Origin of the sequence: Variovorax sp. UC122_21 (genome assembly GCF_044056785.1) — a bacterium.
GTDB lineage: Bacteria > Pseudomonadota > Gammaproteobacteria > Burkholderiales > Burkholderiaceae_C > Variovorax.
On the sequence record NZ_CP172004.1, the window covers coordinates 4,038,576 to 4,149,546 of the forward strand.

Annotated in this window: 94 protein-coding genes, 2 tRNA genes and 18 pseudogenes (2 of these 114 only partly in view); 50 read left to right on the forward strand and 64 right to left on the reverse strand. The window is 68.4% G+C overall.

Annotated features, from left to right (window positions below; genetic code table 11):
* The 3 genes in view from ACHMXE_RS31610 to ACHMXE_RS31620 are tightly spaced (at most 43 nt apart) and all read right to left on the reverse strand, a layout consistent with a single transcriptional unit that may run on beyond the window.
* Nucleotides 1-1,114, reverse strand: partial view of an acetyl-CoA C-acyltransferase family protein gene (locus ACHMXE_RS31610; protein ID WP_395348004.1) — the 5' portion only. 71 nt of this gene lie to the left of the window's left edge; 1,114 of the gene's 1,185 nt are visible here — the first part of the coding sequence; the start codon lies at nt 1,112-1,114; the stop codon falls past the left edge of the window.
* A 43-nt stretch (nt 1,115-1,157) separates the two neighbouring features.
* Nucleotides 1,158-1,952, reverse strand: coding sequence for an enoyl-CoA hydratase/isomerase family protein (locus tag ACHMXE_RS31615; RefSeq protein WP_395348005.1), 795 nt, complete (start codon nt 1,950-1,952; stop codon nt 1,158-1,160).
* Between the two features lie 27 nt (nt 1,953-1,979).
* Entirely contained in the window at nt 1,980-2,690 is a 711-nt protein-coding gene (locus tag ACHMXE_RS31620) for a TetR/AcrR family transcriptional regulator (protein WP_395348006.1), read from the reverse strand.
* A gap of 210 nt (nt 2,691-2,900) precedes the next feature.
* Here ACHMXE_RS31620 and ACHMXE_RS31625 point away from each other — a divergent pair, with 210 nt between their 5' ends.
* The 6 genes and pseudogenes from ACHMXE_RS31625 (at nt 2,901) to ACHMXE_RS31650 (ending at nt 9,871) form a co-directional block, all read left to right on the forward strand.
* Entirely contained in the window at nt 2,901-3,794 is an 894-nt protein-coding gene (locus ACHMXE_RS31625; protein ID WP_395348008.1) for an ABC transporter ATP-binding protein, read from the forward strand.
* Nucleotides 3,794-4,672: a branched-chain amino acid ABC transporter permease gene (locus ACHMXE_RS31630; protein WP_395348010.1), complete on the forward strand. Its 879-nt coding sequence runs from the start codon at nt 3,794-3,796 to the stop codon at nt 4,670-4,672. The genes ACHMXE_RS31625 and ACHMXE_RS31630 overlap by 1 nt, the downstream gene beginning before the upstream one ends.
* Nucleotides 4,673-4,982: 310 nt before the next feature.
* Nucleotides 4,983-6,021: pseudogene (locus ACHMXE_RS31635) on the forward strand (branched-chain amino acid ABC transporter permease).
* A gap of 14 nt (nt 6,022-6,035) precedes the next feature.
* Nucleotides 6,036-7,226, forward strand: coding sequence for an ABC transporter substrate-binding protein (locus ACHMXE_RS31640; protein ID WP_395348011.1), 1,191 nt, complete (start codon nt 6,036-6,038; stop codon nt 7,224-7,226).
* A 13-nt stretch (nt 7,227-7,239) separates the two neighbouring features.
* A pseudogene (locus ACHMXE_RS31645) lies at nt 7,240-8,060 on the forward strand (ABC transporter ATP-binding protein).
* Entirely contained in the window at nt 8,057-9,871 is a 1,815-nt protein-coding gene (locus ACHMXE_RS31650) for an AMP-dependent synthetase/ligase (protein WP_395348012.1), read from the forward strand. Before ACHMXE_RS31645 ends, ACHMXE_RS31650 begins: the two are co-directional and overlap by 4 nt.
* Nucleotides 9,872-9,937: 66 nt before the next feature.
* Here ACHMXE_RS31650 and ACHMXE_RS31655 read toward each other — a convergent pair whose 3' ends face one another.
* Complete coding sequence (locus ACHMXE_RS31655) at nt 9,938-10,267, reverse strand: hypothetical protein (RefSeq protein WP_395348014.1); 330 nt, start codon at nt 10,265-10,267, stop codon at nt 9,938-9,940.
* A gap of 9 nt (nt 10,268-10,276) precedes the next feature.
* Nucleotides 10,277-12,915 (reverse strand): annotated as a pseudogene (gene clpB, locus ACHMXE_RS31660) (ATP-dependent chaperone ClpB).
* 142 nt (nt 12,916-13,057) lie between these two features.
* Between clpB and ACHMXE_RS31665 the strand changes: the two are divergent.
* Complete coding sequence (locus tag ACHMXE_RS31665) at nt 13,058-14,053, forward strand: Bug family tripartite tricarboxylate transporter substrate binding protein (protein WP_395348015.1); 996 nt, start codon at nt 13,058-13,060, stop codon at nt 14,051-14,053.
* 6 nt (nt 14,054-14,059) lie between these two features.
* On the opposite strand, the gene ACHMXE_RS31670 is transcribed toward ACHMXE_RS31665, so the two are convergent.
* On the reverse strand, nt 14,060-14,539 hold the full coding sequence (locus ACHMXE_RS31670) for a molybdenum cofactor biosynthesis protein MoaE (RefSeq protein ID WP_208511171.1): 480 nt from the start codon (nt 14,537-14,539) through the stop codon (nt 14,060-14,062).
* Nucleotides 14,540-14,802: 263 nt separating this feature from the next.
* Here ACHMXE_RS31670 and ACHMXE_RS31675 point away from each other — a divergent pair, with 263 nt between their 5' ends.
* The gene (locus ACHMXE_RS31675; protein ID WP_395348019.1) at nt 14,803-15,705 is read left to right on the forward strand and encodes a 4-hydroxy-tetrahydrodipicolinate synthase family protein; all 903 of its coding nucleotides are present in this window, start codon (nt 14,803-14,805) and stop codon (nt 15,703-15,705) included.
* Here ACHMXE_RS31675 and ACHMXE_RS31680 read toward each other — a convergent pair.
* The 7 genes from ACHMXE_RS31680 to ACHMXE_RS31710 form a co-directional block, all read right to left on the reverse strand.
* Nucleotides 15,692-15,943: a MoaD/ThiS family protein gene (locus ACHMXE_RS31680; protein WP_395348020.1), complete on the reverse strand. Its 252-nt coding sequence runs from the start codon at nt 15,941-15,943 to the stop codon at nt 15,692-15,694. The genes ACHMXE_RS31675 and ACHMXE_RS31680 overlap by 14 nt on opposite strands.
* 5 nt (nt 15,944-15,948) lie before the next feature.
* Complete coding sequence (gene glp, locus ACHMXE_RS31685; RefSeq protein ID WP_395348022.1) at nt 15,949-17,247, reverse strand: gephyrin-like molybdotransferase Glp; 1,299 nt, start codon at nt 17,245-17,247, stop codon at nt 15,949-15,951.
* A complete protein-coding gene (gene mobB / locus ACHMXE_RS31690; protein ID WP_395348023.1) occupies nt 17,240-17,779 on the reverse strand; it encodes a molybdopterin-guanine dinucleotide biosynthesis protein B in 540 nt (179 codons plus the stop codon). The genes glp and mobB overlap by 8 nt, the downstream gene beginning before the upstream one ends.
* An 82-nt stretch (nt 17,780-17,861) precedes the next feature.
* Nucleotides 17,862-19,277, reverse strand: a complete 1,416-nt coding sequence (gene thrC / locus ACHMXE_RS31695) for a threonine synthase (protein WP_395348024.1) — start codon at nt 19,275-19,277, stop codon at nt 17,862-17,864.
* Nucleotides 19,274-20,596 (reverse strand): homoserine dehydrogenase, encoded by a 1,323-nt coding sequence (locus ACHMXE_RS31700; RefSeq protein WP_209540913.1) that lies wholly within the window; start codon nt 20,594-20,596, stop codon nt 19,274-19,276. The genes thrC and ACHMXE_RS31700 overlap by 4 nt, the downstream gene beginning before the upstream one ends.
* A 14-nt stretch (nt 20,597-20,610) precedes the next feature.
* Nucleotides 20,611-21,648 carry a DUF1176 domain-containing protein gene (locus ACHMXE_RS31705; protein ID WP_395348026.1) on the reverse strand — a complete coding sequence of 346 codons (1,038 nt, stop codon included), beginning with the start codon at nt 21,646-21,648 and terminating at the stop codon, nt 20,611-20,613.
* Nucleotides 21,645-22,877, reverse strand: a complete 1,233-nt coding sequence (locus ACHMXE_RS31710; protein WP_395352887.1) for a pyridoxal phosphate-dependent aminotransferase — start codon at nt 22,875-22,877, stop codon at nt 21,645-21,647. Before ACHMXE_RS31710 ends, ACHMXE_RS31705 begins: the two co-directional genes overlap by 4 nt.
* Before the next feature lie 144 nt (nt 22,878-23,021).
* On the opposite strand from ACHMXE_RS31710, the gene ACHMXE_RS31715 reads away from it, so the two are divergent.
* The 7 genes and pseudogenes from ACHMXE_RS31715 to ACHMXE_RS31745 all read left to right on the forward strand — a co-directional run bounded on the left by ACHMXE_RS31715 (nt 23,022) and on the right by ACHMXE_RS31745 (nt 28,368).
* Nucleotides 23,022-23,405: an Mth938-like domain-containing protein gene (locus ACHMXE_RS31715; protein WP_209540915.1), complete on the forward strand. Its 384-nt coding sequence runs from the start codon at nt 23,022-23,024 to the stop codon at nt 23,403-23,405.
* 200 nt (nt 23,406-23,605) lie between these two features.
* On the forward strand, nt 23,606-24,082 hold the full coding sequence (locus ACHMXE_RS31720) for a peroxiredoxin (RefSeq protein ID WP_057595862.1): 477 nt from the start codon (nt 23,606-23,608) through the stop codon (nt 24,080-24,082).
* Nucleotides 24,083-24,318: 236 nt separating this feature from the next.
* A complete protein-coding gene (locus ACHMXE_RS31725; protein ID WP_395348028.1) occupies nt 24,319-26,103 on the forward strand; it encodes a PhoH family protein in 1,785 nt (594 codons plus the stop codon).
* A 149-nt stretch (nt 26,104-26,252) separates the two neighbouring features.
* Nucleotides 26,253-26,624, forward strand: coding sequence for a VOC family protein (locus tag ACHMXE_RS31730; protein WP_208511180.1), 372 nt, complete (start codon nt 26,253-26,255; stop codon nt 26,622-26,624).
* Nucleotides 26,625-26,630: 6 nt separating this feature from the next.
* Nucleotides 26,631-27,080, forward strand: coding sequence for an EVE domain-containing protein (locus ACHMXE_RS31735; RefSeq protein ID WP_395348030.1), 450 nt, complete (start codon nt 26,631-26,633; stop codon nt 27,078-27,080).
* A gap of 38 nt (nt 27,081-27,118) precedes the next feature.
* A pseudogene (locus ACHMXE_RS31740) lies at nt 27,119-27,569 on the forward strand (GyrI-like domain-containing protein).
* Between the two features lie 22 nt (nt 27,570-27,591).
* On the forward strand, nt 27,592-28,368 hold the full coding sequence (locus ACHMXE_RS31745; RefSeq protein WP_395348032.1) for a helix-turn-helix transcriptional regulator: 777 nt from the start codon (nt 27,592-27,594) through the stop codon (nt 28,366-28,368).
* Nucleotides 28,369-28,503: 135 nt separating this feature from the next.
* Here ACHMXE_RS31745 and dnaB read toward each other — a convergent pair whose 3' ends face one another.
* The 7 genes and pseudogenes from dnaB to ppsA form a co-directional block, all read right to left on the reverse strand.
* Nucleotides 28,504-29,901, reverse strand: coding sequence for a replicative DNA helicase (dnaB, locus tag ACHMXE_RS31750; protein WP_093342979.1), 1,398 nt, complete (start codon nt 29,899-29,901; stop codon nt 28,504-28,506).
* A gap of 176 nt (nt 29,902-30,077) precedes the next feature.
* Nucleotides 30,078-30,530, reverse strand: a complete 453-nt coding sequence (gene rplI / locus ACHMXE_RS31755; protein WP_209540919.1) for a 50S ribosomal protein L9 — start codon at nt 30,528-30,530, stop codon at nt 30,078-30,080.
* A 14-nt stretch (nt 30,531-30,544) separates the two neighbouring features.
* Nucleotides 30,545-30,826, reverse strand: a complete 282-nt coding sequence (rpsR, locus tag ACHMXE_RS31760) for a 30S ribosomal protein S18 (protein WP_007830781.1) — start codon at nt 30,824-30,826, stop codon at nt 30,545-30,547.
* Between the two features lie 21 nt (nt 30,827-30,847).
* Nucleotides 30,848-31,165 carry a primosomal replication protein N gene (priB, locus tag ACHMXE_RS31765; RefSeq protein ID WP_395348033.1) on the reverse strand — a complete coding sequence of 106 codons (318 nt, stop codon included), beginning with the start codon at nt 31,163-31,165 and terminating at the stop codon, nt 30,848-30,850.
* 7 nt (nt 31,166-31,172) lie between these two features.
* Nucleotides 31,173-31,553, reverse strand: a complete 381-nt coding sequence (gene rpsF, locus ACHMXE_RS31770; RefSeq protein WP_057595983.1) for a 30S ribosomal protein S6 — start codon at nt 31,551-31,553, stop codon at nt 31,173-31,175.
* Nucleotides 31,554-31,715: 162 nt separating this feature from the next.
* Nucleotides 31,716-32,176 (reverse strand): annotated as a pseudogene (locus ACHMXE_RS31775) (hypothetical protein).
* Between the two features lie 186 nt (nt 32,177-32,362).
* Nucleotides 32,363-34,756 (reverse strand): phosphoenolpyruvate synthase, encoded by a 2,394-nt coding sequence (ppsA, locus tag ACHMXE_RS31780; protein ID WP_203205307.1) that lies wholly within the window; start codon nt 34,754-34,756, stop codon nt 32,363-32,365.
* A gap of 194 nt (nt 34,757-34,950) precedes the next feature.
* Here ppsA and ACHMXE_RS31785 point away from each other — a divergent pair, with 194 nt between their 5' ends.
* The gene (locus tag ACHMXE_RS31785; RefSeq protein ID WP_203205306.1) at nt 34,951-35,772 is read left to right on the forward strand and encodes a pyruvate, water dikinase regulatory protein; all 822 of its coding nucleotides are present in this window, start codon (nt 34,951-34,953) and stop codon (nt 35,770-35,772) included.
* A 19-nt stretch (nt 35,773-35,791) separates the two neighbouring features.
* Here the strand turns inward: ACHMXE_RS31785 and ACHMXE_RS31790 are convergent, their stop codons facing one another.
* The 9 genes and pseudogenes from ACHMXE_RS31790 to ahpC form a co-directional block, all read right to left on the reverse strand.
* Nucleotides 35,792-36,601 carry a heme ABC transporter ATP-binding protein gene (locus ACHMXE_RS31790; RefSeq protein ID WP_395348034.1) on the reverse strand — a complete coding sequence of 270 codons (810 nt, stop codon included), beginning with the start codon at nt 36,599-36,601 and terminating at the stop codon, nt 35,792-35,794.
* Entirely contained in the window at nt 36,598-37,638 is a 1,041-nt protein-coding gene (locus tag ACHMXE_RS31795) for a FecCD family ABC transporter permease (protein WP_395348035.1), read from the reverse strand. Before ACHMXE_RS31795 ends, ACHMXE_RS31790 begins: the two co-directional genes overlap by 4 nt.
* Nucleotides 37,635-38,396: a hemin ABC transporter substrate-binding protein gene (locus ACHMXE_RS31800; RefSeq protein WP_395348037.1), complete on the reverse strand. Its 762-nt coding sequence runs from the start codon at nt 38,394-38,396 to the stop codon at nt 37,635-37,637. The genes ACHMXE_RS31795 and ACHMXE_RS31800 overlap by 4 nt, the downstream gene beginning before the upstream one ends.
* Before the next feature lie 180 nt (nt 38,397-38,576).
* On the reverse strand, nt 38,577-39,674 hold the full coding sequence (locus ACHMXE_RS31805; RefSeq protein WP_395348038.1) for a hemin-degrading factor: 1,098 nt from the start codon (nt 39,672-39,674) through the stop codon (nt 38,577-38,579).
* Nucleotides 39,675-39,708: 34 nt separating this feature from the next.
* Nucleotides 39,709-40,128 (reverse strand): TonB-dependent receptor domain-containing protein, encoded by a 420-nt coding sequence (locus ACHMXE_RS31810; RefSeq protein WP_395352889.1) that lies wholly within the window; start codon nt 40,126-40,128, stop codon nt 39,709-39,711.
* 49 nt (nt 40,129-40,177) lie between these two features.
* A pseudogene (locus ACHMXE_RS31815) lies at nt 40,178-41,425 on the reverse strand (TonB-dependent receptor plug domain-containing protein); the annotation flags it as partial.
* Nucleotides 41,426-41,477: 52 nt separating this feature from the next.
* A pseudogene (locus tag ACHMXE_RS31820) lies at nt 41,478-42,170 on the reverse strand (TonB-dependent receptor plug domain-containing protein); the annotation flags it as partial.
* A gap of 4 nt (nt 42,171-42,174) precedes the next feature.
* A complete protein-coding gene (gene ahpF, locus ACHMXE_RS31825) occupies nt 42,175-43,731 on the reverse strand; it encodes an alkyl hydroperoxide reductase subunit F (RefSeq protein WP_395348039.1) in 1,557 nt (518 codons plus the stop codon).
* A 91-nt stretch (nt 43,732-43,822) separates the two neighbouring features.
* Nucleotides 43,823-44,385: pseudogene (ahpC, locus tag ACHMXE_RS31830) on the reverse strand (alkyl hydroperoxide reductase subunit C).
* Between the two features lie 273 nt (nt 44,386-44,658).
* Here ahpC and bfr point away from each other — a divergent pair.
* The 7 genes and pseudogenes from bfr to ACHMXE_RS31865 form a co-directional block, all read left to right on the forward strand.
* Entirely contained in the window at nt 44,659-45,135 is a 477-nt protein-coding gene (gene bfr, locus ACHMXE_RS31835) for a bacterioferritin (protein ID WP_056583098.1), read from the forward strand.
* A 228-nt stretch (nt 45,136-45,363) separates the two neighbouring features.
* Nucleotides 45,364-46,017 carry a PepSY-associated TM helix domain-containing protein gene (locus ACHMXE_RS31840; protein ID WP_395348042.1) on the forward strand — a complete coding sequence of 218 codons (654 nt, stop codon included), beginning with the start codon at nt 45,364-45,366 and terminating at the stop codon, nt 46,015-46,017.
* 70 nt (nt 46,018-46,087) lie between these two features.
* A complete protein-coding gene (locus ACHMXE_RS31845) occupies nt 46,088-46,588 on the forward strand; it encodes a DUF2271 domain-containing protein (protein ID WP_172705657.1) in 501 nt (166 codons plus the stop codon).
* A 47-nt stretch (nt 46,589-46,635) separates the two neighbouring features.
* Nucleotides 46,636-47,445, forward strand: coding sequence for a DUF4198 domain-containing protein (locus tag ACHMXE_RS31850; protein WP_395348043.1), 810 nt, complete (start codon nt 46,636-46,638; stop codon nt 47,443-47,445).
* 26 nt (nt 47,446-47,471) lie between these two features.
* The gene (locus ACHMXE_RS31855) at nt 47,472-48,500 is read left to right on the forward strand and encodes an FAD:protein FMN transferase (RefSeq protein WP_395348045.1); all 1,029 of its coding nucleotides are present in this window, start codon (nt 47,472-47,474) and stop codon (nt 48,498-48,500) included.
* Nucleotides 48,497-49,858 carry a sulfite reductase subunit alpha gene (locus ACHMXE_RS31860; protein ID WP_203205297.1) on the forward strand — a complete coding sequence of 454 codons (1,362 nt, stop codon included), beginning with the start codon at nt 48,497-48,499 and terminating at the stop codon, nt 49,856-49,858. Before ACHMXE_RS31855 ends, ACHMXE_RS31860 begins: the two co-directional genes overlap by 4 nt.
* Nucleotides 49,859-50,156: 298 nt before the next feature.
* A pseudogene (locus tag ACHMXE_RS31865) lies at nt 50,157-50,615 on the forward strand (TonB-dependent receptor plug domain-containing protein); the annotation flags it as partial.
* Nucleotides 50,616-51,214: 599 nt separating this feature from the next.
* Here the strand turns inward: ACHMXE_RS31865 and ACHMXE_RS31870 are convergent.
* Nucleotides 51,215-51,445, reverse strand: coding sequence for a hypothetical protein (locus tag ACHMXE_RS31870; RefSeq protein ID WP_395348046.1), 231 nt, complete (start codon nt 51,443-51,445; stop codon nt 51,215-51,217).
* Nucleotides 51,446-51,561: 116 nt separating this feature from the next.
* On the opposite strand from ACHMXE_RS31870, the pseudogene ACHMXE_RS31875 reads away from it, so the two are divergent.
* The 7 genes and pseudogenes from ACHMXE_RS31875 to hemP form a co-directional block, all read left to right on the forward strand.
* Nucleotides 51,562-52,324: pseudogene (locus ACHMXE_RS31875) on the forward strand (TonB-dependent receptor domain-containing protein); the annotation flags it as partial.
* A 345-nt stretch (nt 52,325-52,669) separates the two neighbouring features.
* Nucleotides 52,670-53,350 carry a Fe2+-dependent dioxygenase gene (locus ACHMXE_RS31880; RefSeq protein ID WP_203205295.1) on the forward strand — a complete coding sequence of 227 codons (681 nt, stop codon included), beginning with the start codon at nt 52,670-52,672 and terminating at the stop codon, nt 53,348-53,350.
* A 130-nt stretch (nt 53,351-53,480) separates the two neighbouring features.
* Nucleotides 53,481-53,753 carry a bacterioferritin-associated ferredoxin gene (locus ACHMXE_RS31885; protein ID WP_082322199.1) on the forward strand — a complete coding sequence of 91 codons (273 nt, stop codon included), beginning with the start codon at nt 53,481-53,483 and terminating at the stop codon, nt 53,751-53,753.
* Nucleotides 53,720-54,568, forward strand: coding sequence for an energy transducer TonB (locus ACHMXE_RS31890; RefSeq protein WP_395348048.1), 849 nt, complete (start codon nt 53,720-53,722; stop codon nt 54,566-54,568). The genes ACHMXE_RS31885 and ACHMXE_RS31890 overlap by 34 nt, the downstream gene beginning before the upstream one ends.
* Nucleotides 54,569-54,579: 11 nt before the next feature.
* The gene (locus ACHMXE_RS31895) at nt 54,580-55,293 is read left to right on the forward strand and encodes a MotA/TolQ/ExbB proton channel family protein (RefSeq protein ID WP_057590302.1); all 714 of its coding nucleotides are present in this window, start codon (nt 54,580-54,582) and stop codon (nt 55,291-55,293) included.
* Nucleotides 55,294-55,298: 5 nt separating this feature from the next.
* Entirely contained in the window at nt 55,299-55,712 is a 414-nt protein-coding gene (locus ACHMXE_RS31900; protein ID WP_093343007.1) for a biopolymer transporter ExbD, read from the forward strand.
* 95 nt (nt 55,713-55,807) lie between these two features.
* Entirely contained in the window at nt 55,808-56,020 is a 213-nt protein-coding gene (hemP, locus tag ACHMXE_RS31905; protein ID WP_395348049.1) for a hemin uptake protein HemP, read from the forward strand.
* A gap of 200 nt (nt 56,021-56,220) precedes the next feature.
* Here the strand turns inward: hemP and ACHMXE_RS31910 are convergent, their stop codons facing one another.
* A complete protein-coding gene (locus tag ACHMXE_RS31910; RefSeq protein WP_203205294.1) occupies nt 56,221-56,628 on the reverse strand; it encodes a heme-binding protein in 408 nt (135 codons plus the stop codon).
* A gap of 180 nt (nt 56,629-56,808) precedes the next feature.
* Here ACHMXE_RS31910 and ACHMXE_RS31915 point away from each other — a divergent pair, with 180 nt between their 5' ends.
* On the forward strand, nt 56,809-57,510 hold the full coding sequence (locus ACHMXE_RS31915) for a Bax inhibitor-1/YccA family protein (RefSeq protein WP_209540930.1): 702 nt from the start codon (nt 56,809-56,811) through the stop codon (nt 57,508-57,510).
* A gap of 93 nt (nt 57,511-57,603) precedes the next feature.
* Here the strand turns inward: ACHMXE_RS31915 and rlmD are convergent, their stop codons facing one another.
* The 5 genes from rlmD to surE are packed head-to-tail and all read right to left on the reverse strand — an operon-like array spanning nt 57,604 to nt 62,599.
* Nucleotides 57,604-59,052: a 23S rRNA (uracil(1939)-C(5))-methyltransferase RlmD gene (gene rlmD, locus ACHMXE_RS31920; protein ID WP_395348050.1), complete on the reverse strand. Its 1,449-nt coding sequence runs from the start codon at nt 59,050-59,052 to the stop codon at nt 57,604-57,606.
* Between the two features lie 51 nt (nt 59,053-59,103).
* Complete coding sequence (locus ACHMXE_RS31925) at nt 59,104-60,117, reverse strand: sigma-70 family RNA polymerase sigma factor (RefSeq protein ID WP_395348051.1); 1,014 nt, start codon at nt 60,115-60,117, stop codon at nt 59,104-59,106.
* Nucleotides 60,118-60,121: 4 nt separating this feature from the next.
* A complete protein-coding gene (locus ACHMXE_RS31930) occupies nt 60,122-61,036 on the reverse strand; it encodes a peptidoglycan DD-metalloendopeptidase family protein (RefSeq protein ID WP_203205290.1) in 915 nt (304 codons plus the stop codon).
* A gap of 11 nt (nt 61,037-61,047) precedes the next feature.
* Nucleotides 61,048-61,839: a protein-L-isoaspartate(D-aspartate) O-methyltransferase gene (locus tag ACHMXE_RS31935; protein WP_209540934.1), complete on the reverse strand. Its 792-nt coding sequence runs from the start codon at nt 61,837-61,839 to the stop codon at nt 61,048-61,050.
* Nucleotide 61,840: 1 nt separating this feature from the next.
* Nucleotides 61,841-62,599, reverse strand: coding sequence for a 5'/3'-nucleotidase SurE (gene surE / locus ACHMXE_RS31940; RefSeq protein ID WP_395348052.1), 759 nt, complete (start codon nt 62,597-62,599; stop codon nt 61,841-61,843).
* A gap of 130 nt (nt 62,600-62,729) precedes the next feature.
* Here surE and ACHMXE_RS31945 point away from each other — a divergent pair, with 130 nt between their 5' ends.
* Nucleotides 62,730-63,716, forward strand: coding sequence for an NADPH:quinone oxidoreductase family protein (locus ACHMXE_RS31945; protein WP_209540935.1), 987 nt, complete (start codon nt 62,730-62,732; stop codon nt 63,714-63,716).
* Nucleotides 63,717-63,828: 112 nt separating this feature from the next.
* On the opposite strand, the gene ACHMXE_RS31950 is transcribed toward ACHMXE_RS31945, so the two are convergent.
* From ACHMXE_RS31950 to ACHMXE_RS31960, 3 genes are all read right to left on the reverse strand, one after another.
* The gene (locus ACHMXE_RS31950) at nt 63,829-64,176 is read right to left on the reverse strand and encodes an H-NS family nucleoid-associated regulatory protein (RefSeq protein WP_203205287.1); all 348 of its coding nucleotides are present in this window, start codon (nt 64,174-64,176) and stop codon (nt 63,829-63,831) included.
* A 359-nt stretch (nt 64,177-64,535) separates the two neighbouring features.
* Nucleotides 64,536-64,611: transfer RNA gene (locus ACHMXE_RS31955), tRNA-His, on the reverse strand.
* A gap of 77 nt (nt 64,612-64,688) precedes the next feature.
* Nucleotides 64,689-65,510 (reverse strand): YbhB/YbcL family Raf kinase inhibitor-like protein, encoded by an 822-nt coding sequence (locus ACHMXE_RS31960; RefSeq protein ID WP_395348054.1) that lies wholly within the window; start codon nt 65,508-65,510, stop codon nt 64,689-64,691.
* A gap of 37 nt (nt 65,511-65,547) precedes the next feature.
* On the opposite strand from ACHMXE_RS31960, the gene ACHMXE_RS31965 reads away from it, so the two are divergent.
* Both ACHMXE_RS31965 and ACHMXE_RS31970 read left to right on the forward strand, forming a co-directional pair.
* Nucleotides 65,548-65,796, forward strand: coding sequence for a GlsB/YeaQ/YmgE family stress response membrane protein (locus tag ACHMXE_RS31965; protein WP_203205285.1), 249 nt, complete (start codon nt 65,548-65,550; stop codon nt 65,794-65,796).
* A gap of 25 nt (nt 65,797-65,821) precedes the next feature.
* Nucleotides 65,822-66,154, forward strand: a complete 333-nt coding sequence (locus ACHMXE_RS31970; RefSeq protein WP_057590394.1) for a hypothetical protein — start codon at nt 65,822-65,824, stop codon at nt 66,152-66,154.
* A gap of 15 nt (nt 66,155-66,169) precedes the next feature.
* Here the strand turns inward: ACHMXE_RS31970 and ACHMXE_RS31975 are convergent, their stop codons facing one another.
* From ACHMXE_RS31975 to ACHMXE_RS32000, 6 genes are all read right to left on the reverse strand, one after another.
* Complete coding sequence (locus ACHMXE_RS31975) at nt 66,170-66,844, reverse strand: histidine phosphatase family protein (RefSeq protein ID WP_208512135.1); 675 nt, start codon at nt 66,842-66,844, stop codon at nt 66,170-66,172.
* 115 nt (nt 66,845-66,959) lie between these two features.
* Complete coding sequence (locus ACHMXE_RS31980) at nt 66,960-68,879, reverse strand: SurA N-terminal domain-containing protein (protein ID WP_395348055.1); 1,920 nt, start codon at nt 68,877-68,879, stop codon at nt 66,960-66,962.
* A gap of 77 nt (nt 68,880-68,956) precedes the next feature.
* Nucleotides 68,957-69,032: transfer RNA gene (locus ACHMXE_RS31985), tRNA-Val, on the reverse strand.
* A gap of 38 nt (nt 69,033-69,070) precedes the next feature.
* A complete protein-coding gene (locus tag ACHMXE_RS31990; protein WP_007830705.1) occupies nt 69,071-69,343 on the reverse strand; it encodes an HU family DNA-binding protein in 273 nt (90 codons plus the stop codon).
* A gap of 232 nt (nt 69,344-69,575) precedes the next feature.
* Nucleotides 69,576-70,661, reverse strand: a complete 1,086-nt coding sequence (locus tag ACHMXE_RS31995) for a tartrate dehydrogenase (RefSeq protein ID WP_395348056.1) — start codon at nt 70,659-70,661, stop codon at nt 69,576-69,578.
* Complete coding sequence (locus ACHMXE_RS32000) at nt 70,658-71,572, reverse strand: alpha/beta fold hydrolase (protein ID WP_395348057.1); 915 nt, start codon at nt 71,570-71,572, stop codon at nt 70,658-70,660. The genes ACHMXE_RS31995 and ACHMXE_RS32000 overlap by 4 nt, the downstream gene beginning before the upstream one ends.
* Before the next feature lie 70 nt (nt 71,573-71,642).
* Here ACHMXE_RS32000 and ACHMXE_RS32005 point away from each other — a divergent pair, with 70 nt between their 5' ends.
* Nucleotides 71,643-72,590: a LysR family transcriptional regulator gene (locus ACHMXE_RS32005; RefSeq protein WP_395348058.1), complete on the forward strand. Its 948-nt coding sequence runs from the start codon at nt 71,643-71,645 to the stop codon at nt 72,588-72,590.
* A gap of 15 nt (nt 72,591-72,605) precedes the next feature.
* On the opposite strand, the gene ACHMXE_RS32010 is transcribed toward ACHMXE_RS32005, so the two are convergent.
* The 3 genes from ACHMXE_RS32010 to uvrC form a co-directional block, all read right to left on the reverse strand.
* Complete coding sequence (locus ACHMXE_RS32010) at nt 72,606-73,490, reverse strand: DMT family transporter (protein ID WP_203205280.1); 885 nt, start codon at nt 73,488-73,490, stop codon at nt 72,606-72,608.
* Nucleotides 73,487-74,053, reverse strand: a complete 567-nt coding sequence (gene pgsA / locus ACHMXE_RS32015) for a CDP-diacylglycerol--glycerol-3-phosphate 3-phosphatidyltransferase (protein ID WP_057590401.1) — start codon at nt 74,051-74,053, stop codon at nt 73,487-73,489. Before pgsA ends, ACHMXE_RS32010 begins: the two co-directional genes overlap by 4 nt.
* Nucleotides 74,054-74,136: 83 nt before the next feature.
* Nucleotides 74,137-76,122, reverse strand: coding sequence for an excinuclease ABC subunit UvrC (gene uvrC / locus ACHMXE_RS32020; protein ID WP_395348059.1), 1,986 nt, complete (start codon nt 76,120-76,122; stop codon nt 74,137-74,139).
* Nucleotides 76,123-76,267: 145 nt separating this feature from the next.
* On the opposite strand from uvrC, the gene ggt reads away from it, so the two are divergent.
* On the forward strand, nt 76,268-78,340 hold the full coding sequence (gene ggt / locus ACHMXE_RS32025; RefSeq protein WP_395348060.1) for a gamma-glutamyltransferase: 2,073 nt from the start codon (nt 76,268-76,270) through the stop codon (nt 78,338-78,340).
* 24 nt (nt 78,341-78,364) lie between these two features.
* Here ggt and ACHMXE_RS32030 read toward each other — a convergent pair whose 3' ends face one another.
* Nucleotides 78,365-79,753 carry a M20/M25/M40 family metallo-hydrolase gene (locus ACHMXE_RS32030; RefSeq protein ID WP_395352892.1) on the reverse strand — a complete coding sequence of 463 codons (1,389 nt, stop codon included), beginning with the start codon at nt 79,751-79,753 and terminating at the stop codon, nt 78,365-78,367.
* A gap of 165 nt (nt 79,754-79,918) precedes the next feature.
* Between ACHMXE_RS32030 and earP the strand changes: the two genes are divergently transcribed.
* The 3 genes from earP to ACHMXE_RS32045 all read left to right on the forward strand — a co-directional run bounded on the left by earP (nt 79,919) and on the right by ACHMXE_RS32045 (nt 82,723).
* Nucleotides 79,919-81,022: an elongation factor P maturation arginine rhamnosyltransferase EarP gene (earP, locus tag ACHMXE_RS32035; RefSeq protein ID WP_395348061.1), complete on the forward strand. Its 1,104-nt coding sequence runs from the start codon at nt 79,919-79,921 to the stop codon at nt 81,020-81,022.
* 172 nt (nt 81,023-81,194) lie between these two features.
* The gene (efp, locus tag ACHMXE_RS32040; RefSeq protein WP_007830687.1) at nt 81,195-81,749 is read left to right on the forward strand and encodes an elongation factor P; all 555 of its coding nucleotides are present in this window, start codon (nt 81,195-81,197) and stop codon (nt 81,747-81,749) included.
* 107 nt (nt 81,750-81,856) lie between these two features.
* A complete protein-coding gene (locus tag ACHMXE_RS32045; RefSeq protein ID WP_203205276.1) occupies nt 81,857-82,723 on the forward strand; it encodes a TIGR00730 family Rossman fold protein in 867 nt (288 codons plus the stop codon).
* 30 nt (nt 82,724-82,753) lie between these two features.
* Here ACHMXE_RS32045 and ACHMXE_RS32050 read toward each other — a convergent pair whose 3' ends face one another.
* The 8 genes and pseudogenes from ACHMXE_RS32050 to pncB form a co-directional block, all read right to left on the reverse strand.
* Complete coding sequence (locus ACHMXE_RS32050) at nt 82,754-83,455, reverse strand: TetR/AcrR family transcriptional regulator (RefSeq protein ID WP_203205275.1); 702 nt, start codon at nt 83,453-83,455, stop codon at nt 82,754-82,756.
* A gap of 9 nt (nt 83,456-83,464) precedes the next feature.
* The gene (locus ACHMXE_RS32055; RefSeq protein ID WP_395348064.1) at nt 83,465-83,920 is read right to left on the reverse strand and encodes a hypothetical protein; all 456 of its coding nucleotides are present in this window, start codon (nt 83,918-83,920) and stop codon (nt 83,465-83,467) included.
* Nucleotides 83,921-84,017: 97 nt separating this feature from the next.
* Nucleotides 84,018-85,556 carry an MFS transporter gene (locus ACHMXE_RS32060; RefSeq protein ID WP_395348065.1) on the reverse strand — a complete coding sequence of 513 codons (1,539 nt, stop codon included), beginning with the start codon at nt 85,554-85,556 and terminating at the stop codon, nt 84,018-84,020.
* 128 nt (nt 85,557-85,684) lie between these two features.
* Nucleotides 85,685-86,863, reverse strand: a complete 1,179-nt coding sequence (locus tag ACHMXE_RS32065) for an MFS transporter (RefSeq protein WP_395348066.1) — start codon at nt 86,861-86,863, stop codon at nt 85,685-85,687.
* Nucleotides 86,860-88,233: a DNA recombination protein RmuC gene (locus ACHMXE_RS32070; protein WP_395348067.1), complete on the reverse strand. Its 1,374-nt coding sequence runs from the start codon at nt 88,231-88,233 to the stop codon at nt 86,860-86,862. The genes ACHMXE_RS32065 and ACHMXE_RS32070 overlap by 4 nt, the downstream gene beginning before the upstream one ends.
* Before the next feature lie 26 nt (nt 88,234-88,259).
* Complete coding sequence (locus ACHMXE_RS32075; RefSeq protein WP_395348068.1) at nt 88,260-89,240, reverse strand: 2-hydroxyacid dehydrogenase; 981 nt, start codon at nt 89,238-89,240, stop codon at nt 88,260-88,262.
* Between the two features lie 13 nt (nt 89,241-89,253).
* Nucleotides 89,254-90,603 (reverse strand): annotated as a pseudogene (locus ACHMXE_RS32080) (sodium:proton antiporter).
* A pseudogene (gene pncB, locus ACHMXE_RS32085) lies at nt 90,603-91,822 on the reverse strand (nicotinate phosphoribosyltransferase). The pseudogenes ACHMXE_RS32080 and pncB overlap by 1 nt, the downstream one beginning before the upstream one ends.
* A 195-nt stretch (nt 91,823-92,017) precedes the next feature.
* Here pncB and ACHMXE_RS32090 point away from each other — a divergent pair.
* Nucleotides 92,018-92,251 (forward strand): CsbD family protein, encoded by a 234-nt coding sequence (locus ACHMXE_RS32090; protein WP_093303623.1) that lies wholly within the window; start codon nt 92,018-92,020, stop codon nt 92,249-92,251.
* A 48-nt stretch (nt 92,252-92,299) separates the two neighbouring features.
* Nucleotides 92,300-92,706 (forward strand): annotated as a pseudogene (locus ACHMXE_RS32095) (hypothetical protein).
* Nucleotides 92,707-92,766: 60 nt separating this feature from the next.
* Here the strand turns inward: ACHMXE_RS32095 and ACHMXE_RS32100 are convergent.
* Nucleotides 92,767-93,230 (reverse strand): annotated as a pseudogene (locus tag ACHMXE_RS32100) (acyl-CoA thioesterase).
* Nucleotides 93,231-93,475: 245 nt separating this feature from the next.
* Between ACHMXE_RS32100 and ACHMXE_RS32105 the strand changes: the two are divergent.
* Complete coding sequence (locus tag ACHMXE_RS32105) at nt 93,476-94,030, forward strand: phasin family protein (protein ID WP_057590418.1); 555 nt, start codon at nt 93,476-93,478, stop codon at nt 94,028-94,030.
* 155 nt (nt 94,031-94,185) lie between these two features.
* Complete coding sequence (locus tag ACHMXE_RS32110; RefSeq protein WP_395348069.1) at nt 94,186-94,944, forward strand: 3-hydroxyacyl-CoA dehydrogenase; 759 nt, start codon at nt 94,186-94,188, stop codon at nt 94,942-94,944.
* On the opposite strand, the gene ACHMXE_RS32115 is transcribed toward ACHMXE_RS32110, so the two are convergent.
* On the reverse strand, nt 94,892-95,839 hold the full coding sequence (locus tag ACHMXE_RS32115) for a YihY/virulence factor BrkB family protein (RefSeq protein ID WP_203205266.1): 948 nt from the start codon (nt 95,837-95,839) through the stop codon (nt 94,892-94,894). The two genes, ACHMXE_RS32110 and ACHMXE_RS32115, sit on opposite strands and share 53 nt — an antisense overlap.
* An 85-nt stretch (nt 95,840-95,924) precedes the next feature.
* Between ACHMXE_RS32115 and dnaG the strand changes: the two are divergent.
* From dnaG to ACHMXE_RS32135, 4 genes and pseudogenes are all read left to right on the forward strand, one after another.
* A pseudogene (gene dnaG, locus ACHMXE_RS32120) lies at nt 95,925-97,907 on the forward strand (DNA primase).
* A 308-nt stretch (nt 97,908-98,215) separates the two neighbouring features.
* Nucleotides 98,216-100,590: pseudogene (gene rpoD, locus ACHMXE_RS32125) on the forward strand (RNA polymerase sigma factor RpoD).
* A gap of 107 nt (nt 100,591-100,697) precedes the next feature.
* Nucleotides 100,698-101,933 carry a multidrug effflux MFS transporter gene (locus ACHMXE_RS32130; RefSeq protein ID WP_203205263.1) on the forward strand — a complete coding sequence of 412 codons (1,236 nt, stop codon included), beginning with the start codon at nt 100,698-100,700 and terminating at the stop codon, nt 101,931-101,933.
* A 52-nt stretch (nt 101,934-101,985) separates the two neighbouring features.
* Entirely contained in the window at nt 101,986-103,122 is a 1,137-nt protein-coding gene (locus ACHMXE_RS32135) for an HPP family protein (protein WP_395348071.1), read from the forward strand.
* 39 nt (nt 103,123-103,161) lie between these two features.
* Here the strand turns inward: ACHMXE_RS32135 and ACHMXE_RS32140 are convergent, their stop codons facing one another.
* From ACHMXE_RS32140 to ACHMXE_RS32150, 3 genes are read right to left on the reverse strand one after another with little or no spacing between them, the layout of a single operon-like run.
* The gene (locus ACHMXE_RS32140) at nt 103,162-104,148 is read right to left on the reverse strand and encodes a tripartite tricarboxylate transporter substrate binding protein (protein WP_209540952.1); all 987 of its coding nucleotides are present in this window, start codon (nt 104,146-104,148) and stop codon (nt 103,162-103,164) included.
* 40 nt (nt 104,149-104,188) lie between these two features.
* Complete coding sequence (locus tag ACHMXE_RS32145) at nt 104,189-105,391, reverse strand: CaiB/BaiF CoA transferase family protein (RefSeq protein ID WP_395348072.1); 1,203 nt, start codon at nt 105,389-105,391, stop codon at nt 104,189-104,191.
* The gene (locus ACHMXE_RS32150; RefSeq protein WP_395348073.1) at nt 105,388-106,356 is read right to left on the reverse strand and encodes a hydroxymethylglutaryl-CoA lyase; all 969 of its coding nucleotides are present in this window, start codon (nt 106,354-106,356) and stop codon (nt 105,388-105,390) included. The genes ACHMXE_RS32145 and ACHMXE_RS32150 overlap by 4 nt, the downstream gene beginning before the upstream one ends.
* A gap of 126 nt (nt 106,357-106,482) precedes the next feature.
* Here ACHMXE_RS32150 and ACHMXE_RS32155 point away from each other — a divergent pair, with 126 nt between their 5' ends.
* From ACHMXE_RS32155 to ACHMXE_RS32165, 3 genes and pseudogenes are all read left to right on the forward strand, one after another.
* Nucleotides 106,483-107,388, forward strand: a complete 906-nt coding sequence (locus ACHMXE_RS32155; protein WP_395348075.1) for a LysR family transcriptional regulator — start codon at nt 106,483-106,485, stop codon at nt 107,386-107,388.
* A gap of 119 nt (nt 107,389-107,507) precedes the next feature.
* Nucleotides 107,508-108,386, forward strand: a pseudogene (locus ACHMXE_RS32160) (MBL fold metallo-hydrolase); the annotation flags it as partial.
* Nucleotides 108,380-109,106, forward strand: a pseudogene (locus ACHMXE_RS32165) (DsbA family protein). The pseudogenes ACHMXE_RS32160 and ACHMXE_RS32165, both read left to right, overlap by 7 nt.
* 33 nt (nt 109,107-109,139) lie before the next feature.
* Here ACHMXE_RS32165 and ACHMXE_RS32170 read toward each other — a convergent pair.
* Nucleotides 109,140-110,858 carry a tannase/feruloyl esterase family alpha/beta hydrolase gene (locus ACHMXE_RS32170; RefSeq protein ID WP_395348076.1) on the reverse strand — a complete coding sequence of 573 codons (1,719 nt, stop codon included), beginning with the start codon at nt 110,856-110,858 and terminating at the stop codon, nt 109,140-109,142.
* 42 nt (nt 110,859-110,900) lie between these two features.
* Nucleotides 110,901-110,971 carry the 3' portion of an ABC transporter ATP-binding protein gene (locus ACHMXE_RS32175; protein WP_203205255.1) on the reverse strand. Its footprint extends 634 nt past the window's final position, so only the last 71 of its 705 coding nucleotides appear in the window; the start codon falls outside the window, past its right edge; its stop codon occupies nt 110,901-110,903.

Genomic DNA, 110,971 nt, shown 5'->3' on the forward strand with positions numbered 1-110,971 from the left:
CCTGCACGCGGTGCAGCTCGGCGATCGCCTTCACCGCGATGATCGCGCCCGTGGCGCCCACCGGGTGGCCCAGCGAGATGCCCGAACCGTTGGGATTGACCTTGGCCGGGTCGAAGCCCAGCTCCTGGATCACCGCGCAGGCCTGGGCCGCGAAGGCCTCGTTCGACTCGATGACGTCGAAGTCGCTCACCTTGAGGCCGGTGCGCTCGAGCACCTTGCGCGTGGCCGGCACCGGGCCGATGCCCATGTAGGCCGGCTCCACGCCCGCGTGCGCATAGCCCACGAGCCGCGCGAGCGGCTTCAGGCCCTCGGCCTTGGCGCGCGCGCCCTCGGCCAGCACCAGCGCGGCGGCGCCGTCGTTGATGCCCGAGGCATTGCCGGCCGTGACCAGGCCGTCCTTCTTGAAGGCCGGCTTCATCTTGGCGAGCGTCTCGACCGTGGTGTCGGCGCGCACGTGCTCGTCGGTGTCGAACAGCACCACGCCCTTGCGCGTCCTGACCTCGACCGGAACGATCTGCTCCTTGAAGCGGCCCGCGGCGATGGCGGCCGCGGCACGCTGCTGGCTGGACACGGCCAGCGCATCCTGCTGCTCGCGCGTGATGCCGTAGCGCGCGGCCACGTTCTCGGCCGTGATGCCCATGTGGATCTTCTCCCACGGGTCGTGGAGGATGCCGAGCATGTAGTCGAGCAGCTGCACGTCGCCCATGCGCGCGCCGTAGCGCGCGGCGGTGTCGAAGTACGGGCCGCGGCTCATCGATTCGGAGCCGCCGCCGATCGCGATGTCGCAGTCGCCGAGCGCGATCGCCTGCGCCGCCGAGACGATGGCCTGCAGGCCCGAGCCGCAGAGGCGGTTGACGTTGAAGGCCGGCGTCTCGATCGGGCAGCCGGCATCGATGGCGGCGACGCGGCTGAGATAGGCGTCCTTGGTGTCGGTGGGAATCACGTTGCCCATCACCACGTGGCCGATGGCCGCGGGCGCGACGCCGCTGCGCTCGATCGCGGCCTTGACCGCGGTGGTGGCCAGCTGGGTGTTGGGCACGTCCTTCAGCGAACCGCCGAAGGTGCCGATGGCCGTGCGGGCGCTGCCGACGACGAAGATCTCGCGAGAGGTCATGAACTGCTCCTGGATGAAATGAACGAGAAAAGGGAAAAAGGGATCAGCGGCCTTCGAAGCGCGCCGGCTTCTTGGCGAAGAAGGCGTCGACGCCGCTGCGGAAATCCTGGCTCGCGGCGCAGACCTGGAAGGCCGCCGACTCGGCGGCGAGCTGCGCCGGCAGCTCACGCTCGAAGCTGCCGCGCATCAGCCGCCGCAACTGGCCCAGCGCCACCGTCGGCCCGTTGGCCAGGCGCTGCGCCAGCGCCATCGCCTCGCCGGCCAGCGCATCGGCCGGCAGCACGCGGTTGATGAGGCCGATGCGCTCGGCCTCGGCCGCTTCGAGCATGTCGCCGAGCATCGCGATCTCGAGCGCGCGGCGCAGCCCGACCCAGCGCGGCAGCGCCCACGAGGCGCCGACATCGCAGCTCGCGCCGATGTTGACGTAGGCCAGGTTGAAGCGCGTGCCCTCGGCCGCGAGCACGAAGTCGGCCTGCAGCATCAGGCTCAGGCCCGCGCCGGCCGCCACGCCGTGCACCTGCGCGACCACCGGGGCGTCGATGGTGGCGAGCACTTCCAGCGCCTCGTGCAGCGGGCCGATCAGCGCGGCCGCGCCGCCCTGCGGATCGGCGCTCAGCAGCGCGAGGTCGCCACCGGCCATGAAGCCCTTGCCGGCGCCACTCAGCAGCACCGCGCGCATCGAGCGGTCGGCCGCGATGGCGCGCACCGCCGCGAGGAAGGCCTGCGCCATCGGTACGTCGATGGCATTGAGTGCCGCGGGGCGGTTGAAGCGCAGCGTGGCGACCGCGCCTTCGCGGCCGATCTCGAGCGGGGTGTCGGGGGTGGTGGTGTCGGTCATCGTTGTCGGCTCCATGGCATGGGAAGTTCAGGCGGCGGTCGCGCGCGGCTTGCGCCGCGCCGGTGCCACGGGCACCTGCTGCAGCACGCCGTTGAGCAAGAGCGCGATCGCCTGGTCGGCGATCTGCTCGGGCGTGAGGTCGCCGTCGCGCCGGTACCAGCGGCCGATCCAGCTCAGCGCGCCGGCCAGCATGAAGGCGGCCATCTTCGAGTCGCAGGGCGCGATCGAGCCCTCGGCGATGCCCTCGTCGATCAGGCGGCGGAACTCATGGTCGATGCCGGCCTTGAGGCGGCGCAGCTCCTTCTTGAGCGGCTCGGGCAGCGGGTCCTCGCCGATGCGGATCACGCACTTGCCGAACTCCTCGCAGACGATGGCCGAGTAGCTGCGCATGCAGGCCATGAGCTGGTCGAGCGCGCGGCCGCCGTTGCGGCGCACCTCGTCGATGCCCTCCTGCATCATGCCCAGCGCGGCACGCACGCACTCGAGCAGGATGTCGTCCTTGCTCTTCACGTAGTAGTAGAGCGTGGGCTTGGTCACGTGCAGCCGCTCGGCGATGTCGTCGAGCGAGGTGGCGTGGAAGCCGCGCTCGTTGAACAGCTGCGCCGCCGTCTGCAGTACGGCCTGGCGCTTGAGTTCGCGCTGCATCGCGCGCTGGGCCGAGGGCACCCAGGGCGATTCGTCGGCGGCCTCGATGGCAGAGGCCTTGGCGGCGGAGGCACGGCGCTTGGTGAGGGTCATGGGGCGATCCGGGTTTGCGCGCAGGGGTAAGTCCTGATGCCGCGGCGAAGTCGCGTCTGGAAGATCGCGGACGTTACCGAGGAGTAGAAATTCTACGGGCAAGTAGCCCGCGATGCGGATGCCGGAGGAACCCTGAGGCGGCGACGCATCGCTCACTTGCTTTTTTCTCTTCTCGTCCAGAAGCCCGGACACAGGACACGATTCGACGCCATGCACGCCGACACCGAGCGCCCGCGCGCCACCTCGCCCGCCGACGGAAGCGCCGCCGCGCCCGTGCTGCGCGTGGAGGCGCTCACCTTGGCTTTCGGCGGCGTGAAGGCTCTCAGCGGCGTGGGCTTCGACGTGCAGCCCGGCTCGATCACCGCGGTGATCGGCCCCAACGGCGCGGGCAAGACCTCGCTGTTCAACACGGTCTCGGGCTTCTACCGGCCGACTGCCGGCCGCGTGGTCTTCGAGGGCGCGGACATCACGCGGCTGCCGGCGCCCAGGCGCGCCGCGCTCGGGCTGGCGCGCAGCTTCCAGAACATCGCGCTGTTTCGCGGCATGACGGTGCTCGACAACATCAAGCTCGGCCGTCACGTGCACCTGAAGGCCAACGTGTTCGACGCGCTGTTCTACCTGGGCCGCGCGCGCCGCGAGGAGGCCGAGCTGCGCCGCGACATCGAGGAGCGGATCATCGACTTCCTCGAGATCGACCACATCCGCCATGCCAGCGTGGCCGCCCTGCCCTACGGTTTGCAAAAGCGCGTGGAGATGGCGCGCGCGCTCGCAATGCGGCCCAAGGTGCTGATGCTCGACGAACCGGTGGCCGGCATGAACCGCGAGGAGACCGAGGACATGGCGCGCTTCATCCTCGACGTGCGGCGCGAATGGGGCATCACGGTGCTGATGGTGGAGCACGACATGGGGATGGTGATGGACCTGTCGGACCACGTGGTGGTGCTCAACTTCGGCCAGGTGATCGCGCAGGGCACGCCGGCGCAGGTGCAGGCCGATCCCGAGGTGGTGCGTGCCTACCTGGGCGCGGGCGACGTGGGCGAGCTGCGGCGCAGGCTGCGCGGCCAGGCGGCGGCCACCGCGGCAACGGCAACGGCGGTGGCGTGATGGATTGGGCCTACCTGTTCGAGATCGCGCTGACCGGCCTGGCCGGCGGCGGGCTCTATGCGCTGGCTGCGCTGGCCTTCGTGCTGGTCTACAAGGCGACGCGGGTGGTCAACATCGCGATCGGCGAGATGCTGATGATCGGCGCCTACCTGTTCTTCGCCTTCGCCGCGACCTTCTCGCTGCCGATCTGGCTCGCGGTGCTGGGCTCGGTGCTGGGCACGGGCCTGCTGGGCGCGGTGATCGAGCGCACGATGATCCGCCCGCTGCTGGGCGAGCCGCCGATCTCGGCCTTCATGGTGACGGTGGGCCTGGCCTCGGTGCTGGTGGGCCTGGTCGAGATCGTCTGGACCGCCGACCAGCGCCGGCTGCCCGAGTTCATGCCGAGCGCGCCGGTGATGGTGGGCGAAGCTTTCCTCGCGCCCAAGGTGGCCTACGGCGCGCTCGCGGCGCTGGTGCTGATCGTGCTGGTGCTGCTGCTGTTCCGCTTCTGGCGCGGCGGCGTGGCCTTGCGTGCCACGGCGTCGGACCAGGGCGCGGCCTACATGATGGGCATCAACGTGCCGCGCGTGTTCTCGCTGGCCTGGGTGGCCTCGGCCATGATCGCGGCGGTCGCGGGCATCGTGGTCGGCGCGATCGGCGGCATCTCCTCGTCGATGGGGATCTTCGGTCTCTCGGTGCTGGTGGTGGTGATCGTGGGCGGGCTGGACAGCGTGCTCGGCGCGCTGGTGGGCGGTCTCTTCATCGGGCTGGCGGAGGCGCTGGCCGGGTCCTACCTCGGCGGCGAATACAAGCTGCTCGCGACCTTCGTGGTGCTGGTGATCGTGCTGATGATCCGGCCTTACGGGCTGTTCGGTACGCATGAGATCGAGAGGCTCTGACGATGGTCTTCTCTTTCTCGTTACGTACGGGGCGGGCTCACGCCGGCGGGGTACTCCCCTCCGCGAATGTCCCCCGCCCTTCGGGCTCCTCCTTTATTTCGCTGCGGGGAGTACCCCACCGGCGCGCGCCTGACGCGCCGCACTCGATCGGCCGGCACCACCGCTGCGCCTCCGTGCACAGGGCAGTGGGTGCTTCCCGCAGCGAAATAAAGGAGGAGCCGAAGGCGGGGGACATTCGCGGAGGGAAGTACCCGCTGTCCTGTGCACGCGCCCCGGCGCCTCCTCGCACCGCTTCAAGACAGGCACGCAGATGCGCATAGGCACCCTCAAGCAAAGCTACATCGCCGACGCCGCGCTGTTCGACTCCCGCACCCAGAAGACCTGGTTGTGGGTCGGCGCCGCGCTGCTCGTGCTGTTCCCCTTCATGGCCAGCGACTACTGGCTCTACCTCGCCTGCCTCGTCGCCATCAACGTCGCGAGCGCCACCGGCCTCAACATCCTCACCGGCTACACCGGCCTCGTGAGCATGGGCCAGGCCGCGTTCATGGGCCTCGGTGCGTACACCGTCGCCATCCTGCAGATTCGATACGGCACGCCCTTCCTGTTCAACCTCTTCGCGGGCGGCGTCGTGGCCATGGTGGGGGGTCTCGTCGTCGGCATTCCCTCGCTGCGGGTCAAGGGTTTGTACCTCGCCATCGCCACCATCGCGGCCTCGTTCATCACCCACTTCCTGTTCGCCAACCTCAAGCTCACCGGCGGTACCACCGGCCTGTCGCTGCCGCCCGCGCAGCTCTTCGGCATCGCGCTCGACACCTCGTTCCGCTTGTACTGGCTGATCCTGCCGATCACCGTGCTGATGCTGCTGGGCGCGGCCAACCTGTTTCGCACCCGCGTGGGCCGCGCCTTCATCGCCATCCGCGATCGCGACATCTCGGCCGAAGTGTTGGGCATTCCACTGCTGCGCTACAAGCTGCTCTCGTTCGGCCTCTCGTCGTTCTATGCCGGCGTGGCCGGCGGCCTCTGGGCCTACTTCTTCCGCGTCGTCACGCCCGAGAGCTTTCCGCTGCTGATGTCCATCTTCTTCCTCGCCGCCATCATCGTCGGCGGCATGGGGCTCGATCCTCGGCGGCATCCTCGGCGCAGTCTTCATGACCATGGTGCCCGAGCTGCTCAAGCTGGTGTTCGACCTGCTGCCGGGCGGCCACGAGATGACCGTCTTCCTGTCGCCGGTGCGCACGGTCGTCTTCGGCCTGCTGATCGTCGGCTTCCTGGTGTTCGAGCCGCACGGGCTCGCCGAAGTGTGGCGGCGCATCCGCCGTTTCTTTCATCTGTGGCCTTTCAAGAACTGACAAGGAGACGAAGCATGGCATCCGACAAGAAGACCCCCGTCCTGCGCCGCCGCGAACTCATCGTGGCCGCCGGCGCCGCGCTCGCTGCACCGCTCAGCGTGCATGCCCAGGCGGGCGAGGACATCGTCATCGGCGGCTCGATCCCGATGACCGGCGTGTTCGCCTTCGCGGGCATCGGCATCAATGCCGGCATCGCCGACTACGTGAAGATCGTCAACGACGGCGGCGGCATCAAGGGCCGCAAGCTGCGTTACGTGCCCGAGGACACCGGCTACAAGGTCGACGTCTCGGTCGCCACCTACAAGAAAATCACCAGCCAGAACAAGGTCAACCTGTACTACGGCGATTCGACCGGCTTCTCGAAGACCATCAACCCCGAGCTCGACCGCAGCGGCCAGATCCTCATGGCCGGCGCCTCGTTCGCCACCGAGCTCAACGACCCGGCCAAGTACCCGAACCAGTTCCTGGTCGGCCCCGACTACACCGAGATGATCGGCATCCTGCTGCGCCACATCGCCAAGGAGAAGCCCGGCGCGAAGGTGGCCTTCGTCTATTCCGACTCCGAGTTCGGCCGCGACCCCATCGAGTCGAGCGAGGCCGCCGCCAAGAAGCTGGGCCTCACGGTGCCCGTCAAGATCATGACGCCCGCCGGCAGCGTCGACGTCTCGACTGAGGTCATCAAGCTGCGCCGCGCCGCGCCCGACTACACCATCTTCCACGGCTACGTGCTCGCGCCCATTCCCGAGTTCGTGCAGCAGGGCAAGCAGATGGGCATGACCACCAAGTGGATGGGCACCTTCTGGACCATGGACAGCTCCACCGTCATGAAGATGGGCGAGGCCGGCGATGGCTTCATGGGTGTCATGCCCTACCGCTACTACTACGACACCTCGGCCAAGGCGCCGATGCTCGAGAAGATCCGTGCCCTGCGCCCCGAGTACCAGAGCACCGCCTACACCCAGGGCTTCCTCACCGCCATGCTGTTCACCGAGGCCGCCAAGCGCACCCTCGATGCCGGCAAGCCGCTCGACGGCAAGAACCTCAAGGCCGCGCTCAACAGCATCAAGGACTTCGACACCGGCGGCCTGATCGGCGTGCCGATCACCATCAAGGGCAACTCCATTCCGGTGGGCCGCGTCTACCGCGCCGACATGAAGGCGCAGAAGATGGTGGCGGCATCCGACTGGATCTCGCTCGACAAGTGAGCGGACGGCGGCGATGAACACCGGCGGCGGCGGCCCGATCCTCGAGGTCAACAACATCGAGGTGGTCTACAACAAGGTCGTGCAGGTGCTGCGCGGCCTGTCGCTGGCCGTGCCGCGCGGGCAGATCGTGGCGCTGCTGGGCAGCAACGGCGCCGGCAAGTCGACCACGCTCAAGGCCATCTCGGGCCTGCTGCCGCTCGAGGACGGCGAACTCGAGGCCGGACGCATCGCCTTCGACGGCCAGCCCACCGAGCGGCTCGCGCCGCAGCAGCTGGTGCGGCGCGGCCTCGCGCACGTGATGGAGGGACGGCGCGTGTTCGAGGACCTGACGGTCGAGGAGAACCTCGTGGCCGCCACCTACCGCGCGCGCCGGCCGCGGCGCGCAGGCACGCGACTTCGACGCCGTCTATGCCTACTTCCCCCCGGCTGCACGAACGGCGCCGCGGCCTCGCGGGTTACCTCTCGGGCGGCGAGCAGCAGATGCTCGCGATCGGCCGCGCGCTGGTGGCCGAGCCCCAGCTGATCCTGCTCGACGAGCCCTCGCTCGGCCTCTCGCCCAAGCTGGTGGAGGAGATCTTCGGCATCATCGCGCGCATCAACGCCGAGCGCGGCGTGTCGATGCTGCTGGTGGAGCAGAACGCCAGCCTCGCGCTGGCCGTGGCCGACAGCGGCTACATCATGGAGAACGGAAAGATCGTGATCGACGGCAGCGCCGAGCGGCTCGCGGCCGACCCCGACGTGCGCGAGTTCTACCTGGGCGTCGGCGGTGCCGGCGAATCGAGGAGCTTTCGCGAATTGAAGCACTACAAGCGGCGCAAGCGCTGGTTGTCATGACGCATCCCCTCCCCGAACGAAGCCTGCCGCAGATGCTGCGCGAACAGGCGCGCGCGCAGGGTGCGCGCATCGCGATCCGCCAGAAGGACTTCGGCATCTGGCATCCGCTGAGCTGGGCCGACTACCACCGGCGCGCGGTCCACGTCGGCCTGGGCTTCGCTGCGCTGGGCCTGGCGCGCGGCGGCCATGTGGGCGTGATCTCGGAGAACCGCGTCGAATGGGTGCTGGCGCAGATGGGCGCGGGCCTGATCGGCGCCGTGACCGTGGGCGTCTATCCCACCAGCCCGACCAACGAGGTGGCCTACGTGGTCGGCCATGCCGACATCGAGATCGTGGTCTGCGAGGACCAGGAGCAGGCCGACAAGGTGCTCGAGGCCATCGACGCGCTGCCGCGGCTGCGCCGCATCGTCGTGATCGAGACCAAGGGCCTCGCGAGCTATGGTGCCGAGGCGCGCGAGCGCCTCCTGAGCTTCGCCGAGCTCGAGGCGGCGGGTGCCGCGCTGCAGGCGCGCGAGGGCGATGCGCGCGTCGACGCCGCGCTGGCCGCGCAGTCGCTCGACGACATCGGTCTCATGATCTACACCTCGGGCTCCACCGGCGCGCCCAAGGGCGCGATGATCTCGTGGCGCAACATCCGCGGCGTGGTGCCGGGCATCGTCGAGCGCTTGCAGCTCGATGCGCGCACCACCCACCTGTCTTACCTGCCGCTGTGCCATGTGGCCGAGCAGATGCTGACCAGCTTCGTGCCGCTGTACCTGGGCTCGCAGGTCAACTTCGGCGAATCGATACGCACCGTGCAGGAGGACCTGCGCGAGGTCGCGCCCACCATGTTCCTCGGCGTGCCGCGCATCTGGGAGAAACTGCATGCCTCCATCAGCATCAAGATGCAGGACACGGGGCGGCTGCGCCAGTCGCTCTACCGCCGCGCGCTCGCCACCTGCGCGCCGCTGGCCGAGAAGCCGCGCGCGCAATGGACCGCGGGCGAGCGGCTGCGCTTCGGCCTGGCGTACTGGAGCGTGCTGCGCGCGCTGCAGAACTTCATCGGCCTGCGCAACGCGCGCGTGGCGCTGACCGGCGCCGCGCCGATCCCGCCCGACGTGGTGCGCTTCTTCCGCACGCTGGGCGTGCCGCTGGTGGAGGTCTACGGCCTCACCGAATCGACCGGCATGGTCAGCGGCCACCGACTCGACCAGGTGAAGGTGGGCACCGTGGGGCCGGCGACCGAGGGCGTGGAGCATCGCGTGGGCGACCAAGGCGAGCTGCAGATCCGCGGCGAGATGGTGTTCCGTGGCTACTACAAGAACCCCGAGGCCACGGCCGCGTCGATCCGCGACGGCTGGCTGCACACCGGCGACGTGGTGGCCGAGGAAGGCGGCCAGCTGCGCATCGTCGACAGGCTCAAGGACATCATGATCACCGCGGGCGGCAAGAACCTCACGCCCTCGGAGATCGAGAACACGATGAAGGCCAGCCCCTACGTCAAGGAATGCATCGTGATCGCCGAGGGGCGCAAGTTCGTCTCGGCACTGGTGCAGATCGACTACGAGACCGTGGGCAAATGGGCCGAGGCGCAGCGCCTGGCCTTCACCCACTTCCGTTCGCTGGTCGAGCTGCCGCGCGTGCGCGAGCTGATCGACGCCGAGCTGCAGCGCGGCAATGCGCGCCTCGCGCAGGTGGCGCAGGTGCGGCGCTTCCACCTGCTGACGAAGGAACTCGACCACGACGATGGCGAGGTCACCGCCACCATGAAGGTGCGGCGCTCGAGCATCTACAAGACCTATGCGGGAGAGATCGACGCCCTGTACGCCTGAAGGCCGCCAGAAAGGAAAAGGCCGGCTCGAGGCCGGCCTTTCGCGATCCGAAAAAGTTGCAGTCGATTACTCGCCGCGCGTGGCAGGCCGTGCCTGCACGTCCGTCACGTTGCCGCCGCTATCCCGCAGCAGCGGGCTGCGCACCGGCTCGCCACGTGCACGCGCATTGGCCACGTCGGCGGCCGAGGGTTCGGCCGGCCGGGCGGCGCTGCGGAAGCGTTCGAAACCCGAACGCGGGTTGAAGCGCATCACCCACGGCGTCACGGGTTTGCCCGTGAGACGGCCCCAGGCGTAACGCACGCCCCACACCGCGGCCAGCAGCACCACGGCAACCGCCAGGCTGGCCGCGAAGACCAGACCCAGCATCACGAGGATCACGCGAAGAATGAAGTTCATCATTCCATCTTAGGCCGAGGCTTCGGCCGCAGGTTCCCCGGTTTTTCCGGGATTTCCTGCTTTTGCGAAGCCGAACTGGCCTGGCGAGCGGATCGGGTCGGTCGTGACCTCGATCGTGTCCTTCGGCCCGAAGCTGCCGTCGAGCAGCAGCCGCGAGAGCGGATTCTCGATGCGCTGCTGGATCGCGCGCTTCAGCGGACGGGCACCGAACACCGGGTCGAAGCCGACCTTGGCGATCTCGGCCAGCGCCGCCGGCGACACCTCGAGGCCCAGGTCCATCTTCGCAAGCCGCGACTGCAGCACCTTGAGCTGGATCGCGGCGATCGCCTCGATGTTCTTCGCGTCGAGCGCATGGAACACGACCGTCTCGTCGATGCGGTTGAGGAACTCGGGGCGGAAGTAGTTCTTCAGCTCGTCCCACACCGCTTCCTTGATCTCCTCGCCCGGCTTGCCCACCATGGCCTGGATGATCGGCGAGCCGATGTTGCTGGTCATCACGATCACCGTGTTCTTGAAGTCCACGGTGCGGCCCTGGCCATCGGTCAGGCGGCCATCGTCGAGCACCTGCAGCAGCACGTTGAACACGTCCGGGTGCGCCTTCTCGACCTCGTCGAGCAGCACCACGCTGTAGGGCTTGCGGCGCACGGCTTCCGTCAAGTAGCCGCCCTCCTCGTAGCCCACGTAGCCGGGCGGCGCGCCGATCAGGCGGGCCACCGAGTGCTTCTCCATGAACTCGCTCATGTCGATGCGGATCAGGTGGTCCTCGCTGTCGAACAGGAAGCCCGCGAGCGCCTTGCAGAGCTCGGTCTTGCCCACGCCCGTGGGGCCGAGGAACAGGAACGAGCCCGTGGGACGGTTCGGATCGGACAGGCCCGAGCGCGAGCGCCGGATCGCGTTGGCGACCGCGCCGATGGCCTCGTCCTGGCCCACCACGCGCTCGTGCAGCTTGTCTTCCATCACGAGCAGCTTGTCGCGCTCGCCCTGCATCAGCTTGGCGACCGGGATGCCGGTGGCGCGCGCCACGACCTCGGCGATCTCTTCCGCGCCGACCTGGGTGCGCAGCAGCGTGGGCGCGCTCGACTTGCCCTTGCTGGCTTCGCTGGCCTCGGCTTCCTTCAGGCGCTTCTCGAGCGCCGGCAACTGGCCGTACTGCAGCTCGGCGACCTTGTTGAAGTCGCCCTTGCGCTTCCATTCCTCGATCTGGAACTTGATCTTGTCGATGTCCTCGCGCACGTGCGCGCTGCCCTGGGCCTGGGCCTTCTCGGCCTGCCAGATCTCGTCGTAGTCGGCGATCTCCTTCTGCAGCTTGGCGATCTCGTCCTCGATCAGGCCGAAGCGCTTCTGCGAAGCCTCGTCCTTCTCGCGGCGCACGGCCTCGCGCTCGATCTGCAGCTGGATCAGGCGACGGTCGAGGCGGTCCATCACCTCGGGCTTGGAGTCCATCTCGATCTTGATCTTGGCCGCGGCCTCGTCGATCAGGTCGATGGCCTTGTCGGGCAGGAAGCGGTCGGTGACGTAGCGGTCGGAGAGCTCGGCCGCGGCCACGATGGCCGGGTCGGTGATCTGCACGCCGTGGTGCACTTCGTACTTCTCCTGCAGGCCGCGCAGGATCGCGATGGTGGCCTCGACGCTGGGCTCGCCCACGAGGATCTTCTGGAAGCGGCGTTCGAGCGCGGCGTCCTTCTCGATGTACTTGCGGTATTCGTCGAGCGTGGTGGCGCCCACGCAGTGCAGCTCGCCGCGCGCGAGCGCGGGCTTGAGCATGTTGCCCGCATCCATCGCGCCTTCGGCCTTGCCGGCGCCGACCATGGTGTGGAGCTCGTCGATGAAGACGATGGTCTGGCCCTCGTCCTTCGCGAGTTCGTTGAGCACGGTCTTGAGCCGTTCCTCGAACTCGCCGCGGAACTTGGCGCCCGCGAGCAGCGCGGCCATGTCGAGCGACAGCACGCGCTTGCCCTTGAGCGAATCGGGCACTTCGCCCGCGACGATGCGCTGCGCGAGGCCCTCGACGATGGCGGTCTTGCCCACGCCGGGTTCGCCGATCAGCACGGGGTTGTTCTTGGTGCGGCGCTGCAGCACCTGGATCGCGCGGCGGATCTCCTCGTCGCGGCCGATGACCGGATCGAGCTTGCCCAGGCGCGCGCGCTCGGTCAGGTCGAGCGTGTATTTCTTGAGTGCCTCGCGCTGGCCTTCGGCATCGGCGCTGTTCACGCCCTGGCCGCCGCGCACCGCGTCGATCGCGGACTCGAGCGACTTGCGCGAGAGGCCGTTCTCCTTGGCGATCCGGCCGACGTCGCTCTTGCTGTCGGCCACGGCCAGCAGGAAGAGTTCGCCCGCGATGAACTGGTCGTTGCGCTTGAGGGCTTCCTTCTCGGTCGCCTGCAGCAGCTTGCCGAGCTCGGGACCGACCTGCACGATGTCGTGGCCCTGCACCTGGGGCAGCTTCTTGATGGCCGCCTCGGCGGCCTGTGCGAGGCCGGGCACGTTGACCCGGCGCGCTCGAGCAGCGCGCGCGGGCCATCGTCCTGGCGCAGCATCGCGGCCAGCAGGTGGGCCGGCTCGATGTAGGCGTTGTCGTTGCCGAGCGCGAGCGACTGCGCGTCGCCCAGCGCTTCCTGAAACTTGGTGGTGAGTTTGTCTTGTCGCATGGTGGTATTCCTGCATCCAAAATAGGGCTGTTCGGGCACGATTCAAGGTTGCGGACCGGGCCCGCGCGGCGGGCACGGCTATTGCACGATGCCCGCACCCTTCCGCCCGTAGGCATTTCTCTCTTCTCGAATGGAGTCGATCATGGTTTTTTCAATGCAGCGCGTCCAACCGGTGCGCCGCGCGCTCAGCGTGGGCCTCTTCGCCGCTGCCCTGGGCATGGCCGGGCTGGCGCAGGCCCAGAGCGGCACGCCGATCCGCATACTGGTCGGCTTCCCGGCCGGTGCCGGCACCGACGCGATCGCGCGCACGCTGGGCGAGAAGCTCAAGGACGAGCTCGGCGCGCCGGTGGTGGTCGAGAACCGCGCGGGCGCGGGCGGGCAGATCGCGGCGCAGGTGCTGAAGTCCTCGCCGGCCGACGGCCACACGCTGTTCCTCTCGCACGACCACACGATCTCGATCCTGCCGCAGGTGGTCAAGAACCCGGGCTTCAATCCCGCCACCGACTTCGTGCCCGTGGCCGGCTTCGCGACCTTCGCCAACGTGCTCGCGGTGTCGGGCGGCACGCCGGCCAGGAGCATCGACGAGTACGTCAAGTGGGTGCGCACGCAGAAGGGCGGCAAGGAGACCATCGGCATCCCGGCGCCGGCCTCGATCCCCGAGTTCCTCGTGAAGATGATCTCGGACAAGTACAAGATCGACGTGCAGCCCGCGCCCTATCGCGGCAGCGCGCCGATGACGGCCGATATGCTGGGCAACCAGATCACGGCCGGCATCGCCTCGGTGCCCGACTTCATCGAGAACCACAAGGCCGGCAAGCTGCGCATCGTGGCCTCGATCGGCGCCAGGCGCCAGGCGCTGCTGCCCAACGTGCCGACCTTCACCGAGCTGGGCTTCGCGAACCTCGAGGACCTGCCCTACTATGGCATCTTCGCGCCCGTGGGCACGCCGCAGCCGATCATCGACAAGTACGGCGCGGCGCTGCAGAAGGTGCTGGCCATGCCCGACGTGAAGCAGAAGCTCACCACGCTGGGCCTGACGGTCGGCTACGAGCCGCAGGGCCAGTTCGCGGGCCGCGTGCGCAGCTACACGCAGACCTGGGAACGGATCATCCAGTCGAGCGGCTTCAAGCCGCTCTGAGCGAGCTCAGGCGTTCGACGCGCTGATGCCCCAGCGCGCGAGCGCCGCGTCGTCCGCGACGCGCGCATCGACCCAGCGGGCGCCCTCGGGCGTCTGCTCCTTCTTCCAGAACGGCGCCTGGGTCTTGAGGTAGTCCATCAGGAACTCGCAGGCCTGGAAGCTCTCGCCGCGGTGCGCCGAGGCCACCGCCACCATCATGATCTGCGCGAGCGGCTGCAGCAGGCCCACGCGGTGGATCACGCGCACGCCGAGGATGTCGAAGCGTTCGTGCGCTTCGTCGATCATGGCCTCGATCGATTTCTCGGTCATGCCGGGATAGTGCTCGAGCTCCATCGACGCGACATCGGCGCCGTCGTTGCGATCGCGCACGGTGCCGATGAAGCTGCAGACGGCGCCGATGCGCGCGTCGCTCGCGCGCAGGGCGGTGACTTCGGCGCCGAGATCGAAATCGGCTGTCTGGATGGTGACGCGTTGCGGAAATGCCATGCGCAAATTGTGGCACCGCGGCGCGCGCGGCTAAACTCCAGCCCCATGTTCGCCCTGACCGCACGTTCGCCCGCACCTTCGACCGAAGGCACGAACGGCGCACGCCTGGGCGGCAAAGCCAAAAAACCAAAGCTCGTCTGACCGGAGCTTCGGTTCCGTCGTCGGATGAGCGACGGAACCGGCACAGGCACTGGCCCCGCATGGGTTGCGCGCGCATCGGACGATGGTTCCTTCCATCGGTCGATCGTCGAAAGGACGCCCGCGTGCCCGCCAACCAACCCTCTTCCGCCACCGCCGCTCCCGATTTCTCGGGCCTGTGGATTCCCCTCGTGACCCCGTTTCGCGACGGCGCGCTCGACCCTGCGGCGCTGGCCGCGCTCACGCGCCGCCTGGCCGCCGATGGCGTGGCCGGCTTCGTGGTCTGCGGCTCCACCGGCGAGGCCGCGGCGCTCGACGAGACCGAGCAGCTCGCCGCGCTCGACACGGTGGCCGAGGCCGCGGGCGGCCTGCCGCTGATCATGGGCCTGTCGGGCTACCACCTGGGCAAGACCACGGCCTGGGTGCGCCGGCTCGCGCAGCGCCCGCTCGCGGGCCTGCTGGTGCCGGCGCCGCACTACATCCGGCCCTCGCAGGCCGGCCTGCTCGAATGGTTCGGCGCCATCGCCGAGGCCAGCGCCGCGCCGCTGCTGATCTACGACATCCCCTACCGCACCGGCGCCACGATCGCGCGCGACACCCTGCTGACGCTGGCCGCCAACCCGCGCATCCGCGGCATCAAGGACTGCGGCGGCGACGCGGGCAAGACCCGCGCCGTGATCGCCGATGGCCGGCTGCAGGTGCTCGCGGGCGAGGACGGCCAGATCTTCGGCACCGTGGCCGAGGGCGGCGTGGGCGCGATCGCGGCCAGTGGCCATGTGCAGACGACGCGCTTCGTGCGGCTGATCGCGCTGCTGCGCGAGGGCCGGCTGGCCGAGGCGCGCGCGCTGTGGCAGCCGCTGCAGCCGCTGGTCGAGGGCCTGTTCTCGGAGGCCAATCCGGGCCCGCTGAAGGCCCTGCTGGCGCACCAGGGCGCGCTGCGCGACGAGCTGCGCTCGCCGATGACGCGCGCCTCGGACGCGCTACGCGAGCGCCTGGTGGCGCTCGACGCGGCCCTCAGCCGCCCGTGACGGGAGGGGAGAACGCGACCTCGCAGCCCTCGTGCGGGGCCGCGGCCTCGTCGCTCATCGTGTGGTCGAGCGCCATGCGCAGCGCGCGGCCGCGCGCGAGCACCGTGGCGTAGGCACCGCCGCGCGCGATCAGTTCGTCGCGCAGCGCGGCCAGCGTGGGCGCCGCGGTATCGATGGTTTCATCGCTCTTGCCGAGCGCTTCGCGCACCGAGGCGAAATAACGGAGATGGACCTTCATGCGCGTCAGGACAGCAAGGCTGCGAGGGGAATGAACTCGACCGGATCGCCGGCCCGGATGGTCTGGCCCGAGGGGTTGTCGACCAGCCCGTCGCCCCAGACCATCGAGGTCAGCACGCCCGAGCTCTGGTTGCCGAACAGGTCGAGCCCGCCCTGGGCATTGCGGCGCGCGCGCAGGAACTCGCGGCGCTTGTCGGCGCGCGGCCAGTCGAAGTCGGCGCGCATGCGCACCGGCTGGGGCGTGACGCGGCTCGCGCCCTGCAGGGTCAGCAGGAAGGGCCGCACCAGCATCAGGAAGGTCAGGAAGCTCGACACCGGGTTGCCGGGCAGCCCGGTGACGTGGCAGTGGCCCTGCGCGTCGCCCTGGCCCGAGCGCGGGATCGAGCCGTAGGCGAAGGGCTTGCCGGGCTTCATCGAGAGCGACCAGAGCTCGATCTCGCCGAGCGCTTGCAGCGCGGCGCGGATGTGGTCCTCCTCGCCGACCGACACGCCGCCGGTGGTGATGATCAGGTCGTTGTGCTCGGCCGCCTCGCGCAGCGCCTCGATGGTGGCCTCGCGCCGGTCGGGCACGATGCCGAGGTCGTGCACCTCGCAGCCCAGCCGGTGCAGCAGCGCGCGCATGAAGAAGCGGTTGGAGTTGTAGATCGCGCCGGGCTTCATCGCCTCGGGCGCGACCTCGCCGGGCATCACGAGTTCGTCGCCGGTGGACAGCAGCGCCACGCGCGGCTTGCGCGCGACCGGCAGCCGGTCGAAGCCGATGCTGGCCGCCAGCCCCAGTGCGGCGGGCGTGAGGCGCTCGCCCTTGCGCAGCACCACGTCGCCGGCCGCCACGTCTTCGCCCGCACGTCGGATCCACTGGCCGGCCGCGGGCACGATCTCGATGCGCACGCTGCCCAGGCCGCCCTCCTCGGCGACGGCGGCGGTGTCTTCCTGCATCACGACCGCGTCGGCGCCCTCGGGAATCTGCGCGCCCGTGAAGATCCGCGCCGCGGTGCCGGGCACGAGCGGCGTGCCGACCGTGCCGGCGGGAATGCGCTGCGCCACCTTCAGCAGCGCGCCGGGCGCGGCGCAGTCGGCCACGCGCAGCGCATAGCCGTCCATCGCGCTGTTGTCGCGCGGCGGCACGGTGAGGCCGGCCACGAGGTCTTCGGCCAGCACGCGGCCGTCGGCATCGAAGGTGCTCACCAGCTCGGACGGCAGCGCCGGCCGGGCCTTGGCGAGCAGTTGGGCGATCGCGTCGTCGAGCGGCAGCAGCGGCGGCCGGCGCGAGGAGGCGGCGAAGGGAACAGCGGGAGAGTCAGCCATGATGCTCGGGGTTGTAGTCGAAGCGCTCGCCGCTGTCGATCAGCCAGCGCGCGATGGCCTCGGCGTCGTCGAGGTCGAGCACGGGCCGCTCGGTCGGGACCGGCAGGCTGGCATTGGCGGCGATCGCGACGACGAAGGGATCCTCGGGATAGAGCGGGGGCCGCGGCGCCTCGGCTTGCGCGGTGGGCCGCCAGACCTCGATCTTGAGCAGGTCGCTGTGGCGGAAGCCCTCGACCAGCACCCAGTCGGCACCGCTGTAGAGCTCGGCGATCAGCTGGTGCACGTCGAGCTCGACCGGGGTCTCGAACTCGCGCATCAGCGCCAGACGACGGTCGGAAGCGACCACCACTTCGAAGGCGCCGGCCTCGCGGTGGCGCCAGGTGTCCTTGCCCGGATGGTCGATGTCGAACTTGTGGTGCGCGTGCTTGACCACCGACACGCGCAGTCCGGCGCGCTTGAGCACGGGAATCAGCCGCTCGACCAGCGTGGTCTTGCCGGCGCCCGAGTAACCGGCGAAGCCGACCACTTTCATCCGATGTCTCCGATGCTATTCAGGGGATAGCTTTGATTTGCCGACCGGGGCGGCCGCCTGGCCACCCCCTGGTGTCGATCGCTCAGTCGCAGTGCTCTGCGATGTAGGCCTTCACCGCCTCGGCATCGGCCGGCAGCTTGACCACGCGCTTGGGCAGCGCCTCGATGCCCTCGAACTTCGCGGGCCGCGCGGGCTCCTCGCCCAGGGCCTCGACCAGCGTGGCCGCGAACTTGATCGGCAGCGCGGTCTCGAGCACCACCATCGGCACGCCCGGCGCCAGGTGCGCGCGCGCGGCCTTGAGGCCGTCGGCGGTGTGCGGGTCGACCAGGGTGGCGAAGCGCTTCTCGGTGTCGCGGATGGTCGCGAGGCGGTCGGCATGCGTGCTGCGGCCGCTGCGGAAGCCGAAGCGCGACGCGGCCTGCGCGAAGGCCGGATCGGCGCTGAGGTCGAAGAAGCCCTGGCGCCCCAGGTCGTCGACGAACAGGCGGCGCAGCTTGCCGCTGTCGCGGCCGACCAGGTCGAACACGAAGCGCTCGAAGTTGCTGGCCTTGCTGATGTCCATCGACGGGCTCGAGGTCTCGTGCGTGTCGGCGGCGCCGCGCACGCGGTAGACGCCGGTGCGGAAGAACTCGTCGAGCACGTCGTTCTCGTTGGTGGCGGCCACCAGCGTGTGGATCGGCAGGCCCATCATGCGCGCCACGTGGCCGGCGCAGATGTTGCCGAAGTTGCCCGAGGGCACGGTGAAGCTCACCGGCTGTTCGTCGTTCGCCGTGGCCTGGAAGTAGCCGGCGAAGTAGTAGACGACCTGCGCCAGCAGCCGCGCCCAGTTGATCGAGTTGACGGTGCCGATGCGGTATTTGCGCTTGAAGGCCAGGTCGTTCGAGACCGCCTTCACGATGTCCTGGCAGTCGTCGAACACGCCCGTGATGGCGATGTTGTGGATGTTCTCGTCCTGCAGGCTGAACATCTGCGCCTGCTGGAACGGGCTCATGCGGCCGTCGGGCGAGGTCATGAAGACGCGCACGCCCTTCTTGCCGCGCATCGCGTACTCGGCCGCGCTGCCGGTGTCGCCGCTGGTGGCGCCCAGGATGTTGAGCTCGGCGCCGCGGCGGGCCAGTTCGTACTCGAACAGGTTGCCCAGCAGCTGCATCGCCATGTCCTTGAAGGCCAGCGTGGGGCCGTTGGACAGGGCTTCGAGGTAGACGCCGTCCTCGAGCTCGCGCAGCGGCACGATCTCTTCGCTGCCGAAGACCTCGGCGGTGTAGGTCTTCGCGCAGAGCGCCTTCAGGTCGGCCGGCGGAATGTCGTCGATGTAGAGCGACAGGATCTCGAAGGCCAGCTCGGCATAGGACAGCGAACGCCACTTCGCGAGCGTGGCGGCATCGACCCGCGGATAGCTTTCCGGCAGGTAGAGGCCGCCGTCGGGCGCGAGGCCCTCGAGCAGGATTTCGCAGAAGCGCTTGCGGTCGGGATGGCCGCGGGTGCTCAGGTAGTTCACTTCAACTCTTCCTTGCGGATGCGCACGATGGGCTCGAGCACGGTCGGCAGCGCCTGCAGCTCGGCCATGACTTCGTCGACCGTGCCTTCGCGCGCGTCGTGCGTGAGGATGATCAGGTCGGTCTGGGTCGAGCCCTCGCCGCCGACCTCGTCGGCTTCGCGCTGCAGCACGGCGTCGATGCTGATGCCGGCGGTCGCGAGCAGGCCCGTGACCTTGGCCAGCACGCCGGCCTGGTCGGCCACGCGCAGGCGCAGGTAGTAGCTGGTGACCACCTCGGCCATCGGCAACACCTGCAGGTCACTCAGCGCATCGGGATGGAAGGCCAGGTGCGGCACGCGGTGCGCGGCATCGGCCGTGTGCAGGCGCGTGATGTCGACCAGGTCGGCGATCACCGCGCTGGCGGTGGGCTCGCTGCCCGCGCCCTTGCCGTAGTAGAGCGTGGTGCCGACGGCGTCGCCATGCACCACCACCGCGTTCATCGCGCCCTCGACGTTGGCCAGCAGGCGCTTGCTCGGCACCAGCGAGGGATGCACGCGCAGCTCGATGCCCTTGGCCGTGCGCTTGGTGACGCCCAGCAGCTTGATGCGGTAGCCGAGCTGCTCGGCGTACCTGATGTCCTGCGCGGCCAGCTTGGTGATGCCCTCGATGTGGGCCTTGTCGAACTGCACCGGGATGCCGAAGGCCAGCGCGCTCATCAGCGTGACCTTGTGGCCGGCGTCGACGCCCTCGATGTCGAAGGTGGGATCGGCTTCGGCATAGCCCAGGCGCTGCGCTTCCTTGAGCACGGTCGCGAAGTCCAGGCCCTTGTCGCGCATCTCCGAGAGGATGAAGTTGGTGGTGCCGTTGATGATGCCGGCCAGCCACTGGATGCTGTTGGCCGTGAGGCCTTCGCGCAGCGCCTTGATGATCGGGATGCCGCCGGCCACCGCGGCCTCGAAGGCCACCATCACGCCCTTGGCATGCGCCGCCGCGAAGATCTCGGTGCCGTGCACCGCGAGCAGCGCCTTGTTGGCCGTCACCACGTGCTTGCCGGCCGCGATGGCCTCGAGCACCAGCTGCTTGGCGATGCCGTAGCCGCCGATCAGCTCGATCACGATGTCGATCTCGGGGTTGGCGATGACCTCGCGCGCGTCGCTGACCACCTTCACGCCGTCGCCGGCCACTTCGCGCGCGCGCGCGGTGTCGAGGTCGGCCACCATGGTGATCTCGATGCCGCGGCCGGCGCGGCGCTTGATTTCCTCCTGGTTGCGCTGGAGCACCTTGAAGGTGCCGCTGCCGACCGTGCCTGCGCCGAGCAGGCCTACTTGGATGGGTTTCATGGGGAGAGTCGCGTTCATGGTTTGGATGGGGTGGTGGACGGCGCGGCGCTCACGACGCGGCTGACGTAGCGCGGCAGCGACCAGGCGCCGCCGGCGAAGCCGCGGCACATATGGTCGCTCTCGGCGCCCGTGCGCACGAAGGCCTGGCCGTCGAAATGCCAGGTCTCGCTGGACCAGCAGTCGCCGATGCCGCGGCCCTTGAAGCTGGAGGTGATGCTGGCGTCCTTGTCGTCGTACTCGCCGTTGGCCTCGAGCGCGACCGGTGCATAGGGCGGCTTGTCGTTGGCGAGCCACTGCAGGCTGGAGTAGTTGTAGGCACCCATGCCGCAACCCAGCGACAGCAGCACCCTGGTGCCGGTGAGGCGGTGCACCTCGAGCGACTTCGGGTCGACCTTCTCGCTGTTGTTGCAGTACTCGAGCGCCTTCTTGAGATCGAGCGAGGGGAAGATGCGCGCCGCCAGGGCATCGTCGCCCGGCTTCGGCCTCGCGGGCTGGAACGCGCGCACGACCGGCGCGGGCACGGCCACCGGCACCGTCGATTCGGCCTTGCCGCCGGGGCGCACCAGCGCGCCGGGGGTGTCGATGCGACCCTGGGCCTCGTCCATCTTGAGCAGCACGGCGTTCAGGCCCGAGAGCGAGAGCTGCCATTCGCGGCCGCCGCCGGCCGTGAGCTTGGCGCTGTCGGCCTTGAGCAGCTCGGGCAGCACGGCGCGGATCTGGGCTGCATCGAGGCTCAGGGCATCGTTCTTCAGGCCCGGCACCACGGCCTTGCCGACCGTCAGGCGCAACGGGCCCTTGACGTCCTCGGTGCCGATCTGCAGGTCGATCTCGAGCGCGGTGCCCGGCCCGGCGGCACGCGTGATGCGCATCGAGACCGGCTCGTTGGCGCCGGTTTCGGACTGGTAGCCGGCCGCGCGGCAGGTGCGCGTGTTGTCGCAGGCCAGTTCCCAGTCGTTGTGCGTGAAGGACACCGGCGCCTTGGCGGCAGGCCCGGCGGCCGAGGCGGACAACGCGGCGAGCGACAGGGCCGCGGCGGCGCAGGCGGCTTTCATGATCCCGTCTTGCGGCGCAGGCGGTACTGCTCCAGGAACTTCGCGATGCGGTTGATCGCCTCGCGCAGGTCGTCCTCGTGGGGCAGGAACACGATCCGGAAGTGGTCGGGCGTGGTCCAGTTGAAGCCGGTGCCCTGCACCAGCATCACGCGGGTTTCCTTCAGCAGCTCGAGGAAGAACTGGCGGTCGTCCGCGATCGGATAGACCGCCGGGTCGAGCTTCGGGAACATGTAGAGCGCGGCGCTGGGCTTGACGCAGCTCACGCCGGGGATCGCGGTGATCAGCTCGTAGGCCAGGTCGCGCTGGCGGCGCAGCCGGCCGCCCTCGCCCACCAGCTCGTTGATGCTCTGGTAGCCGCCGAGCGCGGTCTGGATCGCCCACTGGCCGGGCACGTTGGCGCACAGCCGCATGTTCGAGAGCATGTTCAGGCCCTCGATGTAGTCGCGCGCGGCGCGCTTGTCGCCCGACACCACGAGCCAGCCGGCGCGATAGCCGCAGGAACGGTAGCTTTTGGACAGCGAGTTGAAGGTCAGCGTGAGCACGTCGCTCGACAGGCTGGCGATCGCCGTGTGCTTCACGTCGTCGTAGAGCACCTTGTCGTAGACCTCGTCGGCGAAGATCACGAGGCCATGTTCGCGCGCGATCTCGACGATGCTCTTGAGCAGCGCGTCGGAATAGAGCGCGCCGGTCGGGTTGTTCGGGTTGATGACCACGATGCCCTTGGTGCGCGGCGTGATCTTGGCGCGGATGTCCGCCAGGTCGGGCATCCAGCCGTTGGCCTCGTCGCACAGGTAGTGCACCGGCGTGCCGCCCGACAGGCTGGTGGAGGCGGTCCACAGCGGGTAGTCGGGAGCCGGCAGCAGCAGCTCGTCGCCGTCGTCGAGCAGCGCGTTGGTCGACATCGCGATCAGCTCGCTGGCGCCGTTGCCCAGGTAGATGTCGTCGAGGGTCACGCCCGTGATGCCCTGCTTCTGCGTCTCGTGCATCACCGCCTTGCGCGCGGCGAAGACACCCTTGCTGTCCGAATAGCCGGCCGAGGTGGGCAGGTTGCGGATCATGTCCTGCTGGATTTCCTCGGGCGCATCGAAACCGAACACGGCGAGGTTGCCGATGTTGAGCTTGATGATCTTCTGGCCGTCCTCCTCCATCTGCTTCGCCGCATCCATGATCGGACCGCGAATGTCGTAGAGCACGTTGGCCAGCTTGGCCGATTTCTTGAGCTGCTTCAAAGGGCCCTCCCGGGCGCGGTTCATGCAAGAAAGTTGCGGGAAGTCGTGACAACGGCGGGGATCGCTGCGCGACCTGCAAAGGCCCTGGCGGGCCTCGTGTCACTAGGGAAAACCTATAATTTGACCACAGTTCCCAGTGCCCCGATGAAGCTCCAGCCCGACAAATCCGACACCCAGACCCTCACCGCGCATGGCCCGGGTTGGGTCGCCATCAACAACGAAAAAGTCGAGGGCAGCGTGGTCGTCGGCTCGCGCGGCGAGCGCTTCGAATGGAACTGCAGCCGCTTCGAGGACCTGGGCCCCGAGCACTTCGCCCAACTGGCCGCGCTGGGCGCGGAACTGATCATTTTCGGCAGCGGAGCACGCATCCGCTTCCCGCAGCCCGCGTGGATCAAACCCCTGATGGCTCAACGCACCGGCGTGGAGACCATGGACACCCCCGCGGCCTGCCGGACCTACAACATCCTGGCCGGCGAAGGCCGGCACGTGGTCGCGGCCCTGCTGGTCGAGCGGCCCGCGGGTGGCTGAGAGAGGGGTTTTCGGGGTAAAATCTCGGGTTGCAAACCGCCGGGCGCGCTCCTTCTGGGGGCCACCGGGCACCCAGAGTTAGCAACGACCAATCTTCCATCAACCGAGGACCCGAGATTTTGGCGAGCGGCACCGAAAGGCGCCTTCAGCTCGACACAGGCAGGCTCGGGCAGTGGAAACAAACGGAGAAAACAAGTTTCATGGCGATCGTTGTCAACAAACCCATTCCCGAATTCGACGCCAACGCCACCGGTGGCCTCAAGGTCTCGAATACCTCGCACCTCGGCCACGTCCTGGTCCTGTATTTTTACCCGAAAGATAACACTCCGGGGTGCACGACCGAAGCCATGCAATTCCGCGATCGCTACAAGGACTTCGAAAAGGCCGGTGCCACGGTGTTCGGCGTCTCGCGCGACAACATGAAGTCGCACGACGAATTCAAGGCCAAGCTCGAACTGCCGTTCGAACTGATCGCCGACACGGAAGAGAAGATGTGCCACATGTTCGGCGTGGTCAAGAACAAGATCATGTACGGCAAGAAGGTCAAGGGCATCGAGCGCAGCACCTTCCTGATCGGCGCCGACGGCATCCTGAAGGCCGAATGGCGCGGCCTCAAGGTGCCGGGTCACGTCGACGAAGTCCTCAAGGCCGTCAAGACCCTGAAGAAGCCGGCCTGAGGCTTTCGGGCCTGCCCGGTCGAAGGTTTCACCCGCGTGTCAGTGGTGCGCAATTGCGCCGCCGCGTGGGGAATGTCCAACGAACGGCGTAAAGTGGCGCCGACGCCCCAGAGGCGGTGTGCATAATGGCCGCATGCTGTTGAGCTCCACGACCGCATCCTCCGAACAAAGCCGCCTGGGTCTTCAGGCGGCTTTTTCGTTTTCTGGTACCCACTTTTTTGCGAGCGACCTGACACATGCCACTGCCCCCCGCCCCCACGAGACGTGCCGCACTGCTCTCTCCGGACGCGATTGACGCGCCCGCCCGTTCTTCGCACAGGGGGTCCCGCCGGTCCGGCGACGCGCGCGCCGAGACCGAGGCGCCGAGCGGACCGCAAGCGCTCGAGCTGTTCGACCGGCATTCGGCCGAAGTCCCCGGCGGCGGCCTAGAAGCACCGCCGGCACCCGCTGCCCGCCCCCGCCGCAAGCCCCGTTCGACGCCCGCATCCGCGCCCACCCCGGCGCCACAGCAGCAGCAGGCCCTGACGCGTTCGGCACCGGCCGAAGCCCCGCGTGCCGAGGCGCCCGCGCCGCAGCCGGCGCCGAAACCCAAGCGCAGCCGCTCGAGCGGCCCCGCCAAGCTCTTCGTGCTCGACACCAACGTGCTGCTGCACGATCCGATGTGCCTGTTCCGCTTCGAGGAACACGACATCTACCTGCCGATGATCGTGCTCGAGGAGCTCGACGGTCACAAGAAGGGCACGACCGAGGTCGCGCGCAACGGCCGCCAGACCAGCCGCACGCTCGACGCCCTGGCCGCCGCGCAGGACGCCGACATCGCCAAGGGCCTGAAGCTCGACACCACCGGCCATCGCGAGGCCGGCGGCAAGCTGTTCTTCCAGACCGATCCGCTCGACTACGCGCTGCCGCTGAGCCTGCCCCAGGGCAAGGCCGACAACCAGATCCTCGGCGTGGTGCACGCGCTGCGCGACCTCCACGCCAAGGAATCGCCCGACCGCGCGAAGCGCGAGGTGGTGCTGGTGTCGAAGGACATCAACATGCGCGTCAAGGCGCGCGCGCTGGGCCTGGACGCCGAGGACTACCAGAACGACAAGACGCTGGAAGACGGCGACCTGCTCTACTCGGGCTCGCTCGCCCTGCCCCCCGACTTCTGGACCCGCCAGAGCAAGACGGTGGAGAGCTGGCAGAGCGGCAGCAGCACCTTCTACCGCGTCAGCGGCCCGATCGTGCCGAACATGTACATCAACCAGTTCGTGTACTTCGAGGCGCCCGGCGAGCCGAGCATGTACGCGCGCGTCACCGAGATCCGCGAGAAGACCGCGGTGCTCAAGACGCTCAAGGACTACAGCTCGGGCAAGAACGCAGTGTGGGGCGTGAACACGCGCAACCGCGAGCAGAACTTCGCGATGAACCTGCTGATGGACCCGGAGATCGACTTCGTCACGCTGACCGGCACGGCCGGCACCGGCAAGACGCTGATGGCGCTGGCCTCGGGCCTCACGCAGGTGCTCGACGACCGCCGCTACACCGAGATCATCATGACCCGCGCCACCGTGAGCGTCGGCGAGGACATCGGCTTCCTGCCCGGCACCGAGGAAGAGAAGATGGGCCCCTGGATGGGGGCGCTCGACGACAACCTCGAGTTCCTCGCCAAGGGCGACGGCGGCGGTGCCGGCGAATGGGGCCGCGCCGCCACCAACGAGCTGATCCGCAGCCGCATCAAGGTCAAGAGCATGAACTTCATGCGCGGGCGCACCTTCCTCAACAAGTACGTGATCATCGACGAGGCGCAGAACCTCACGCCCAAGCAGATGAAGACGCTGATCACGCGCGCGGGCCCGGGCACCAAGATCATCTGCATGGGCAACCTCGCGCAGATCGACACGCCCTACCTCACCGAAGGCTCCTCGGGCCTGACCTTCGCGGTCGACAAGTTCAAGGGCTGGCCGCACGGCGGACACATCACGCTGGCGCGCGGCGAACGCTCGCGGCTGGCCGATTTCGCGAGCGACGTGCTCTAAGACACCGCCTCGCCGGCGTCGAGCCCGCGCCCGCTCCCCGGAGCAGCGCGGCTTTTCTTCGTCCCGCGATGACCGGCTCCTGACAAGACGTTGTCAGGAGCCGGTCCGCACCATCGAGGCTCCTCATCACCAACGAAAGAGAGCCCTTCATGTCCAAGACCATCAGCTGGTTCGAGATCCCCGTGGCCGACCTGGACCGTGCCCAGGCCTTCTACGAAACCGTGCTCGGCCGCAAGCTGCGCCGCGAGACCCTCGGCGGCGACCCGCTGGCCGTGTTCCCCTACGACGATCCCGCGACCGGCGGCGCCCTGCAAGCCGGCGCGAAGGGCGCGGCGAAGGCGGGCACCGGCATCCGCATCTACCTCGACTGCGCACCGAGCATCGACGCCGTGCTGTCGCGCATCGAGGCGGCCGGCGGGCAGATCGTCGCGCCCAAGTCGGCACTGCCGCCCGGCATGGGCTTCATCGCCCACCTGCGCGACACCGAAGGCAACGAAGTCGGCCTGCACGCCCTCGCCTGAAACGCCATGCCGCAGCGCAACTGGATTGCGGTCGCGAGCGCCGAGCATGCCCGGCGCGGGCGCGACCACCGACCGCTGGGCTTCATGCAGGCCTGCCACGGCAAGGCGGGCCCGCTCCGGCGGGTCGCCGCGGGCGACCGCGTGGCCTACTATTCGCCGGCCACGGTGTTCGGCGGCACGGACAGGCTGCAGAGCTTCGTGTCGATCGGCATCGTGCAGCCCGGCGAGGCCTACGAATTCGACATGGGCGGCGGCTTCGTGCCCTGGCGCCGCGACGTGCGCTACGCCGTCGCGCACGAGACACCGATCGCACCGATGATCGAGCGCCTCGCCTTCATCGAGAACCCGAAGCAATGGGGCTACAAGTTCCGCTTCGGCCTGTTCGACATCGGCGATGCCGACATGGCCTTGATCGCGCGCTGCATGAAGGCCGACCTGAAGAAACTGGCCCTTTGAACCAGACAACCCGAACACCTTCGCAGGAGAAAACCCCCATGGAACCCGTGCGACTACATCACGACGCCTTCGCGGTCGCAGGCCTCACGGTCCGCACCACCAACCGCGAAGAGAGCGACCCCGCGACCGCCCGCATCGGCGCGCTGTGGGGACGCTTCTTCGGCGAGCAGACCTACGAAGCCACGCCGCATCGCACGGGCGACACGCGCATCTTCGGCGTCTATGCCGCCTACGAATCCGATGCCCACGGCCCCTTCGACCTGACGGCGGGCGTGGCCGTCTCGAGCGGCGCGGACAGCGTGGCCATCGAGGCCGGCGACTACCTGGTCTTCAGCGGCCAGGGCGAGATGCCGCAGATGGTGATCGCCACCTGGCAGCGCATCTGGCAGTATTTCGAGGCGCACCCGGAGATCGCGCGCCGCTACCGCAGCGATTTCGAAGCCTACGAGGGGCCCGGACAAGGTAGAGATCCACATCGGAGTGGCATGAGCATCCCGAAGAGCGAGCGCTGATGCGCCGCGCCGACCGCCTGTTCCAGATCGTCCAGCTGATCCGCGGCCGGCGCCTGACCACGGCCGCCTTCCTGGCCGAACGGCTCGAGGTCTCGGAGCGCACGGTCTATCGCGACGTGGCCGACCTGCAGCACCAGGGCGTACCGATCGAGGGCGAGGCCGGCGTGGGCTACCGGCTCGGCGCGGGTTTCGAACTGCCGCCGCTGATGTTCACCCAGGACGAGGCCTCGGCGCTGGTGGCCGCGGCCCGGCTCGCGCAGAGCTGGGTCGACCCGGCGATGGCGCGCGACATCGAGACCGGGCTCGGCAAGATCCTCTCGGTGCTGCCGCCCTCGGCACGCGTGTCGGCCGAGGCGCTCGCGCTCTACGCGCCCGCGCTGGGGCTCAGCGACCTGCTGCGCGAACGCCTTCAGACGCTGCGCGAAGCGGTGCAGTCGCACCACAAGCTGCACCTGGTCTACCGCGACGTGGCGGGCGAGCCCAGCGAGCGCACGGTGCGGCCGCTGGGCTGCTTCTACTGGGGCAAGGTCTGGACGCTGTCGACCTGGTGCGAGCTGCGCGAGGACTTCCGCGGCTTTCGCATCGACCGCATCGACGCGGTCGAAGTGCTGGCCGAGCGCTTTCGCGACGAGCCCGGCAAGACGATGGCCGACATGCTGCGCCAGGTGAAGACCGAGGCCGCCGAGGCCAAGCGGCTGCAGAAGAGCTGGCCCGAGGGCGTTCCTACCGCGCCCGATGCGGGCGTCGCGCTCGCGCGTTCCACCGAGCCGCGCTGAAGGCGCGAACTCGAGAAGGCGTGAAGGAACCGTCGCGAGCGCCCCGAGGTCGCGTCGAGGACCGGAGCCGTACTCACGTACGGCGAGGACCGCAGATGCGAGATCGGGGCGCGCAGCAGGTTCATTCACGCCTTCTCAGAAGTCGTCGCTGCCCATCGCCATGTTCTCGAACTTGGTGAGGGGCTTCAGGAAGGCCAGCTTGACGGTGCCCGTCGGGCCGTTCCGGTGCTTGCTGATGATCACCTCGGCCACGCCCGGCTCCTTCGACTCCTTGTTGTAGTAGTCGTCGCGGTAGATGAACATGATGATGTCCGCGTCCTGCTCGATGGCACCCGATTCCCGCAGGTCACTCATCATCGGGCGCTTGTCGGTGCGGCTCTCGACGCCGCGGCTGAGCTGCGACAGCGCGATCACCGGGCACTTGAGCTCCTTGGCCAGCATCTTCAGGCCGCGCGAGATCTCACCCACGGCCGTGGCCCGGTTCTCGTCGCCCGACATGCTGGTCGACATCAGCTGCAGGTAGTCGACCACGATCAGGCCGAGGCGGCCGTACTGGCGCGCGAGCCGGCGCGCGTTGGCGCGCAGCTCGCTGGTCGACAGGCCCGGCGTCTCGTCGATGTGCAGCGACACGGTGCGCAGCTTCTCGATCGCCTCGGTCAGGCGCGGCCATTCCTCGTCGGTGAGCTTGCCGGTGCGCAGGTGGCCCTGGTCGATGCGACCGATCGAGCCGACGATACGCACCGCGAGCTGCGAGGCACCCATTTCCATCGAGAACACCGCCACCGGCAGTCCCTCGTTGAGCGCCACATGCTCGGCGATGTTGATCGCCAGCGAGGTCTTCCCCATCGACGGACGCGCTGCCAGCACGATCATGTCGCCGGGCTGCAGGCCCGAGGTCATCTTGTCGAACTCGTAGAAGCCGGTGCGAACGCCCGTGATGTCGTTCGGGTTGTCGGCCATCTCGGTCACGCGGTCCAGCAGCTCGACCACCAGGGCATCCATGCTCTGGAAGCCCTGCTTCATCCGCGTGCCTTCCTCGCCGATGTTGAAGATCTTCTGTTCGGCTTCGTCGAGGATCTTGTCGACCGTCTTGCCCTGCGGATTGAAGGCGTTGGTCGCGATCTCGTCGCTGGCCGAGACCAGCTTGCGCAGGATCGAGCGCTCGCGAACGATCTCGGCGTAGCGGCGGATGTTGCTCGCGCTCGGCACGTACTGCGCGAGCGAGTTCAGGTAGACCAGCCCGCCGCTCTCGTCGGCCTTGCCGAGCGTCTGCAGCTGCTCGTAGACCGTGATCACGTCGGCCGGTTTGCTGCCGTTGATCAGGCCACCGATGGCGGCAAAGATCAGCTTGTGCTCATGGCGGTAGAAGTCGCCGTCGACCAGCAGGTCGCCCATGCGATCCCAGGCCGTGTTGTCGAGCAGCAGGCCGCCCAGCACGCTCGATTCGGCCTCGATCGAATGCGGAGGGATACGCAACTGCGCGACCTGGCGGTCGGACGGATCGTTGTCGGCGTAGGAGAAGACGGCGGCCATGGGCTTCCTTGCAACCCTCCATGCTAGCCCGCGCACCCCGCGGCGTCACGTGGACAAGGTTGTGAATAACAGGTGAACTTCCGGTGCAGCGGACGGGACAACTTCCGCCGGCGGCACAAAAACAAAAGCCGCCCGAAGGCGGCTTCTGGCAGCGCATCTGGGATGCGCCGGAACGATCAGGCGGTTTCGCCGTAGACCGTCACGTTGATGTCGACCACCACGTCGGTGTGCAGCGAGACGCTGACGGTGGTGTCGCCGACGGTCTTGATCGGGCCGTTCGGCAGGCGAACTTGCGACTTCGCGACCTTGTAGCCTTGCTTGCCCAGTTCTTCAGCGATGTCGCTGTTGGTGACCGAGCCGAACAGGCGGCCGTCGACGCCAGCCTTCTGCGTCAGCTTGACGGTCGTGCCGGAGAGCTTTTCGCCCTGGGCTTGCGACTCGGCCAGCTTGGCAGCGGCGGCCTTTTCGAGTTCGGCGCGCTTGGCTTCGAACTCGGCCTTGTTGGCGGCGGTGGCGCGGCGGGCGCGGCCCGACGGGATCAGGAAGTTGCGGGCGTAACCGTCCTTGACCTTGACGATTTCACCGAGGGTGCCGAGGTTGACGACCTTGTCCAGAAGAATGACTTGCATGCTGTGTCTCCTTCTTAGACGCGGTGCTGGTCGCTGTACGGGACCATGGCGAGGAAGCGGGCACGCTTGATCGCGGTGTTGAGCTGACGCTGGTAGATCGCGCGGGTGCCGGTCAGGCGGGCCGGGATGATCTTGCCGTTTTCGCTGATGAAGTCACGCAGCGTGTCGATGTCCTTGTAGTCGATTTCCTCGACGCCAGCGACGGTGAAGCGGCAGAAACGCTTGCGCTTGAACAGCAGCGACTGGGTGTTGCGCTTCGGGCGCTTGTCTTTGTTGAATTTCTTGAACGTGGCCATTGTGGGACCTCTTGTCGAAAATTAATCTTGCTGAAAATCCTGGATGTGCAGGACCGGAAGCTTGCCGTTGGCCGGTGTCGAGAGGAACCCCTGGAATCGCCAGAGACTTCCCATCGACTGCTTTGCGAGCCGCTCGGCGATGGCGCCGAACGCAACGGCCTTGAGGGCCGTCTTCACCTGCCTGGACTGTCCCGCCACCTGAAGGATCGACTCGTGTTCGAGCTTCAGGTCGATGGCGGGCAAGCCGGCCGGGGTGAATCGCAAGGCACCGAGTTCGGCAACATGGGCGGACAGCAGAAGCTGGTTGACCCCGGTTGCCGTCGCAGCGGCAGCACTCACACCGACATCAGTTGTTGTTGTTGGCGGCGGCGTATTCGGCCTGTTGAGCCTTGCGGGCTTCTTCGCGCTCGACCGTCTTCATCATCGACGAAGGACCGGTGTCGGCCTTCTTCTTCTGAACGGTCAGGTGGCGCAGCACGGCGTCGTTGAACTTGAAGGCGTGTTCCAGTTCGCTCATCACGGCCTGTTCGGCTTCGATGTTGACGCACAGGTAGTGCGCCTTGTTGAGCTTGTTGATCTGGTAAGCCAGTTGACGACGGCCCCAGTCCTCGACGCGGTGGATCTTGCCGCCGCCGGTCGTGATCAGGCCCTTGTAACGCTCCAGCATGGCCGGAACTTGCTCGCTTTGATCCGGGTGGATCAGCAGAATGATTTCGTAGTGACGCATGGCACTCCTTGTGGGTTTCTTCTTCCGCTTTTTGCCCGGAAGAAGGAGTTGAAGCCACCCGCAGCGTCGGCGCAGTGTGGCAAGGCAAAGCCGGCTATTGTAGCCATATCTTCGGCGAAACGCCAAGTCGAGCGCCTGGCACGGCCCGAAAGGCCGCCGGACTCAGTCGTACAGCGCCCGGTCGAGCGGCTCGGCCTTCTCGGGCCCGACCGCCGCGCGGATCTTCGGCGCCAGCGCCACGAGGTCCTCGTAGCCCCCGCCCCTTCGACCTGCAGGTTGAGCCGCACGCCCTTGAGCCCGAGGCTGGCCGTGAGCCGCGTGGCGATGGGATAGGCGTCGGTGTAGCGCTGCTGGCTGCTGCGGCCGGAAGACGCCTTGGGCGCCGTCTCAGCGGCGGAATCCGCCGCCGGCGCCTCCGCCACGGCACCGCCCGGCGGGCTCAGCAGGCCGAGCGCGACCATCTGGTCGATGTCCTCGCGCGCGATGCCCGCGCCGGCGGCGATCACGTCGTCGACCGAACGCTTGCCGTCGAACAGGATGAAGGCGGTGCGCTGCCGCGGCGACAGCGGGACCGAGCGGTCCTTGAGGACCTGCTGGCCGGTCTCCGTCTTGACAAGAATCATGCGTGTCTCCCGACGGCCTGCCGGCCGGCCACCGCCGCGAGCGGGAACGCCGCACGCCACGGAAGTCCGGTCAACGCCGCCTCGTGATGAATTTCACGAGTCTGACACCGGAAACGTCCATCCAAGAGATTGACACCCGCCTGACACGGGAATCCCCGCATGGGGATTCCCGCAGGTCGGGCCGGCTCAGCGCTTGGCGAGTTGCTGCCAGGTGTCGATCACGCTGTCGGGATTGAGCGAGATCGACTCGATGCCCTGCTCCGCCAGCCACAGCGCGAAGTCGGGATGGTCCGACGGGCCCTGGCCGCAGATGCCGACGTACTTGCCCTTGTCCTTGCAGGCCTTGATGGCGCGGCTCAGCATGGCTTTCACGGCCGGGTCGCGCTCGTCGAAATCGGCCGCCAGCAGCTCGAGGCCCGAGTCGCGGTCCAGGCCCAGGGTGAGCTGGGTCAGGTCGTTCGAGCCGATCGAGAAGCCGTCGAAGTACTCGAGGAACTCCTCGGCCAGGATGGCGTTGCTCGGCACCTCGCACATCATGATCAGCTTGAGATCGTTGTCGCCGCGCTTGAGGCCGTACTTGGCCAGCAGGCCGGTCACGCGCTCGGCCTGGCCCAGCGTGCGCACGAAGGGCACCATGATCTGCACGTTGGTCAGGCCCATGTCGTTGCGCACGCGCTTGAGCGCCTCGCATTCCATGGCGAAGGCCTGGCCGAAGTCCTCGCTGAGGTAGCGCGCCGCGCCGCGGAAGCCCAGCATCGGGTTCTCTTCCTCGGGCTCGTAGCGGCTGCCGCCGATCAGCTTGCGGTACTCGTTCGACTTGAAGTCCGACAGGCGCACGATCACCTTCTTGGGCCAGAAGGCCGCGGCGATGGTGGCGATGCCCTCGGCCACCTTGTCGACGTAGAAGGCGCGCGGCGAGGCGTGGCCGCGGGCCACCGACTCGACGGCCTTCTTGAGGTCGTTGTCGACGTTCGGATAGTCGAGGATCGCCTTCGGATGCACGCCGATGTTGTTGTTGATGATGAACTCGAGCCGCGCGAGGCCCACGCCGTGGTTGGGCAGCTGCGCGAAGTCGAAGGCCAGCTGCGGGTTGCCGACGTTCATCATCAGCTGGATGTCGATCTCGGGCATCACGCCGCGCTGCACCTCGGTGACCTCGGTCTCGAGCAGGCCGTCGTAGATGTAGCCGGTGTCGCCCTCGGCGCAGCTCACGGTGACCAGGGTGCCGTCCTTCAGCAGGTCGGTGGCGTCGCCGCAGCCGACCACGGCCGGAATGCCCAGTTCGCGCGCGATGATGGCCGCGTGGCAGGTGCGCCCGCCGCGGTTGGTGACGATGGCCGCGGCGCGCTTCATCACCGGCTCCCAGTTCGGGTCGGTCATGTCGGTGACCAGCACGTCGCCGGCCTGCACCTTGTCCATCTCGCTGATGCTGTGGACCAGCCGCACCGGGCCGGTGCCGATCTTCTGGCCGATCGCGCGGCCCTCGGCCAGCACGGCGCCGCGGCCCAGCAGCTTGAAGCGCTGCTCGGCCTTGCCCTGCTGCTGGCTCTTCACGGTCTCGGGACGCGCCTGCAGGATGTAGATCTGGCCGTCGGTGCCGTCCTTGCCCCACTCGATGTCCATCGGGCGGCCGTAGTGCTGCTCGATCACCAGTGCGTACTTCGCGAGCTGCTCGACCTCGTCGTCGGTCAGCGAATAGCGGTTGCGCTGCTCGGCCTTCACGTCGGTGGTCTTGACCAGCTTGCCGGAGGCCTTCTTCTCCTCGGGCGTGGCGAACTCCATCTGGATCAGCTTGGAGCCCAGGTTGCGGCGGATCACCGCGCGCTTGCCGGCGTTGAGCGTGGGCTTGTGGACGTAGAACTCGTCGGGGTTCACGGCGCCCTGTACCACGGTCTCGCCCAAGCCGTAGCTCGAGGTGATGAACACCACGTCCTCGAAGCCCGACTCGGTGTCGATGGTGAACATCACGCCGGCCGCGCCGAGGTCGGAGCGCACCATGCGCTGCACGCCGGCCGACAGCGCCACCACGTCGTGGGCGAAGCCCTTGTGCACGCGGTAGCTGATGGCGCGGTCGTTGTAGAGGGAGGCGAACACCTCCTTCATCTTGTGCAGCACGTCCTCGATGCCGACGACATTCAGGAAGGTCTCCTGCTGGCCGGCGAAGGAGGCGTCGGGCAGGTCTTCGGCGGTGGCCGAGGAACGCACGGCGAACGAGGCCTGCGGGTTGCCGGCGCTCAGGGCGGCGAAGGCGTCGCGGATGGCCTTCTCGAGGTCGGCCGGGAAGGGCTGGGCCTCGACCATGGCGCGGATCTCGGCGCCGGCGGTGGCCAGCGCGCGCACGTCCTCGGTGTCGAGCGCGGCCAGGCGCTTGCTGATCTTGTCGGCCAGCCCGTCGTGGGCCAGGAACTGGCGGAAGCCATGGGCGGTGGTCGCGAAGCCCGTGGGCACGCGCACGCCCTGGGGCAGCTGCGAGATCATCTCGCCGAGGCTGGCGTTCTTGCCGCCAACCGCCTCGACGTCGGTCATTCTCAGGTTTTCAAACGGTACGACCAGGGCGGTCGCGTCGAAAAGTGCAGACATGGGAAAGCTCCAGAAGTTGAAACCTGCTGCATTCCATGCGGACGGCGCGGCACGATCGTTGTCGTTGCTTTGGGTGCGGACGCGGTGGGCATGGAAGGAAAGATACGGTGGGGGCCGAGGGGCGGAATCCCGATAATGGGGCGGATTGTAGGCGCGCCGGGGCCGCGCGCGTCGCAGGACAACACCGCCAGACCATGCACACACGAACTGTCTTCTTCGTTTCCGACGGCACGGGCATCACGGCCGAGACTTTCGGCAACGCCGTGCTCGCCCAGTTCGAGATGAAACCGCGCCATGTGCGGATGCCCTTCACCGACACGGTCGACAAGGCCCACCAGGCGGTGCGGCAGATCAACCACACGGCCGAACTCGAGGGCGTGCGCCCGATCGTCTTCACCACGCTGGCCAACATGGACGTGCTGGAAGTGATCGAGACCGGCTGCAAGGGCATGCTGCTCGACATGTTCGGCACCTTCGTGCGCCCGCTCGAGATCGAGCTGGCGATGAAGTCCAACCACCGGATCGGCCGCTTCAGCGACGTCAGCAAGAGCAAGGAGTACAACGACCGCATCGCCGCCATCGACTTCAGCCTGCAGCACGACGACGGCCAGAGCAACCGCGACCTTCAGGGCGCCGACGTCATCCTGGTGGGCGTGAGCCGCAGCGGCAAGACGCCCACCTCGCTCTACCTGGCGATGCAGCATGGCCTCAAGGCGGCGAACTACCCGCTGATTCCGGAAGACTTCGACCGCCGCCAGCTGCCGCCGGCGCTCATTCCACATCGCAAAAAAATCTTCGGCCTGACCATCCAGCCCGAGCGGCTCAGCGAGATCCGCAACGAGCGCCGGCCGAATTCGCGCTATGCCAGCATCGAGAACTGCCGCCACGAGGTCAGCGAGGCCGAGGCCATGATGCGGCGCGCCGGCATCCGCTGGCTCTCGACCACCACCAAGTCGATCGAGGAGATCGCGACCACGATCCTGCAGGAGCTGCGGCCGGAGCGGTTGAACTACTGAACGCCCCGGACGGCGGCTTCTAGCCGAACAGGTACTGCTCGATCCCGTCCGCGCCGACCACGCTCTCGCACGGCATGCGCCAGACCGCCTCGATCAGCGGCGGCGCCAGCACTTCGGCGGTCGGTCCCTGGCACAACCCGCCAGGGATATCGGGCACGCCCAGCACCACCACCTCGTCGGCATAGCGCCGCGCCAGGTTCAGGTCGTGCAGCACCACCACCACGCCGACGCCCTGCCCGGCCCAGCCGCGCAGCAGCCGCATCGCGGCATGCTGGTGGGCCAGGTCGAGCGCGGCCGTCGGCTCGTCGAGCAGCAGCCAGCGCGCGGCCCCGTCGGCGCGCGGATGCCACAGCTGCGCCAGCACCCGCGCCATGTGCACGCGCGCCTTCTCGCCGCCCGACAGCGTGTTGAGGACGCGCGGCGCGAGCGCCGACACGTCGGTCAGCGCCATCGCCGCGGCGACGATCGCGTCCTCGTCGGGCGCGGGTGCCAGCCGGTGCGGATAGCGGCCCAGCGCGACCACGTCGCGCGCGCTGAAGTCGAAGGCCACCGCGCTTTCCTGCGGCATCAGTGCGCGCCGCAGCGCGAGCGCCGGCATGCCGTGGGCGCGCAGCGGCCGGCCGTCGAGCAGCGCCCGGCCTGCCGTGGGCTCGCGCTGCCCCGACAGCACCGACAGCAAGGTCGACTTGCCCGCGCCATTGGGGCCGAGGATCGCCGTCACGCGGCCGGGCGCCAGCCGCACCGTGGCCCGCGAGAGCAGCGCCTTGGCGCCGATGCGCACCTCGGCGTCCTCGCAGCGCAATCCAAGTTCCAGATCCGGCGCCTTCATATGCGCCCCCGGAAGTGCCGCAGCATCAGCAGGAACATCGGCACGCCGATGAAGGCCGTGAGCACGCCCAGCGGCAGCTCGGCGGGCGCCATCGCGGTGCGCGCCACCGTGTCGGCCACCAGCACCAGCGCCGCGCCCAGCAGCGCCGAGGCGGGCAGCACCACGCGGTGGTCGGGCCCGGCCACCATACGCACCCAGTGCGGCGCGATCAGGCCGACGAAGCCGATGATCCCGGTGGTGGCCGTCACGGCGCCCACCGCCACGGCCGTGACGACGATGGCGCGCCGCTTGATGCGCTCCACGTCCACGCCCAGCAGCGCCGCCTGCGATTCGCCGAGCGCGATCGCGTTGAGCGGCGCGGCCAGCGAGGCCGCCGCCACGCAGGACAGCAGCACCGCCACGCCGACCAGGATCACCGCGCTCCAGCGCGCGCCGCCCAGGCTGCCGAGCAGCCAGAACTGCAGGCTGCGCAGTTGCTCGTCGGTGGCCATCACGCTGAGGAAACCAAGCCCCGCGCCCGCCAGCGCATTGACCGCGATGCCCGCGAGCAGCATCAGCGCCATGCGCGTGCCGCCCTCGCTGCGCGACAGCGCATAGATCAGCAAGGTGACCGAAAGGCCGCCGCCGAAGGCCATGACCACCAGCGTCCAGCTGCCGAGCGTGCGCGGCAGCACCGGCATGAACCAGGCGCCCAGCACGATGGTCACGCCGGCCGCGAGCGCGGCGCCGCTGCTGATGCCCACCAGGCCGGGGTCGGCCAGCGGGTTGCGAAACAGGCCCTGCATCAAGGTGCCCGCCATGCCAAGTCCCGCGCCGGCCGCCACGCCGAGCACCAGGCGCGGCAAGCGGATGTTGACGAACACCAGGTATTCGGGCGACCTGTCGGCCGCGGCGCCCTGCCCCAGCGAGGCCAGCACCTTCCACAGTTGCGGCAGGCTGATCGCGTAGGCGCCCGAGACCGCGCCGAGCGCCAGCGCGAAGGCGAGCAGCAGCGCGCAGCCGGCCAGCACGGCCCGCGGCGGAAAGCGCTGGCTCATGCCACCGCGGCCATGAACTTCGGATGCAGTTCGGCGATCGCCGCCGGCATGCGCGGGCCGAAGCCCAGCAACAGCAAGGCGTCGAGCGTGACCAGCGAGCGCTTCCTGAACGCGGGCGTGAGCGCCAGTTCGGGCCGCTGCCAGAAGCGCTCGATGCCGCCGTGGGCCTCGATGCTCTGGTCGCTGGTCATGACGATGTCGGGCGCGGCCGTGGCCATGGCCTCGGCGGTCATCGGGCGGTAGCCCTCGAAGCCGCCGAGCGCATTGACGCCGCCCGCATAGCCGATCACCGCGTGCGCGGCGGTCTTCTCGCCCGACACCTGCGGGCTCGCGCTGTGCGAGAGCACGAACAGCACGCGCGGCTTGCGGCCCTGCACGGCGGCCACGCGCTGCTGCACCTGGGCCCATTCGGCATCGAGCTTCGCCTGCAGCGCGCGCGCCTGCGCCTCGCGGGCCGCGGCGCGTCCCACCACCTGGATCTTGCGCCGCACCTCGCCCCAGCTGTGGTCGGCCTGCACGATCTCGACCTTGACGCCGGCCGAGCGCACCTGGTCGAGCACCACCGGCGGCCCGACTCGTTGGTGGCGATCACCGGCATCGGGCTTGAGCGACAGCAGCCCCTCGGCCGAGAGCTGCCGCATGTAGCCGACCTTGGGCGTGCCGCGCGCCGCGGCCGGATAGAGGCTGGTGGTGTCGGTGCCGACGAGCTGGCCCTCGGCGCCGAGCAGGTACACCACCTCGGTGATCGCGCCGCTCACGGTGATGAGCCGCGGCAGTTTCTTCGCCTCGGGCGACTGGGCAAACAGCGGCAGCGCGCCGGCGCCAGCGAGGCCGCGGCGGCGAGGCGCAATGCGTCGCGGCGGCGGACGAGGAAGGGGGAGATGCGTTCTTCGGTCATGGAGAAAAAACGTGGGGCAAGGAGAAAAACATCCGCGCGATCAGGCGGCCGGTGCCGCCACAGGCAGCCGCGCGAGCCCGCGCACCAGCTTTCGCCAGTCCTCGCGCTCGGGCACGCCGGGCTTGCGCGCGCCGAAGAACATCGCCATCAGCTCGCCCTCGCCATCGAAGGCCTCGACCGAGGTCACGTGGCCGTCGCTGGTGGGCTTCTCGACGATCCACACGCTCGCGATGCGGTCCTCGCGCAGGTGCAGGTTGAAGCCGGGGTCGAGCACGTTGAGCCAGCGCATCGGCGCGGCGTCGCCACGCGCCGGCATCTCCATCGGCTCGACGCGCACCACCGGCCCGGTGTGGATCTGGATGCAGCCGGGGCTGCCGACGAAGACCATGATCGGCGTGCCGCTGAAGGACGCTTCCTGCAGCAGGTCGCCCACCGCATGCAGCGCGGCGCGCTGCGTGAACTCGCCCTCGGTGAGCCGGAAGCTCTGCTGGCGCTCGGCATCGAACTTCTTGAGCAGGCCGAAGAACTCGTGCGTGTCCTGCATGCCGCGCCAGGCCTCGGCGAGCGCGCCGGCGTCGATGGCGGCGTCGGCGCGCGGCGCGGGCTTGGGCTCGGCCGGCTTGAATGCCACCTGCAACTCGGGCGCCGCATGCGCATCGATCACCGCCTGCAGCGCGCCGCGGTCGGTGGCCTCGCGCACGAAGATCTTGTGCACCGCCAGGCCGTGCGCGTCGAAGAACTGCAGGCTCAGCGAGGACGGCACGCCGGGATTGGCGGCCGCCTCGTCCACCGCGAAGCCCGCGTGCCAGCGGCTGAAGAACAGCCGCAGGTCGATCGCCTCGCCGAGCGCGAGCCCCATGGCCTCGCCGCCCGAGAGCTTCTCGTAGATGCCGGTCTTCTCGTGCACCGTGGTCTCGTTGCGCGTGAGCGCCAGCAGCGGCCCGCAGGCCTCGAGCGACTGCAGCAGCGCCAGCCACGGCCCGCGCAGCGGCGTGGCGCGCAGGGCCTTGTCGTGCGCGCCCGCATGGGCCGCGATCGCGGCGCCCTCGGCCAGGCCCATGGCTGCCGCGGCGTCCTTGTGGCGCATGCCCTTGGCGCGCAGCTCGGCAAAACGGTGGCGGATGTCTTCAGCATTCATCGTTGGTGGTCCTTCCTGTGTGAGATTGGGTGGCTCAGAAATCGGCCACGAGCGAGACATTGAAGCTGCGTCCCGGCTGCGTATAGGCGTCGCGGATCAGCGCGGTGGAGGTCAGGCCGCGCACGTCGCTCCACATCCAGTAGCGCTTGTTCGTGAGGTTCGTGATCGAGGCGTTGAGGCGCAGGTCGCGGTTGATGCGCCACTGCGCGCTCAGGTCCAGCGTGGTCGCCGAGGGCGTGAGGAACTGCACGCCGCCGGTGGTGATCTCGGCCGCATCCACGTCGGAGCGCTTCTTGGCCGCATGGTGCACCGCGTCGAGCCGCACCGACCAGGCCGGCGCCTTGTAGGCCAGGCCGAGATTGATCTTGCGCGGATCGATGGAGTTCAGCGGCCGGTCGTTGCTGCGGTCGCGCCCGCGCGTCTGGCCCCAGGCGAAAGGGCACCGAGAAGCCATTGCCGTTGTCGGTGAAGTCGAGCTCGCCCTTGACCTCGAAACCGCTGATGCGCGCGCGGCCGATGTTGACCGACTGGAAGGTGGCCGGGTTCACGCGCGAGCCGAACACGCCGCCGACCTGGCGGTCGTTCTCGATCAGGTCCTTGTAGTTGCCGGTGAAGGCGGCGACGTCGAAGTTCAGCACGCCGGTGCGCCCGCGCACGCCGAGCTCGACGTTCTGGCTCTTCTCGGGCTTGAGGTTGGGGTTCGGGATGGTGCGGTAGCCCGAGATCGTGTTCTCGAAGAAGTTGTTGACCTGGAACGCGTTCGGCGCCTTGAAGCCCGAGGCGTAGTTGCCGTAGACGCTCCATTGCGGCGTGGCGCGGAACAGCACGCCGAGCTTGGGCGAGACCGCCGAGCCCGAGAGCGAGACCGCCTGCGCGTTGAAGCCGGCCTGGTCGGCGTCGAGCGAGAAGCGGTCGAAGCGGATGCCTGGAGTGATGCTCCAGCGGTCGTGGATGAACTCGTCCTGCACATAGAAGGCCGAGGAGGTCTCGCGCGTGTCTGGGAAGCGCTTGAGCGGGTAGCTCTCGCCGGCAGGCGGCACCAGGCCGGTCTGCAGGTTCTCGACGTTGGTGCGCGCGTAGTCGAAGCCGTAGGTGATCTTCTGGGCCCAGTCGCCGGTGCGCACCAGCTTGTCGGCCTGCAGGCCGAACTGCCAGGTGCTCTCGTCGTAGGTGACGTCGCGCGAACGGTCGGCGGCGCTGAAGCGGTCCTCGAAGATGTACTCGCGCGACTTCGACTTCTGGTAGCTCACCGTGGCCTGCAGGCTGTCGGCCACGACCGAATTCAGGCGCAGCCGGCCGTCGTAGGTGAAGCGGTCGCGCTGCAGGTCGGTGCGGGCGTCGAGGCCGACCACCGAGGTCGAAGCATAGGGTGGCTTCGCGAGGCCCGACAGCAGGTCGTAGCGGCTGGTCTTCTCGATGTGCTCGAAGGTGAAGCCGTGGCGCTGGTCGGCATCGGGCGTGAGGATGACCTTGGCCAGCAGCGCGCCGCTGCGGTCGCGCTGCGGGTTGGGCGTGGTGCGGTCGGCGTTCGGGCGCGTTGTAGCTGCCGCGGTTCTCGAGCTCGTGCGAGCGGCCGAGGTTGGCCGAGAGCAGCCACTGCAAGGTCTCGTTGGGCTTGCCCGCGAGCGTGACGCCGGCGCGGCGGCCGTTGTCGTCGCCGCTGTAGCCGACGCTGGCGCTGCCGCCGAAGCGCTTGCCGTCGCGCAGGAACGAGGACGGATCGCGCGTGATGAAGTTGACCAGGCCCGCAAGGCCGTCGGAGCCGTAGAGCGCGGAGGCCGGGCCCTTGAGGATCTCGATGCGCTCGATCAGGCCGATGTCGAAGTAGTCGCGGCCGAAGGCGTTGGCACTAAAGACATAGCTGCGCGGCGTGCGGATGCCGTCGGTCAGCAGCAGCACGCGATTGCCGTCGAGGCCGCGAATGTTGAAGCCGGCGTTGTTGTCGCGACCGGTGTTGCCCTGGGCGAGGCCGAAGCGTGCCGGCGAGCGCTTGACCGAGACGTTCGGCAGGTCGCGCACCGCGTCGCGGATGTCGTTGATCTGCTTCGATTCGATCGTCTCGCGGTTGAGCACTTCCACGCTGACCGGCAGCGCGTCCTTCTCCTGTTCGGAACGCGAGCCGCTCACGACGATCTCGCCGAGCGCGGCGACCTGTTGAGGCGGCTGCTGGGCCCAGGCCGGTGCCGCGGCACCGAAGCCGCTGGCGATCAGCCAGGGCAGCAGCGCGCGGCGCGCGCGCACGGGTCGGGAAGAAAGAGGAAGACGAGCGCGCGAAGCGCGAAATGCGGGTAGAGGTGGCGGCCACGAAAAAAGGTCCGGCAAGCGTTGGAATGAACAACGGCTTGCTGGACCTCGGCGCGGCGGAAGCGGCGCGGCTGACCTGGCTGGCGGCGGGAGGCTCGGTTCCCTTTTGTTGGTGTTCTCGCCGCGATGCGCGGCGCGCGAGCCTCTGAAAACTATTTTATGAGAACAATTCTCATCTGGCCGCCGATGCACCCACTCAGGCTGGGGCTGAAGTGCGGATCAGGTGATCGAATGCACCGAGTGCCGCCTTCGCGCCGTCGCCGGCCGCGATGATGATCTGCTTGAACGGCACCGTGGTCGCGTCGCCCGCGGCGAACACGCCGGGCACCGAGGTCTGGCCCTTCGCATCCACCACGATCTCGCCGTGCTTCGACAGCTCGATCGTGCCCTTGAGCCAGTCGGTGTTGGGCACCAGGCCGATCTGGATGAACACGCCCTCGAGGTCGACGCGCTTGGCTTCGCCGGTCGCGCGGTCCTTGTAGACCAGGCCGTTGACCTTCTGGTCGCCCGTGATCTCGGTGGTCTGCGCGTTGGTGAACACGTCGACGTTCTTCAGGCTGTGCAGCTTGCGCTGCAGCACGGCGTCGGCGCGCAGTTGGGTGTCGAACTCGATCAGCGTGACATGGCCCACGATGCCGGCCAGGTCGATCGCCGCCTCGACGCCCGAGTTGCCGCCGCCGATGACCGCCACGCGCTTGCCCTTGAACAGCGGGCCGTCGCAGTGCGGGCAGTAGGCCACGCCCTTGTTCTTGAACTCGTGCTCGCCGGGCACGTTGATGTTGCGCCAGCGCGCGCCGGTCGAGATGATCACCGACTTGCTCTTGAGCGACGCGCCGCTCTCGAGCTGCACCTCGATCAGCCCCTCGCCCGGGATCAGCGCCTTGGCGCGCTGCAGGTTCATGATGTCGACCTCGTAGTCGCGCACGTGCTCCTCGAGCGCATGGGCGAACTTCGGTCCCTCGGTCTCCTTGATCGAGATGAAGTTCTCGATGCCCATGGTGTCGAGCACCTGGCCGCCGAAACGCTCGGAGGCCACGCCGGTGCGGATGCCCTTGCGCGCAGCGTACACGGCCGCCGCGGCGCCCGCGGGGCCACCGCCGACGATCAGCACGTCGAACGGGTCCTTGGCGGCGATCTTCTTTGCTTCGCGCTCGACGCCGCTGTTGTCGATCTTCGCGAGGATCTCTTCCAGGCTCATGCGGCCCTGGCCGAACTCGGTGCCGTTGAGGAACACGGTGGGCACGGCCATCACCTGGCGTTCCTTGACTTCGTCCTGGAAGGTGCCGCCCTCGATCATCGTGGTGCGGATGCGCGGGTTCTGCACCGCCATCAGGTTCAGCGCCTGGACCACGTCGGGGCAGTTGTGGCAGGTCAGCGAGACGTAGATCTCGAACTCGAAATCGCCGTCGAGCGCCTTGATCTGGTCGAGCACGGCCTGCTCCACCTTCGGCGGGTAGCCGCCGATCTGCAGCAGCGCGAGGATCAGCGAGGTGAATTCATGGCCCATCGGCAGGCCGGCGAAACGCGGGCCGTGGTTTTCGCTCGGGCGGTTGACCGAGAACGAGGGCTTGCGGTGGTTGTCGTCGCGGCTTTCGCTCAGGCGGACCAGCGGCGAGGCTTCCGCCACGTCCTTCAGCAGCGACAGCACTTCGTCCGAGGCCTTGCTGTCGTCGAGCGAGGCGACGATCTCGATCGGCTGCGTGGCGCGGTCGAGGTAACTCTTCAATTGGGCTTTGGTGCTGGCGTCGAGCATGAGGGACTCTCTTTCGATAACTGGAAACTATCAACGGGGGACAAAAAAACCCGGGGGCCTCGTGAGCGCCCGGGCTTTCGCGCGGAGCGCCTTAGATCTTGCCGACGAGGTCGAACGACGGGGCGATGGTCTTGTCGCCTTCATTCCACTTGGCCGGGCAGACTTCGTTCGGGTGGGCGGCGGTGTAGACGGCTGCCTTGAGCTTGCGCAGGGTTTCCTTGACGTCGCGGGCGATCTCGTTGGAGTGCACTTCGGCGGTCTTGATGATGCCTTCGGGTTGATCACGAAGGTGCCGCGCAGTGCCAGGCCTTCTTCGGGGATGTGCACGCCGAAGTTGTTGGTCAGCGTGTGGGTCGGGTCGCCCACCAGCGGGAACTTGGCCTTGCCGACGGCCGGCGAGGTGTCGTGCCAGACCTTGTGCGAGAAGTGCGTGTCGGTCGTCACGATGTAGACCTCGGCACCCAGCTTCTGGAACTCGGGGTAGTTGTCGGCGGCGTCTTCGACTTCGGTCGGGCAGTTGAAGGTGAAGGCAGCCGGCATGAAGATCAGCACGGACCACTTGCCCTTCAGCGTCTCGTCGGACACATCGATGAACTTGCCGTTGAGGTAGGCCTGGGTCTTGAAGGGCAGGACTTGGGTGTTGATCAGGGACATTGCTGGTTTCCTTGGTGGTGATGAAAGAAGCGAACCATGAGTATAGCTACCAAATGGCATCTTTCAATAGTTCATAGCTATTGAATGCATTGCAGCCCCCTATGTCTTGCGATGGGCGGGCCGCATGCCTGGCGGCATGGCTCGCCCTCCGGATACGAACGTGTATCAGCATCAAACGCATGCAGAGCGCGAATGCATGGCTTTGCTTGCGCCACCCTCTTTCGCGCTCCGACAATCGCGGCCTTTACTGCTTTCATAACAAGGAAAAACACCATGAAGGGCGATCCCAAGGTCATCGAGCATCTGCAGGCGCAGCTCAAGAACGAGCTGACTGCGATCAACCAGTACTTCCTTCACTACCGCATGCTCAAGCATTGGGGCCTCGACAAGCTGGCCAAGAAGGAATACGAAGAATCGATCGGCGAGATGAAGCATGCCGACAAGCTGATGGACCGCATCTTCATGCTCGACGGCCTGCCGAACCTGCAGGACCTGGGCAAGTTGAACATCGGTGAAGACGTGCCCGAACTGCTGCGCTGCGACCTCGGCGCCGAGACCGGCGCGCAGGCCACGATCAAGGACGGCATCGCGCATTGCGAATCGGTGCGCGACTACGTCTCGCGCGACCTGCTGCAGGAAATCCTCGACGACACCGAGGAGCACATCGACTTCCTCGAAACCCAGATCGACCTGATCGACCGCGTCGGCCTGCAGAACTACCTGCAATCGCAGATGGGCGAACTCGAGTAAGCCTCGCCCTCGCAAGCCACACGGCACGCCATGAACAACTGCGGGACTTCGGTCCCGCTTTTTTTGGCCCGGCGTTTTCGCTTTACCAAACTTCACATGCTATTTAATTGATAGCATAAGACGAAGGATTTACCTTCGATCCGGCCGGATCGATACCCTCGGCACGGGTCGTCCCCGATTGCCAAACGAAATCAATTCTCATTTGCGCGCCTAAAATGCCGGCCGCCAATGAATGCCGCCTCTCCCGACAACCGCCGCCGTGCCTACTGGCTCAAAACCCTGCACGAATGGCACTGGGTCAGCTCCGCCATCTGCCTGATCGGCATGGTGCTGTTCAGCGTCACCGGCTTCACGCTCAACCACGCGGGACAGATCGAGGGCAAGCCGCAGGTCACGCGGCTGCACGCGACGATCGACGAGGCGCTGCGCGCCCGCCTCGAAGCGGCCATGGCCGAGGTCAAGTCGAACAAGGCGATCAAGGGCAAGGCCGCGCTGCCCGCCGAACTCCAGTCCTGGGTGCGCCAGCGCTGGGACGTCGATACCGCCGGTCGCGAGGCCGAATGGTCGGACGACGAGATCTACCTGTCGCTGCCCCGCCCCGGCGGCGACGCCTGGCTGCGCCTGAGCCTGGCCGACGGCGAGGCCGAATACGAGCGCACCGACCGCGGCTGGCTCTCCTATTTCAACGACCTGCACAAGGGCCGCAACACCGGCACCGCCTGGAGCTGGTTCATCGACATCTTCGCGGGCGCCGCGCTGGTGTTCTCGATCACCGGCCTGTTCATCCTCAAGATGCATGCGGGCAACCGTCCCTTCACCTGGCCGATGGTCGGCATGGGGCTGGTCGTGCCGGTGCTGCTCGCGCTGCTTTTCATTCATTGACTCTCGTTCCGTCCGCTTCGAAGAAAAGGTTCCTCCCGTGCACATCCGCTACTCGCTCGCACCGCTCGCCATGTCGGCGCTCTTCGCCGCCCCGGCCTTCTCGGCCAGCCTCGGCGTCAACATCGAGGTGCCGCGCCTCAACGTGTCGGAATACCACCGCCCCTACATCGCGACCTGGATCGAGCGCGCCGACAACACCGTGGCCGGCACGCTGGCGGTCTGGTACGACGTGCGCACCAAGACCAACAACCCCGAGGGCGAAGGCACCAAGTGGCTCAAGGACATGCGCCAGTGGTGGCGCCGCGGCGGCCGCGACCTGTCGGTACCGATCGACGGCGTGACCGGCGCGACCAAGCCCGCGGGCAAGCACCAGCTGAGCTTCACCGACGGCAGCGCGCCGATGCCGCAACTGGCGCCGGGCAGCTACAAGCTGGTGGTGGAAGCCGCGCGCGAAGTCGGCGGCCGCGAGGTCGTGAGCATCCCGTTCCAATGGCCACCGACCAGCGCCTCGCAGCCGACCGCTTCGGGCAAGGAAGAACTGGGCGAGATCAAGCTCGAGCTCAAGCCCTGACCGCCACATCGCCCCGCACCTTCGCCGCTCACCTTCAAGGAATCGCCATGAACACCCTCCGCCTGCGCGCCGCCGCCATTGCCGCCGCCTTCGTCGCCATCGCCCCGCTGTCCCAGGCGCACAACGCCTGGCTGCTGCCCTCGGGCACCGTGTTCTCGAAGGCCGACACGGTCAGCGTCGACGCCGCGGTGTCGAACGACCTGTTCGTCGCCAACCATGCGCCGCTGCGCCTCGAGGGCCTGCAGATCACCGCGCCCGACGGCAGCACCGTCAAGCCCGAGAGCGAGGCCAAGCTCAAGCAGCGCAACGTGTTCGACGTGCCGGTCGCGCAGGCCGGCACCTACCGCATCGCCGTGATCAACGGCGGCGCCTTCGCGAGCTGGAAGGACAAGGCCACCGGCCAGAACAAGCGCGCGCGCGGCACGCCCGAGACCATCGCCAAGGAGATCCCGGCCGATGCGCAGGACGTGAGCATCACGCAATCCTCGGGCCGCATCGAGACCTTCGTCACCGTCGGCAAGCCCTCGGCGCTCAAGCCGATCGGCCAGGGCCTGGAACTGATCTCCACCGGCAGCCCGACCGACCTCGCCAAGGGCGAGAAGGCCAGCTTCACGCTGCACCTGGACGGCCAGCCCGCCAAGGACCTCGAGGTGACGGTGACCGCCGGCAACACGCAGTACCGCGACAAGCTCGAGGAGTTCAAGGTCAAGACCGACGACAAGGGCCAGTTCAGCGTGACCTGGCCGAGCGCCGGCATGTACTGGCTCGACGTGTCCACGCGCGACAACAAGACCACCGTGCCGAACGCCAAGGAGCGCCGCCTGAGCTATGCGGCCACGCTCGAAGTGATGCCCTGATCCCGAGCGACGTTTCGCGCAGCGCCTTGGGCATTTCGTTCGCCTCCCGCAGTTCCTGGCACGGCGGCTACGCCAACGCGGCCGTGCCGCGCCGCGCCGATCCGGCCCGCCTGCATCAGCTGGCCGGCCGGACCATGGGCACGACCTGGTCGCTGCGCTTCGACAACCCCGGCATGCGGCCGCTGGCCGACGTGCGCGAGGCGGTCGAATCGGCGCTCGCGCGCGTGATCGCGCAGATGAGCCACTGGGAGGCCGACGCCGAGATCTCGCGCTTCAACCGGGCGCCGGCGGGCACGCGGCACACGCTGCCGGCCGAGTTCGCGCGCGTGATGGCCTGCGCGCTGCAATGGGCCGAGGACAGCGGCGGCGCGATCGATCCGACGGTCGGGGCATCGGTCGCGGGCTGGGGCTTCGGGCCCGACGCGAATGATGGCCCCGCCGATGCGAACGCCCTCGAAACAGCACGCCAGCGCACGGGCTGGCAAAAGCTCGCCTTCGCAATGGCCGACGACGCAACGGCCACGCTGACCCAGCCCGGCGGCTTCGCGCTCGACCTGTCGGGCATCGCCAAGGGCTTCGCGGTCGATCACGGCGTCGAGGCCCTGCAGGCGCTGGGCCTCGAGAACTTCCTGTTCGAGATCGGCGGCGAACTGCGCGGCGTGGGCCGCCGCCCCGACGGACAGCCATGGCGCGTGCAGGTCGACGGCGAACTGCCCGCGCCGGTGCACGTGGCGCTCGACGGCCTCGCGATCGCCACCTCCGGCGACCGCTGGCACCAGCGCGAGCACGCAGGCCGCCGCTGGTCGCACACCATCGATCCGCGCAGCGGCGAACCCGTGCCAGCCGGGCTCGCGAGCGTCACGGTGCTGCATGCGCAGTGCATGCACGCCGATGCGTTGGCCACCGTGCTGACGGTGCTCGGTCCCGAGGAAGGCTTCGCCTTCGCCGAGGCGCGCGACATCGCGGCGCTGTTCGTCGCGCATGCGGCACAGGGCGACGGACCGCCGAGCCCGCGCGCGACCCCGGCCTGGACCGAACGGACCGCCGCCGCATGAACGACACGCTGCTGCGCGCGCTGGCCGCGGGCTCCACCGTGGCCGCCTACGGCGCGATGTGCCTGGCGATCTACACGCGCGAGCGCCGCGCCGTCGCGGCCACCGCGCGCGCCGCGCAGGCGCTGGCGGGCGACGGCACGGTGCCATCGACGCTGGTGCTGTTCGCCAGCCAGACCGGCCAGGCCGAAGCCATCGCCTGGCAGACCGCGCGCCGCCTGCGCGCGGCCGGTACGCCGGTGCGCGTGATGGAACTCAACGCCCTCGACGCCGCCACCTTGCGCGACGCGCGGCAGGCCGTCTTCGTGGCCAGCACCTACGGCGAAGGCGACGCGCCCGACGGCGCCAGCCTGTTCGCCGAAAAGGCAATGGCCGAACAGCCCGACCTGTCCGCGCTGCGCTATGCGGTGCTGGCCCTGGGCGACCGCCAGTACGCGAACTTCTGCGGCTTCGGGCGCCAGCTCGACGACTGGCTGCAAGTCCGGGGCGCGACGCCCTCCTTCGCGCGCGTCGAGGTCGACAACGGCGATCCCGAGGCGCTGGCCGCGTGGCATGCCCAGTGGGGCGATGCCGAGGTCGCGCCTGACGAGCAAGAAAGCAGCGCCTTCGTTCCATGGCGCCTCGCGCATCGCAACCTGCTCAACCCCGGCAGCGCGGGCGCGCCGGTGTTCCTGCTCGGCCTGGTGCCGCAGGCCGGCGCGATGCCGGCCTGGGACTCGGGCGATCTGGTGCAGATGGCGGTCGCGAGCGATCCGGCACGGCCGCGCGACTACTCGATCGCCTCGCTGCCCACCGACGGCGAACTGCAGCTGCTGGTGCGGCAGGAACAGCATCCCGACGGCACCTTGGGCATGGCCTCGGGCCACCTGACCTCGACCTTGGCCATCGGCGACACGGTGGCGCTGCGACTGCGCCCGCACCGCGGCTTTCGCCTCGAGGGCAACGCCTCGCGTCCGCTGATCCTGATCGGCAACGGCACGGGCCTGGCCGGCCTGCGCGCCCATCTGCGCGCGCGCGTCGCGGCGGGCCGGTACGAGAACTGGCTGGTGTTCGGCGAGCGCCATGCGGCGCACGACTTCCTCTGCCGCGACGAGATCGAGGCCTGGCAGCGCGAGGGCGCGCTGGCGGAGCTCGACATGGTGTTCTCGCGCGACCAGGCCGAACGGCTCTACGTGCAGCACCGGCTGCTGCAGCGCGCCGATGCGCTGCGCGACTGGCTTGCGCGCGGCGCGGCGGTGTACGTGTGCGGCAGCCTGCAGGGGATGGCAGCGGGCGTCGATGCAGCGCTGCGGCAGGTCGCGGGCGAGGCGCTGTGGGCCGAGCTGGTCGGCTCGGGGCGCTACAGGCGCGACGTGTACTGAGGCACGGAAGCCACCGGCCTGCGTGGCACTGGAGGGCGACGCCCACCAGCATCTGCGCGCCGTCAACAATTCCCCCAGCATGCGAGTTGCTTCAGTGCAACAAAGTATCTACTTTACAAAGCGCCTGCGGGCATAAGTTCTAAGACCCGTATTGATAAACATTATCATTTGATACGGTTTTTACCTTCGCCCTTCCGCAGGTCAACTCACCCAGCCAGCCCCCGGTGCCTCTACGGCACACGCGCAGGGCATCGCCAGTCGAGTTCTCAGGGCCGTTTTTTCATTTTCGAGAACCTTCATGGCCAACTCCTATATCAAGAGCCGGAAGCACGCTGTCGCGCGCGCCGTTCCCCAGGTCTCGGGCGCCGCAGCCGCCACGCTGATCGCCCTCTCCGCCCCCGCCTTCGCCCAGCAGCAGCAGCCTTCGCGCGTGCTGCCCGAGATCCGCGTCGAGGGCTCGGTCGCCTCCGACTTCAAGGCCGACAACTCGGCCAACACCAAGTTCACGGCGCCGCTGGTGAACACGCCGCAGACCGTGCAGGTGATCAAGGAGCAGGTGCTGCGCGACCAGGGCGCCACCACGCTGACCGAAGCACTGCGCAACACCCCCGGCGTGGGCACCTTCTTCCTCGGGGAGAACGGCAACACCAACACGGGCGACGCGGTGTTCATGCGCGGCTTCGACAGCTCGAGCGCGATCTTCGTCGACGGCATCCGCGACCTCGGCTCGATCTCGCGCGACACCTTCAACATCGACCAGGTCGAAGTCGTGAAGGGCCCCTCGGGCACCGACGTGGGCCGCACCTCGCCCACCGGCTACATCAACCTCGTGACCAAGAAGCCCAAGCTCGACGACAGCTTCACGGGCTCGCTGGGTTTCGGCAGCGCCGACTTCAAGCGCGGCAGCATCGACTGGAACAAGTCGTTGAGCGGCGAGAACGGCATCGGCGCGGCCTTCCGCCTGAACGCCGTGGCCGAGGACGCCGGCGTGGCCGGCCGCGATTTCGTGAAGAACAAGCGCTGGTCGATCGCGCCCTCGCTGGCCTTCGGCCTGAACAGCCCGACGCGCGTGTACCTCGATTACGTGCACGTCAAGCAGAACAACGTGCCCGATGGCGGCGTGCCGACGATCGGGCTGCCGGGCTACTCGACGCCTGATGCGACGGCCATCCGCAGCGGCCTCGCCCGCCGCACCTACCTGAACTACGCGCAGCGCGTCGACTCGAGCAACTTCTACGGCACCAGCTCGGACTTCGACCATGTCACCACCGACATGTTCACCGCGCGCGTCGAACACGACCTCACGCCCGACATCACGATCCGCAACACCACCCGCTACGCGAAGACGCAGCAGGACTACATGCTGACCGCGTTCATGGGCGGCGGCCTCACCGCGTCGACGGCCGGCGTCGGCCAGCTGCCCGCGGTGAACTCCGGCTTCATCAACACGGTGGTGCCGACGAATCCCGCGACCTGGACGATCACGCGCAACCTGCCGACCAACAAGGACCAGGCCAACACGATCTTCACCAACCAGACCAGCGTCTCGGCGAAGTTCAACACCGGCAGCATCAGCCACACCTTCAACGGCGGCCTCGAGTTCATCCGCGAAACGCAGCGCGCGAACAACTACTACGCGGCCGGCTATTCGACCGTCGGCACCACTTTCGCGCCGGCCGGCTCGTGGCCCGCCGCCAACCTGTATGCGCCCGATCGCAACGTGCTCGGCTACAACCGGCTCCCCGAACGGCACCGGCTCCGACGGCAGCACCGACACGATCGGCCTGTTCGCCTTCGACACGATCAAGTTCAACGAACAGTGGCAGCTCACCGGCGGCTTGCGCTACGACCACTACTCGACCGACTACGACGCGACCGCGCTGACCCTGGCACGCACCGGCAACAACCCGCAGACCGCGACCATCACGCCGACGCGCCTCAAGCTCTCGGACAGCCTGTGGTCCGGCAAGATCGGCCTGGTCTACAAGCCGACCGAGAACAGCAGCGTCTACGCGGCCTACGGCACTGCGGCCCAGCCCCCCGGGCGGCGCCAACTTCCAGCTCGCCGCAGGCGGCAGCGGCAACAGCGCCGCGCGCACCGACTTCCTGCCGCAGAAGGCCAAGACCTACGAACTCGGCACCAAGTGGGACGTGCTCAACAAGCGCCTCGCGCTGACGGCCGCGCTCTACCGCACCGACGTCAGCAACGAAGTGGTGCAGGACTCGATCTCGCAGCAGTACTACCAGACCGGCAAGAAGCGCGTGCAAGGCATCGAGCTCGGCGTGTCGGGCGCGATCACCGACAACTGGGGCGTGACCACCGGCTTCACGACGATGAACACCCGCGTGCTCAGCGGCCCCTCGGTGCTGGCCGACGGCTCGACCTCGCTGGCCTACACGCCGAAGCGCGCCTTCACGCTGTGGACCACCTACCAGCTTCCGTTCGGCCTGACGATCGGTGGCGGCGCGCGCTACAACGGCAAGCTGTACCGCGGCACGGACGGCGCGGTCGGTACGCCGGCCTACGTCGAGTCGTACTCGGGTGGTCGACGCCATGGCGTCCTACCGGATCAACAAGAACGTCGACCTGCAACTCAACGTCTACAACCTGTTCGACAAGGACTACGTGGCGGCCATCAACAAGTCGGGCTACCGCTACACGCCGGGCACGCCGCGCTCGTTCAAGGTCACGGCGAACTTCGCGTTCTGATCGTTCGCCACGGCGAGCCGCCGGCCAGGGCCGGTGCGCCGCGGTGCGACACTCGAGCCCCGGCCCGCGCCGGGGCTTTTTTCCTTCCGGAGTTCCCGAAGATGATGCTGCATGTGCCCGAAGTGCTGAGCCCGGACCAGGTGCGCAGGATGCGCGCCACGCTCGATGCCACCCAGTGGGTCGACGGGCGCGAGACCGTCGGCGACCAGGGCGCGCAGGTCAAGCGCAACCGGCAGCTGTCCGAGCATTCGCCGGTCGGGCGCGAGCTCGCCAAGACCGTGCTGGCCGCGCTGGCGCGCAACCCGCTGTTCTTCTCGGCCGCCCTGCCCGCGCGCTTCGTGCCGCCGCTGTTCAACCGCTACGAGGGTGGCGAGCACTACGGCCTGCACGTCGATGGCGCGGTGCGCGCCGTGCCCGGCAGCGAGCAGCCGCTGCGCACCGACCTGTCGTGCACGCTGTTTCTCTGCGACCCCGACGACTACGACGGCGGCGAGCTCGAGGTGGTCGACACCTACGGCTCGCACGAGGTCAAGCTGCCGGCCGGCGACCTGATCCTGTATCCGTCGAGCAGCCTGCACCGCGTGCACCCGGTGACCCGGGGCGCGCGCGTGTGCGCCTTCTTCTGGGCCCAGAGCATGGTGCGCAACGACCAGCAGCGCTCGATGCTGTTCGAACTGGACCAGAACATCCAGAAACTGCGCGCCCGGCTGGGCGAATCCGAGGAAACCGTGGCCCTCACCGGCCACTACCACAACCTGCTTCGGCTCTGGTCGGAGATATAGGCGGTGGCCCCCTCATAGCGAATAGCTGTCACGCCGGCCGCTGGCGAATACGATAGTTATTGCAAATGCGAGGGATTCTTATTTATAATCACTACATCCAATAGCCAGCCAAACTGCCGCTTTCACAGCCATGATCGTTTGCATTTGCCGCCGAGTCTCCGACCGCGAAATCGCACGCCATGTGCGCGCGGGGATGACCTTCGACGAAGTGCAATTCGAACTCGGCGTGGCCACCCAGTGTGGCCAATGTGAAGGATGTGCGCGCGATATCGTCGCGCAGTGCAGCGCTTCGCACCCGGTCGCGGCCCTGCACTGCGAATCGGAACCGAAGTCGATCCAGCTTGCCAACTCCATCAAGGAAAGCAAAGCATGGAACTCGTCTCTGCACTCGGCGGCAGCCTGATCCTGGTGGCGGCTCCGTCTGGTGGATCCTTCGTAAATAGAAGTAGACGTCGTCGTAGCGGTTTTGCTGCAATCGGGGCACGTGACCACGTGCTCGCACTCGAATGGTTGATCGTGTCTGACCGCTTTGCCCCCCCTCCTACCTTTCTCGGCCTCTCGCGCAATGCTGCCATTGCCGGCGGCGTGATCGTCTTCCACGCCGCCGCGCTCTGGGCGCTGCAGAGCGGCCTGCTCCGCCGGGCCGCCGAAGTGGTGATCCCGGTCGAGATCATGAGCCAGTTCATCGAGCCGCCGAAGCCCACGCCTCCGCCGCCGCCCCCTCCTCCACCGCCGCCCCAGCCGCGCGTGAAGGCACCGCCGCCGCCGCGTCCGCAGGCCATCCGCGAACCCAAGCCCACGCCGGCGCCGCAAGCGCCGGTGGGCGATCCGGAACCGCCGCCGCCCGCACCGACGCCGCCCTCGCCGCCGCCCGCGCCTCCCGCGCCGCCGGCCCCTCCGCCGGCGCCGCCCGCACCGCCCAAGGTGGTCGAGGTGACGGCCGCGCAGGCGCAGTGGCTGCGCCAGCCGGCGCCCGTCTATCCGCAGCTGAGCTCGCGGCTCGGCGAATCGGGCACGGTGACCATCGCCGTGTACTTCAACCGCAACGGCGTCGTGCGCCGCGCCGAAATCCTCAAGTCCAGCGGCTTCGACCGCCTCGACCGCGCCGCCCGCGATGCGGTGCTGAAGTCGTCCGTGACCGTGAGCAACTATCCGAACGCGAGCGACGAGACCCTCTTCATGCTGCCCGCGCCCATCGTTTTCAACCAACCTAAGTAACTGAGACCCCTATGGATTCCCAATTTGGCTTGATGAATGTCTGGCACCAAGGCGACTTCGTCACCAAGGCCGTCGCGGTGCTGCTGATCGCCATGTCGCTCGCGTCGTGGATCGTGATCATCGTCAAGGCGCTCGACGTCATCCGCTACAAGCGTCTCGCCAAGCAGTCGCAGGACTTCTGGCACAGCGAGGACTTCGCCACCGCGCTCAACAAGCTCGGCAAGGACGACAGCAACCCCTTCCGCGCCCTGGCGCTCGAGGGCCGCGAAGCCGCCGCCCACCACCGCAACACCAAGGCGCACCTGCATGACGCGCTCGACGTCAGCGACTGGATCACGCGTTCGCTGCGCAACGGCATCGACGCCTTCACCGCGCGCCTGCAGACCGGCCTGGCCGTGCTGGCCTCGGTCGGCTCGACCGCGCCCTTCATCGGCCTGTTCGGTACCGTCTGGGGCATCTACCACGCGCTGATGAGCATCGGCTCGGCCGGCCAGGCCACGATCGACAAGGTCGCGGGTCCGATCGGCGAAGCGCTGATCATGACGGCCCTGGGCCTCGCGGTCGCCATCCCCGCCGTGCTCGGCTACAACGCCCTGGTGCGCGGCAACAAGTTCGTGCTGACCAAGCTCAATGCCTTCGCGCACGACCTGCACGCCTACTTCGTGACCGGTGCCCGCGTCCAGAGCGGCGCCGAATCGATCGTGGTTCCGCTCAAGAAGGGCTGAGCATCATGGCTTTCGGAACCCAAGACGAACCCGATGAGGTGATGAACGAGATCAACATGACGCCGCTGGTCGACGTCATGCTGGTGCTCCTGATCATCTTCATCATCACCGTGCCGGTGATGAAGCACGCGGTGAACATCGACCTGCCGCGCGCCACCAGCGAGCCCGAGCAGCCGAAGCCCGAGAACATCCTGTTCAGCGTGACGGCCGAGGGCGACTACTACTGGAACGATCAGAAGATTTCCGACAGCGAGCTGCCGACCCGCCTCGCCGCCGAGGCCGCCAAGGAACCGCAGCCCGAACTGCACATCCGCGGCGACAAGGCGGTGCGCTACGAGCGCGTAGCCAAGGCGATGTCGGAGGCTCGCGAAGCCGGCGTGCGCAAGATCGGCTTCATCACCGAACCCGACGCGAAATAACTGCCTCACGGGTCACAAAATTTTTCATCGCGGCGATTGACTTCTTGATGAGAATTATTATCATTCAGTCATCGCTTCGATAAGAGGAACCCGAGATGCCAGCCACCACCAACGCCTTTGCTGTTCTGAGCCACCCTTCGCTCGATCAATCGGGCGGCGGTCACGCCACCATCCAGGCTCAACGACCGGTTCCGATGGTCGAAAGCGCCGAGCTGCTCAAGGGCAGCAAGACCGTCGGCATCATGCACAACGGTTCGCTGTACCGCCTGCAGGCCACCAAACTGGGCAAGCTGATCCTGACCAAGTAGGTCCCGGTCAGCCCGCCCCTCGCGCAAGTTTCATCGTGGGGCGACTCCAGGAGATTCATTTCTCCGAAGGGTCGTTTTTTGCTAGCCAACGGTTCGCCGACTAGCCAAGCTTTTTTTCACGCTGAACGTCCAATCAAAAACGCCGACTCTCTAGTCGGCGTTTTCGTTCGTGCAGGGCGCCCATGCGCCCATGCCGGATCTCAGAGACCCAGTGCAGCGATGCCAGCCTTGGCGACCTGCGCGTCTTCGTTCGACTTCACGCCGCTCACGCCCACGGCGCCGATCACGTGGCCGTCCTTCACGATCGGCACGCCGCCTTCGAGCAGGCCGTGCACCAGCGGTGCCGTCAGGAACGCGGTGCGGCCGCCGTTGATGATGTCCTCGTAGACCTTGCTCTCGCGGCGACCCATGGCGGCCGTGTGGGCCTTGGCCGGGGCGATGTGCGAGGACAGCGCGGCCGCGCCATCGAGGCGCTGCAGCCACAGCAGGTTGCCCGCGTCGTCGGCGATGGCGATGGTCACGGCCCAGTTGTTCTTGAGTGCCTCGGCTTCGGCGGCGGCGGCGATCAGCTTGACATCGGCGAGTTCAAGGAATGATTTGGTTTGCATGATGGTGATCAAGGTCTTGTTGCGTCGAACCCCCGAGCATACCGGTCCGCTGAAGCGCCTCCCCCTGTCGGACGGCGCGCCGTCTAAGGAACACCCCCCATACGGTCTTTGGGGGCCCCGGTCTTGCAGACTCCTAGAATCGGCCCAACTGCCAAGGCAGCAACCACAGGAGCTTCGGCCATGAACGACCGCGTTACAACCCTCGACACTTCCACCGGCTATGGCCAGGTGCTGCCGCAGGCTGACCGCCAACGCGTGCTGCGCAACACCTACTGGCTGCTGGCGCTGAGCCTGCTGCCCACCGTGCTGGGCGCCTGGCTGGGCGTGCAGACCGGCATCACCCGCTCGCTGACCGGCGGCCTCGGTCTCATCGTCTTCCTCGGCGGTGCCTTCGGCTTCATGTTCGCCATCGAGAAGACCAAGAACTCGGCCGCCGGCGTGCCGGTGCTGCTGGCCTTCACCTTCTTCATGGGCCTGATGCTCTCGCGTCTGATCTCGATGGTGCTGGGCTTCAAGAACGGTCCCGATCTGATCATGACGGCCTTCGGCGGCACCGCCGGCGTGTTCTTCGTGATGGCCTCGCTGGCCACCGTGATCAAGCGCGACCTGTCGGGCATGGGCAAGTGGCTGTTCGTCGGCGCGATGGTGCTGATGGTCGGCGCGGTCATCAACGTGTTCGTCGGCTCGACCGCCGGCATGTTCGCGATCTCGGTCGCGGCCATCGGCATCTTCTCGGCCTACATGCTCTATGACCTGAAGCAGATCATGGACGGCGGCGAGACTAACTACATCAGCGCGACGCTCGCCCTGTACCTCGACCTGTTCAACGTGTTCCAGAGCCTGCTGGCGCTGCTGGGCCTCGCGGGCGGCGAACGCGACTGACGTTTCCTCCTCCTTCGATGGCCCCGCGGCCATCGATCGGTGAAAAAGAAAGGGCCCTTCGGGGCCCTTCCTCATTGCGGCGTCGGAACCGCCTCATTCGCGCTCGAACACCGCGATCGATTCCACGTGCGCCGTGTGCGGGAACATGTTGACCACGCCCGCATGCGTGCAGCGATAGCCGGCCTGGTGCACCAGCAGGCCGGCATCGCGCGCGAGCGTCGACGGATTGCAGCTCACGTAGACGATGCGCTTCGGCGGCGTCCATCCGCCCGTGCGCAGCTCGGGCTGCTGATGCAGGTCGGCCATCGCCTTGGCGAGCGCGAACGCGCCCTCGCGCGGCGGGTCGACCAGCCACTTGTCGGCCTGTCCGTCGGCGACCAGCATCTCGGGCGTCATCTCGAACAGGTTGCGCGCCACGAACGAAGCCGGCGACAGGGCACGGCGCGCGGAGGTCGCGGGCTGGTTCCTGCGGAAGTTGTCGGTAGCCCGCGCTACCAGCGTGTCGCTGCCCTCGATACCCAGCACCTCGCGCGCGCGGCTCGCCAGCGGCAGCGTGAAGTTGCCGAGGCCGCAGAACCAGTCGATCACGCGCTCGTCGGACTGCACGTCGAGCAGGCGCAGCGCCTTGCCCACGAGCGCGCGGTTGATGTGCGGATTGACCTGGGTGAAGTCGGTGGGCCGAAACGGCATCGTCACGCCGAACTCGGGCAGCCCGTAGGCCAGCGGCGTGCCACCCTCCTCCAGCAGCCGCACCGTGTCGGGCCCCTTGGGCTGCAGCCACCATTGCACCTGCTCGTTCTTCGCGGCGAAGGCCTTGAGGCGCTCGATGTCCGCAGCCGACAGCGGCTCGAGGTGCCGCAGCACCAGCGCGATGGTGCCGAGCGCCTGGGTGCCGGGCGCGTCGCCGCAGGCCAGTTCGATCTGCGGGCAGGTGTCGCGCGCATCGAGCGAGGCGATCAGCGCGCGCAGCGGCATCAGCATCTGGCTGACCTGCTTCGGCAGCACGGGACAGACCTGCATGTCGGCCAGGTAGCGGCTCTTGCGCTCGTGGAAGCCGATCAGCACCGTGCCCTTCTTGACCACGTGGCGCACCGACAGGCGCGCGCGGTAGCGGTAGTGCCAGGCCGGACCTTCGAGCGGACGCAGCAGGTTCTCGGGGCGGACCTTGCCGAGGTGCCAGAGGTTGTCCTCGAGCGCGCGCTGCTTCACCGCCACCTGCGCCGCGGCATCGAGGTGCTGCATCTTGCAGCCGCCGCAGGCACCCGTGTGCAGGCCGAAGTGCGGGCAGCCGGGCCGCACGCGCTGCGAGGACTCGCGCCGGATCTGCGTGACCGTGCCCTGCTCCCAGTTGTTCTTGCGGCGATGCACGTTGAGCTGCACCTCTTCGAAGGGCAGCGCGCCCTCGATGAACACGACCATGCCGTCGGCCTTGTGCGCCACGCCCTGCGCATCGAGGTCCAGCGATTCCACGTGGAGCCATTCGCCGCCTGCGTTCGTGGGGGTGTCCGTGGGGGATTTATCTTTCTTGATGGATTCCGTCATCCCCCGATTGTCTCAGCGTGGGAAGAGTCCCTCGCGCGGCGCCCGGCAAGGCTAGAACAAGGCGTCCCGCCCCACGCCCGAGCGCGCGAGCTGGCGCCGCATCTTGGCGAGCGCCTCGTTCTGGATCTGGCGCACGCGCTCGCGCGTCAGGCCCAGCCGCACGCTGAGCACCTCGAGCGTTTCGGGCTCGCGGTCGTGCAGGCCGTAGCGGCCTTCGAGCACCTCGCGCTCGCGCGCATCGAGCGCGGCCACCCAGCTGTCGAGCAGGCGCTCGACCTCATGCGCCTGGGTCGCGCCCGTGGGGTCGCTCTCCTCGTTGTCGGCCGCGAGCGAATCGGACAGCGCGTAGCTCTCCTCGCCACGCGACTCGCCCGCATCGAGCGAACGCGGGGTCTCGGCCAGCGCCAGCAGGTCGGCCACCGACTGCACGTCCGAGCCCAGCAGCGCCGCCACGTCTTCCACGCGCACCCCGTCGGGCCGCCGCGCCAGGAACTCGGGATCGCTCTCGAGCGTGCGGCGCGCGCGCAGCACCTGCTGCAGCTCGCGCACGATGTGCACCGGCAGGCGGATCGTGCGGGACTGGGTCATCAGCGCGCGCTCGACCGACTGGCGTATCCACCAGGTCGCATAGGTCGAGAAGCGGAAGCCGCGCTCGGGCTCGAACTTGGTGATCGCGTGCATCAGCCCGAGGTTGCCCTCCTCGATGAGATCGGAGAACGGCACGCCGCGGTGGAGGTAGGCCTTCGCGATGTTGACCACGAGCCGCAGGTTGTGCTCGATCATCGACTGGCGTGCCGCGAAATCGCCGGCGCGCGCGGCGCAGGCGGTCGCGTATTCCTGCTCGGGGGTGAAAAGCTCGGTTCGCCGGATGCGGCGCAGGTAGACGGTGAGCGCGTCGGCCGTGTCGTCACCGGTACGCGCGAGCGCTTCGGCGCCCGGCTCGGGCGCGATCAGGTCATCGGGGGATGAGGCGGGTGGCGACGTCTCGCCACCGATTGCCGGTTCGGCCTCGTTGCCCACCGTCCGGCGCACGGGCAGCGTGCGGCGGGGGCGGGAACCGGCCATGGCATCACCGATTCGGGAGGTAGCGCGCCGGATCGACCGGCTTGCCCTGGCGACGGATCTCGAAGTGCAGCTTCACGCGATCGGCATCGCTGTTGCCCATCTCGGCGATCTTCTGACCCTTCTGCACCGACTGGTCTTCCTTCACGAGCAGCGTCTGGTTGTGCGCGTAGGCCGTGAGGTAGGTGTTGTTGTGCTTCAGGATGATCAGGTTGCCGTAGCCGCGCAGGCCCGCGCCCGCATACACCACGCGGCCGTCAGCCGCGGCCAGCACCGGGTCGCCGGCCTTGCCGCTGATGTCGAAGCCCTTGTTCTTCGCATCGTCGAAGCCCGCGATCAGCGAGCCATGGGCGGGCCAGATCCAGCCGATGTCCTCATCGCCACCCGAAGCAGCCGGGCTCGAAGGCGAGGCCGTGACCGGCGGCTTGGTGCCCGCAGCGGCGGCGCCGCTCGCTGCCACGCCCGGCACGACCGCGGGCTGCGGCGTCACCGGTTTGGTGACGACGCCGTTCTCGTTGGGGGCCGACGGCACGGCCGCCACGGTGGAGCCCGGGCCCGAAGGCGGGATCACGCGCAGCACCTGCCCCACCTCGATCAGGTCGGGGTTGTCGATGTTGTTCCAGCGAACGAGGTTCTGCCAGGTCTGGCCGGTCTCGTTGGCGATGCGGCGGATGGTGTCGCCGGGACGCACGGCGTAGTAGCCCGGCTTGCCGAAGTTCTCGATGCCGGCCAGCGGCTTGCCCGAGGCGTCGGTCGTGATGGTGGGACCGCCCGGGACGGGCGCCGCCGCGCCGGGGGCGCGGGTCATCGTGCCGCGGTCTTCGACCGGTGCCGGGCCGCGCGGCGTGGAACACCCCGCGATCACGAGCACGACGGCCAACGTGACGCCAGCGTACCAACTCCGATTGCCAAAACCCTGCATTTGTTATTCCTTCAAGCAACGCCCGATTTTAGGGGGACAAAGTGAACCGCCTCAAGAATGAGGCGCTCGAGACCGCGGGCCGTCTTGTCGATCACGACGAGGGCCTGACCGCCCTTCGCCGAATGCGTCGGCGCGACGATCCGCCCCCCCACCGCGAGCTGTTCGATCCAGGCTTCGGGCACCGCCTCGCCACCGGCGGCGGCGATGATGCCCGCATAGGGCGCGCCCTTGGCATAGCCGACCATGCCGTCGCCGAACATCAGGTGAACCGTGGCCAGCCGGAAGTGCCGCAGATTGGTCCGTGCCCGCTCGTGCAGGCCGCGCAACCGTTCGATGCTGTAGACCTCCGTGGCCACGTGGTTCAACACCGCGGCCTGGTAGCCGCAACCGGTGCCGATCTCGAGCACGCGCCCCAGACGGTCCTGCGGCTTGCCGGTCAGAGCCGGGGCCGCAAGCAAAAGTTCGATCATGCGCGCCACGACGCTGGGTTTGGAGATGGTCTGGCCCAGTCCGATCGGCAGGCTGGTGTCCTCATAGGCCTGGTTGACCAGCGCGCTGTCGACGAAGCGATGCCGCTCGACCGCGCCCATGGCGCGCAGCACGCGCGCATCCGAAATCCCCTGCGCGGCCAGCTTCTGCACCATGCGCGCACGCACCGCGTCGGAGGCCATCGAGGGCGTCGAGGGGACCGGTGGCTTCGGTGGTACCGCGGGCTGCCGTCCGCGCAGCGCGGACGAAGCCGGCGTCGAAGCCGAAACGGTGGGCGCGAGGCGAGCCGGGAATCCAGGCCGTTGGGTCGCCATGTCAGTCGGCGAGCCGGACCACCGCATCGCGCCACTGGCCCAGGTTGGCGTGGTCGGTCAGGTCGATCTGCAACGGCGTGAGCGCCACGTGGCCCTCGGCCGTGGCATGGAAGTCGGTGCCCTCGCCGCTGTCTTTGGCGCTGCCCGCGCCGGCGATCCAGTACATCGTGTCGCCACGCGGGCTTTCCTGCGTGATGACCTTCTCGGCCGCGTGGCGGCGGCCCAGGCGGCACACCTTCACCGGCTTGAGCTCGTCGAACGGCCGGTTCGGCACGTTGACGTTCAAAAGAAAGGCGCCGCCATCGAGCATGCGCTCGCGCTCGATGCGCTGCACCAGCCGGCGCGCCACCTGGGCGGCCGCATCGACATGGGCCCAGCCCTTCTCGATCTGCGAGAACGCGATCGCGGGAATGCCGAACAGGTAGGCCTCCATGGCCGCGCCGACGGTGCCCGAATAGATGGTGTCGTCGCCCATGTTGGCGCCGTTGTTGATGCCCGAGACCACGAGGTCGGGCCGGTAGCCGAGCAGCCCCTTGAGCGCGATGTGCACGCAGTCGGCGGGCGTGCCGGTCACGTAGCGGAAGCCGTTGTGCGCGGTGTGGACGTAGAGCGGCGCCGCGAGCGTCAGCGCGTTCGACTTGGCGCTGTTGTTGTGCTCGGGAGCCACCACCTCGACCTCGGCCAGGTCCTTGAGCGCGTCGTGCAGTGCGACGATGCCGGGCGCCTGGAAGCCATCGTCGTTGGAAATGAGTATCTTCATGATGCGGTGCGGTGCAACGGATTGTAGGCGTCGGGTGCGTCGCAGCAGGGACAAGGACACGCGAGGGCGACGCCTATCATCGCGCGCTTCATTGCCTCAACATTACTACCCGTTTCGAAGGAGACCGAGCATGCACGCATGGCTTTGCGAGAACCCCGTCGGCGTCGACGCGCTCACCTGGAAAGAGCTGCCCACGCCGACACCCGGCCCGGGCCAGGTGCTGATCGAGATCCGGGCCGCGAGCCTGAATTTCCCCGACCTGCTGATCGTGCAGAACAAGTACCAGATGAAGCCCCCGCTGCCTTTCGTGCCAGGCTCGGAGTACGCGGGGATCGTGCAGGCCGTGGGCGAAGGCGTCACGCACCTCAAGGTCGGCCAGAACGTCGCCTGCCTCTCGGGCACCGGCGGCTTCGCCACCCACACGCTGGCACCCGCGGCGCTGTGCATGCCGCTGCCCGAGGGCTTCGGCCACGTCGACGCGGCCGCCTTCATCATGATCTACGCGACCTCGTGGCATGCGCTGATGGACCGCGCGCAGCTCAAGGCCGGCGAAACCGTGCTGGTGCTCGGTGCGGCGGGCGGCGTGGGCACGGCGGCCATCCAGATCGCCAAGGCGGCCGGCGCCAAGGTGATCGCGGCCGCTTCCACCGACGAGAAATGCGAGCTGTGCCGTTCGATCGGCGCCGACGCGACGATCAACTACACCACGCATGCGCTGCCGAATGGTTTCAGGGATGCCATCAAGGCCGCGACCGACGGCAAAGGCCCCGACGTCATATACGACCCGGTCGGCGGCGATTTCGCGGAGCCGGCATTTCGCTCGATCGGATGGCGCGGCCGCTATTTGGTCGTGGGTTTTGCGTCGGGCCCCATTCCCTCGCTGCCATTGAACCTCACGCTGTTGAAAGGCGCGTCGCTGGTCGGCGTGTTCTGGGGGGATTTCGCCAGGCGCGAACCCAAGGCCAACGCCCAGATGATGGCCGAATTGGCGCAATGGTATGGGCAGGGAAAGATCAAGCCGGTGATCGACAGCACGATGCCGATGGCCGAATTGAAAGCCGCCTACGCGCACATGGGTTCGCGCGGCGTCAAGGGAAAGCTCGTGATGGTGAACTGATCGCCGCGACGCGGGGCACCAGGAGATTCGACCCCGTGCCCGCAATAAAAAAAGCCCGCATGCGCGGGCTTTTTTATTGCGGAGTCGGCTGGCGCGGGTTCGCGCACCACGCTCACTTGATCTCGAAATCCGTCAGCGACTTGCCGGCGGCCAGCGCCTCGGTCACCCAGCGCGGCTTGCGGCCACGGCCGCCGGACCAGGTTTCACCGGTCGGGCTGCGGTACTTGGCGGCGGCCTTGGGCGCCGGCGTGCTGGCGGCGCGCTTGGCGGTCACGGCGCGGCCGGCCGAGAGCTTCAGATCCGACGCGGTCAAACCGTAGTCGGCGATCTTCCTGCGAATGTCCTCGATCACGCCGGCACGTTCCTGGTTGCGCAGCTCTTCGGCCTGCTTGCGCAATTGCGCGATCTGTTCGTCGTGCTTCTGGATCTGGGAATTGATATCTGCGAGCGTCGAGGCCATTGGCTGACTCCTGTAAATGAAAACGCCCGCAGTTTAATTCAGTTTGCAATTGATTTTCGAGCAAGCCCGCGCAGAAAAATCCGGCGCGCTTGGCGTTTTACAACAGCCCAAGGGTAAAACGCCCCGTTCCTGGGCGTGATCGGCGCCTGATCGGGCGTTTGAAAGACTGCCCGCCACGCGGAGGCCAGAAAATTGAACGTCTTGATACCGTTTCGGACGGCTCGCGCTTAATGAAGGGCCAGAAAGAAATGCATTCGCCCGCCCTTCGCGCAGGGGCGAGGTGTACGGAAAACGCTTTAGGCAAGCCCAAAAGAAAAACGGCCCTGGATCGCTCCAGGGCCGTTTCTTGGGAATTCATATGGGGTGGCTGATGGGACTCGAACCCACGACGACCAGAATCACAATCTGGGACTCTACCAGCTGAGCTACAGCCACCGTAATAGAGTCCACGATTATAGCCATAAAAGACGCGCGCCCGACCCCGGTTTGAAAGAATGATGCGCGCGGACCACTCAGCCCGCCGCCAGCGGGCCCGATGGGGCCACCTGCGGCGCTTCCTCATGCGCGGCGTCCTTCTGGCGGATCGAACCATCCGAGCGCTCGAAGGTGCCGATCAGCAGCCCGCTGGCGATCGCATGCGCCTTCAGTTCGTCGACCACCTCGTCCCGTCCGGGCGCGACCGAGAACTCGTGCGCACGGTCGAGCGCGAACAGCTGGAAGGCGTAGCGATGCACGCCATGCCCCGGTGGCGGATCGGGTGGCAGCCAGGCCGCCTGCAATCCGGAGTTGCGCCCGGCATGCACCGTGTCCTGGCCTTCGTTGCCCTGGCTCGGCAGCGCCGCCTCCACCAGGCGGGTGTCGCCGGGAGGCAGGCTGACGACGATGGCATGCACCAGCGGATTGGGCGTCGGCGAATCCGCATCCTCCACCACCAGCAGCAGCGAAGCCGCGCCTTGCGGCACGCCCTCCCATTGCAGCGGCGGCGACAACCCTTTGCCATCGGCCGTGTAGCGCGGCGGGATGGGCGCATGGTCGGCAAAGGCCACGCTGGTCAGCGAGATGGTGGCCATGCCTTCGCGCAGGCCGAGCGTGTTGAAAACGATCTTGTCCAGGCCGGCGCGCACACCGTGCAGGGCCTGGCCGATGACTTCGGCAACTTTTCGAGCATGCCGAAGGTATAGCGTCCCGTTCTCGATCGCCCTGTAGGACGCCACAGCGGGCCGGCCGCAGCCTGCGGCGCCAAAACGCGCAGCCCCGCATCCCGATTCGCCGAGACGCGCTTGCGGCGCGCCCGCGCGAAGCATCCGGCCGCTATCATGGCCGCGCCCTGCCATGCGGGCGCCGCTTCATTCACGAACCAAGGGATCACTCATGAGCATCGTCTGGACCATCCTGATCGGCTTCGTCGTAGGTCTGGTGGCACGCGCCGTCAAGCCGGGCAACGACTCCGCCGGATTCATCGTCACCACGCTGATCGGCATCGCGGGCTCGCTGATCGTCACCTACGTGGGCCAGTCGCTCGGCTGGTACACCGCCGGCGAAGGCGCCGGCTTCATCGCGTCGGTGCTCGGCGCGATCGTGCTGCTGATCCTCTACGGCCTCATCAAGCGCAAGAGCTGAGCCGTCGCAACATCGGGCGGGGCCGATGCCACGCAAACCCCGCGCGCACCATCATGTCTACGTGGTCGAACTCGACGACCGCGTCTGGAACATCGCCCGCTTCCGCCGCGCCAATCCCGACTACCAGCTCGGCAAGCCCTTCGTCTACGTGGGCATGACCGGGCTCGATCCCGACATCCGCTTCGACAAGCACAAGGCCGGCATCCAGGCCAACAGCTTCGTGCAGGACTACGGCCTGCACCTGCTGCCCGCGCTCTACGAGCGCTACAACCCGATGAACTACGAAGACGCGCGCTCGATGGAAGTCGAGCTCGGCATCGCCCTGCGCAAGGCGGGCTACGGCGTCTGGCAGGCCTGAGCGCGAAGGCGCGCTTCAGGAGTAGGTGACCCAGTCCTCGTACGCCGGCCCGTCGAGATGCGGCAGCGTGTTGTAGGTCACCAGCATGTGGCGCTTGGGCGTGAAGGCGAACTCGGTCACCGACGAATTGCGGATGCGCAGGTTGAGCTCGATCGTGGTCTCGGGGCTGGTGCCCAGCACATGGCCCACCGCCGTGCTGATCGGGCCGCCGCTCGACACCACGAGCACTTTGGCCCCATGGTGCTTGTCGCGCACGTGATCGAGCGCGGTGGTCACGCCCGCGAGAAAGTCCACGTAGCTGGGCATGCCCACCGGCTTCGTGCGCCCCTGCATCCACGCACCCAGTCCTTCGCGCAGCAGACGGAAGTGATGCCGGTACATCTCGGGCGAATCGGGCTTCTCGAGCTTGCCTTCGTGGATGGTGGCGATCACCGCCTCGCTGTCGTACTCGTTGAGGCCGGGCCAGGGCAGCACGTCGTCGCGCGTCAGACCGAGGCCCTGCGCGATGCCTTCCCAGGTCTGCCGGTGCCGGCGCAGGGTGCCGGTGATCACGGCGTCGAAACGCATGCCGCGCTCACGCCAGTACTCGCCGAGCCGCACCGATTGCCTGTGGCCCAATTCGCTCAGGTTGTCGTAGTCGGCCGCGCCGAAGCTGGCCTGGCCATGGCGCACGAGGTAGAGAGTTCCCATGCGCGGATTCTGGCAAGAAGCGACCGCGGCGCTTGTCCCACGCGGGACCGAAAAGCAACGGGCCGCACCAGGCGGCCCGCGAAGGGGATGAGGGAGCGCCTGGCGGCGCGACCGGTCAGCGCGCGCCGGCGAACGGCAGTCCGTCGGTCGCGGGACGCGGCACCAGGATCTCGGCCTTGTAGCGGTCCTTCAGCAGGTTGTAGTAGGCAGCGTCTTCGGCGGCCGCGATCGACTGGCCGACCTGCGCGTTCTCCTGCTTCGCGACCTCCGCCGTCGGCGCGGTGCGCGGCACGGCCTTGGTCACGCGGACCACGGCATAGCCCTGCGTGCCGAGGTCGACGCCGACCAGGGTCGGCAGCTTGCTGGCGTCGGCACGCAGCGCGGCCTCGACCACCACGCCCGGCTGTGCCTTCGCATCGGTGCGCGACACGGTGACGGGTGCCGCGAAGTTGGCGCCGTCGGCCTTCGTGGTCCAGGCCGCGAGCTTGGCTTCGCCCTCGGTCTTCGCGAGCGCCGCCGCGCGCTCGGTGACGAGCTGCGCGCGGATCTTGTCCTTCACGTCGGCCAGCGGAATCGGATGCGCGGCCGAGTACTGGGTCACGCGGCCCGATGCGAGCTGGTTGGTGCCGACCTCGATGGCTTCGGTGTTCTGCTTGCGACTCAACGAATCGGGCGAGAACAGCGCGCTCAGGAAGTTGCGGCTCGCGAGCGGCCCGGTGGCGCCGGGCGCGGCCGTGCGGCCGATATTGGTTGCGGTCTGGATCGTGAGCTTGAGCTTCTCGGCCGCCGGCTTCAGGCTGTCGGGCTGCTGGTACACGGCATCGGTGAAGGTCTCGGCGGCCTTGGCGAATTCCTGCGTGGCCTGCTGGGCGCGGTAGTCGTTCTCGAGGGTGGCGCGCACCTGCTCGAACGGCGGCACCACGGCCGGCTTGATGTCGTCCAGGCGGATGATGTGATAGCCGAACTCGGTCTCGACGACGTTGCTGATCTCGCCCTTCTTCAGCGCGAACATCGCGTCTTCGAAAGGCTTGACCATCGCGCCGCGGGTGACGAAGTCGAGGTCGCCGCCCTTCTCTGCCGAGCCCGGGTCCTGCGAGTTCTTGCGCGCGACATCGGCGAAGGTGTTGGGCGCCTTGCGCACATCGGCCAGCAGTTGCTCGGCCTTGGCCTTCGCCTTGGCGCGATCGGCCGCCGGCGCGCTGGCGGCCGCGGTGATCAGGATGTGGCTCGCGCGGCGTTCTTCCTTGGTGCCGAAGCGCGAGGTGTTCTGCTCGTAGTAGCTCTTGAGCTCGGCCTCGTTGACCGTCACGTTCTTCTTGGCCGCCTCGAGGTCGAGCAGCAGGTACTCGATGCTTGCCTGCTCGGGTGCCTGGAACTGCGCCGTGTGGTCCTTGTAGTAGGTCTCGATGTCGGCATCGCTGACCGTGACCTTCGATGCGAAGCCCTCGGGCGCGAAGCGCGACACCTGGATCTCGCGCTGTTCGTAGAAGGCATTGATGGTGGCGGCGGCCAGCGCGGGCGGCGTGAAGGTGGTGCCCGACACGCCCAGCAGCAGTTGCTGCGTGGCGAGCTCGGCGCGCATCGACGCTTCGTACTGCTCGGGCGTGCGGCCGGTCACGCGCTGGAAGGCGTCGCGGTCGAACTTGCCCTCGGGCGTGCGGAAGGTCGCGAGGCCCGGGTCCTGCGCGAAGATGCGCGAGAGGCGCTCCTCGGACACCGTCATGTTGGCCTTGTTGGCCGCCACCGTCAGCACGCGGTCGCGAACCATCTTCTCGAGCGTGGCGTAGCGCAGCGCATCGGAGTCGAGCACCAGCGGATCGACGTTGGGCGACTGCTGGCGGATGCGGTCGGTTTCGACGCGATGCTGCGCATCCCATTCGGGCCGCGTGATGCTGGTGCCGTCGACATGCGCGACGGCCTCGTCCTTGGAGAAGCCCTGGTAGCGCTCGACGCCGAACAGCACGAACGACGGGATGATCAGCAAGAACAAGACAATCATCATGATCTTGTTGTACTTGCGGAAGAAATCAAACATGCTTGGACACTCTCAGGCGGTGGCTGTCGGACGGCCATAAAAAAGGCGAACCGTTGTTCGCCTTTGCATCGGGTGGGTGGTGGGTGCTGAGGGGCTCGAACCCCCGACCTACGCCTTGTAAGGGCGCCGCTCTACCAGCTGAGCTAAGCACCCCACCGGGAATACTTTTCTTCCGAGTTCTCGTCGTCGACTTAGTTCAACGCGTCCTTGAGGGCCTTGCCGGGACGGAACTTCGGAATCTTGGCGGCCTTGATTTTAATCGCGTCGCCGGTGCGCGGATTGCGACCCGTACGCGCCGCACGTTTACCGACTGCAAAAGTGCCGAAACCGACGAGCGACACGGAGCCGCCTTTCTTGAGCGTGGTACGAATGGCGCCGATGGTGGATTCGAGCGCGCGCGTGGCGGCTGCCTTGGAAATATCGGCGTTCTTTGCGATGTGCTCAATCAGTTCGGTCTTGTTCACAAGGGCCCCTTGTAGAAAAAAGTTGGTCGGCTTTCGTCGGCTGGCGAGTCCGTCGCGGCGTGATCCGACGCGGAAGCTTGGCAGGCCTGACGCCCCGGCAGCGCGCTGCCATCGGGGATTACAACCACTGGCCTGCGGGGTGTCAATACGACATCAGCCCGTGCGGCGCAGCGGAGCGCGCGATTCTAGGGGCGTTTCGCGAAGACCTTTTTCCGACCGGGCCGCGGCCGTCTCACAAGGCTTCGGCGATCGCTTTTCCGAGGTCGCTCGTGCTCGCCGTGCCGCCGATATCGGGTGTGCGCGGCGCACCGCTTCCGGGCGCGAGTACCTTCTCGATGGTCGAGAGGATCGCGTCGTGCGCGTCCTTGTGACCCAGGAACTCGAGCATCATCGCGCCGCACCAGATCTGGCCGATCGGGTTCGCGATGCCCTTGCCTGCGATGTCGGGTGCCGAGCCGTGCACCGGTTCGAACAGCGAGGGCGTGGTGCGCTCGGGGTTGAGATTGGCGCTCGGCGCGATGCCGATGGTGCCGGTGCAGGCCGGCCCCAGGTCGGACAGGATGTCGCCGAACAAGTTGCTCGCCACCACCACGTCGAAGAAGTCGGGCCGCTGCACGAAGTGCGCGGTGAGGATGTCGATGTGGAACTTGTCGAGCGTCACGCCCGGGTAGGACTTCGCCATCTCGGCCACGCGCTCGTCCCAGTAGGGCATGGTGATCGAGATGCCGTTCGACTTGGTGGCGCTGGTCAGGTGCTTCTTCGGCCGCGACTGCGCGAGCTCGAACGCGAACTTGAGCACGCGGTCCACGCCCACGCGCGACATCACGGTCTCCTGCACCACGATCTCGCGCGGCGTGCCTTCGTACATGCGCCCGCCGATGCTCGAGTACTCGCCCTCGGTGTTCTCGCGCACGATGTACATGTCGATCTCGCCGGGCTGGCGCGGCGAGCCGTCGCGGCGCACCACCGGCGCGACGATGCCGGGCATGAGGCGCGCGGGACGCAGGTTGATGTACTGGTCGAACTCGCGGCGGAACAGCAGCAGCGAGCCCCACAGCGAGATGTGGTCGGCGATCTTCTCGGGCCAGCCGACCGCGCCGAAGAAGATGGCGTCGTGGCCGCCGATCTGGTCCTTCCAGTCGTCGGGCAGCATCTTGCCGTGCTTCTCGCAGTAGTCCCAGCTCGAGAAATCGAAGTGGTCGAACTTCAAGTCGATGCCGAACTTGCGCGCCGCCGCGTCGAGCACGCGCACGCCTTCGGGCGTGGTTTCCTTGCCGATGCCGTCGCCGGCGATGACTGCGATTCTGTGGGTGGTCATGGTCTGGGTCCTTCCGATGGGATGAGCGGTGCAAAGAAGTCGAGTGCCTCGGCGAGCAGTTCGCCCGGCGCCTCCTCGGGAACGTAGTGGCCGCAGGGCAGCGCATGCCCCTCGACCCGGTCGGCGCGCTCGCGCCACAGCGCCAGCACGTCGAAGGCGCGGCCGACCACGCCGTGCGCGCCCCACAGCACGCGCAGCGGCATCGCGAGCCGCGCGCCCGCGGCGATGTCGGCGCGGTCGTGATCGAGGTCGATGCCGGCCGAGGCGCGGTAGTCCTCGCAGATGGATTCGGCGCTGCCCGGGATGGCCGCGCAGCGCTCGTACTCCGCGAGCACCTCGGGCGCGAACGGCGCGAGCCCCGCATGGCGCCCGCCCATCACGCTGCGCACGTAGCGCACCGGGTCGGAAGCGATCAGCGCCTCGGGCAGCGGCGGCGGCTGGATCAGGAAGAACCAGTGCCAGTAGGCGCGCGCGAAGGCTTCCGTGGTGTCCTCGTACATCGCAAGCGTGGGCGCGATGTCGAGCAGCAGCATGCGCTCGACCGCCGCCGGATGGTCGGCCGCGAGCCGGTGCGCCACGCGCGCGCCGCGGTCGTGCGCAAGCACGCCGAAGCGTTCGAAGCCGTGATGGCGCATCGCCGCGAGCGCATCGAGCGCCATCGCGCGCTTGCTGTGGTTCTCGTGCGCGGCATCGGCGGCGGGCCGGCCCGAATCGCCGTAGCCGCGCAAATCGATCGCCACCACGGTGAAGCGCTCGGCCAGCGCGGGCGCGACACGGTGCCAGATCGCGTGCGTCTGCGGGTGTCCGTGCAGCAGCAGCAGGGGCGCGCCACGGCCGCCGATGCGGCCATGCACGCGCACGCCGTCGCGTTCGATGTCGAAGACGGGGAAGTCGAGGAAGGAGGCGGTCACGCGGCGATTGTGCGTTGCGCACCCGGGTCCATCAAGCAACAATCGGCCAATTCATACTTTCCGTTCTGGCATGAATTCATTGGCACTGGAGCGCGGCGACCTGCAACTGGCGCTCGCCATCCGCGAACACGGCAGCCTCGCGGGCGCGGCCGGCGCGCTCGACGTCGTGCCCTCGGTGGTCACCAAGCGGCTCGGCGCGCTCGAGGCGCGGCTGGGCCAGCGGCTGTTCGACCGCACCACGCGGCGGCTCAGTGTCACGGCCGAGGGCGAAGCGGTGTGCCGGCATGCGAAGCAGTTGCTCGAAGGCTTCGCGGCGCTCGAGGGCGAGCTCGGCGAACGCCAGAACGAGCTCACGGGCGCGGTGCGGCTGGCCGCCACCTTCGGCTTCGGACGGCGCTGGCTCGGCCCGGCGCTGGCGGAATTCCAGGCCGGCCACCCGGCCCTGCGCATCGAGCTGCAGCTGACCGAGCGCCTGCCCGACCTCGGCGCCGAAGGCTACGACGGCGCGCTGTGGCTGTGGGCGGTGCAGCAGCGCCACGCCTCGGACTGGGTCTCGCGCCGCATCGCGCGCAACCAGCGCGTGCTGGCGGCCGCGCCCTCCTACCTCGCGCGCCGCGGCACGCCGGCCAGCGTCGAGGCCCTGGCCACGCATGACTGCCTGGTCGCGCGCGAGAACGGCGAGATCCATCGGCAGGAATATGCGCTGTGGTCGCTGCGGCACGGCCGCGACGGCAGCACGGCGCGCGTGCGGGTGCAGGGGCCACTGTCGAGCAACTCGGGCGAGATGGTGCGCGACTGGTGCCTGGCGGGCCACGGGATCATGCTGCGCAGCCTCTGGGACATCGCGCCGCAGCTGGCCTCGGGCGCGCTGGTGCGGGTGCTGCCGCAGTACGCGATGCCCGATGCCGACATCCACTGGATCGCGCCCTGGCGGCCGAAGACGCCGCGGCGGGTGCGGCTCCTGGTCGACCACCTGGCCGAACGTTTTCGCGGCGAGCCCTGGAAGCCCGCGCGCTAGGCGAAAGCCCGAGCCTCAGCGAGCCGCGCGCACCACCAGGCTCACGCCCACCGCCGTGAGCGCGGTGCCCAGCAGCGTGGTCAGCGTGATCTGCTCGCGGAACAGCAGCCAGGCCATGAGGGCCGTGCAAGGCGGCACCAGGTAGAGCAGGCTCGTGACCGCGGTCGCGGTGCCGCGCTGGATCAATATGTAGAGCAGCGAGCTGCCGCCCAGGGAGAGCGCGAGCACCGACCAGGCCATCGCGCCGATCGAATGCGCGTTCCATGCGATGGCCTCGGGCTCGAGCAGCGCGAACGGCAGGGTCGCGACCACGGCAGCCGCCATCTGCACCGCGCTGGCGCTTCGCACGTCGCACGGCGCGACGAAGCGCTTCTGATAAAGAGTGCCCGCGGTGATCGACACCAGCGCCATCAGCGCCAGGCTCATGGTCGCCGCGCTGACTTCCGCGCCATCGCCGAACTTGCGCGACACCACCAGCACCAGCCCCGCGAAGCCCAGGGCCAGGCCCAGCCACTGCCGCGGCGACACGCGCCCGCCGTTGAAGGACATCCAGATCGCGGTCAGCACCGGCTGGATGCCGACCAGCAGCGCGACCAGCCCCGAGCCCATGCCCGCGCGCACCGCGGCCCAGACGCCGCCGAGGTAGCCGGCCTGCATCAGGATGCCGGTGACCGCGAGGTGTCCCCACTGCGCCCGGGTCGAAGGCCAGGCCACGCGCGCCAGCGCGACCCACAGGCCGAAGCAGAGGAACGAGAGCACGAAGCGCACGGCCAGGAACTTGAACGGCGGCGCATGCGGCATGCCGTAGCGCGCGACGATGAAGCCGGTGCTCCAGATCAGCACGAAGACCGCGGGCATCGCCCGCAACCAGCCCGCCTCGCGGGCCGAGGCGGAACTCATTTGGCCCGGGCCCGGATCTCGGGAATGGCCTTTTGCAGGTAATAGACCATCGACCACACGGTGAGCACGGCCGAGACCCAGATCAGCCACTGGCCCCACAGGCCGGTGTCGATGAAGCCGAACAGTTGCCCGTCGTAGAGCAGGAACGGGATCGCGACCATCTGCACGGTCGTCTTGACCTTGCCGATCATGTGCACCGCCACGCTCTTGCTGGCGCCGATCTGAGCCATCCATTCGCGCAGCGCCGAGATCGCGATCTCGCGGCCGATGATGATCAGCGCCACGAACACGTCGGCCCGGTTCAGGTGCACCAGCACCAGCAGCGAGGCGCAGACCAGGAACTTGTCGGCCACCGGATCGAGGAAGGCGCCGAAGGCCGAGGTCTGGTTGAGCTTGCGCGCCAGGAAGCCGTCGAGCCAATCGGTGGCCGCGAACACGATGAACATGACCGTGGCGATCACATTGCGCATCGGGTCGGCGATGGGCAGGTAGAACACGCCGACGATCAGGGGGATCGCGACGATGCGCGTCCAGGTCATGATGGTCGGCAGGGTCCAGAACATGCGCTCGATTGTGTCACGCGAAAACGATGGATTCGAGAACGGGGACAAAGCCGTGCCGGCGCCCCGCTCCCAACGCGTCAAGTTCAGTGCAGCGCACGGTAGATTTCCTCGGCCAGATCGAAGGCGATGCCCTCGACCGAGGCGATGTCCTCCACGCTCGCCGCCGCCACGCCGCGGATGCCGCCGAAGCGCTGCAGCAGCCGGGCCCGGCGCTTCGGGCCGATGCCCGGGATGTCCTCGAGCTGGCTGCCGCCCACGCGCACCTTGGCGCGCTTGGCGCGCATGCCGGTGATGGCGAAGCGGTGCGCCTCGTCGCGGATCTGGGCCACCAGCATCAGCGCCGCCGAATCCTTGCCGAGGTAGACCTTCTCGCGGCCGTCGGCGAACACCAGCTCCTCGAGGCCGACCTTGCGGCCCTCGCCCTTCTCGACCCCGACGATCAGCGACAGCGGCAGGCCGAGCTCGCTGAACACCTCGCGCGCCATCGACACCTGGCCCTTGCCGCCGTCGACCAGCACCAGCTCCGGCATGCGCGCGCCCCGGCCCCGCGCGGGCGCCGCTGCGCCCTCGACACCCTCGGCGCCTTCGCTCTCGGCATCACCGGGCGGCAGCGCCTCGGTCTCGGCAGCCATCGCCTCGGCCAGCTTGCCGTAGCGCCGGTGCAGCACCTGGCGCATCGCCGCATAGTCGTCGCCCGGCGTGATGCCGTCGATGTTGTAGCGCCGGTATTCCTTGTTCTGCATCGCGTGGTGCTCGAACACCACGCACGAGGCCTGCGTGGCCTCGCCCGCGGTGTGCGAGATGTCGAAGCATTCGACGCGGAAGTTGTCGAGGTCGTCGCTCGCGAGTTCGAGCGCATCGGCCAGCGCGCGGGTACGGGCCTGCTGCGAGCCCTCCTCGGCCAGCAGCCGGGCCAGTTGCAGGCTGGCGTTCTTCTCGGCCATCTCGAGCCAGTGGCGGCGTTGCTCGCGCGGCTGGAACACCGCCGTCACGCGCGTGCCCGACTGCAGCGACACCGCCTCGATCAGCTCGCGGCCCACGGTTTCGCTGAGCACCAGCGTGGCCGGCACCGGCACGTCGATGTAGTGCTGCGCGATGAAGGCCTCGAGCACCTGCACTTCCACCGAATCGGTGGCGGCGGCGGGCGCGCCCTCGCCTTCGTCGTTGTCGAGCTCGCCGTGGTGCATCTGCGAGGCGTCCTCGACGTGCACCGGGAAGTAGGGCCGGTCGCCCAGGTGGCGGCCGCCGCGCACCATGGCCAGGTTCACGCAGGCCTTGCCGCCCTGCACCTTGACCGCGAGGATGTCCACGTCCTTGTCGGAAGCGATCTCGATCGACTGCTGATGCAGCACGCGCGAGATCGCCGACATCTGGTTGCGCAGCTCGGCCGCCTGCTCGAACTCCAGCTTCTCGGCATGCGAGCTCATGCGCTGCTCGAGCTTGCTGAGCACCAGCTGCGTGTCGCCGCGCAGGAAGGCCTCGGCGCTCGCCACGTCCTGCGCGTAGGCCTCGGTAGATATATGGCCCACGCAGGGACCGGTGCAGCGCTTGATCTGGTAGAGGAGGCAGGGCCGGGTGCGGTTGGCGTAGACCGTGTCCTCGCAGGTGCGCAGCTTGAACACCTTCTGCAGCAGCTGGATCGACTCCTTGACCGCCCAGGCGCTCGGGTACGGCCCGAAGTAGCGGTGCTTCTTGTCGACCGCGCCGCGGTAGTAGGCCAGCCGCGGAAACTGGTGCGAGGCGATCTTGAGATAGGGATAGCTCTTGTCGTCGCGAAACAGGATGTTGTAGCGCGGCTTGAGCGTCTTGATGAGGTTGTTCTCGAGCAGCAGCGCCTCGGCCTCGGAGCGCACCACGGTGGTCTCCATGCGCGCGATCTTCGAGATCATGTGGCCGATGCGCGTGCCGCCGTGGCTCTTCTGGAAGTAGTTGGCGACCCGTTTCTTGAGGTTGCGCGCCTTGCCCACGTAGAGCACGGCGCCGGCCGCGTCGAAGTAGCGGTAGACGCCCGGCAGCTGCGGCAGGGCCGCGACTTCGCTGAGCAGTTGATCGGAATGCACGTCTGACATGGCGGCTATTGTGGCGCGCGGCGGCGGGCGCCATGGCCGGCCCCGCGCAAACCCCGAGGTGGGTGGAACGGAATCTGCTGATGATGGGATGCGGGCGCGAGGAGCGCCCGCGTCGTTTCGTCAAAACTATTCGGGAACACTCTCCATGACAAAGAAGACTCAGCCGCTGGGCTGGCGGGCGCTTTCGCCCCTGGCGCTCGCATTGGCCGTGGCCGGCTGCGGCGGCGGTGGTGGCGGGCAGGACAACGCGGCGCTGATCGCCGCGATCGCCGCCATCAACGCGGCCAACCCGCCGGCGCCGCCGCCCCCGGCGGCCGACAAGGGCTGCCTGATCGGCGACAGCGGCACGCCGGTGACGGTGGGCTCGGGCGACCCCGGCGACCCGGCCGCGCCCGAACCGGCCTCGGGCTACGTGGTCGGCCACAAGCTGGTCTACGCGAAGAACTACATGGTGGTGGCCAACCATCCGCTGGCCACGCGCGCGGGCTGCGACATCCTCAAGGCCGGCGGCAGCGCGGTCGACGCCGCGGTGGCGGTGCAGGTGGTGCTGGGCCTGGTCGAGCCGCAGTCCAGCGGCCTGGGCGGCGGCGCCTTCATGCTGCACTACGACGCGAAGACGAAGAAGGTGCAGGCCTACGACGGACGCGAGATGGCGCCCGCCGCAGCCACCGAGAACTACCTGCGCTACATCGACGACGTCAGCGACAAGAACCCGCCGCAGCCCACCTCGCGGCTGCGCGCGAGCGGCCGCTCCATCGGCACGCCCGGTGCCGTGCGCATGCTCGACATCGCCTACAAGGACCACGGCAAGCTGCCGTGGAAGGACCTGTTCGGCTACGGCATCACGCTGGCCTCCGACGGCTTCCCGATCGGCGGCCGCATGGCCACTGCCATCTCCGGCGCGGCCACCGACATCAAGCGTGACGCCGACGCGACCGCCTATTTCTTCAACGAGGACGGCACGCCGAAGGCGCTGGGCACGCGGCTCGAGAACCCGGCCTATGCCAAGACCCTCACGACCCTCGCCACGCAAGGCGCGGACGCTTTCTACACCGGCGCGATTGCCCAGGGCATCGTCGACAAGATCGCGGTCTCGAAGGCCGTCGACGGCTCGGCCATCACGCCCGGCAAGACGACCATGGCCGACATGGCGAACTACGTGGCCAAGCGCCGCGATCCGGTCTGCGGCACCTACCGCGACTACTACATCTGCAGCATGTCGCCGCCCTCTTCGGGCGGCATCGCGGTGGTGCAGGCGCTCGGCATCCTCGAGAACTTCAACATGGGCCAGTACAAGCCGACGGCCATCGACCTCGAGGGCGGCAGGCCCACGGTGATGGGCGTGCACCTCGTGAGCGAGGCCGAGCGCCTGGCCTATGCCGACCGCGACAAGTACGTGGCCGACACCGACTTCGTACCGCTGCCTGGCGGCTCGCCCGACAAGATGCTTCGCAAGTCCTACCTGCAGGAACGAGCCGGCCTGATCAGTCTGACCAGGAGCATGGGCCTGGCCGACCCCGGCAAACTGGACAGCGTACCGCGGGGCATCGACAAGACCGAGGAGCGCGGCACCACCCACTTCACCGTGGTCGACAAGCAGGGCAACGTGGTGACGATGACCACGACGGTGGAAGCCTCGATGGGCTCGTTCCACATGACCCAGGGCTTCCTGCTGAACAACCAGCTGACCGATTTCTCGGCCGACCCCAACGACGCCAAGGACCCAAGCATCAAGATCGCCAACCGCGTCGAGCCGGGCAAGCGCCCACGCAGCACGATGGCGCCGACCCTGGTATTCAAGAAGAACGCCGACGGCAGCATGGGCGAGTTCGTGATGGGCACCGGTTCGCCGGGCGGCGGCACGATCATCCAGTACGTGGTGAAGACGCTGGTCGGCGCGCTCGACTGGGGCCTCGATGCCCAGCAGGCCACCTCGCTGGTCGATTTCGGCGCCACCAACAGCAAGGCGAAAGCAGAAGACACGTTCTCTCCCACCAACGTCGGCGGCGAACACCCCGCCATCGACACCTCGAACTCGGGCAACAACGATCCGCTGATCACCGGCCTGCGCGCGCTCGGCCACACGGTCAACTTCGGCGCCCAGTCCAGCGGCATCAGCACCATCATCCGCACCAACGTCGGTGGCCAGCCGGTGCTCACGGGTGGGGCCGATCCGCGGCGCGAAGGCATCGTGCTCGGCGATACCTTCACGCCCTGATCCGGGCCCGAAACCCGGCGGCGCCTACTTCGCGAGTTCGCTCACCAGCCGGTAGAGGAACTCGCGCCCGTCGTAGAGCCGCTGGATCTCGATGCGCTCGTCCAGCCCGTGGGCGCGCGCATCCGAAGGCTCGAGGAACATGCCGGTCACGCCGTACATCGGAATGCCGGCATTGCGCAGGAAGCGGCTGTCGGTGGCGCCCGTGCTCATCGCGGGAATCACCGGCACGCCCGGCCACATCTGCTCGGTCAGCCGCTCCACCGTCTTCACCAGATCGCCCTGCAGCGGCGACGCCGGGCTGCGCAGCGGCTTGCCGAGGTTGCGCACCACGATCTTGTCGTTGCCCACGGCCTGGGTCAGCAGGCGCTCGACCTCGTCCGGATCGTCGTGCGGCAGGATGCGGCAGTTGACCGTGGCCTTGGCCGACTGCGGCAGCGCGTTCTCGGCATGGCCGGCCTGCACCATGGTCGCCACGCAGGTGGTGCGCAGCTGGGCGTTGTAGGCCGGGTTGGCCGTCATGCGCTCGAGCACGCCGGCATCGGGGTTGCCGGTCCCGATGGCGCGCATGTCCTCGGCCAGCTGGCCGGTGGCGAAGGGCGCGCTGCGCGCGAAATAGGTCTTCGTGACGTCGGCGAGCTTGATCGGGAAGGCGTAGTTGCCCAGCCGCTCCAGGCCGGCCGACAGCGCGTAGATCGGGTTGTTCTTCGTCGGCACCGAGCTGTGGCCGCCGACGTCGCGCGCCTCGAGCATGTAGGTGGTGTACATCTTCTCGGCCACTTGCAGCCGGTGCAGGTTCGGCTTGCCGTTGCGCAGTTCGCCGCCGCCGCCCTCGTTGATGCCGAACTCGGCCTGCAGCAACTCGGGCTTGTTGTTGATGAGCCAGAAGGCGCCGTTGCTCAGCGCATCGCCGCGTTCCTCGTCGGCGGTCAGCGCGAGGATGATGTCGCGGCTGGGCTTGAAACCCTCCTGCTTCAGTTGCCCGAGCACCGACACCAGCGCCGAGGCCATCGCCTTGTCGTCGATGGAACCGCGCGCCGTGAAGTAGCCGCCCGACTCCTGCAGCTTGAACGGGTCGGTCTTCCAGTCTTCGCGCCGGGCCTCGACCACGTCGATGTGGGCCAGCAGCAGCAACGGCTTCTTCGAGCCGTCGCCCTTGAAGCGCATCACGAGGTTGCCCTTCTTGGGGAAGGGTTCGAAGATCTGGATGTCCGCGGGCGCGAAGCCCGCCTCGACCAGGCGCTTTTCCATCGCGCGCGCGGCCTGCGTGTTGTCGCCCACCGAGTGGGTGGTGTTGATCTCGATGAGCTCCTTGTAGATCTCGCGGAAGCGCTGCTGCTGCGGCGTGAGCGTCTGGGGCCGCCGCCGTGGCGAGGCCGCCGAGCGCGAGGGACAGGGCCAGCGCGCCCGCGCAATGCGCGCAGGCGCGAGGTCGCGGGCAATGCGGCGCCGGGATGGTGGGCGCGGATCTTCTTCAGGCTCATTCGCTCTCTCCGTTGTGGTTGTGGTGCGCGGCCAGCATAGCGACGGCCCCGCGCGAGAGCCATTCAGAAGAAAGGCACAAGGTGCACACTCGCGGCCATGCAACGCGACTGGGACATCTTCTGCAAGGTCATCGACAACCATGGCGACCTCGGCGTGTGCTGGCGGCTCGCGCGCCAGCTCGCCGGCCTCGGCGAGGCGGTGCGGCTCTGGGTCGACGACGCCAGCGCGCTGGCCTGGATGGCACCCGAAGGCTGCGCTGGCGTGCGCGTGATCGACTGGAGCGACCCGGCCGCGGTGAGCGCGGCCGCGGCCGAGCCGGCGCCGCGGGTGCTGATCGAGGCCTTCGGCTGCGATCCGGCACCCGCGCTGATCGCGCGCTTCGCCGAAGCCTCGGCCGCCGATGGCGCCCCGCGCGCCTGGATCAACCTCGAATACCTCTCGGCCGAACCCTATGTGGAGCGGCTGCACGGCCTGCCCTCGCCGGTGTTCAGGGAGCCGGGCGCCGGACTCACCAAACGCTTCTTCTATCCAGGCTTCACGCCGGCCACCGGTGGCCTGCTGCGCGAGCCGGACCTGGCGCGGCAGCGCGCGGCCTTCGATCGCACCGACTGGCTGGCGCGCCGGCAGTTGCCCTGGCGCGAAGGCGAACGGCTGGTGTCGCTGTTCTGCTACGAGCCGCCGGCCCTGACCGCGCTGCTGACGCAACTGGCCGATGACGCCACGCCGTCCCGGCTGCTGGTGACGCCGGGACGGGCGACCGAAGCCGTCAAGGCCTGCCTTTCGAGCGCACCAGGGCTCGAACGCTCGCCCAGCCACGCGAGTGCGCTATCGATTTCATACCTGCCGCACCTCGACCAGCCCGATTTCGACCACCTGCTCTGGGCCTGCGACCTGAACTTCGTGCGCGGCGAGGATTCGCTGGTGCGCGCCCTCTGGGCCGGCGCGCCGCTGGTCTGGCAGATCTACGAACAGGACGACGATGCGCACCACGTGAAGCTGAACGCCTGGCTCGACTGGCTCGAAGCGCCGGCCTCGATGCGGCGCTTCCACCACGCCTGGAACGGCTTCGGCGACGCGGCCCTGTCACTCGCCGACATCGGCGAGGAATGGCGCCTCGCGGTCACCCAAGGGCGCGATCGCCTGCTCGCGCAGGACGATCTCGTGACCCAACTGCAGCATTTCGTCGCCGGAAAAAGCTAAAATAGCGGGCTTTGCGGATTTCGGCCCGGATCCTGGGAACTTCCTGGGGGTTCGAGATGCACTCCGCTGAACCTGCCGCGGGACATGTACCGCGGGGCTTTTTCCAACCGGCACTCCTGCCCGGATTCTGGAAGCTCCGCGCACCGAGCGGCTTACATCCAGAGACCCTGATATGAAAATCGCTCAAGAAATCCGCGCCGGCAACGTCATCATGCACGGCAAGGATCCGATGGTCGTGCTCAAGACCGAATACAGCCGCGGCGGCCGCAACAGCGCCACCGTGCGCATGAAGATGAAGAGCCTGATCGCCAACTTCAACACCGAAGTGGTCTTCAAGGCCGACGACAAGATCGACCAGATCGTGCTCGAGAAGAAGGACTGCACCTACTCCTACTTCGCCGACCCGATGTATGTCTGCATGGACGCCGACTACAACCAGTACGAAGTCGAAGCCGAGAACATGGGCGACGCCCTGAACTACCTCGAGGACGGCATGGCCGTCGAAGTGGTGTTCTACGACGGCAAGGCGATCTCGGTCGAACTGCCGACCAGCGTCGAGCGCGAAATCACCTGGACCGAGCCGGCCGTCAAGGGCGACACCTCGGGCAAGGTCCTGAAGCCCGCCAAGATCGCCACCGGCTTCGAAGTGCCCGTGCCGCTGTTCGTCTCGCAAGGCGACAAGATCGAAATCGACACGCGCACCGGCGAATACCGCAAGCGCGTCTGAGCCTCGCTGTCCCGGCTGACCACCACCCGCAAGAGGCTCCGCAAGGAGCCTTTTGTCTTTGCGGCCGCGCGCATGCAACGAATCCCGCGCTGCACAATCCCATCCTTATGACCAACAGCACGCACGACCTTCACGACAAGCGCCTCGCCGATGCCTGGGCCACGCTCCAGTCCCATGCCGACCAGGGGCTGCCGCTCGATCCCGATCCCTCGCGCATCGCCTTCGCCGACCCCGAGTTCCTGCTGCGCCGCGAAACCCGCGGCGTGCGCATGCAGCTCGAGCTGATGAAGCCCGACCTCGAGCAGCGCGCCCACGGCATCGAGAACACCATCGTGGTCTTCGGCAGCGCGCGCTTTCGCAGCGAGGAAGAAGCCGCCGCGCTGATCGTCGAGGCCGACAAGGCCGGCGACACCGCCGCGGCCGAGCGCTGGCGCCGGCTGGCGCGCAGCTCGCACTACTACGAAAAGGCGCGCACCTTCGGCAAGCTGGTCGCGCGCCACAGCGAGGACAAGGAGCCGCAGGACAAGCTCTTCATCTGCACCGGCGGCGGCCCCGGCATCATGCAGGCGGCCAACCGCGGCGCGCACGAGGCCGGCGGCCTGTCGGTCGGCCTGGCCATCGCGCTGCCGATGGAGGAAGCGGCCAATCCCTACGTCACGCCCGCGCTGAGCTTCAAGTTCCACTACTTCGCGATCCGCAAGATGCATTTCATGATGCGTGCGAAGGCGCTGGTAGCGTTCCCGGGCGGCTTCGGCACGCTCGACGAACTGTTCGAGGTGATCACGCTGGTGCAGACGCGCAAGTCGAAGCCGGTGCCGATCGTGCTGTTCGGCGCGGACTACTGGAAGCGCCTGATCGACTTCGACTTCCTGGTCGACGAAGGCGTGATCTCGCCCGGCGACGTCAAGCTCTTCGAGTACGTCGACGCGCCGGAAGACGCGTGGGAAGCGATCAAGCGCTTCTACAAGCTCTGATCCGAGCGGGCGCGGACCGCGCCTCGGGGACTAAGCGGCCTCGTCGTCGCCATCGTCGTCATCGGGCCGCAGCGCGTGCTCGAAGAAGCGCGTGAGCGCCTTGGCGCGCCGGCGCCGCTCGGGCCCCGGCCCGGTCGCGAGGCCCATGGCCACGGCATCGTCGGCCACGCCGTGCAGCGCATTGAACAGGATCACGGCCGTGAGCGTCGGGTCCTCGACCTCCCACACGCCGGCCGCGTCGCCCCGCCTGAGCAGGCCGACCAGCTGCGTGATGACCGCGTTGTCGTTGCGCATGCGCCGGTCCTCGGGCCGGTATTCGTGGAACACCACGTCGTGCAGCGCGACGTTGTCGAGGTAGGTGGCGAGCCCCGTCTCGACCCAGGCCTTGATGCGGCCATGGTGGTCCTCGGGACGGTGGCGGTCCATCGCCTCCTGCAGCCGCGCGCAGAAGCTGTCGACGAAGCGCTGCTGCAGCGCGCCGAGCAGCGCCTCCTTCGAGGGGAAGTACAGGTAGAAGGTGCCCTTGGCCACCTGCGCGCCGGCCGCGATGTCGTCGATGCTGGTGGTGGCGATGCCCTTCTCGATGAACAGCCGCTCGGCCGCGTCCATCAGCGCCACCGCGCGGGTCTCGGGCGCCTTCACGCGGCGGCGCGGCTCGGCCGCTTCGGAAGACGCGGGCGGATCCGCCGCATCGGGCGTGGAAGAAGTGGTGGTGCGGCGCCCCGTCGTCATTCGGTTCCCTCAGGTTGTGGCCGCGGCGGCACATGCCGCCGCGATGGCCGCGTTCACCGCGGCCGCGTCGAGCGCCAGGCCGCGCGGCGCCAGCACGCGCTCGCCGAGCCAGGCGATGGCCTCGTCGGTGCGCGCGAAGGTGTCGGCCGGCACGCCGAAGAGCTTCTCGACATTCATCTTGCGGATTTTCTCGTATTGATCGGGCGGCACCACGCTGGCCATGCCCATCATATGGCGCCGGATGTCGGCGCCGCGCGCCTGCAGCCACTGCTTCGCGCGCTGCGCGCCGCCCTCGGGATGCACCAGCGCGTCGGCGTCGGCGAACACGCGCAGCGAAGCAAAAGGCTCGCCACGGTCGAGCCAGCGGTTCCAGTCCTCGGTGAAGACCTGCATGTCCTCGAGGGTCTGCAACCCCGACGACACGCTGATGACCAGCGGCCACTGGCCGAGTTCGTGATGGATCATGGACAACTCCTCGACGACGGTCCGGAAACGGAGAACGGGAAGGCGACGCGCGGACAGGCGCAGCGGCACGCGCGCGGCGGGCATGGAGAACGGCTCCTCAGGCGCGGGCCGCCAGCGCGGCGGTGCGCGGCCTGACGCCGAGCAGCAACCCGGCCGCCAGCAGGCCGGCCAGCCCGGCACAGGCCACGGCCGCATGGAAGCCGCCAGCCAGCGCGCCCGACACCAGGCCATGGGTCAGCGAAGGATCGAGCGCGCCCAGCGCGGCGGTGTCGTGCCGCGCCACGGCGGCCACCGCCATCTCCTGCGCGCGCGCCACCGGCAGGCCGCCGTGCTCGAGCGCGGTGGCCAGCAGCGCGGTGGCGCGGCTGCTTATCAAGGTGCCGAGCAGCGCGATGCCGATCAACATGCCGGCCTGGCGCAGCGCATTCATCGTGGCCGAGGCCATGCCCGAGCGCTGCGCCGGCACCGAGGCGATCACCGCGGTACTGGTGGCCGGTACCGCGAGCCCCGTGCCGGCGCCCAGCACCACGAACAGCAGCGCGAGCACCACGTAGGGCGTGTCCGCCGCGAGCAGCGTCATCGCGAGCATCGCGGCGCCGATCAGGCCGTAGCCCGCCACCATCAGCGCGTGGACGCCATGGCGCCGCGACAGCCGGCCGAACTGCGAGGACACGATGCCGGTCGCGACGAACTGCGGCACCATGCGCCAGCCGGTGTCGGTGGCCGACCAGCCCTGCACCTGCTGCAGGAACAGCGAGAAGAAGAACAGGCTCGCATAGGCCGAGAAGCCCAGCACGAAGGACGCGAAGTTGGTGACCGAGAAGCGCGCGTCGCGAAACAGGCCCAGCGGCAGCAGCGGCCGCTGCACGCGCGCCTCCACCGCGAGGAACAGCACGAGTCCCAGCGCCGCCAGCGCCAGCGACACCGTGGTGCGCCCCGACAGCCAGCCGTGCTCGCCGGCCGCGATCAGCCCGAAGGTCAGCGCGCCGAGCCACAGCACGCTGAGCACCTGCCCGGCCGGATCGAGCGCCGCATGCTCGGGGTGCGAGGTCTCGCGGATGCCCCAGAGCCCCAGGCCCACGGTCAGCAGGCCGATCGGCAGGTTGATCAGGAAGATGCTCTGCCAGCCCGTGTGGTCCACCAGCAGGCCGCCGAGCATCGGCCCGAGGATCAGCGAGATGGCGGTGAACGAGGACCAGCCGCCGATCACGCGCGCGCGGCTCGCCGGCTCGGGAAAGGCATGGGCCAGGATCGACAGCGCCCCCGGAATCAGCAGCGCGCCCGCGATGCCCTGCACCGCGCGGCCGGCCAGCAGCGTGCTCAGGCTGCCGGCCATGGCGCACATCGCCGAACCAACGGTGAACACCACCACGCCGACCAGCCAGGCGCGCTTGCGGCCGTAGCGGTCGCCGAGCGGCCCGGCCGAGAGCATGAAGGCCGACAGGCACAGCGCGTAGATGTCGATCACCCACTGCAGGCCCGCGAGGTCGGTGGCGAGCGCGCGCTGCAGGGTGGGCAGCGCGACGTTGACGATGCTCACGTCGAGCGTGGCGACGAAGCTGCCGAGATAGACCGCGGCGACGAGCGCGAGCCGGCGGCGCGGATCGTCGATCGCCGCCCGGGATGGGGAGTCCATGGGACCGCCTTCGGGATTCGTTGAGGAGGCGGCGATACTGACTTCAAGTCATTAACTTGTCAATCAGATGAGAATTGATCTTATCTGGATCAGGGTCTCCCGGAAGGCGGCCGTGGCTTCGGAGCCGTTCAGTGCCCCTCCTCCCGCACCTGCAGGCCCCAGGTTGCGCGCGCGCCGAGCGCCACCACGCCGCCCACGACCCAGAACACGCCGCCGATGCCGATCAGCGCGCCCAGCGAACCGAACAGCATCGGCATCGCCACGCTCGAGGCATTGATGGTCATCAGCCGCAGCCCCAGCGCTTCGCCATGGCGGCTGTGCGGCGTGATCTGGTGCAGCATGCTCATCACCATCGGCTGCACCGCGCCGAGCGCGAAGCCCAGCACCACCGAGCACACGCCCATGCTCAGGGCCGTCGGCAGCAGCGGATAGACCAGGAAGACGCAGACCGTGACCAGGGTCGAGCTCAGGATCACGCTGCGCTCGGAAGCGCGCGAGGCGATCGCCGGCAGCACGATGCGGATCACGGCCGCCGCGATCGCGAAGGCGCCGAGGATGGAACCGATGACCGAGGCGCTGATGCCGCGCTCGTGTCCCAGCACCGGCAGCACGAAGGCATGCACGTCCCAGCTCGAGGACTGCAGCCAGTTCACGAACAGCAGGCGGCGGAACATCGGCTCGCGCAGCAGGTCCCAGGCGCGCGTGCGCACCGCGCCGGGCAGCGGCGGCGTGGGCGGCGGCTCGTGGGCGCCGCGCGCCATCAGCCAGCACAGGATCGGCAGCAGCGCCATGGCGGCGAAGCAGACGCGGAAGGCCAGCATGTCGGCGGCCGCGCGGCCCGCGTGGTCGATCAGCAGCCCGGCCAGGAACGGGCCGACGAAGTTCGCCACCGCGGGCGCGATCGCGAGCCAGCTGAACACCCGCTTGAGCTCGGTCGGCGTGGTGGCCGAGCGGCCGACGTGGCGCTGCAGCGCGATCACGGTCGCGCCGGTGGCGCCGCCGGTCAGCAGCGCCGCCACGCACATGGCCGGAAAAACCGGGAACGCCAAGACCAACCCCGCGCCGAGCGAAGCCGCGATCACCGACAGCAGCAGCGGCCGCTTGAAGCCGTGGCGGTCGGCGAAGCGCCCGGCCGGCAGCGCGAGGAAGACCTGGGTCAGCGCGAACAGCGCGATCAGCACGCCGACGGCCGCCGCGCTGTAGCCCTGCTGCAGCGCCAACAGCGGCGTGGCCAGCCGCATGCCGGCCATGGTGGCGTGAAGGCAGACCTGCGCGCCGATGACGCGCAGCAGTTCGCTGCCCTTCACGGCTTGCCGCCGCTGTCGGGATCGGCGTCGATGCCTTCGGTGCCCGCGGCCAGCGGCGGCAGCAGCGCCTGCGCCTGGCCCTCGGGCAGGGCCTCGACCTTGCGCAGCGCCAGGCGCATCTGTTTGGCGCGCGTATCGGCCTTGTCGAGCGTGTCGGAGGCCTTGGCCACCTGTTCCTTCACGCGCTCGACCCATTCGCCATAGCGCTCGAACTCGGTCTTGACCGCGCCCAGCACCTTCCAGACCTCGGAAGCCTGGCGCTCGAGCGCCAGCGTGCGAAAGCCCATGTGCAGGCTGTTGAGCATCGCGAGCAAGGTGGTCGGCCCGGCCAGAGTCACGCGGTGCTGGCGCTGGATCGCGTCCATCAGGCCCGGCCGCCGCAGCACCTCGGCATAGAGGCTCTCGACCGGCAGGAAGAGGATTGCGAAATCGGTGGTGTGCGGCGCCGCGAGGTAGCTCTCGGCGATGGACTTGGCCTCGGCGCGGATGCGCGCCTCGAGCGCCTTGGCGGCGAGCTCGGCGGCCACCGCGTCGGCCTGCTCGTGGGCCTCGATCAGGCGCTCGTAGTCGTCGCGCGGAAACTTGGCATCGATCGGCAGCCAGACCGGCGCGCCCTCGTCGCCGCGGCCCGGGAAGCGGATCGCGAAGTCCACCCGCTGCCCGCTGCGCGGCTTGGTCTCGACCTGGCGCGCGTACTGCTCGGGCGTGAGCACCTGCTCGAGCAGCGCCTCGAGCTGCACCTCGCCGAAGATGCCGCGCGTCTTCACGTTGGTCAGCACGCGCTGCAGGCTGCCGACGCCGACGGCCAGCGTCTGCATCTCGCCCAGCCCCTTGTGCACCTGCTCGAGCCGCTCGGCCACCTGCCGGAAGCTCTCGCCGAGGCGCGCCTCGAGCGTGCTCTGCAGCTTCTCGTCGACGACCTTGCGCATCTCGTCGAGCTTGGCGGCGTTGCCCTGCTGCAGCTGCGTGAGCTGGCTCTCCATCGTGGCGCGCACCTCGGCGAGACGGCGCGCGTTCGATTCCGACAGGCCCTGCAGCTGCGACGCCAGCGTGTCGGCCAGCGTCTTCTGCAGCGCGGCGAGCTGCAGCGCGAAGGCGTCGAGCTGGGCGTTCTGCGTGCGCGTGGCCTCGGCGCCCTGCATCACCAGCGATTGCTGGAAGGTGGCGAAGGCCTGCGCGGTTTCCTGTCGTCCGCCGCGCGAACTCTCCGCGATTTCGCGGCGCAGTTCGCGCTCGGTGCGCTCGTTGGCGGCGAGCAGTTCGCCATGGTCGGGCGGCGGCGGCCGGCGGGCGAGCAGCCAGACGAGGAGCACGAGCTGGATGACGGCCACGGCCGCCAGGGCCAGAAGAATCAAGTCGGTGAGTTCCAAGGGGATCGCGGGGCGCTTTCTTTCTTTTACTTGGCGGCCACCGGCGTGACCGGCGTCAATGGGCCCTTGCCCGTGAAGAAGGCGATCAGGTTGTCGGCCGCGAGCCCGGCCATGGCCTTGCGCGTGGGCACCGTGGCGCTCGCGATGTGCGGCGTGAGCACGACGTTGGGCACGGTCAGCAGGTCGGGATGGACCTTGGGCTCGCCCTCGAACACGTCGAGCCCCGCGGCGGCGATGCGCTGCTCGCGCAGCGCCACGGCCAGCGCCGCGTCGTCGACGATGCCGCCGCGCGCGATGTTCACCAAGGTGGCGGTGGGCTTCATCAGCGCGAGCTCGGCCGCGCCGATGGTGTGGTGCGAGGCGGCCGAGTACGGCACCACCAGCACCACGTGGTCGGCGGTCTTGAGCAGCTCTTCCTTGCTCGCGTAGCTGGCCTTGCATTCGGCCTCGAGCGCGGCGTCGAGCCGCGAACGGTTGTGATAGATCACCTTCATGCCGAAGCCGTGCGCGCCGCGCTTCGCGATGCCCTGCCCGATGCGGCCCATGCCGATGATGCCCAGCGTGGCGCCGTGGATGTCGGAGCCCGCGAACATGTCGAAGCTCCACTTCTGCCACTTGCCGGCGCGCAGGAAATGCTCGCTCTCGGCGATGCGGCGCGCGGTGGCCATCAGCAGCGCGAAGCCGAAGTCGGCGGTGGTCTCTGTCAGCACGTCGGGCGCGTTGGTGCCGACCACGCCGCGCGCGGCCATCGCGTCGACGTCGAAGTTGTTGTAGCCCACGGCCATGTTGGCGCAGATCTTGAGGTCGGGGCAGGCGTCGAGCAGCGCGGCGTCGATGCGCTCGCTGCCGGTGGTGAAGGCGCCCTGCTTGCCTTGCAGCTTCGCGGCGAGCTGTTCCTTGTTCCAGCTCTCGTCGGACTGGTTCGACTCGATCTCGAAATGCTGCGCCAGGCGCTCGAGGGTCTCGGGGAAGATCGCGCGGGCGACCAGGATCTTGGGCTTGCTCATGGGCTTTGTCTCGCTAGCGGAAGAAAAGGAAGGTGGAGAGGACGAACAGCGGCAGCAGGATGGTCATCGACCAGGCCATGTAGCCGAAGAAGCTCGGCATGCGCACGCCGCGGCTCTCGGCGATGGCCTTGACCATCAGGTTGGGCGCGTTGCCGATGTAGGTGTTGGCGCCCATGAAGACCGCGCCGGCCGAGATGGCCGCGAGCGTGGTCGCGTAGGTGGTCATCAGCGCCACGGGATCGCCGCCCGCGGTGTTGAAGAACACCAGGTAGGTCGGCGCGTTGTCGAGGAAGGAGCTGAGGATGCCGGTGGCCCAGAAGTACATCGCCGGGTCGGGCTGGCCGTCGGGCCGCGTGACCGCCGAGACGACGGCGCCGAACGGTCCCGGGTGCCGGCCTTGAGCATCGCGATCACCGGGATGATGGTCAGGAAGATGCCCGCGAACAGCTTGGCGACCTCGGCCATCGGGCCCCATTCGAACTGGTTGGCCTGGTGCACCGACTTCGCCGTGATCTTCAGCGAGACCAGCGTGATGGCGATCAGCCCGGCATCGCGCAGCAGCCCCGGCAGGCCGACCTCGGTGCCGGCCACGTCGAAGTGCACGCCCGGCTTCCAGAAACCGCTCATGAGCACCAGCGCCACCACGCCCGCGAGCAGCCAGAAGTTGGCGGCGCCGTCGAAGCCGATGCCGCGCGTGTCGGGCGTGGGGTCGACCGGCAGGATGCCTTCCTTGCGGTAGTAGTGGCGGTCGATCAGATGGAACAGGACCAGCAGCACGCCGAGCACGAACATCGTGTCGGGCAGGATGTTGCGCGCGGTCCAGAAGAAGTCCACGCCCTTGAGGAAGCCGAGGAACAGCGGCGGATCGCCCCAGCGGCGTGAGCGAGCCCCCCACGTTCGAGACGATGAAGATGAAGAACACGACCACGTGCACGCGGTGCACGCGGTTGTCGTTGGCGCGGATCAGCGGGCGGATCAGCAGCATCGACGCGCCCGTGGTGCCCATGAAGCTCGCGAGCACCGCGCCGATCGCGAGGATGGCGGTGTTCAGGCCCGGCGCCCCATGCAGGTTGCCGCGAATGTGGATGCCGCCGGCCACCGTGAACAGCGCGGTCAGCAGCACGATGAACGGGATGTACTCGGCCACCAGCGCATGCATGAGCTGCGTGCCCGCGAGCGCCGGGCCGTGCAGCGCCGCGAAGGGCAGCAGGAAGGCCAGCGCCCAGGCTGCCGAGACCTTGCCGTAGTGGTGGTGCCAGAAGGACGGCGCGAAGAGCGGCAGCAAGGCGATCGACAGCAGGATGCCGCCGAAGGGCACGCCCCACAGCGGCGAGATCGTGCTGCCGTCGAATGCCGCGGCCATCAGGCGGCGGGCTGCTCGATCTCGAACACCTGGCGCAGGTAGGCCAGGTACTTCTCGTCCTCGCACATGTTCTTCGACGGCGTGTCGGACAGCTTGGCCACCGGCTGGTCGTTGCAGCGGATCATCTTGATCACGATCTGCAGCGGCTCGTAGCCCAGGTCGTTGGTGAGGTTGGTGCCGATGCCGAAGGCCAGTTGGCAGCGGCCGCGGAACTGCTGGTAGAGCTCGATGGTGCGCGGCACCGTGAGGCCGTCGCTGAAGATCAGCGTCTTGGTGCGCGGGTCGACGCGGTTCGCGAGGTAGTGCGCGATCATGCGCTCGCCCCACTGGAACGGATCGCCGCTGTCGTGGCGCGCGCCGTCGAACAGCTTGCAGAAGTAGAGGTCGAAGTCGCGCAGGAAGGCGCTCATGCCGTAGACGTCGGACAGCGCGATGCCCAGGTCGCCGCGGTACTCGCGCGCCCAGCTCTCGAAGCCGAAGATCTGGCTGTCGCGCAGCCGCGGACCGAGCGCCTGGCAGGCCTGCAGGTATTCGTGCGCCATGGTGCCCAGCGGGATCAGTCCGAGCTTCATCGCATAGAGCACGTTGCTGGTGCCCGCGAGCTGCGGCAGCCGGCCGCCGGGCTGCGAGTTGGCGGGCGGCGAGGTCACCGCGCCGAGCCGCGCGTTGAGGGTGCGCAGCACCTCCTCGTGCCAGTCCTTCGAGAAGCGGCGGCGCGTGCCGTAGTCGGCGATCTTCAGGTCGCCGAGGCCGGCTTCCTGCAGCTGCGAAATCTTGGTCTCGAGCCGGCGGCGGCCCTCGTCGAGATCGGGCGCTTCTGCGTGTTGCGGAAGTAGACCTCGTTGACGATCGCCAGCACCGGGATCTCGAACAGGATGGTGTGCAGCCACGGCCCCTGGATGCGGATCTCGAGCTCGCCCGAGGGCTGGGGAATGATGTTGATGTACTTCTCGTTGAGCCGGAACAGGCCCAGGAAGTCGATGAAGTCGCTCTTGATGAAGCGCATCGAGCGCAGGTAGGCCAGTTCGGCATCGCGGAACTGCAGCGAGCAGAGGCTGCGCACTTCCTCGCGGATCTGGCTGGCGAATTGCGCGAGGTCGACGCCCGGATTGCGGCACTTGAAGCGGTACTCGACGCGCGCCCCCGGGAAGTGATGCAGCACGACCTGCATCATGGTGAACTTGTAGAGGTCGGTGTCGAGCAGGCTGTGAATGATCATGGTGCGGCGCGCGTTGTCTCTCTCGGTCGTCCCGGCCCGGAGTTTTTTCCGGGTATCGCTCGATTATCACGGCCCCCGTCGGCCTGTGCCTACGGACCCTGCCCAGCACGTCCTACCGCTGGGGTGAATGCACCTGGAGACAGTGTTTTCACGGCGGCGAAATGACCGCCGAATCAACCTCTCAAGGAGATTCGCATGAACAAGGACACCATCGAAGGCAACTGGAAACAGCTCAAGGGCAAGGTCAAGGAGCAGTGGGGCAAGCTGACCGACGACGACTTCGACGTCATCGCCGGCAAGCGCGACCAGTTGCTGGGCCGCATCCAGGAACGCCACGGCATCAGCCGCGACGAGGCCGAGAAGCAGGTCAAGGACTGGGAATCGCGCGACGGCCGCTCGCCCGACGCGCTCTGGTTCGAACGCTACTGATGTCCTGACGCACGCCTTCCCTCACCCATCGACTAGGAGAACTCCAAAATGAAGAAACACCTGCTCATGCTCGCGCTCGCCTCCACCTGCTTCGTCGCCACCCAGGCCGGCGCCCAGATGAACAAGGACGAGCACAAGGTCGCCAAGGAAAAGATCGAGGCCGACTACAAGGTCGCCAAGACCCAGTGCGACACGATGAAGGACAACGCCAAGGACGTCTGCCAGAAGGAAGCTAAGGGCAAGGAGAACGTTGCCAAGGCCGAACCGAACAGCAGTTCAAGCCCAGCGACAGCAACGCCCGCAAGGTCGCCGAGGAAAAGGTGAAGGCCACCTATGAAGTCGCGAAGGAAAAGTGCGACGACCAGACCGGCGATGCCAAGTCCGCCTGTGTGAAGCAGGCCAAGGCCGACGAGGACAAGGGCAAGGCCGACATCAAGGCGATGGCCAAGAAGTAAGTCTCTTCTCTTAACCTCGCACGACAACGGCGCCTTGAAGGGCGCCGTTTCTATTGGAGTTCAGGCCCGCAGCGAATCGACCACGCGCTGCAGCGCCTCGGGCAGCGGCACCGGCCGCTGGGTCGTGCGGTCGACGTAGACATGACGAAATGCCCCTGGGCCGCCGCGGTGTCGGCGCCCTGCGCGAACAGGCCGACCTCGTAGCGCACGCTGGAACGGCCGGCCTGCGCCACGCGGATGCCGGCTTCCACGGTCTGCGGGAAGGCCAGCGGCGCGAAGTAGTTGCACTGCGTCTCGACCACGAAGCCGATGGTCGAGCCCTGGTGGATGTCGAGGGCACCGCGCTCGATCAGCAGCGCATTCACCGCCGTGTCGAACCAGCTGTAGTAGACGACGTTGTTCACGTGGCCGTACATGTCGTTGTCCATCCAGCGCGTGGGAATGCTGCGGAAGACGGGGTAGCTGGCGCGCGGCTGCGGCACGGGCTTGGCGCTGGGAGAGGCGGGGGAGGCGGGCGTCATCATCGCGCGAGATTCTGCCAGTGGCCTTCGCCGGCTCCAGGCGACTGCGCGACACCCGCGGCCGCCATTGCGGTTCAAGAGCGGCCGGACGGTTTTAGAAAGCGCCTTCTAAATTGCTGCAAAGCAACAAAAACCCCTTGCCCGGAGATTTCAGCTGCCTATACTTGAGCCCATGCTGCACCGCAACAAAGCCGACGAGGCGCAGCGCACGTGAATAGACCAACCATCATCCCTTCCGGAGATTCCAAATGGCCCTGACCGCTGACCAGATCCTCGCCGCCCAAAAAGCCAACCTCGAAACCCTGTTCGGCCTGACCACCAAGGCTTTCGAAGGCGTCGAGAAGCTCGTCGAACTCAACGTGACCGCCTCCAAGGCCGCCCTGTCGGAAGCCGCCACCACCGCCCAGGCCGCCCTGAGCGTGAAGGACGCGCAAGAACTGCTGACGCTGCAAGCCAGCCTGTTCCAGCCCCTGGCCGAGAAGACCGCCGCCTACAGCCGTCACCTGTACGAAATCGCCCAAGGCACCGGCGCCGAATTCACCAAGGCCTTCGAATCGAAGGCCAGCGAAGCCCAGCAAGCCTTCGTCGGCCTGGTCGACAGCGCTTCGAAGAATGCTCCCGCCGGTTCGGAAACCGCCGTCGCCGTGCTGAAGAGCGCCGTCGCCGCCGCCAACAACGCTTTCGAATCGGTGCAAAAGGCCGTCAAGCAAGCGTCGGACGTCGCCGAAGCCAACTTCAACGCCGTGTCCACGCAAGCCGTCGCCGCTGCCAAGACCGCGACCGCTTCGTCGCGCAAGCGCTAAGCCGCCGACCACCACCAGTTGTCTCCTTGGGTCCTCACGGATCCAATTCAGGGCCTCGTCTTCGGACGGGGCCTTTTTTTTATGCGCGCGCCAAACCGGTCGTCGGCGGGCCGTCTTCGATAATGCAAGGCTTTTCTTCCTCAGGAGACTCCTACATGCAGATCGACGGCAAGGTTTTCATCGTGACCGGTGGCGCTTCGGGCCTCGGCGAAGGCGCGGCGCGCATGCTGGCCGGCAACGGCGCCAAGGTCGTCATCGCCGACATGCAGGCCGACAAGGGCGAAGCCGTTGCGCGCGACATCGGCGGCGTGTTCGTGAAGTGCGACGTGAGCCAGGAAGCCGGCGGCCAGGCCGCGGTGGCGGCCGCGCTGAAGCTCGGCAAGCTGGTCGGCCTGATCAACTGCGCCGGCATCGCGCCGGCCGAGAAGACCGTGGGCAAGAACGGCCCCCACGCGCTGGCGGTGTTCAGCAAGACCGTCACGGTCAACCTGATCGGCAGCTTCAACATGATCCGGCTGGCCGCCGACGCCATGAGCAAGAACGAGCCCGAAGCCACGGGCGAGCGCGGCGTGCTGATCTCGACCGCCTCGGTCGCGGCCTACGACGGCCAGATCGGCCAGGCCGCCTACAGCGCCTCGAAGGGCGGCGTGGTCGGCATGACGCTGCCGATCGCGCGCGACCTGGCGCGCAACGGCATCCGCAACATGACGATCGCCCCCGGCATCTTCGGCACGCCGATGCTGTTCGGCATGCCGCAGGAAGTGCAGGACGCGCTCGCCGCCAGCGTGCCCTTCCCCTCGCGCCTGGGCACCCCGGCCGACTACGCGAAGCTCGCCAAGCACATCATCGAGAACGACATGCTCAACGGCGAGGTGATCCGGCTGGACGGAGCGATTCGACTCCCTCCGCGCTGACCGAGGACGGCCGCACGCGGGTGCTGCCGGTGCGGTCCAGGCGCTCGTAGTTCGCGATCACCTGGGCGCCCAGCAGCACCAGCGTGGCCGCGATCTCCAGGCTCAGCAGCACCACGATCGCCGTGGTCAGCGAGCCGTAGACGACGTTGACCTGCGACAGCGTCGAGAAGTACCAGATCAGGATCCGCCGCGTGGCCTCCCACAGCAGCGCGGCGGTAATGCCGCCCAAGAGCGCGTGGCGCAGCGACATGCGCCCGGCCGGCATCACGAGATAGAGCGAGGTCAGCATGAAGATCTCGCCGCCCAGCCCCAGCAGGTACAGCAGCAGCCCCGACACGCCCGACAGCGACCAGCTGCGCCCGAGCAGGTCGACGCTCTCCTGCCCCACGAGCTGCAACGCGCCCGACACCAGCGTGACCAGCAGCAGCCCCACGCACAGGCACAGGATGTAGACGTAGGGCATGGCCACCGACACCAGGAAATGGCGTTTGTGGTCGGCCTTGCGGTGATGGAAGATCACCGCCATCGCGCTTTCGAGCACGCTGAAGGCCAGCGAGCTGAAGAACACCATCGTCACCAGCAGCACCGGTCCGAGCACGTCGCGGTGGTCCAGGAAGCTCGAGAGCTCGGCCACGATGGCCTTCGACTGCCCCGGCAGCAGCCATTCGAGGTAGCGGCCGATGGTGCGCAGCAGCTCGGCCTGGTCGATCACGTGCGACAGCGCGATCACGCTGACGATCAAGAGCGGCACGATCGACAGCAGCGCGTAATAGGCCACCGCGCCGGCCAGCAGCAGCCCCTGGTTGGCGCGGAACTCCTTCAGGGCGTCCCAGCCGAAGCGCAGCGGGTGGCGCAACAGCGGGGCGGCGTGTTTCAGCGGATTGATCGTCGTCATGCGGGCGGGAGGGTCGGTCGCCGCCAGTATGCCGCCGGGTCGCGGGGACCCGCGGCTTGCGTATGATTTGCCGCTCCCCGCCTACATGACCATCCCCGCTTCATTCATCCAGGAACTCATCGCGCGCGCCGACGTGGTGGAAATCGTCGGCCGCTACGTGCAGCTCGAAGAAGGCCGGCGCCAATTTCATGGGGCTGTGCCCCTTCCATGGCGAGAAATCGCCCTCCTTCTCGGTCAGCCCGACCAAGCAGTTCTATCACTGCTTCGGCTGCGGGGCCCACGGCAACGCCATCGGCTTCCTCATGGAGCACGCCGGCATGGGCTTCGTGGAGGCCGTGCACGACCTCGCGGGCCAGTACGGCCTGCAGGTGCCGGAGGACGACGCCTCGCCGGCCGAGCGCGCCCGCGCCGCCAGCCAGCGCCAGAAGCAGGCCACGCTGACCGACGTGCTCGAGAAGGCCGGCGACGCCTTCCGCAAGCACTTGCGCCAGGCGCCGGGCGCCATCGACTACCTGAAGGGCCGCGGCGTCTCGGCGAGATCGCCAAGCAGTTCGGCATCGGCTACGCGCCGCCGGGCTGGCGCACGCTCGCGGGGGTGTTCCCCGACTACGAGGACCCGCGGCTGGCCGAGAGCGGCCTGGTGATCGTCAACACCGAGGACGGCCAGGTCGAGGCCAGCGAGGCCAAGCGCTACGACCGCTTCCGCGACCGGGTGATGTTCCCGATCCGCAACGTCAAGGGCGAATGCATCGGCTTCGGCGGCCGGGTGCTCGGCGACGAGAAGCCCAAGTACCTGAATTCGCCCGAAACCCCGGTCTTCAGCAAGGGCCGCGAGCTCTACGGCCTCTACGAGGCCCGGGCCGCCTTCCGCGACCGCGGCTACGCGCTGGTCACCGAGGGCTACATGGACGTGGTGGCGCTGGCCCAGCTCGGCTTCCCGAACGCGGTGGCCACGCTGGGCACGGCCTGCACCACCGAGCACGTGCAGAAGCTGTTCCGCTTCACCGAATCGGTGGTGTTCAGCTTCGACGGCGACGCCGCCGGCCGCCGCGCGGCGCGCAAGGCGCTCGATGGCGCCCTGCCCTATGCCACCGACACGCGCAGCATCAAGTTCCTGTTCCTGCCGGCCGAGCACGATCCCGACAGCTTCATCCGCGAATTCGGCGCCGACGCCTTCGCGCGCTTCGTGCAGGAAGCCACGCCGCTGTCGCGCTTCATGATCGAGGCCGCGCGCGAGGGCTGCGACCTCGGCACCGCCGAGGGCCGCGCCCACATGAGCAGCAACGTGCGCCCGCTGTGGAGCGCGCTGCCCGACGGCGCCCTCAAGCGGCAGCTGCTGAGCGAGATCGCGACGCTGGTGCAGCTCGACGCGGCGGCGCTGTCGGACCTCTGGGCCACGGCCGCGGCACCGCGCGGCGGCGCTGCCTCGCGCCAGGCCGAGCGCAGCCAGGAGCGCCCGCCCGACGACGACGGCTACTTCCCCGAGCCGCCGGTCTACGAAGAGCGCGAGCGTTACTACGAAAACGATAGCAAGAAGCGCCCATTCAACAAGCGTTTCGGCCGCAAAGAGCCGCCGCGCGAGCCGATGCGCGGGCGCAGCCAGCCGCTGAGCCGGCCCGACATCGCGGTGCGGCTGCTGCTCGCCAACATGGCGCAATGGGAGCCGCTGTCCCACGAAGTGCACCTGATGCTGTGCGAGCTGCCCGGGCCGCACGGCGCGCTGTTCACCTGGCTCGACAGCCAGCTGCACGAGCACGGCGCCCAGTCGTGGGCCGCGCTGCGCGAGGGCATGCGCGGCCAGGAGTTCGAGGCGCTGGCCGAGAAGCTGATGACGGCGTCGGAAGGCGGCCCGCCCGTCGATCCGGAAGCGAGCGAGAACGATCTGCTGGCCGAGGCCGCGCGCGAGCTGGGCAGCGTGCTCGACTTCATGCTCGACGACCGCCTCAAGTTCCAGCAGAGCGAGGCCATCGCGGCCGTCGGCAAGGACCCGCGGGCGCTCGAGCGCTACAAGGCGCTCGAGGCGCGGCGGCTCGAATTGCGCGCCCGCATGCGGCCCAAGACGGTGTAATTGCTTGAAATTTGCGCAAGACGCTATAATGTAGGGCTTCGCAACTGGCGAAATCGGCAAGAGCGACAGCAACACCTCCGGACCGGCCCCTCGCGCAACGCACTCCACGGCAACCCCGCTGGAAAGGGCCAATACCCGCAAGGACTGCACACCAAATGATCGCCCGACATCTTGCCTATTGAGGATTTATTCCTCTTTTCCCAATTGTTCCTGTCCGGCCGTGCCGGGCTGGCGGCGCTGTCCTCGCGGACCGCGCCCGTGTGATTTCGTGTGATCCCGCTTGTCCATTCTTGTTGTAACGAGGTCGTATGCCCAGTTCAAAGAAGCCTGCTCCTTCACCCGCCAAAAGCGCCGCCGCCAAGCCTGCAGCCGAAAAACCGTTGAAAGCGGCCGCTTTGCCGGCAACTAAGACGGGTGCAGCCGCATCCAAGGCGGCAGCCGCAACGAAAGTGAAAACCGTGCCCACGAAATCGACGACCACCACCGACGACACCAAGAAGACGGCCGCCAAGACGGCTGCCGCAGGCGCTGCGGCCCCCGCCGCCAAGAAGGTCGGCCGCCCGCCCAAGGCCGCCAGCACCGCCGCCGCCGCTCCCGCCACCGGCGCCAAGCGCGGCCGCAAGCCCAAGGCCGACAAGGATGCGCCCGAGAGCGACGTCGACCTGTCGGACATCGAGGAAGACCTGGCCGGTGACGAACCCGCGGCTGCCGTTGCGACGACCGAAGAGAAGGTCAAGCCGCTGCGCATGAAGATCAGCAAGGCGAAGGAACGCGCCTTGATGAAGGAATTCGGCCTCGACGAGACCGTGCTGTCCGAGGAAGACCTCGCCAAGCGCCGCTCGCGCCTGAAGACCCTGATCACGCTGGGCAAGACCCGCGGCTACCTGACGCACGGCGAAATCTCCGACCACCTGCCCGACAAGCTGGTCGACGCCGAGACCATGGAAGTCGTGGTCACCATGCTCAACGACATGGGCGTGGCCGTCTACGAGCAGACCCCCGACGCCGAGACCCTGCTGCTGAACAACACTGCCCCACCGCGACCACGGTGGAAGAAGCCGAGGAAGAAGCCGAAGCGGCGCTCTCCACGGTGGACAGCGAATTCGGCCGCACCACCGACCCCGTGCGCATGTACATGCGCGAAATGGGCACGGTCGAACTGCTGACCCGCGAAGGCGAAATCGAGATCGCCAAGCGCATCGAAGGCGGTCTGATGGCGATGATGGAGGCCATCTCGGCCTCCCCCGCCACCATCGCCGAGATCCTGCGCCTGGCCGGCGAGATCCGTGAAGGCAAGGTCGTCATCTCGACCATCGTCGACGGCTTCTCGAACCCGAACGAGGCCGACGACTACGTGGCCGAGGAAGACTTCGACGAATTCGACGAGGAAGACGACGACGACGGCAAGGGCGGCTCCAAGGCGCTGACCAAGAAGCTCGAGGAACTCAAGAACGAGGCCCTCTCGCGCTTCGACCGCATCGCCGAGATGTTCGAGAAGGTGCACAAGGTCTACGACAAGGAAGGCTACGGCACGCCCTCGTACACCAAGGCCCAGCAGTCCCTGTCGGACGAGCTGATGACCATCCGCTTCACCGCGCGCACCATCGAGCGCCTGTGCGACCTCGTGCGCACCCAGGTCGACGACGTGCGCAAGAAGGAACGCGAGCTGCGCCGCATCATCGTGGACAAGTGCGGCTTCCCGCAGGACGAGTTCATCCGCGACTTCAGCGGCTTCGACAAGAACGGCAACCGCATCGCCTCCAACCTGCTGAACCTCAAGTGGGTCGAGAAGCAGGCCGCCGCCGGCAAGCCCTGGAGCGCCGTGCTCGCGCGCAACATTCCGCCGGTGCAGGAACTGCAACAGAAGCTGGCCGACATCCAGTCGCGCGTGGTGGTGCCGCTGACCGAGCTCAAGGACATCAACAAGCGCATGAACGAGGGCGAGTCGTCCTCGCGCGATGCCAAGAAGGAAATGATCGAGGCCAACCTGCGCCTCGTGATCTCGATCGCCAAGAAGTACACCAACCGCGGCCTGCAGTTCCTCGACCTGATCCAGGAAGGCAACATCGGCCTGATGAAGGCGGTGGACAAGTTCGAATACCGCCGCGGCTACAAGTTCTCGACCTACGCCACGTGGTGGATCCGCCAGGCCATCACGCGCTCGATCGCCGACCAGGCGCGCACCATCCGCATCCCGGTGCACATGATCGAGACCATCAACAAGATGAACCGCATCTCGCGCCAGCATTTGCAGGAGTTCGGCTTCGAGCCCGACGCCGGCATCCTGGCCGCCAAGATGGAGATCCCGGAAGACAAGATCCGCAAGATCATGAAGATCGCGAAGGAGCCGATCTCGATGGAAACCCCCATCGGCGACGACGACGATTCGCACCTGGGCGACTTCATCGAGGACAGCAGCAACACGGCCCCGATCGAGGCCGCGATGCAGGCGGGCCTGCGCGACGTGGTCAAGGACATCCTCGACTCGCTGACGCCGCGCGAAGCCAAGGTGCTGCGCATGCGCTTCGGCATCGAGATGTCGACCGACCACACGCTGGAAGAAGTCGGCAAGCAGTTCGACGTGACGCGCGAGCGCATCCGCCAGATCGAGGCGAAGGCCCTGCGCAAGCTCAAGCATCCGTCGCGCTCGGACAAGCTGCGCAGCTTTATTGATACGCTCTGAGCCGGTCTCCCGGTATTTCCCGACAAGGAGGCGCCCGCAAGGGCGCTTTCTTTTTTGGGCCCCTCTGCGACAGACGCACAGATAAGAAGAATGGAGCAATCCTCATCATGAATCCCGATGCAGACAAACTCTGGCAAGCCCCGCGCTGGGCGCTGGCCGTGCTGCTCGCGGTGCTCGGCATGCTCGGGCCCTTCTCCATCGACACCTACATCCCCGCCTTCTCTGGCATCGCCCAATCCATCGGCGCGACGCCGGCCGAGATGCAGCAGACGCTGTCGGCCTACCTGTTCGGCTTCGCCTTCATGAACCTGTTCCATGGTGCGCTGTCCGACAGCTTCGGACGCCGCCCGGTGGTGCTGTGGGGTCTCGCGGTGTTCACGCTGGCCTCGCTGGGCTGCGCGCTGTCGCAGACGATCACGCAGCTGGTGCTGTTCCGCGGCCTGCAGGGCCTGTCGACCGGCGCGGGCATCGTGGTCTCGCGCGCGGTGATCCGCGACATGTTCCCGCCCGCCGAGGCCCAGCGCGTGATGAGCCAGGTCACGATCTACTTCGGCGTGGCGCCCGCCATCGCACCGATCGTCGGCGGCTTCCTGTTCGTGCACGCGGGCTGGCACGCGGTGTTCTGGTTCCTGGTGGCCGTGGGCGTGGTGCTGTTCGCCGCCAACTACAAGCTGCTGCCCGAGACGCTGCACCGCAGCCACCGCCAGCCGTTCCAGGTGAAGCACCTGCTGCGCGGCTACTGGGACCTGTGCTCCGACCCGCGCTTCCTGCTGCTGGCCTTCGCCAGCGGCGTGCCCTTCAACGGCATGTTCCTCTACGTGCTGGCAGCACCCGCCTTCCTCGGCGATCACCTCGCGCTGCAGCCGCAGCAGTTCTTCTGGTTCTTCCTGCTGACCATCGGCGGCATCATGCTCGGCGCGCGCGCCAGCGGACGCATGGCCGGCAAGGTCGCGCCCAAGCGCCAGATCCGCGACGGCTTCCTGATCATGCTGGTGACCTCGGTGGTCAACGTGGTCGCCAACACCTTCTTCCACGCCCACGTGGCCTGGGCGCTGTGGCCGCTCGCGGTGTTCGCCTTCGGCTGGGCGCTGATGGTGCCGGTGGTCACACTGCTGGTGCTCGATCTGCATCCCGAACGCCGCGGCATGGCCTCCTCGCTGCAGGCCGTGATCGGCTCCACCGCCAACGGCATCGTGGCCGGCGCGGTGGCGCCGCTGGTGATGCACTCCACGCTCGCGCTCGCGCTCACCTCGACCCTGATGCTGGCCATCGGCCTGGTGGCCTGGGTCTGGCTGCACGGCCGCTGGCCCGACATCGGCCGGCGCGTCGCCCACGAGGGCTGAAACGGCGGCCGGCGAACGAACAAGAACAACACAGAGACACCCTTCGATCCGCATGTCCTCCGCCCACAAGCTCCTCGTCTATCTGCGCGCCTGGCTGCCGGGCCGCACCACCGTCGATGCGCGCGAGCGCCTGCGCGCCATGGGCGGCGCGGCGCTCGGACTGCTGATCACCGCGCTGATCTGCCGCTGGATCGCGCAGACCCTCGGCGGCAATGCCGTGTGGCTGATCGCGCCGCTGGGCGCCAGCGCGGTGCTGGTGTTCGCGGTGCCGGCCAGCCCGCTCGCGCAGCCCTGGTCGGTGGTGGGCGGCAACACGCTGTCGGCCATCGTGGGCATCGCCAGCGTCAACTGGATTCCCGACCCGGCCGTGGCCGCAGCGGTCGCGGTCGGCGGCGCCATCGGCCTGATGTTCGTCGCGCGCTGCCTGCATCCGCCGGGCGGTGCCGCGGCGCTGCTGGCGGTGCTCACCCACACCTCGCATCTGTCGTCGGCCTTCTTCCCCTTCTTCGTCAACTCGCTGCTGCTGGTGCTGGCGGGCGCGGCCTACAACAGCTTCACCGGCCGGCGCTATCCGCACGTGCAGGTAGCGCAGCCGCCGCGCGCCGACGCACGCTTCAGCCAGGCCGACATCGATGCCGTGCTCGCGCGCTACAACCAGGTGCTCGACATCAGCCGCGACGACCTCGAGTCGCTGATCCAGCAGACCGAGCTCGAGAGCTACAAGCGGCGGCTCGGCACGCTGCACTGCGACGACATCATGTCGCGCACGCCGATCACAGTGGAGTTCGGCACGCCGCTGCAGGAGGCCTGGGCGCTGATGCACGAACGCCGCATCAAGGCGCTGCCGGTGGTCGACCGCACGCGCCGCGTGGTGGGCATCGTCACGCAGGCCGACTTCTTCCGCCAGCTCGACCTGGCGCACCACGAGGGCATCGCGGGCCGGCTGCGCGACTTCATCCGCGCCACCCGCACCGTGGTGTCGAACAAGCCCGAGGTGGTGGGCCAGATCATGACGCGCCAGGTGCGCGTGGCCAGCGCCGACCGCCCCGTGGTCGACCTGGTGCCTCTGTTCTCCGAGGGCGGCCACCACCATATCCCGATCATCGACGCCGAGAAGCGGCTGGCCGGCATGATCACCCAGTCGGATTTCGTGCGCGCGCTCTACCGCGCGGTGCGGCCCGGTCACTGATCGCCCGCGGCCGCGCGGGCCCGCGCATTTACTGCGCGCTCACTCCAGAACCACGTTGGCCTTCTTCACCAGCGCCGCATAGCGCGCCGCCTCGCTGCGGAAATAGGCGGCCGCCTGCTCGGGCGTGGTCGGCTTGATGAGGTTGCCCTGCTTGTCCATCGCCTCGCGCACCTCGGCGCTCGCGAAGGCCGCGGCCACGGCGTCGTGCACGCGCTGCACGTCGGCGGCCTGCATCTTCGCGGGCCCGATCACCGCGAACCAGCCCTCTACCACGTAGTTCGGCAGGCCCTGCTCGGCGACGGTCGGCATCTCGGGCGCGGCCGGCGAGCGCGCCGGGCCGCACAGGCCGATGGCGCGCAGCGCGCCGCTCTTGAGGTGCGGCTGCACGGCCGGCAGCGCGACCACGCCCATCTCGACCTGGCCCGCGATCATGTCGGTGACCATCGGGCCCGTGCCCTTGTACGGAATGTGCCGCGCCTTCACGCCGGCCTCGTCCATGAACATCTCGCCCGCCAGGTGGATGATGGTGCCGTTGCCCGAGGAGGCGTAGTTGTAGCCCTCGGGCTTCGCGCGCAGCAGCGCCACCAGCTCCTTCACATTCTTCGCCGGCAGCTTCGGGTTCACCGCCAGCACCAGCGGCGTGGCGCCCACCACGCTGATCGGCGTCACGTCGGCGATCGGATCGAAGGGCATCTTCCTGAACACCGCCGGGTTGATGACGTGGTTGTTGGACACCATGCCCAAGGTGAAGCCGTCGGGCGCGGCCTTGACCACCGTCGAGGTGCCCGTGATGCCGCCCGCGCCCGGCTGGTTCTCGACCACCACCGGCTGGCCGAAGGCCTTGCCGAGCGCGACCGTGGCGGCGCGCACGATGGCGTCCACGCCCGAGCCGGCGCTGATCGGCAGGATGAAGCGCACGGGCCGGTCGCCCTGCGCCCAGGCGGGCCAGGCGGCCAGCGCGGCCGCGCCGGCGCCCAGGCCCAGCAGCGCGCGGCGGTTGAGGAAGGAAGGCAGTTGGTTGGGCATCGTCTTGTCTCTCGTTGTAGTGGGGGAAAGGAAAACCGGTCTATGCCACCGCCGCATCGTCGAGCAGCGCCTGCATCTGCGCCTCGCCGTAGCCGAGCTCGGCCAGCAGTTCGCGCGTGTGCTCGCCCAGCGTCGGCGGGTCGAGGCGCACGCCCAGGCGCTCGCCGCCCAGGGTGATCGGGAACAGCGTGGTCTGCGCGGTCTGGCCCGCGCGCTCGCCGTCGGGCAGGCGGATGTCGGCCAGGCCGCCGGTGGCCAGCAGGTGCGGATCGCCGTAAAGGTCCTCGGGCCGCACGATCGGCGCGAACGGCAGGCCGCGCGCCTCGAAGAGCGCCGACAGCTCGGCCGCCGGGCGCGAAGCCAGCCGCGCGCGCAGGTCCGCCAGCAGCGTCGGGCGCAGCCGCACGCGGTCGTTGTTGGTGCGCAGCGCCGGGTCGGCCTTGAGGTCGTCGAAGCCCAGGGCGTCGCAGAAGCTCTGCCACTGCGCGTCGCTGACCGCGGCCAGGAAGATCTGCTCGCCGTCCTTCACGGTGAACACGTCGTACAGCGCCCAGGCCGAGATGCGCTCGGGCATCGGCGCCGCGGCCTGGCCCGTGATCGCGTACTGCAGCATGTGCTGGCCGACCAGGAACACGTTGTTCTCGAACAGCGCCGAATGCACCTCCTGCCCCTCGCCGGTCTGGCCGCGCTGCATCAGCGCGGCCATCGCGCCGATGGCGCCGAACATGCCGCCCATGATGTCGTTGACGCTGGTGCCCGCGCGCAACGGGTCGCCGGGCCGGCCGGTCATGTAGGCCAGCCCGCCCATCATCTGCACCACCTCGTCGAGCGCGGTGCGGTGCTCGTAGGGGCCGGGCAGGAAGCCCGTGTGGTTGACGTACACCAGCCGCGGGTTGAGCCGGCGCAGCGCCGCATAGTCGAGGCCGTACTTCCCCATGGTGCCGGGCTTGAAGTTCTGCGCCACCACGTCGGCGCCGGCGCACAGGCGCAGCGCGGCCTCGAGCCCCTGCGGGTGGCGCAGGTCGAGCGCGATGCTCTTCTTGTTGCGGTTGAACATCGGGAAGAAGCCCGCGCCCGCGCCCAGCAGGTGGCGCGTGCGGTCGCCCTCGATCGGCTCGACCTTGATGACCTCGGCGCCGAGGTCGGCCAGCACCATGCCGCAGGTCGGGCCCATCACCATGTGGGTGAACTCGACCACGCGGATGCCGGCCAGCGGCAGAGGCTTGTCCTGGGACGTGCTCATGCCGCCACCTCTTCCTGCGCGAAGGTCTTCGGGAAGCCCGCGCGCCACAGCGTGCCCTGCAGGGTCTCGCCGTCCAGCCATTGCGCCACGCGCCCGCGCAGCGCGAGCAGCTGCCGCAGGTCGACGCCCGTGGTCACGCCCATGCTCTGCAGCATGAACAGCAGGTCCTCGGTGTCGACGTTGCCGCTGGCGCCCGGCGCATGCGGGCAGCCGCCGATGCCGGCCAGGCAGGCATCGAAGCGCGCGATGCCGACCTCGAGCGCCGCATAGACGTTGGCCAGCCCCAGCCCGCGCGTGTCGTGGAAATGGCCGCACCACAGCCGCTCGCCCGCGATCGCCCGCGCGCGCTCGAACAGGCGGCGCACCATCGCCGGATCGGCATAGCCGACGGTGTCGGCCAGGCTCACGCGGTCGGCGCCCGCGTCGAGCAGGGCCTGCATCAGCCGCAGCACCTCCTCGGGCGCCACCGAGCCCTGCAGCGTGCAGCCGAAGGCGGTGCCCACGCCGCCCTCGATCAGCGTCCTCGAGCCCGCGGCATCGCGCGCGGCGCGGATGCGGGCGACCTCGGCCACCACCTCGTCGGGCGTCTTGCGCAGGTTGGCGAGGCTGTGCGCATGGCTGGCCGACAGCGGCACCACCAGCAGGTCGGCCTCGCCCTCGATCGCACGCTCGGCACCCTTCAGGTTGGGCACCAGCACCGAGGCGAACAGGCCCGGCAAGGTCTTCGCGAAGGCCAGCAGCTCGGCCGTGTCGGCCAGCTGCGGCAGCAGCCGCGCGGGCACGAAGGAGCCGACCTCGATCTCGCGCTGGCCGGCCGCGTGGGCGGCGCGGATCCACTCGCGCTTGTGCGCGGTGGGCAGGGTACGAGCGATGCTCTGCAGGCCGTCGCGCAGGCCCACTTCGCGCACGGTGGCGCGCGGCGGCAGGAAGGCGTGCGGGCGCGCCGGTTCGGAAAGTTCGGTCAAGGCGGTGTCTCCGTGGGTGTCTGGAATCGGCTCGATTCTTAGACTTTCCGATTCGATGCAGAAGCTATATTTCGGAAGCCGATCCGTTCCGAACCGGAACACCACGAAAACCACGGAGCCGACGCCATGCGCGATCTCGACCTCACCACCCTGCGCCTGTTCGTCTCGGTCTGCGAGACCCGCAGCATCGCGCGCGCCGGCGCCCAGGCCAGCATCGTCGGCTCGGCCATCAGCAAGCGGCTGGCGCAGCTCGAGGACACGCTGGGCACGCCGCTGTTCGTGCGGCGGCGCCGCGGCGTGGTGCCCACGGCGGCCGGCGAAACCCTGCTCGAGCATGCGCGCGCCATGCTCGGCAGCGTCAACCGCATCGAGCGCGACATGGCGGCCTATGCCGGCGGCATGCGCGGCCACGTGCGCATGCTGGCCTCGGCCTCGGTGATGGCCGAGTCGCTGGCCGAGGACGTGGCCGACTTCCTGCAGGACCCGGCACACCGCAACATCCGCGTCGACATGGAAGAGCGCGTGAGCCCCGAGATCGTGCGCGGCATCCGCGAGGGCGTGGCCTCGATCGGACTGTGCTGGGACGCCGCCGACCTCGAGGGCCTGCAGCGGCGCGACTACCGCAGCGACCACCTCGCGGTGGTGGCCCATCCCTCGCACCCGGTGGCGCGCATGCGCGAGGTGCGCTTCGAGCAACTGCTCGACCACGAGTTCGTCGGCATGCCCGCGCTCAGCGCGGTGCAGCTGCTGCTCGCGCGCGAGGCCACGGCCGCGGGCAAGCCGCTGGTGCACCGCGTGCTGGTGTCGAACTTCGACGCCGCGCTGCGCGTGGTGCGCGCCGGGCTCGCGATCAGCGTGGTGCCGGCCGAGGTGGCGCAGCCCTTCACCGAGGCCTATGGCCTGCGCCTGATGCCGCTGGCCGACCCGTGGGCGAAGCGCCGCTTCGCGATCTGCTTTCGCGACGAGGCCTCGCTCTCGCCCGCGGCGCAGCTGCTGGTGGCGCACCTGGAGAAGCTGGCGCGACGCGACTGAACCGGCTCATTCGTCCGGATTTCGAAACGATCCTTTGCGCGGGAGCCGGTTTTTGTTTCGTTCGGCGCCATCCACACTGCGGGCTCACCTGTCACACCCCATCCGCAGAAAGAATCGCCATGTTCCGCCGCCGCTTCATCGCCACCACCGCGCTCGCCGCCTTCTCCACCCTCGGTCTCGCCGCATCCGCCGCACCCCTGACGCTCGAGGTCTACAACCCGGGCGCGGCCTCGCTGTTTCCCGTCTCCTCGAGCATCGTCTCGGGCGAGAAGGAGGCCGTGCTGATCGACGCCCAGTTCCAGCGCAGCGACGCCCAGGCGCTGGTGAAGAAGATCCAGGCCGGCGGCCGCAGGCTCGCCACCGTCTACATCAGCCACAGCGACCCCGACTACTACTTCGGCCTCGACGTGATCCGCGCCGCCTTCCCCGACGCGAGGATCGTCGCCACGCCGCAGACCGTGGCCGCGATCCAGGCCTCGAAGGACGGCAAGCTGGCCCACTGGGATCCGATCCTCAAGGACAACGCGCCGCAGTCGCTGGTGGTGCCCGAACCGCTTGCGGGCGACACGATCGAACTCGAGGGCCGCAAGATCCAGGTCGTCGGCCCCACGCCCGCGCGCACCGTCGCCTGGATTCCCTCGCTCAAGACCGTGGTCGGCGGCGTGCCGGTGTCGGCCAACATCCACCTGTGGGTGGCCGACACGCAGACGCCCGAGTCGCGCCGCGACTGGCGCCGCACCCTCGACCGCATCGCCGCGCTGAAGCCGAAGACCGTGGTGCCCGGCCACTACCTGCCGAACGCCGACGGCTCGGCGCCCTCCACGCTCGCTTCGGTGAACTTCACGCGCGCCTACCTGCAGGCCTTCGAGACCGAGGCCGCCAAGGCCAAGGACTCGGCCGCGCTGATCGCCGCGATGAAGAAGCGCTACCCCAAGCTGGAAGACGCCTCCTCGCTCGAACTGAGCGCGAAGGTCATCAAGGGAGAAATGAAATGGCCGCAATGAACCCGGGCAGCCACGAAGGCGCCACCCTGCACTGCATCTTCGACCCGCTGTGCGGCTGGTGCTATGCCGCCGCGCCGCTGGTCGAGGCCGCGCGCGAGGTCTCGGGCCTGCGGGTCGAACTGCATGGCGGCGGCATGATGACCGGCGCCAACCGCCGCGCCATCACGCCGCAATGGCGCGACTACGTGCTGCCGCACGACCGCCGCATCGCCGAGCTCACGGGCCAGCCTTTCCGGCGAGGCCTACTTCGAAGGCCTGCTGCGCGACGGCACGGCCGTGATGGACTCCGAGCCGCCGACCACCGCGATCCTCGCGGCCGAGTCGCTGCGCGCGGGCGGCGCGCTCGACATGGCGCATCGCGTGCAGCGCGCGCACTACGCCGAGGGCCGGCGCATCGCCGATGCCGAGGTGCTGCAGGCGCTGGCCGTGGAACTGGGCTTCGATGGCGAAGCCTTCGCCGCGGCCTTCGCGCGGCTGTCGGGCGAGGCAACCGCGCAGCACATCGAGGCCAGCCGCGCGCTGCTGCGCCGCGTCGGCGGCCAGGGCTTTCCGACCTTCGTGCTCGCGCGGCCCGATGGCGGCGCGAGCCGCGTCGACATCGGGCCGTGGCTGGGCCGGCCGGACGCGTGGAAGGCGCAGCTCGCAGGCTTCGCGGCGCCCGCCTCAACCTCGTCGGCGACGCCTGCATGCGGCCCGGACGGCTGCGCGATCTGAGCGCTGCACCAGAAGACCCGTCGGATCCCGACGCTAGCGCACGCACTGGAAGCTCGCCGCCTGCGCCGCATCGCCCCCCACGTAGCGGGGCCACAGCGGCCATTCGCACAACGGGCGCGCGCGCACCGTCCTGAAGGGCGGCTGCACCTCCTGCTCGAGCAGTTGCAGGCCGGCAGGCGCGCGGCCGCGCTCGACCCAGTCGACCAGCACGCCGAGCATGTCGACGTTGGCCGGTGCCCCGCTGCCCACGTGGTCCACGCCGGGCGCGGTGTACAGCCGCATGAAGCGGTCCACCTCGGCGCGGCCCATGCGCGCGACCACCGACTCGTGATATCGGATGCCCGCGAACGGGCTCTGCGCATAGTCGGCCATGTGCTCGAGCATCAGCAGCTTGCCGCCGCGCGCGCTGAAGGCGCCGAGCTCGGGGTCGGTCGAATCCATCAGCCGCGAGACGGTGGCGATGCGCGCCGCATGGTCCTCGGCGCGGTAGTTGCGCACGTCGAGCGAGGGGTCGCGGGCATAGAAGTACTGCAGCGCGCCGCTGCCGTAGAACCACGCGATGCCGTTGCTCGGCTGCGGCGGCACGGTCGGCGCGGCGCTGCCGGTCCACCAGGCGTTCCAGCCGCCCATCGAGGCGAAGGCCGGCGTGGCCTCGCCGCCGATGCCCCAGCCCGGGTACTCCGCGATGCCGTTGGCCAGCGGCACGGGCGAGCGCCACGGCGAACGCAGCGTGCGCACCGCCTGCACCTGCGCGTCGTTGAGGCAGTCGTCCCCGCGCGTGCCCGCCGCGCAGCGCAGGCTGGCCGGGTCGAAGCGCTGCAGGCAGGCCACCGGGTTCGACACGATGCGATCGGCCGTGCCGTCGGCGGCATCGCAGGCCGCGAGCACGGCCTCGTGCACCCGCTGCACCTGCGCGGGCCGCAGCCAGCCCTCGCCGAAGGTGGCGATGCCGTTGCGCGTGCCCGCATGCTGCAGCCCGGTCCAGTTGATGACCGGCACGCGGCTGAAGATGCCGTCGAAGTCGCGCGGATAGCGCTGCGCCATGGTCAGCGCCTCGCGCCCGCCCTCCGAGCTGCCCATGAAGTAGAGCTTGCGCGGCGCCTGCCCGTAGGCGCGCTGCATCAGCGCCACGGCCACGTCGCGCACCTTCTTGTACGAGGCATGCGCGAAGTTCTCGAGCGCCTCGTCGTTGAGCGCGAAGGCCTGCGGCGGCTGGCCGGCCACGTTCTGGTGGCCGGAGTCGGTGCCGTAGGTCACGAAGCCCTGCGCGAGCGGCGCGGGCTGGTCGAAGCGGGCCGCGGGCACCAGCGCCAGGCCGGTGATCAGCACGCCGTTGAACCCGCCGCCGCCGTACTGCAGGCTGCGGCCGTTCCAGGCCAGCGGCAGGTTGACCTGGAACCCGATCGGCGGCGCCGCGGCATCGCGCGGCGCGATGCGCCCGAGCAGCCGGCAATGCGCGGGCGTGGCCGGCGTGATGCGCGCCGCCGGACTCGGGCCGCGCTCGGCCACCGCCAGCGGCGCGGCCGCGACGAGGGTGGCGGAGTCGATGGTCGCCGCACCGCTGGGCAGGCCGATCGCGCCGGGCGGCACCGGTGCCGCGAGGCGCGCGCAGGCCGCGGCGGGGTCGGGCCCGAGGCTCAGGCTCTGCGGCGCGGAAGGCCCGCCGGTGCCGCAGGCGGCGAGCAGGCCCGCGGCGATCGCCAGGGCCGACAGGCCGGCCGTTCGTCGCATCGTCGTGTTCCGGATCGTCATGGTCTTGTGTCTCCTTGTCTTTCCGGCCGAGGCGTCGACCGTCTAGCGCGCCACGCCCAGCAAGCGATCGAGCACCTGCGGCTGCGCCCGCAGCGCGGCCGCGCTGTCGGCAT

What these genes read in the sequence shown, in the direction of transcription:
- ACHMXE_RS31785 (WP_203205306.1), top strand. Translation starts at nt 34,951, where the DNA reads ATGCACACACGAACTGTCTTCTTCGTTTCCGACGGCACGGGCATCACG.
- ACHMXE_RS31975 (WP_208512135.1), bottom strand. Translation starts at nt 66,844, where the DNA reads ATGGGAACTCTCTACCTCGTGCGCCATGGCCAGGCCAGCTTCGGCGCG.
- ACHMXE_RS31950 (WP_203205287.1), bottom strand. Translation starts at nt 64,176, where the DNA reads ATGGCCTCGACGCTCGCAGATATCAATTCCCAGATCCAGAAGCACGAC.
- ACHMXE_RS31700 (WP_209540913.1), bottom strand. Translation starts at nt 20,596, where the DNA reads ATGAAACCCATCCAAGTAGGCCTGCTCGGCGCAGGCACGGTCGGCAGC.
- ACHMXE_RS32060 (WP_395348065.1), bottom strand. Translation starts at nt 85,556, where the DNA reads ATGGACTCCCCATCCCGGGCGGCGATCGACGATCCGCGCCGCCGGCTC.
- ACHMXE_RS31925 (WP_395348051.1), bottom strand. Translation starts at nt 60,117, where the DNA reads ATGGCCGGTTCCCGCCCCCGCCGCACGCTGCCCGTGCGCCGGACGGTG.
- ACHMXE_RS31630 (WP_395348010.1), top strand. Translation starts at nt 3,794, where the DNA reads ATGGATTGGGCCTACCTGTTCGAGATCGCGCTGACCGGCCTGGCCGGC.
- ACHMXE_RS32005 (WP_395348058.1), top strand. Translation starts at nt 71,643, where the DNA reads ATGAATTCATTGGCACTGGAGCGCGGCGACCTGCAACTGGCGCTCGCC.
- bfr (WP_056583098.1), top strand. Translation starts at nt 44,659, where the DNA reads ATGAAGGGCGATCCCAAGGTCATCGAGCATCTGCAGGCGCAGCTCAAG.
- rpsF (WP_057595983.1), bottom strand. Translation starts at nt 31,553, where the DNA reads ATGCGTCACTACGAAATCATTCTGCTGATCCACCCGGATCAAAGCGAG.
- ACHMXE_RS31620 (WP_395348006.1), bottom strand. Translation starts at nt 2,690, where the DNA reads ATGACCCTCACCAAGCGCCGTGCCTCCGCCGCCAAGGCCTCTGCCATC.
- ACHMXE_RS32155 (WP_395348075.1), top strand. Translation starts at nt 106,483, where the DNA reads ATGCGCGATCTCGACCTCACCACCCTGCGCCTGTTCGTCTCGGTCTGC.
- ACHMXE_RS31715 (WP_209540915.1), top strand. Translation starts at nt 23,022, where the DNA reads ATGAAGCTCCAGCCCGACAAATCCGACACCCAGACCCTCACCGCGCAT.
- pgsA (WP_057590401.1), bottom strand. Translation starts at nt 74,053, where the DNA reads ATGTTCTGGACCCTGCCGACCATCATGACCTGGACGCGCATCGTCGCG.
- ACHMXE_RS31615 (WP_395348005.1), bottom strand. Translation starts at nt 1,952, where the DNA reads ATGACCGACACCACCACCCCCGACACCCCGCTCGAGATCGGCCGCGAA.
- ACHMXE_RS32090 (WP_093303623.1), top strand. Translation starts at nt 92,018, where the DNA reads ATGAACAAGGACACCATCGAAGGCAACTGGAAACAGCTCAAGGGCAAG.
- ACHMXE_RS32145 (WP_395348072.1), bottom strand. Translation starts at nt 105,391, where the DNA reads ATGAGCACGTCCCAGGACAAGCCTCTGCCGCTGGCCGGCATCCGCGTG.
- ACHMXE_RS31665 (WP_395348015.1), top strand. Translation starts at nt 13,058, where the DNA reads ATGGTTTTTTCAATGCAGCGCGTCCAACCGGTGCGCCGCGCGCTCAGC.
- ACHMXE_RS31795 (WP_395348035.1), bottom strand. Translation starts at nt 37,638, where the DNA reads ATGAGCCAGCGCTTTCCGCCGCGGGCCGTGCTGGCCGGCTGCGCGCTG.
- earP (WP_395348061.1), top strand. Translation starts at nt 79,919, where the DNA reads ATGCAACGCGACTGGGACATCTTCTGCAAGGTCATCGACAACCATGGC.
- ACHMXE_RS31970 (WP_057590394.1), top strand. Translation starts at nt 65,822, where the DNA reads ATGCCACGCAAACCCCGCGCGCACCATCATGTCTACGTGGTCGAACTC.
- ACHMXE_RS31995 (WP_395348056.1), bottom strand. Translation starts at nt 70,661, where the DNA reads ATGACCACCCACAGAATCGCAGTCATCGCCGGCGACGGCATCGGCAAG.
- ACHMXE_RS31680 (WP_395348020.1), bottom strand. Translation starts at nt 15,943, where the DNA reads ATGAAGGTCCATCTCCGTTATTTCGCCTCGGTGCGCGAAGCGCTCGGC.
- ACHMXE_RS31850 (WP_395348043.1), top strand. Translation starts at nt 46,636, where the DNA reads ATGAACACCCTCCGCCTGCGCGCCGCCGCCATTGCCGCCGCCTTCGTC.
- ACHMXE_RS32110 (WP_395348069.1), top strand. Translation starts at nt 94,186, where the DNA reads ATGCAGATCGACGGCAAGGTTTTCATCGTGACCGGTGGCGCTTCGGGC.
- ACHMXE_RS31790 (WP_395348034.1), bottom strand. Translation starts at nt 36,601, where the DNA reads ATGAAGGCGCCGGATCTGGAACTTGGATTGCGCTGCGAGGACGCCGAG.
- ACHMXE_RS31930 (WP_203205290.1), bottom strand. Translation starts at nt 61,036, where the DNA reads ATGCAGGGTTTTGGCAATCGGAGTTGGTACGCTGGCGTCACGTTGGCC.
- efp (WP_007830687.1), top strand. Translation starts at nt 81,195, where the DNA reads ATGAAAATCGCTCAAGAAATCCGCGCCGGCAACGTCATCATGCACGGC.
- surE (WP_395348052.1), bottom strand. Translation starts at nt 62,599, where the DNA reads ATGAAGATACTCATTTCCAACGACGATGGCTTCCAGGCGCCCGGCATC.
- ACHMXE_RS31625 (WP_395348008.1), top strand. Translation starts at nt 2,901, where the DNA reads ATGCACGCCGACACCGAGCGCCCGCGCGCCACCTCGCCCGCCGACGGA.
- ACHMXE_RS31845 (WP_172705657.1), top strand. Translation starts at nt 46,088, where the DNA reads ATGTCGGCGCTCTTCGCCGCCCCGGCCTTCTCGGCCAGCCTCGGCGTC.
- ppsA (WP_203205307.1), bottom strand. Translation starts at nt 34,756, where the DNA reads ATGTCTGCACTTTTCGACGCGACCGCCCTGGTCGTACCGTTTGAAAAC.
- ACHMXE_RS32140 (WP_209540952.1), bottom strand. Translation starts at nt 104,148, where the DNA reads ATGCCCAACCAACTGCCTTCCTTCCTCAACCGCCGCGCGCTGCTGGGC.
- ACHMXE_RS31650 (WP_395348012.1), top strand. Translation starts at nt 8,057, where the DNA reads ATGACGCATCCCCTCCCCGAACGAAGCCTGCCGCAGATGCTGCGCGAA.
- ggt (WP_395348060.1), top strand. Translation starts at nt 76,268, where the DNA reads ATGACAAAGAAGACTCAGCCGCTGGGCTGGCGGGCGCTTTCGCCCCTG.
- ACHMXE_RS31745 (WP_395348032.1), top strand. Translation starts at nt 27,592, where the DNA reads ATGCGCCGCGCCGACCGCCTGTTCCAGATCGTCCAGCTGATCCGCGGC.
- mobB (WP_395348023.1), bottom strand. Translation starts at nt 17,779, where the DNA reads ATGAAAGTGGTCGGCTTCGCCGGTTACTCGGGCGCCGGCAAGACCACG.
- ACHMXE_RS31935 (WP_209540934.1), bottom strand. Translation starts at nt 61,839, where the DNA reads ATGGCGACCCAACGGCCTGGATTCCCGGCTCGCCTCGCGCCCACCGTT.
- ACHMXE_RS32135 (WP_395348071.1), top strand. Translation starts at nt 101,986, where the DNA reads ATGTCCTCCGCCCACAAGCTCCTCGTCTATCTGCGCGCCTGGCTGCCG.
- ACHMXE_RS31670 (WP_208511171.1), bottom strand. Translation starts at nt 14,539, where the DNA reads ATGGCATTTCCGCAACGCGTCACCATCCAGACAGCCGATTTCGATCTC.
- dnaB (WP_093342979.1), bottom strand. Translation starts at nt 29,901, where the DNA reads ATGGCCGCCGTCTTCTCCTACGCCGACAACGATCCGTCCGACCGCCAG.
- ACHMXE_RS31885 (WP_082322199.1), top strand. Translation starts at nt 53,481, where the DNA reads ATGATCGTTTGCATTTGCCGCCGAGTCTCCGACCGCGAAATCGCACGC.
- ACHMXE_RS32045 (WP_203205276.1), top strand. Translation starts at nt 81,857, where the DNA reads ATGACCAACAGCACGCACGACCTTCACGACAAGCGCCTCGCCGATGCC.
- hemP (WP_395348049.1), top strand. Translation starts at nt 55,808, where the DNA reads ATGCCAGCCACCACCAACGCCTTTGCTGTTCTGAGCCACCCTTCGCTC.
- ACHMXE_RS31640 (WP_395348011.1), top strand. Translation starts at nt 6,036, where the DNA reads ATGGCATCCGACAAGAAGACCCCCGTCCTGCGCCGCCGCGAACTCATC.
- ACHMXE_RS31805 (WP_395348038.1), bottom strand. Translation starts at nt 39,674, where the DNA reads ATGAATGCTGAAGACATCCGCCACCGTTTTGCCGAGCTGCGCGCCAAG.
- ACHMXE_RS32055 (WP_395348064.1), bottom strand. Translation starts at nt 83,920, where the DNA reads ATGATCCATCACGAACTCGGCCAGTGGCCGCTGGTCATCAGCGTGTCG.
- ACHMXE_RS31720 (WP_057595862.1), top strand. Translation starts at nt 23,606, where the DNA reads ATGGCGATCGTTGTCAACAAACCCATTCCCGAATTCGACGCCAACGCC.
- ACHMXE_RS31945 (WP_209540935.1), top strand. Translation starts at nt 62,730, where the DNA reads ATGCACGCATGGCTTTGCGAGAACCCCGTCGGCGTCGACGCGCTCACC.
- ACHMXE_RS31860 (WP_203205297.1), top strand. Translation starts at nt 48,497, where the DNA reads ATGAACGACACGCTGCTGCGCGCGCTGGCCGCGGGCTCCACCGTGGCC.
- rplI (WP_209540919.1), bottom strand. Translation starts at nt 30,530, where the DNA reads ATGCAAGTCATTCTTCTGGACAAGGTCGTCAACCTCGGCACCCTCGGT.
- ACHMXE_RS31705 (WP_395348026.1), bottom strand. Translation starts at nt 21,648, where the DNA reads ATGAAAGCCGCCTGCGCCGCCGCGGCCCTGTCGCTCGCCGCGTTGTCC.
- ACHMXE_RS31960 (WP_395348054.1), bottom strand. Translation starts at nt 65,510, where the DNA reads ATGGCAGGGCGCGGCCATGATAGCGGCCGGATGCTTCGCGCGGGCGCG.
- ACHMXE_RS31980 (WP_395348055.1), bottom strand. Translation starts at nt 68,879, where the DNA reads ATGTTTGATTTCTTCCGCAAGTACAACAAGATCATGATGATTGTCTTG.
- ACHMXE_RS31725 (WP_395348028.1), top strand. Translation starts at nt 24,319, where the DNA reads ATGCCACTGCCCCCCGCCCCCACGAGACGTGCCGCACTGCTCTCTCCG.
- ACHMXE_RS31915 (WP_209540930.1), top strand. Translation starts at nt 56,809, where the DNA reads ATGAACGACCGCGTTACAACCCTCGACACTTCCACCGGCTATGGCCAG.
- ACHMXE_RS32170 (WP_395348076.1), bottom strand. Translation starts at nt 110,858, where the DNA reads ATGACGATCCGGAACACGACGATGCGACGAACGGCCGGCCTGTCGGCC.
- ACHMXE_RS31730 (WP_208511180.1), top strand. Translation starts at nt 26,253, where the DNA reads ATGTCCAAGACCATCAGCTGGTTCGAGATCCCCGTGGCCGACCTGGAC.
- ACHMXE_RS32050 (WP_203205275.1), bottom strand. Translation starts at nt 83,455, where the DNA reads ATGACGACGGGGCGCCGCACCACCACTTCTTCCACGCCCGATGCGGCG.
- ACHMXE_RS31900 (WP_093343007.1), top strand. Translation starts at nt 55,299, where the DNA reads ATGGCTTTCGGAACCCAAGACGAACCCGATGAGGTGATGAACGAGATC.
- ACHMXE_RS32115 (WP_203205266.1), bottom strand. Translation starts at nt 95,839, where the DNA reads ATGACGACGATCAATCCGCTGAAACACGCCGCCCCGCTGTTGCGCCAC.
- ACHMXE_RS32075 (WP_395348068.1), bottom strand. Translation starts at nt 89,240, where the DNA reads ATGAGCAAGCCCAAGATCCTGGTCGCCCGCGCGATCTTCCCCGAGACC.
- ACHMXE_RS32010 (WP_203205280.1), bottom strand. Translation starts at nt 73,490, where the DNA reads ATGAGTTCCGCCTCGGCCCGCGAGGCGGGCTGGTTGCGGGCGATGCCC.
- ACHMXE_RS31735 (WP_395348030.1), top strand. Translation starts at nt 26,631, where the DNA reads ATGCCGCAGCGCAACTGGATTGCGGTCGCGAGCGCCGAGCATGCCCGG.
- ahpF (WP_395348039.1), bottom strand. Translation starts at nt 43,731, where the DNA reads ATGCTCGACGCCAGCACCAAAGCCCAATTGAAGAGTTACCTCGACCGC.
- ACHMXE_RS31880 (WP_203205295.1), top strand. Translation starts at nt 52,670, where the DNA reads ATGATGCTGCATGTGCCCGAAGTGCTGAGCCCGGACCAGGTGCGCAGG.
- ACHMXE_RS31810 (WP_395352889.1), bottom strand. Translation starts at nt 40,128, where the DNA reads ATGGCTTCTCGGTGCCCTTTCGCCTGGGGCCAGACGCGCGGGCGCGAC.
- rlmD (WP_395348050.1), bottom strand. Translation starts at nt 59,052, where the DNA reads ATGACGGAATCCATCAAGAAAGATAAATCCCCCACGGACACCCCCACG.
- ACHMXE_RS31895 (WP_057590302.1), top strand. Translation starts at nt 54,580, where the DNA reads ATGGATTCCCAATTTGGCTTGATGAATGTCTGGCACCAAGGCGACTTC.
- ACHMXE_RS31910 (WP_203205294.1), bottom strand. Translation starts at nt 56,628, where the DNA reads ATGCAAACCAAATCATTCCTTGAACTCGCCGATGTCAAGCTGATCGCC.
- ACHMXE_RS31890 (WP_395348048.1), top strand. Translation starts at nt 53,720, where the DNA reads ATGGAACTCGTCTCTGCACTCGGCGGCAGCCTGATCCTGGTGGCGGCT.
- ACHMXE_RS32105 (WP_057590418.1), top strand. Translation starts at nt 93,476, where the DNA reads ATGGCCCTGACCGCTGACCAGATCCTCGCCGCCCAAAAAGCCAACCTC.
- ACHMXE_RS31840 (WP_395348042.1), top strand. Translation starts at nt 45,364, where the DNA reads ATGAATGCCGCCTCTCCCGACAACCGCCGCCGTGCCTACTGGCTCAAA.
- ACHMXE_RS31655 (WP_395348014.1), bottom strand. Translation starts at nt 10,267, where the DNA reads ATGAACTTCATTCTTCGCGTGATCCTCGTGATGCTGGGTCTGGTCTTC.
- ACHMXE_RS31965 (WP_203205285.1), top strand. Translation starts at nt 65,548, where the DNA reads ATGAGCATCGTCTGGACCATCCTGATCGGCTTCGTCGTAGGTCTGGTG.
- rpsR (WP_007830781.1), bottom strand. Translation starts at nt 30,826, where the DNA reads ATGGCCACGTTCAAGAAATTCAACAAAGACAAGCGCCCGAAGCGCAAC.
- glp (WP_395348022.1), bottom strand. Translation starts at nt 17,247, where the DNA reads ATGGCTGACTCTCCCGCTGTTCCCTTCGCCGCCTCCTCGCGCCGGCCG.
- uvrC (WP_395348059.1), bottom strand. Translation starts at nt 76,122, where the DNA reads ATGTCAGACGTGCATTCCGATCAACTGCTCAGCGAAGTCGCGGCCCTG.
- ACHMXE_RS32130 (WP_203205263.1), top strand. Translation starts at nt 100,698, where the DNA reads ATGAATCCCGATGCAGACAAACTCTGGCAAGCCCCGCGCTGGGCGCTG.